The sequence below is a fragment of the bacterium 336/3 genome, assembly GCA_001281695.1.
GTDB lineage: Bacteria > Bacteroidota > Bacteroidia > Cytophagales > Thermonemataceae > Raineya.
This window is the reverse complement of sequence record LJIE01000001.1, coordinates 2139951-2255293: the sequence shown is the minus strand read 5'-3', so window position 1 is coordinate 2255293 and position 115343 is coordinate 2139951. Positions and strand designations below refer to the sequence as shown.

Below are 115343 nucleotides of genomic sequence, written 5' to 3'. Positions count from 1 at the left end.
ACTTAGAAGCAATAGAGGAACTGATAAATGGGGATGTTTGATTGACCCACGCCAACAAGAAATGATTACTATAGAAATGGCTAATTCTGAGCAAAAGAGAATTATTTTGAAATATGAAGCATCTTCAAGCTATACAATGGAATCAAGAGCTTTGATATATATTACTTTTTCCAATTCCTCAACTTATCCCTCATACCCAATTGGTTACATCAATAAAAATCAAAGTACATTTGTAAATGCTCAACCTATTTCTCCTGATTATTCTATTATTTTTTATAATCAATTGGATGTGAATGGTTTTACTTATCAAAATGTATATAAAACGTCTGATTATTATTATTCAAAAACATGGGGAATTATTCAGTTTACAGTTAATGGCGAAACTTGGCAACGAGTTTAGTTTTTCACTTAAACATCTCAAAATTAAAGTATTTCTGAACAATTTTAGATTTTTGTTCTTGCAAATATTTTGTAAACATTTCTGCAACAGGTGATAATTTTTTTCTTTTGAGCCAAATCAAATCCCATGTAGTTTGAATGGGTAAGCCTTTGATGGGTATAATCTTGAGTTCTCCTGATAAAAGTTCGTTTTTGATACCAATAATGGGCATAATTGAAACGCCTAATCCTGCCAAAATTGCTTGTTTAACAGCCTCATTACTTGTTAATTCTATTTTTTTATAACTTTTTACCTGATGATTCATCATGAAGCGTTCCATTGTGAGTCTTGTCCCTGAACCATTTTCTCTATAAATGAGAGGTATATGCTCCAAGATAGCAAAAAGCTCTAATTCTTCTTTGATTTGCGTTTCTCCATTTCCAACTAAAAACAATTTATTTTCTAAAAGTTCTATCTTATGTAAAGCCATATTTTCGGGCAGAATAGAAACCAAAGAGAAATCTACTTCATTTTCTTCAAGACTTTCTATCACTTGTGCTTTGTTGGTTACATCCATGACAAGCTCTACACCCTGATATTTTTTTAGGAAATCTGTAAGAAAATAAGGCATGACGTATTTGCCTGTTGAAACCACCGAAATAGTAAGTCTCCCTGTAATTTGTCCTTTGTAGGCAAGCGTTTTATGATTGATTGTAGTTACTTCGTTGAGGATATTCTTGGCAGCTTCGGCTATTTCTTTCCCAAAATCTGTAATAAATATCTTTCGCCCTATCGTTTCTGTAAGTGGTATATCAAATTGGTCTTGAAAGTTTTTGAGTTGAATAGAAACTGCAGGTTGTGTAAGATGCAATTCTTGAGCAGCTTTCGTAACACTTTTGTATTCAGCTACTTTTAAGAAAATTTTTAGTTGATTCAATGTATAGTTCATAAATAAATTTTATAATCAACATTTCAAATATAAATAAAAAGTTATAAAAAAAATATCAGAGTTTTGCAGCAACAAAAATTTATTTATCAAAATTTATGAATTTCGACCTTCTCATAGAAAATTTAACAAATCCAGCTCTTTTATTTTTTGTTTTAGGAATTGTAGCTGTTTATGTAAAAAGTGACTTAGAAATCCCTCCTAACTCTTCAAAATTTATTTCGTTGTATCTTCTTTTTTGCATAGGCTTCAAAGGTGGACAAGAATTAGCTCATGAGCATTTTACTCTTGAAATTATGTGGTCTATGCTTTTTGGAATAGCCCTTTCAGCAGGTGTGGCTACTTATACATTCTTTATTTTAAAACGCAAATTGAGTGTTTTTGATGCAGGGGCAGTTGCCGCAGCCTATGGTTCTGTAAGTGCTGTAACATTTGTAACAGCAACAAATTATTTAGAATCGCAACAAATGTCTGTACATGGACACATGGTGGCTATCATGGCTCTGATGGAGTCTCCTGCTATTATTGTGGGGCTTATCCTTATTTCAATATTTTATAAAGGCAATGATGTTGAAAAGATAAAGAAAAGACATGCTCTCAAGCACTCGTTTACAAATGGTAGTGTACTTCTAATATTAGGAAGCCTTGTTATAGGCTTCATAGCAAGCCAAAAGCATGCAGAAGGTATCAAACCTTTTACCACAGATATATTCAAAGGTTTTTTAGCTATATTTCTATTGGATATGGGGATAGCAAGTGGAAGAAATCTGAATAGTTTTATGTCAAATGGTATTTTTCCGTTGATATTCGCTATTGTTGTTCCTTTGTTTAATGGTGTGGTAATCAGCCTGATTAGTTCCGCTATCACAGACGATATTAGTAATCGTTTTATGTTTGGAGTACTTGCAGCCAGTGCTTCTTATATTGCTGTACCTGCTGCCATGAAAATAGCTGTACCCAAAGCCAACCCTGGTTTATTTTTACCTATGACATTAGCCATTACCTTTCCTGTTAATATTACTATTGGAATGCCCTTGTATTTTTGGATTGCAAGCAATTATTAATTTTTTTTATAAAAAACAAATCCCTATCGATTGATAGGGATTTTACTTCGTTATTTATTTTCTGCACTACCTTCATTGGGAGTAGGCTCTTTTTCTTTCTTTTCAGGCTTGGGTAACAATGCCTTACGAGAAAGTTTGTATTTGCCTGTTTTTTTATCAACTTCAATCAGTTTTACTGTCACTTCTTCTCCTATTTCGAGTACTCCGTCCATTTTTTCCAATCTTTCCCATTTGATTTCAGAAATATGAAGTAAACCATCTTTGTTAGGCATAAACTCAACAAAAGCACCAAAAGGTTGGATATTTTTTACCTTTCCTGTATAGATTTCTCCAATTTCAGGAACAGCAACTATACCTTTTACTCGATTTTTCGCTATCTCTAACGATTCGCCATTGGTAGCAAAAATATTAACATACCCACCATCTTCTTTTTCTTCAATCACAATGGTAGCTCCACTCATTTTTTGAATTTCCTGAATAACTTTACCACCTGGACCAATAATAGCTCCAATTTGGTCTTTTTCTATTCTAATCACCTCAATACGTGGTGCATGAGATTTCATTTCGGTTTTAGGTTTTTCGATGGCTTGTTTCATGATACCTAAAATATGCAATCTTCCTTGGCGAGCTTGGTCTAAAGCTTGTGCAAGTACTTCAAAAGAAAGTCCATCTACTTTGATATCCATTTGGCAAGCTGTGATACCATTTTCAGTACCCACCACTTTAAAATCCATATCTCCCAAATGGTCTTCATCACCTAAAATATCTGAAAGAACAATGTATTTACCTGTTTTTGAGTCAGAAATCATGCCCATTGCAATACCCGCTACAGGAGCTTTAATTTGCACCCCTGCATCCATGAGAGCAAGTGTACCAGCACATACAGTAGCCATAGAAGAAGAACCATTCGATTCTAAAATATCAGATACTACACGCAATACATAAGGATTTTCAGATTCTGGAGGCAATACCATTTTCAGACCTCTTTGAGCCAAGTTTCCATGTCCTATTTCACGTCTGCCTGGTCCTCTGTTGGGCTTTATTTCACCTGTAGAGAACGAAGGGAAATTATAATGTAAAAGAAAACGTTCAAAACCTTTTTGAGTAGTAAGGTCTATCATTTTCTCATCCAATTTTGTTCCTAAAGTTACCGTAGTAAGCGACTGTGTTTCACCTCTTGTAAAAAGAGCCGAACCATGAGCCATAGGCAAATAGTCTATTTCACACCAAATTGGACGTATTTCGTCAGCTTTTCTACCATCCAAACGAACTTTCTCATCAAGAGCTAAATTACGAGCAGCTGCCTTTTGGATATCGTGTAAATATTTATTGGCAAGGTATAAATCTATGTTATGATCTTCAGGAAGGGAGTTGTAGAATTCGTCTTCTACAGCTTTGAAGGATTTTTTACGAAGGTCTTTGTTATCTTGGAGGAGTTTGGCTACTTCGTACATTTTTGAATAGTACTCATTCCAAATTTTTTCTTCTAATTCTTTGTCTTCTTTAAACTTAATGACACGCTTTTCTGTTTTTCCAGCTTTGGCTTCTAGTTCTTTTTGAGCAGCACACAAAAGTTTTATTTCTTGATGAGCTAATTGGAGTGCCTCTAACATCTCTTGTTCCGAAATTTCCATCATCTCCCCTTCTACCATCACTATATCTTTTTCAGATGCTCCAATCATCATGTCTAAAGTAGATTTAGCCATTTGTTCGGGTGTAGGATTGATGATGAGTTTTCCATCTACTTTCGCTACACGAACTTCAGCCATGGGTCCATTAAACGGCACATCCGAAACCATCACAGCAGCCGAAGCAGCAAGTCCAGCTAAGGCATCGGGCATTACTTCAGGGTCGTGAGAAATTAAAAATATGTTGATTTGTGTATCATTGTAATAATCGTCAGAGAACAAAGGACGCATGGCTCTATCTACCAAACGACTGATTAATACTTCTTGGTCAGAAAGTTTTCCTTCTCTTTTATTAAAGCCCCCAGGTATTCTACCCGCAGCAGCAAATTTTTCTTGATAATCTACAGAAAGAGGAAAGAAAGAAGGGTTTTCAGCAGCTTTTTCGTTGGAAACAACAGTAGCTAAAAGCATTGTGTTACCCATTCTTACTACTACAGAGCCATGAGCTTGCTTGGCTAACTTACCAGTTTCAATTGTAATTTCGCGTCCATCACTCAATGTAATTTTTTGGACAATCGGATTTGGAATCATAAAAACATCTTAACTTTTAAAAATCATGCCAAGTTATAGTTTTTATTTATGGTATGCAAAAAAATGTCTGTATCACCTTTTATAAACTTTTATAAATCTGAAAGTTTTCATTATTCAAAAAAAATATTTCATGTAATTTTCAGGTAATTTTTTTTGATTTTTTAAAACATTTTTATTAACATTGTGTCATAAGGTGTTATTTAAAGCTATTTGCTAAAAGTAAGTTTTTAAAGTTATTTTTATTTTTTGATAAAATTTGTCAAAATATTTCCATATAGGATTCTATTGTCTTTCATACAAAGCTCAATAAGCCTTAAATCATAAGCGTTTGTTAAAATGGCAAAATTAAAAAGTATAATCAAACAGCTCTCTAAACAAGACTATGAAATTCTTTATAGCAATTTGATGGAAAGCGGTGCTGATAAGTCAGCTCTTTTGCTACAAATGATGTATCAAGAGAAATCCTCCGACTCTAAAATCATGAAAGATTTGGGAGTTAATAGTAATGCTTATTATACACTTCGTTCTCGTCTCAACCAAAAAATCGAAGAATATCTTTTAGAACAAGTTGAAAACCCCAGAGCCGATTTATTAAAAAAAGTAGCCAATATTCCTGAAATTTTCTTTACAAAGAAAAGGACTATTGTGATTGCTACACTCAAAAAATTAGAAAAAGAGTTGTTAGACTACGATTTATCCAATGAACTGACTGTTGTTTATAAATCGCTTAAAAGGTTACATACCCATACTCCTGAATACTTTACTTATTCCCAACTCTACAACAAGCATATTGCCTATATGCTTTCTGTGGATAAAGTAGAATCTCTGATTAGTGATTATTTCAGAAAATATGGCAGCTATTTATTTTCCAGCAATGAAACGGAAAAATTAGAGATTACACTTATCAATAAAGAACTCATTTCTGTCAAAAACCTTTATGACTCACACAGACTTTATGTGTACCAGAGTTGTGTAGGAATTTTTCATCGTTTGTTTGTTGAAGAAAACGAATCTATGGACGAAGAACCCATAGAAAACATTTTAGCAAGGGTTCAGCAGATTTTTGATATGTATCAGATGGATACAATTTATCATCATTTAAAAATTGTATTTGAATATCTCAAGCTCGAATATTACAACCGTTATAAAGTTTACAGAAAAGCAGAAGATTATTTTGATGAAGTAAATGATTCTGTAAGTGCATTGATGTCAAATTATACACTCCATACTTACCCTGCTCGTTTCTTGTTTACAAAGCTTGAAAGAAGCCTTCGTTTGGGCATTCAACATGAATTATACACTGAGAATGGTATGTTATTTCAAGAATTCGAGATAGATATGGATGATGTGCCTAACTATGTGAGTTATGTAGCTTATAGAGCTCTATCATGTTATTATGCAGAAAAGTACGAAGAAGCTTCAAAATGGATTAATAACCTACTCAATGAAGTTTCTGTGAAAAAATACCCTTATGCATTGTTAGAAATCAAGATTATTCTTGCCATTCAATATGCAATCATGGAAGACAATGACTTATTGAATCAGCTTTTGGGTAGTATTCAAAGACAAATCAGATTATTAGGCAAGCAAAATTGCTTGTATGCGGCTGTTTTTGTGAAAGTTATTAAACTGATGAGTTCACAAGGAAAGAGTGAAAAACCTGACAAAGGCAAAGCTCTTTTGGAAAAGGCTCTTGCATTTAAAAGAACAGGCTTTGCACCTACTTCCTACATTAGAATTGACGAAAAGTTCTTCAAAATCAAATGATTACAGCCACCAATATTTGTAAGAACTATGGCAGTTTACAAGTGCTCAAAAATTTAAGTTTAGAAATTACCGAAGGAGAAATTGTTTCGATTATTGGAGCATCAGGTGCTGGAAAAAGCACCTTGCTTCATATTTTGGGCAGTTTGGATAAACCCGATTCTGGTAATATTTCTATTGCAGGAACATCTATTTTTGAACTTTCTGAAAAAAAATTAGCCAACTTCAGAAATACACACATTGGGTTTGTATTTCAGTTTCATAATCTTTTACCTGAGTTTACAGCCCTCGAAAATGTAGCCTTGCCTGCTCTTTTGGGTGGTAAAAAATCTCCAGAAGTGTATGAAAAAGCGGAACATCTTTTAGATACGTTGGGGTTAAAAGGCAGAGGTACACATTTGCCTTCTGAACTTTCGGGTGGTGAAGCCCAAAGAGTGGCTGTGGCAAGAGCCCTTATCAATCAACCTAAAGTAGTTTTTGCCGATGAACCCAGTGGTAACTTGGATTCTAAAAACGCTGAAGAATTACATCATCTTTTTTTTGATATTCGTAAGCAATTTAATACTACTTTTGTGATTGTAACCCATAGCCCTACACTATCACAAATGGCTGATAGAAGTATTCGCATCCAAGATGGAACAATTGTAAACAATTAAGGTTGTAGATGGAGTGAATCATGATTCGCCTCTACAAAATATCATCAAAATTTTATGTTTAACCAGTTACTTCGCCCTCATATTATTGAGCTTGCCCCTTATTCTTCTGCCAGAGATGAATACAGTGGCTCTGAAGGCATTTTTTTAGATGCCAACGAGAATCCTTTAGGTTCTGTTACCTCCAAACCTTATAATCGTTATCCTGACCCTCATCAGAAACATATCAAATACCAATTATCCCTTATTAAAAATGTGGGAATGGAAAATATTTTCTTGGGAAATGGCAGTGATGAAGCCATTGATTTGCTGATTAGAGCATTTTGTGAGCCTCATCAAGATAATATCATCATCATGCCTCCTACTTATGGTATGTATGAGGTAAGTGCCAATATCAATGCTGTACCAATTCAGAAAGTGCCTTTAGACGCTAATTTTCAGATAGATTTAGAAAAATTAAAACAAACTATCAATTCAAACACCAAAATTATATTTTTGTGTTCACCCAACAATCCAAGTGGGAATTTGCTCAAAAAAGAAGATATTGAGTACATTTTAGATCATTTTCAGGGTATTACCTTGCTTGATGAAGCCTATATTGATTTCTGTGCTGAGGCTTCATGGGTAAAACATCTGGAAAAATATCCACGTCTTGTCATTATTCAAACCTTCTCAAAGGCTTGGGGGCTTGCTGCTTTGCGTTTGGGAATGGCATTTGCTCATAAAGATTTGATAGCTGTTCTTAATAAAATTAAACCACCTTATAATATAAGCCAAACTACACAGGAACTTGTGCAAGAAAGTTTGCAGAAAGAGGCTCAGAAAAATGAGATGGTGAAAGAAATTATCACTCAGAGAGAATATCTTGAGAATAAGCTAAATACTCTTCCATTTGTAGAAAAAGTATATCCTTCAGATGCCAATTTTTTACTTGTAAAAATGCAGGAGGCTCAGAAAATATTTGATTATCTGCTTTCAGAAAAGATTATTGTTCGTAACAGAGTAAAGGTGATTGAAGGCTGTTTGCGAATTAGTGTAGGCACTCATCAGGAAAATGAAATATTGATTCAAACTCTACAAAAATACTCTAAGCATTAAGAAAATCTTAATGCTTTTTTTATTATTTTTCACCAAAATTTAGCCTATTTTCCATAAACAATATTAAATTATGAAGATCATACTAGTACTACTTGCACTTAGCTTTAGTTTGATTGCTTGTAAAAAGGAAGAGACTTCTGTTTTATGTAAACCAAGATTTTACTTCTATGATGACAAAGAGTATTTTCTACCAGAACAAAAAGGAGAAGTATGGATAAAATTTAATAAACCTAATATCACACTTGATGAAGTAACAGAAATCATAAGCAGATACCCAAATTTCACATTGAATATACCTCCTACAAAGATTAATTTTAATGAAGTAGCATTAATATTGAATATTCCATTTAGTTGTCAAACATTTGATAAACAATTAGCTTTACTGAATACAGACAGCGATATCTTAAGTGCAACACCCATTTTTGGCTCTTTCATGTCAAAAACAAGTCCTTTCGTGGTATTACGTGATGAAATAATTGTAAAGCCTGATGATTCCATGAGTATCGAAGATTTTGAAAATATTGTTAAAGCTTTTAATCTGGAAATTGTAAAGCTTTCAATAACAAAAAGTTATCTTTTGCGTGTCCCAAACATTAAAACTGGTTATGAAGCTTTAGAAAAAGCAAACCAAATCAATCAAATAAAGAATATTATGTATGCAGAGCCTAATTTATTAAGTGGTCCCAATAGATAGTATAAAATACTTTTATATTGCATATCATAAATTAAAGCAACATCATTAGCTAAAATACTCCAAGCATTAAGAAAATCTTAATGCTTTTTTTATTATATTCGCATGTTCATCAAAATATTACGAATATGAAAGTTTTGATTGTTTTCGTATGTACTGTATTATTTTTGACAAATTGTAAGAATAACACTTCTCCATCTCAAACCAAAAAGACCAAAAGGCTTGAAGATTCAGTTTCTCTTTCAAAAGACTCATATACATGGATAAAAGTACTAGATAGTGCTGTTTGGAGAAAAAGCTATAATTTTCAGATGTTTGGTATTCGTGATACTCTCTGGGTTTTTCATCCACAAGGAAACTGGTTTTCTCTAAATGGAAAAGAATGGCAAAAATCTCCTCTTTCTAATTCTATCAATAATTTAGCATTTTTAGATTATGTGTATTTTAAGGATGCAGTATATGGATTGGGTTATTTCAATGGAAATATCGAGAATTTTACATTTAAACCAGAAATTTATAAAACAAGCGATTTCAAAAACTGGGAAACGATTTCCACAAATAGCAATCTGCCCAAACGCTTTTTCTATCACCCATTTGTATTTAACAATAAGCTTTGGCTTATTGGAGGGGAAGATAAAAATACTCAATATGCAGATATTTGGAGTTCAGAAGATGGTATCGAATGGACTAAACAAAAAGATAATCTACCTTTTGGAAAACGAAGTAACAGCCAAATTGTGTTTTTGAATGGAAAATTGTATTTATTGGATAATGATGTTTGGAGTTCTACGGATGCTCTCAATTGGCAAAAAGAAACAGATGAAATTGTAAAAGGCGAAAAAATATTTGGTTATACAGCCCTTGTATTTGATGGAAAAATTTGGCTTTTGGGTTGTAACAGAAACGGACAGTTTTCAAGTCAGGTACTTGTAAGTTCTGATGGCAGAACTTGGAGAGGCGAAAATGCCCCTTGGAGTCCTCGTGGAGGCATCGCTGCTACTGTTTATCAAAATAAAATTTACATGACAGGTGGCAAATATGGTGGTACGCCCGAACATACTGAGTTTATTTACAGCAATGATGTTTGGGTATTAAGCAAAAATGATTAATCTTTATTTTCTTCTTTTTTCCTTTCAAGCATTAAAAGCATACTCGCCATAAAAGCATACACACTCACACCTTTTTGCCGTTGCAGATAAGTCTCTGTCATACAGTTTAATACAACAAATAGCGTAAATCCAAATAAAAGGTAATTCTTATGGATAATGGCTTTTTTGAGTAAATAACCAAAGTTGAGCAAAAGCAATATAAAACCTACAATTCCTACTGTAAGCCATGTTTCTAAAAATTGATTATGAGCATTATAGCCTGCATTAAATTCAGAAGCAAATAAGAAGTTGTTTTTGCGATATACTTTTGTAAGTTCTGTTTGAGTATCACCAGTTCCTACACCCAAAAGCCAATCTTCTTTCAGAATATCCGTTGAGCAATCCCAAATAGCTACTCTCAAGGCTCGTCCGCCCCAACCTCTTCCCAAAGTATCCAACGAATGGTCTATAGTATCTCGTAAAATAATTTTTTCTTTTACGTTAATGGCTTCTTTGAATTTGGTTTTCAGAATGGTATTGTTGGCAATTACCACACCCACGACTACAAAACCCACACCAGCAATAACTACACCTTTCCATCCTATTTTCCAAATCAGTAAAATGGCATATACAATCATGAATGCCCCTATCGCCATTCTGATATTGAGTAGTAACATCATTACTCCAAAAAAAGCAAATAGAAATACAAAAAATATTTTCTGCCAATTTTTATATTGTGTTTTTCGAGGATAGATATACTCCGATAAAATCAGCATCGCTACTCCTATAAAACTTGCTAAGTAAATTCCTGACATTCGGATAAGTCCAGAAAGTCTTTCATTGTAGAATATTGTAATATCATTTTCTTTGGTATATAAGTAAAAAGCCTTCCCTAGAGCAAACACCATAGCTCCAAATAAAGCAAGTACAAACAACAGGAAAAAACGATGAATCCAAGTATCATCAAAACGTTGGGTACTTAGTAAAATTAAGGGTATTGCCATGAGGGGTAATATTCTTTGCAGAATATTCCAGCCCCAAGCCATATTTGCTTTGTCTGTATAAAGCAAACCTGCAAGCATTAAAAAGAAAAATGCTATCCAAATCCATACAAAAGGCTCTTTTTTCAAATTCTTCCATTTTGTTTTCCAACTTGTATCTACAAGCCAAGTAACAGAAAGTAAAAGCAAAGCAACACTATTGACTCCAATGAGTTTATCAATGGGTAATGTGATAGAAAAGGCTACTAGAGCCAATGTATAGAGAAATTGTATGATGTTCAATGATTTGAAAAGTATAAAATTATGAAACTACCCAACTTTTGAGCTCACTAATCACTTGTTTGGGGTCTTGAGCACTAAATACAAAATTTCCTGCCACCAGTACATCTGCCCCTGCATCCAAAAGCAATGGAGCATTTTGGCTATTTACACCTCCATCTATTTCAATTAAGGCATGTGAGTTGGTTTTGATTATCAACTCTTTGAGTTGTCTAACTTTTTGATAGGTTTGTGGAATAAACTTCTGCCCTCCAAAACCTGGGTTTACAGACATTAAGCATACCAAATCTACTTCTGTAATAATATTTTCTAACAAAGAAATAGAAGTATGTGGATTGACAGCCACACCAGCTTTACACCCTAAATCTCTGATTTGCTGGATATTTCTATGTAAATGTTCACAAGCTTCAATATGTACTGAAATGATAGATGCCCCCAAGTTTTTAAATTCAGTTACATAACGTTCTGGACGTTCTATCATCAAATGCACATCCAAAGGTTTTTTAGCATGTTTCTGAATAGCCTGACATACAGGCATTCCAAAAGAAATATTAGGAACAAACACACCATCCATCACATCAATATGTATCCAGTCAGCTTGACTTTCATTAAGCATTTCAATATCTCTTTGCAAATTACCAAAATCGGCAGCTAATACAGAAGGGGCTATCAAAGGAGTGTGTTTCATGGCATTTATTGTTTATCAATGCTAATGGTATATTTATTAAGATTTTCTATTTACAACAGTGGCTGAGGCTTGTGCCGTAGGAAGTATCACTAAATCAGCTATTTGTACATGCTTAGGAGCATTGACAGCGTACCAAATGGAGTCTGCAATATCTTCAGCCTTCAAGGGTTCATAACCTTGATATACCTTTTTGGCTTTGTCTTCATCACCTTTAAATCTCACTACAGAGAACTCTGTTTCCACGAGACCTGGGGCTATTTGCGTAACCCTGATACCATATTGGTTCAAATCTATTCGCATACCCTGTGTGAGGGCATCTACGGCATATTTAGAAGCACAATACACATTGCCGTTGGCATATACTTGTTTGCCTGCAATAGAGCCAATATTTACAATATGTCCTGTATTTCGAGCTGTCATCAAAGGGATTATACATTCTGAAACATATAAAAGTCCTTTCACATTAATGTCTATCATAGCATCCCAGTCAGCAATTTTACCTGTTTGGATAGGGTCTAAACCATGAGCGTTGCCTGCATTATTTACCAAAATATCAATATCTTTCCATTCATCTTCCAAAGAAGTAACGCAAGTTTTTACTTCCTGCTGATTTCTCACATCAAATTGGAGTATTTTCACTTCTGTAAAACCCTTCAAATAGTTTGCCACTTCTTCCAATTTCTCTTGCCTTCTGCCACAAATAATTACTTTCAGACCATTTTTTGCAAAAACCTCAGCAGTAGCTCTTCCAATACCTGAAGTAGCTCCTGTAACCAATGCAATTTTTCCTTTTAGCATAATTTTTGATATTTTCGTGGACAAAATACCGAAAAGTTTAAGAGTTTTCCAAGACAATAATTTTTTTAGAAGCAAGAATTAAGATACAAGACATAAGATTTTCATAAAATATTTATTTATTTACCATTTAGCATTAAAGAGTTTACCATCAAAAATATGTTCACAATCAATTGCAAAGGCAGGCTTATTACCCTTGAAAAGCCTTTAATCATGGGTATTTTAAATATTACTCCTGATTCTTTTTATGATGGAGGTAAATATCTTTCAGAAAATGATATTTTAGAGCAAGCTGAAAAACTTATTTTACAAGGTGCTGATATACTGGATATTGGAGGGTATTCTACACGTCCAAATGCTCAGGAAGTCTCTGAAAAAGAAGAAATAAACAGAGTAATTCCAGCTATTCAAATGATAAAAAAGCATTTTCCAGCAACCATTCTCTCTATTGATACGTTTAGGGCTGATGTAGCTAAAGAAGCTATTGAGAATGGTGCTGATATAATTAACGACATTTCGGGAGGGCAATTAGATGATAAAATGTTTGAAATCGTAGCAAATTTACAAGTTCCTTACATCCTGATGCACAGCCGTGGAAACCCTCAAACAATGAACCAATTGACACATTATGAAAATATTTTATTAGAAATTTTACATTTTTTTGAGAAAAGAATTCAAAAATTACATATATTAGGGGTGAAAGATATAATTTTGGATTTGGGTTTTGGTTTTGCCAAAACAAAGGAGCAAAATTTTTATTTGCTCAAACATCTCAGTTATTTCAAAACCTTGAATTTGCCTTTGTTGGTTGGCATTTCGAGGAAATCCATGATATACAAAACTTTAGACGTTACTCCAGAGCAGTCTCTTAATGGGACAAGTGTACTCAATACATTTGCCCTCAGTCAAGGAGCTCATATACTCAGAGTACATGATGTAAAAGAAGTAAATGAAGCAAAAATTTTACATAATTTACTGATTTAAAAACACTTATACAATACAATGACTTTTTTATTTAAAATAGGGTTTATCAATATTACTTGGATAGATGTGCTTGACATCTTACTTGTGAGCTATTTGATTTACCAATTTTATAAACTTTTAAAAGGAAGCATTGCTGTAAGAATTTTAATAGGTTTGGTTCTCTTGACTTTGGTTTATCTGGCAGTAAACTTATTTCAACTCAAGCTTTTAAGTACTATTTTAGGACAGTTTTTTGGGGTGGGAGTTATTGCCATGCTAATCTTATTCCAACAAGAAATTCGAAAGTTTTTACTATTGGTAGGACGTTCTCAAGTATTTGGTGATGATAATTTCTGGGCTTCTATGCCTTGGCGAAGATCAGGAAAAACCACTAAAATAGATATTAATTCGATTGTAGAAGCAGCAAGGGCTTTGAGTAGTAGCAATACAGGAGCTCTGATTGTATTTGCAAGAAGTTCAGAAATGAAGTTTTATGCCGAATCGGGTGATAGATTGGAGGCTATTTTGTCTAAAAGGCTTATCATGTCTATTTTCAATAAATACAGTCCTCTGCATGATGGAGCTGTTATCATTAGTCCGATGGGTAGAATTACAGCTGCTCGTTGTATTTTGCCTGTTTCCGAAAATGACCAAATACCAGCTTCTATGGGGTTACGCCACCGTTCGGCAATTGGGCTTACTGAAGTAACAGATGCTATTGTAATGGTAGTTTCCGAAGAAACTGGTCAAGTTTCTATTGTTCGCAATGGTGTTATCAATCAAGGACTTAGTTATCAAGAACTTAGAACAAAACTCACCAAATATCTTTCAGAAAAAAGTACTAGTATCAGAGAGATAGAGATGGAAGCTGCAGGGTAACATACCATTGAACATTCATCAATTAAATCATTTAATAATTATTCATTTAGCATTGGCTATGATACGTTTTGCATTATTTTTCTCAATCATTTTGGCTACCAGTTGTAGTTTCAAAGGTTTACCCAAAAATTCATCCAATAATGCTTTAAGTCTTACTTCTACCCAAAAAACTAAAGCCATGACTGTAGTAGAAGAAGCTAAAAAGTATTTAGGAACAACTTATAAGTATGCAGGCAATGATAAAAAAGGTATTGACTGTTCTGGGCTTACTTGCAGAGCTTATGAGAGTATTTCTGTAAAATTGCCTCGTATTGCAGGTGACCAGACAAAATCGGGCATGAAGGTAAAAGCTGGAGATTTACAGATTGGAGATTTGGTATTTTTCAAAGCTTCTAAAAAATCGAGCAGTAAAATTACGCATGTAGGGCTTGTAAGTGCTATCAATGAGCCTTCTAAGAATGTAATTTTTATCCATGCTTCTACTTCCAAAGGTGTCATGGAAAGTCAGCTTTTTTCTGATTATTGGAAGCCTCTGATTGTAGATATGGTAAGGGTTATTAAATAGCTCTTTTAAATTATTCATACATTCTTAATTGTAAAAGCTATTAAACATATATATTTTTTTTATAACTTGCTTTTTTATTGATTAAGCAAGTCTGCACTATGGTTAAGGTTTTTACAATTTTGTTTTGTAGTTTATTTTTTTTACAAAATATCTATTCTCAAGTTGTTCGTTTTAGTTTTACTGGAGCTACGGGTACGCCAATAACTTTTGCTACTGATACTCAACCCTCTAATGGTTCTGTAACAGTGTTTTCAAGAAGTGCAGGTGTTACTGCTATTACTTCAACTGATAATTTTGGGGCAAGTGCTTGGAATGTGCCTTCCATAGATTTAACAAAATATTTTTCATTCACAGTTTCTGCTAATACAGGTTTTGTTTTAAATTTAACAAGTTTTGAATTGGATGAAACCCGAAGTGGCACAGGACCCAATCAATGGGTTTTACGTTCCAGTTTAGATGGATTTACAACCAATTTAGGTTCATATACCAATTCAGGAACTACTACACTCACCAACAGAGCTATTGCCCTAGATGAAAACTTTTATAATCGTTCTGGAAATATTGAGTTCAGAATTTATGCCTTTGGAGCAAGTGGTGTAGCAGGAACGTTCAGAGTAGATAATGTAGAACTTTTTGGTTCTATTTCCACTCCTGATGTAACAGCTCCTACCCTTTCGAGTGCTTCTACGCTTATAAACAATCAGTTAGATGTATTTTTTAGTGAAAGTGTCTCTTTAACTTCTGCCCAAAATACAGCCAATTATAGTGTTAATGGAGGTATTGGAACACCTTTAACAGCTACTCGAAATGCTGGAAATTTTTCGCAGGTAACCCTTACTTTTGCCACTCCTTTTGTCAATAATCAAAATTATACTGTTACAGCTACCAATATTATAGATTTTGCAGGAAATAATCAAAGTTCTACTCAAACCAATTTTAATTATTTACAAGTAAGCAGTGCTCTCAATAGAGACATAATTATCAATGAAATCATGGCTGATGAAACTCCTCAAGTAGGTTTGCCAGCTTCCGAGTATGTAGAAATCCATAACAAATCGAGTAAGAATATCAATCTTAGAAATTATACCCTTAATACAAGAACTATTACAAGCAATAACTACATTCTACCTGCAGGTGGATATGTTTTGTTGTGTCCACAAGCCAATGCTTCTTTATTTACAGGAAATGTAATAGGGATGCCTGTTTGGGATGCTCTAACGAACACAGGAGAAACTATTACATTAAGAGATGTAGATAATTTCTTGGATGTAGATGTGGTTACTTATGCTCTTTCTTGGTATAAAGATAGCAACAAAGATGATGGAGGCTGGAGCTTAGAGCTTATCAATCCCACGCTACCTTGTAGTGATGAAAATAATTGGAGAGCTTCCAACAATGCTTCTGGAGGAACTCCTGCTCAACAGAATTCTGTTTTCAATAATACTCCTGATACACAAAAGCCTACAGTATTCAGTAATTCCATCATTACTCCTACTGTTGTAAGAATTGTATTTTCAGAAAGCATGAACCAGACAAGTTTACTTTTAGGCTCTTATGTAGTTTCTGGAAGCATTGGTATTTCAAATGTATCTGTTATCTCAGAAAAAGAAGTACAATTGACTTTGGCTACTCCTCTCGTTGCTGGCGATATTTATACTATTACTTTAAATAGTATAAACGATTGTGCTGGTAATCAAATCAATACAAATACTATACTACAAGTAGGTGTTGGACTTGTACCAACCTTTAATCAAGTAATTATTACAGAAATTTTTGCTGACCCTGAACCTCGTGTAGGTCTTCCTGAACAAGAATATGTAGAACTTTATAACAGAACAAACAAAGTTATTAGTTTAAATGGCTGTAAATTTTTTGATAATACGGGATCTGCTACTTTGTCTAATGTAAATATTTTGCCTAATCAGTATCTAATTTTAGTGAATAATAGTGTATTAGCTGATTTTAATGCTTATAACAATGTAGTAGGTGTACCAAGTTTGCCAAGTTTGAACAACAGTGGAGAACGTTTGACTCTTAGAGGAGCTGATGGCAGACTTATTTTTACTGTAACTTATAGCGATAGCTGGTACAATGATGCCACCAAAAAAGAAGGTGGTTGGGCTTTGGAAATGATTGATACGGAAAATCCTTGTGGTGAAACAGGCAACTGGATAGCCTCTACCAACAGCAATGGAGGAACACCTACACAACAAAATTCTGTAAAAGAAGTAAAGCCTGATAATATAGCCCCTATACTTTTGCGTGTAGATGCAACTAATAATCAAACTATTACTATAAATTTCAATGAACGTTTGGATAGTCTTTCAGCTGTAAATGCTACTTATTCTATTGATAAAGGTATTAGTGTTCAAAGTAAAACCGTTGTAAGCCCTGATTTTAAACAAGTTATATTAACAGTAAGTCCTCTTTTACAGCCTCGTGAAAAATATAGACTGACTGTACAAAGCATTACAGATTGTAGCGGAAACTTGATTGCAGATGCTAACTTTGCAGATTTTGGATTACCCGAACAAGCTGATTCAACTGATATTATTCTAAATGAAGTTTTATTTAATCCAAGGACTGGAGGTTCTGATTTTGTAGAACTTTATAATCAATCTGATAAATATATAAACCTGAAAGACTGGTCATTAGCTCGTATTGTAAACAATGCTATTGACAGTAAAAATCCTATTACTACTGATAATTATGTACTTGCTCCCAAGAGTTATGTAGCTATTTCAACAGATATTTTAAATATTCAATCAAATTATCCTTTATCTGAGGGAAAACCATTTTTACAGGCAAATAGTATGCCCAGCTACAATGATGATGAAGGAATAGTAGTTGTCATAGATAATTTGAATAGAACAACTGAGCGTTTTGATTACAAAGATGATTTTCATTTTGAATTGCTGGATGATGAAGAAGGCGTTTCTTTGGAACGTTTAGGTTTTAGCTTGCCTACAAACAATCCAAGTAGCTGGTTTTCAGCAGCAAGTAGTGTTGGTTTTGCTACACCAGGTTATGCAAATTCGCAAAATAAAATTAACCAATCTCAAAGTGGTACCATTACAATTGAACCCAAGGTTTTCACACCTGACAATGATGGACAAGCTGATTTTACCAGTATCAATTACAAATTTACAGGACAAGGTAATGTAGCCAATGTAACTGTTTATGATTCACAAGGAAGACTTATCAAATACTTAGCGAGAAATCAAACACTTGCCAATGAAGGCTTTTTGAATTGGGATGGTGTGAATGAAGATGGCTCAAGAGTAAGAACAGGCTATTATGTTGTTCTTTTCCAGATATTTGATTTAACAGGCAAACAAGAGAGTTTTAAAGAAACTGTTGCTGTAACCAATAAAAAATAACGAACGTTTAATATATTGTAATTTTTCCTTAACTTTATAATCTTGAACTTATAAAGTTAATATTCATTTTTATATAAAAATGACTTTGAAAAAAACATTATGCAAAATATATTAAAAACACTTTTTAATATTGCTCATCTCAACATAGAAGAAAAAGTATTTATTTATATTATCCGACTGACCTTATTTCTTGTTTTAATAGCTATTCCTATTAACTTTTATATTGGGTTCAATTTTTTAGCTTGGGTTTGTGTGGGGGTTCTGATACTAAATGTATTTTGGTATTATTTAGCTTTTATTCTTCAGCAATTTAAAATAGCCGTCATTGGTTATTCTTTCATGACCATTTTTTTTCTCACATGGTTTTGGTTTTTGAATGGAGGTATTGAAGGGCGTATAGGCATATTTTATGTAGTCTTAGCAATGGTTTTTGCCATTATTTTACCAAAAAAAATACAGCTTTGGAGTGTTTTATCTATTTGTATAATTATTTTAATTGTTGTATTAATCGAATATAAATATCCTCATTGGGTAGATTTACATAAAACCAAAGAAGATAAAATTATAGATTTGGCTATCACTTATATAACATTATCTTATGGTGCTTTTTTTGTAATGTCTGTTCTGAAAAAAAGTTATGATAAAAAGCAAGAAAAGATAAATTTGAAAGATGCTGAGATATTAAAACAAAATGAAGTTTTGGCTCAAAATAGTCTAGAACTTTCTAATCAGAATGAACAACTCCAAAAAATGAATGCTTCACAAAATCGCTTATTTTCAATTATTGCTCATGATTTAAGAAGCCCTCTTACTTCAAGTAAAGCCATTGTAGAGCTTGTTTATCAAAGAGATATGCCTATAGAACAGCTCCAAGAAGTTGTTCCTGATATGTATAAAAATTTAAGTTATACACTCTCATTGGTAGATAATTTACTTTTTTGGTCGAAAAGTCAGTTTGGAGACACTTTTATACATTTGGAGAAAATAGAACTTAACTCTTACATTGAAAATCAAATATCCAATTTAGAAATTATAGCTACCAATAAAAATATTCATCTTCAAGCTATTTTAGAAGTTACCAATGATGTTTCTATCAATTTTGATAGGCAAATTTTAGAAATAGTTATTCGAAATATTATTTCAAATGCTGTTAAATTTAGTCCTGAAAATACAGCTATTCTGATTAAAACAATTATTAATTCAAATAATCTACAAATACAAATTATAGATAATGGTGTAGGCATTTCTTCTGAAAACTTGGAGAATATAAAGAAAGGTATTGTTTTTTCCAATAAAGGAACAAATTATGAGAAAGGAACAGGTTTAGGACTAAATTTGTGCCAAGGTTTATTGAAAAGATGTAATAGTACCTTAGAAGTAGAAAGTATTGAACAAAAAGGCACAACCGTTTCCATTGTTATACCTCTTGATATGTTATTTTAAATGAAACAAAACTTTTTAATTTATGGAGCTTATGGCTATACAGGCAAATTGATTGCTGAATTAGCTGTAAAGCAAGGTTTAAAACCTATTTTAGCGGGAAGAGATAGTCAAAAAACCAAAGATTTGGCAGATAAATTAGGTTTAGAATGGCTTGCCTTTGACCTTTCAGATACTTCTGCTTTAGAGAATGCCTTGAAAAATGTGAAAGCTCTTTTACATTGTGCAGGACCTTTTGCTCTTACAACTCCCACGGTATTAAATATTTGTCTTAAAACACAAACACATTATTTAGATATTACAGGTGAAATTGAAGTATTTGAATATGTAGCTCATCAACATGAAAAGGCAAAGCAAGCAGGCATTACACTTCTGTCTGGGGTTGGTTTTGATGTTGTTCCTTCTGATTGTTTGGCTAGTTTTTTAAAAAATCAATTACCTGATGCTATAAATTTAGAACTTGCTTTCATGGGTTCTGGTGGAGTTTCGAGGGGTACAGCTCTTACAATGGCTCGAGGTTTACATAAAGGTGGTGCTATCAGAGAAAATGGAAAAATCAAACCTGTTGCTTCTGCTTATGAAGTAAAAACCATTGATTATGGTGTAAAGAAAGCTCTTTCTGTTTGCATTCCTTGGGGTGATGTTTCTACGGCTTATTATAGCACTCAAATCCCTAATATTAAGGTTTTTATGGCTCAACCAAAAAAAATGATTACATGGATGAAGCGTAGTAATTATTTTTCTTGGCTTTTAGGTTTAGGATTTGTTCAAAAGTTTTTTCAGAATTTTATTAATAAGAAAATCATTGGACCCAACGAAACTGTGCGAGAAACAGGAAAAAGCTATTTATGGGGAAAAGTTACCAACAACACTGGTCAATCTGTTGAAGCAAGGCTTACCACGCCCGAAGGCTATAAACTTACAGCCATTACAGCTTTAATGGCAACCCAAAGATTGTTATCTGATAATTTACCAGCAGGCTTTTTAACACCTTCTATGGCTTTTGGTGCTGATTTTATCTTGGAAGTGGAAGGTGTAGAAAGGAATCTTGTTTAAAATTCTCATTTTCAAATATTTTATTTTTTGTTCATCCAAACTTATTCCATATTTTTGAATAGGTTAAAGTATCAGCTATGATTATAGAATCGCTTGCAAAAATAGTTTCTGGGTCTTTTGTGGGGTATATCACCAACGATTTGGCAGTCCAGATGCTATTCAAAAAACGCTTTGGTTTGGGAGGAATTGTTCTCAAGACTCATGAACAATTCGTTGAAAATATCAGCAAACTCGTTGAAAAAGAAATCATTAATCATCATACACTCTCTAAAGAATTCCAAAATGAAGACTTTAGAAAATCTGTTGAGCTAAGTGTACAAGATTTTTATAAAAACCATTTAAAAAATCTGCTTTCTAACCTTTCGATGGCAGATGTGCCTATGGCTCAAAATTCTTGGGAAAATATTTCTGGTAGTTTAGTAAATGCCTTCAATCATACCATTCATCAAAATTTTAGTAATTTTTTAAAAGAAATAGAGTTTACAAAAGTAGTTTCTGACGAGCAAATTCAGGCTTTAGCTAAAAATACAACTCATGAGCTATTACTCTTACCCGAAAAAATTGATATTCAGCTCTCATTAGAGAACTTACTGAAATCCATTAGCAAACAAAGTCTTTTAGAGATATTTGGAGATGATTTGGTCAAAAAAGTTTCAGAAGATTTTACAAAAATTGTAGAGGCTTATTATAATTTTTTAGTAGAAAGTACCAAATACACAACTTTTTCGCAAGACATTTTACAACAAGCAGATTTAGATGTATTTGTCAGATTTTTAAGCCAAAGTCTTGCTCAAAAACCCATTAAAAGTCTCATCTCTCAAGAGCAATGGCATAGTGTTCTGCAAGAAGTGCTTGTGCAAATTTCTAATTTGCTCAATTCCAATAAAGGTAATTTGATTATTCAAACACTTTCAAAATTTATTTTACAAACATTACAAAAAGAACAAACAACTGTTTTTGAATTACTTAGCCCTACTCTTGAGAGGAATTTTGAAAATTTCTTAAGAAAGCAGTTACCAAAAATTTTACAGACTTTCATTGTTTTTATTCAAGAACAAAAGCCAAAAATTGATAGTTTAATAGATCAGACATTTAGAAATAATACTCAATTTGCTTTACAAGATTGGCTTCTTGATATTTTTATTGGTAGTGTGAGCGAAAATGCTGAGGTTGTTAAGAAAATCATCAATTATATTGAAAAATATGATGCAGGTGAACTTGCCCAAATAGCTACCAATTATTTGGTAGATTATCTGAAATCCAATACCATTAGTAAAATCATTTCGCAAGTAGAACCCCAAAAAGTTATTGATTTTTTAAGCAATGCTATTGGGCAAAATTTCAATCAATTACTTATACAAATAAAACCCTCATTTTTAGATAGTTATTTAGATAAAAATATGGGGGATTTTATTAGTTCCTCGCAAATAGAGAATTTCATTCAGAAACAGCTTGATAAACTCAAAAGTGGTAATTGGTTGTATAACTTATTACAAGAAGTTCATTTAGAAGATTTTATCATTCAAAAAATCAAGGAAAAACAAGCTACCTTTTCTCAAAATGCTCTTGAAAGCATTTTTTCTAACACAGATTTTAATAATTTGGCTCAATGGCTTACCCAGAAAGCAAAAGATACATTGGTAGATAATACTATTAAAGAAAATTTGAGCAAGAATTTAGAAAAAATTATTCAGGAGAACTTACAAAAAATTCGTATTGATGAGCTTTTTTCAGAAAACCAAACTCAAAAAGTAGTTGAGCAAATCAGTAAGGAAGTCCAGAAGGCTTTGCAAGGTTTTTGGCAAGAATTTTCGCATCAGCCTCTACAAAATTATTTATCTTTTCTCAATGCTGATGAAACACTACATCAACAAACAGCAAAATATTTACAAGAAACATTACTTTTAGAACTTGAGACCCTTTTAAAAGGCAGAATTGAAATTCTTGTAAAACAGAATTTGAGTTCACAACCACCCGAAAAAATCAGGGATATGGTTGAAAACTTCATGGGTAAAGAGCTTGGACCTATCAATATGTTAGGAGCTTTATTGGGTGGTGTGGCTGGAGGGGCTTTGCTTGCAATCCCACAAATGGAAAATGTGTATTTAGGCAATACTGTCAATGGTTTGGTGTATGGTATCACTGGTTATGGCACCAACTGGCTTGCCCTCAAAATGATTTTCAGACCCTACGAAAAGAAAAAACTTGCAGGAATTACGCTTCCATTTACACCTGGGGTAATTACCAAAAACAAAAGTAAATTTGCCCAAAATATGGGGCGTTTTGTAAAAGATAACCTTTTACAGAAAGAAAGCATCATTAGTAATTTTCATGGAAGCAGAAAGGTTTTGAGAACTTCTTTGCTTGAGCTCATTCAGAAAAACGAATATGGTCTTTTAGAGGGTATTATCTCCAAAAATCAAAATAATATTACCAATTATTTACAAACAAAAACACTAAATTATTTAGATAATAAACAAGAAAATCTTTATAAAGCAATTGAAGGAAAAATAGAAACCCTTTTGAATCAGAATTTGGCTCAAACAGATACAAGCCAGTTAAAAAATCGGTTCAAGGCGTATTTATCCAATGACCGTCTTCAAGCCCAAGCTGATGATACCATTGCCAAAGTATTAAATCTAGGGCAAAATCCTCCAAAAAGTTTAGCGGGAATTTTGCCTGCCAATACATGGACAAAAACGGAAGAGGCTCTTCAAAAATTCTTTAGGAATCAAGCTGAGGTGTTCAGTAACGAAGATTCTACGGAAAAATGGCTTCCTGCTCTCAAAAAGTACTTGTTGGCTCGTTATCAGAAACTTGTAGAAAAGAGGATTTCAGAAGTTTTACAAAAAGACCAAATTGAAAATATCAAACGTAATTTTGCAAATTTCTTGCGTACACGCATGAGTAGTACAAATACGCAAGAACAAATTTACAACGGTTTAGCAAAACGTTTGGAACAAGAAATAGACCCACAGAAGAAAATTTCAGAAATTTTGGGTGGCAGACTTGTCCAGTTTTTACAAGAAAATTCTTTAAACCTCATTGAACAACTCTTGCAAAAAGGTATTGACTGGCTTGCTGAAAATAAAAGAGAACTTGCCAACGAAGTTTATGAAAGAGCTTATCAAGAAAACAAAGCAGCGTTTATTTACAAAACAGTGATTAGAGAAACTGTTTTGGAGCTTGCTACCTATGGTATTCCAAACTTTTTCAAGAAACAAATGCCTGATCTGATTCAGCTTGTCAAACAAGAAGTAAATTATATTGGTGAAATCCATTTGGAAAATTTGCAGTTGGGTGTAAACGAAAACTCTTTAAAACGTTGGATTGAAGGTTTTTTATCAAATCCTGATTTGCAAGAAGCCACAGGAAAAGTAGCTGAAATATTTTTAGAATATAGTCTGCTTGAAACTCCCCTACTCGATTTTATCAAAAACGAAGATATTTTTGGCATTCAAAACCTTGAAAATACGTTTCAGTCAGAAATAAAGCTCATTCAAGGGCATATCAAGGGGATTTTATCAAACCCTAACAATCAATTGATTTCAAAAACAAGTAACTTTTTGACAGAAAATTTTAAACAATTTGCTGAAAACTACTCACAACATTGGATACATGAAGATAGCCAGCTCATAGCCAAGAAGATCGTAACTCATATTTTGGCAACTCCTGTTTTTGAAGAAGAAAAAAGTAAATGGATAGATGAAGCTTTTAAGCATTTAAAACAACAGCCTCTTAATCAGTATATTGCTACAGATACTTTGCATAAAGACTTGCACAAAGTCATGCAAGAAATGCTTCAAAAGCCTGAAATAAAGGAGCTTTTAAAAACAAGTATTCAAGATATTGCAGATGAAATACTGCCCAAAACATTAAAACTTATTCATCCTGAAACAAAAGAATATTTTACTTTTCAGATACTTGAAGCTGTTTTTGAAGCGTTAGATGAAAACTTACCTCAATTACTATTATCCATTGATTTACACAGAGTTGTGGTGCAAGAAATTGAATCCATGCATCCCAAAGAAGTGGAAGAACTTTTTAATAGTTTTGCAGGTTTGTATTTCAAACAACTCATCAACTATGGTTTTGGCTTTGGTATTGTTTTTGGACTTGCCATAGACTGGGCATTTTTAGGTGTTCAGAAACTTGTGGGAGAGTAAATTTAACAGGAAGCAAGAGAAAGGAAAAAGGAGAAAAGACACAACTTATTTTCAATTATTTACCATTTAAAATTTAGCATTTGTAATTCACCATTTAACACTATAATTCATGTACAAACTTCTTATTTTCATATCATTGTGTTTTTCATTTTCACTCAAGGCTCAAAACAATTGGGAAAAACTAAATGAACAAGCTTTACAAGCTTACAGAGCTGGTAATTTTACAGATGCCCTTAGTGTTTATGAGCAGGCATTAAAGCAGGCTGAAAAAGAGTTTGGTAAAACAGATGAAAAATATGCTAAAACAAGCAATTCCTTAGCTTATCTGTATTGCAAACAACAACAATTCCCCAAAGCAGAAGCCCTTTACAAAGAAGCCAGAACCCTTGCCGAGAAAAAATCAGGAAAGGAAAGCAGAGAATATGCCCTAATGTGCAACAAATTAGCTGTTGATGTTTATTATGTTCAAAAACAATATACAAAAGCTGAGCCTTTACTTGTAGAAGTAAAAAATATCCAAGAAAAGCTCTTGGGTAAGGAACACCCCGATTATGCAATAGCAACAAGTAGTCTTGCTATTAATCTCTACGAACAGAAAAAATTTAAAGAGGCTGAACCTTTATTTTTGAGTGCAAAAAACATTTTAGAGAAAATTTATGGCAAAAAACACTCTGAATATCTCCTTGTTTGTAATTATCTTATAAACTTATATAGCCTCCAAAACAAAACAGTTCTTGCCAATTTGCTTATAAAAGAAGTTGAAGAAGCTCAAAAATAGAATTGAATCTATGGAAAATCAAAACGAAAAAGTAATTTTTAAAATAGACAATGAACTTACATATTTTAAATTAGTGGCTCTTTTAGAGGCTAATAAAATATGGTATATAGCTCGTCGAGTAGAAAATAATTTATATCCTTCTTTAAATTTTGTTGGAATATATGGAGAAATAACCGTTTTAGAGCAGGACAGTGAGAAAGTAGAAAGTTTTTTAGAAAAAAAAGAATATTCTGACTCAGAATTGAGTAGTGAAATAACTGAAAATAATTGTACAAACACAGAAATCGACAAAGCTCCAAAAGCAAAGAAAAATCGTACTCAAACATTTTTAGTTATTTATGCTATTGTTATGACTCTTGTGGCTCTTCGCTATTGGTATGCTAATAAAAACTATCAAGAAGATAAAAATTATACTTATCACTGGAATATAGACGCCACAGCTTTAAAGACTGTTCTAAAAAAATCATCAGATGTTACTACCATTTCTTATGATAGAAATTACGATTTGAATTTTGAAAAAAGTGTTGGCTATGTCAAAGGATATAAAAGTAGTGAAACTTTTGACTCAAATGAAAATGGTATTATAGAAAGGATGAATCTTTTTAATAATAAAGGAGATTTAGTTGGTTATAGTATTAATGTAGATGAAGATTTTTCCTTTGAACAATCTTGTATAATTTTAGAAAATAAAGATACTTTGTATCTTTTAGATAAAGATAGAAATTGTATGTTTGAAGAACTAAAAGTAGTCTCAGGCAAAAAATGAAATAAATAAAAAGTCTCTAAAAATTAATTTTTAGAGACTTTTATCATTTTAATCAAATTACTAAGCAGTTGCACCTGCTGTTTTTTCTTCTTGAGCGTATGCCTCTACAGGAATACAGCTACAAATCAGATTTCTATCACCGTAAGCACTATCAATACGGCTTACAGCAGGCCAGAACTTGGTTTTCTTCACGTATGCAAGCGGGAATACAGCTTTTTCACGAGTGTAAGGCAACGTCCAGTTTTCTGCAAGAGCTATTTGAGCTGTATGAGGTGCATTTTTAAGCACATTTACTTTTTGGTCATATTTACCCTGCTCAATTTCTCTGATTTCATTTCTAATTTCAATCATGGCATCACAGAAACGGTCTAATTCTGCTTTGCTTTCACTTTCTGTAGGTTCTACCATGAGTGTACCTGCCACAGGGAAAGAAAGTGTAGGAGCATGGAAACCATAATCCATCAAACGTTTTGCAATATCTTCTGCTTCAACACCAAACGCTTTGAAGGGTCTGCAATCTAAAATCATTTCGTGAGCTGCTCTGCCATTTTTTCCAGAGTACAATACAGGATAATGACCTGCCAAACGTTCTTTGATGTAGTTAGCATTCAAAATAGCCATTTGTGTAGCTCTTGTCAAGCCTGCTCCTCCCATCATAGCAATATAGGTATAAGAAATCGCTAAAATGCTTGAGCTACCAAAAGGTGCAGCCGAAACAGCCGACATATTATTATCTAAAAATTTCACAACACTATGGTTTGCCATAAATGGAGCCAAATGAGCCTTCATACAGATAGGTCCCATACCAGGTCCACCACCACCGTGAGGAATACAGAATGTTTTATGTAAATTCAAGTGACAAACATCAGCACCAATGTTACCAGGTGAAGTAAGCCCTACCTGAGCATTCATGTTTGCACCATCCATATATACTTGTCCACCATAACTGTGTATCAAAGCACATATTTCTTGGATAGATTCTTCAAACACACCATGTGTTGAGGGATACGTAACCATCAAACAAGAAAGACTATCTTTGTATTGCTCTGCTTTTGCTTTTAAATCAGCTACATCAATATTTCCGTTTTCATCTGTTTTGGTAACTACCACATGCATACCAGCCATGACAGCCGAAGCAGGGTTCGTTCCATGAGCCGAAGCAGGAATCAGAGCTATGTTTCTGTGTCCTTCTCCTCTACTTTCGTGGTAAGCACGAATCACCATCAGACCAGCATACTCTCCTTGAGCTCCTGAATTGGGTTGCATCGAAACAGCATCAAAACCAGTAATTTCAGCAAGCCAAGTAGAAAGAGAGTCTATCATTTCTTTATAGCCTAAAGCCTGATATTGAGGTACAAAAGGATGTATTTTACCCATTTCAGCCCAAGTAACAGGAATCATTTCGGCAGTAGCATTGAGTTTCATGGTACAGCTACCCAAAGAAATCATAGAATGTACCAATGATAAATCTTTGTTTTCAAGCTGTTTCATGTATCTAAGCATTTCATGCTCAGTATGATACGTATTGAAAACAGGATGAGTCATGTAAGATGACTTTCTCACTAAGTTTTCGGGCAGGCTCAAGCTAATATTTTGACTTTCTTGCTCTACATCAAAACTTAAATTTGTATTTTTTGCTTCTGCTAAAATTTGTAAAACAACTTTAATATCTGCTATTGTCGTAGTTTCGTCTAAAGCAACAGATATTGAATTTTCATTTTCAAAATAACGGAAGTTTACTTCTTTGGCTTCAGCTATTTTCTGGATAGCCGTTTTATCAGTTACAGCTATTTTAAGTGTATCAAAATGGTTTTGGTTTTGAACTGTGTAGCCAAGGCTTGTTAATCCTTTTTTCAAGAGTTCAGCCAATCCATAAACTTTTTGTGCAATTTGTTGCAAACCTTCTGCTCCATGATATACACCATACATACCAGCCATTACAGAAAGTAATACTTGGGCTGTACAGATATTGGAAGTTGCTTTTTCACGACGAATATGTTGCTCACGAGTCTGGAGAGCCATTCTGTACGCTTTATTTCCATGAGCATCAATAGAAACACCAATAATACGGCCAGGTATATGGCGTTTGTATTCTTCTTTTGTAGCGAAAAATGCAGCATGAGGTCCACCATAACCCATAGGTACACCAAAACGCTGAGAGCTACCTATCACCACATCAGCACCCATTTCACCTGGTGATTTCAAGATTGTAAGAGCCAGTAAATCGGAAGCTACAGCTACAAATACGTTTTGTTCTTTGGCTGTTGCTATAAAATCAGTGTAATCGTACACATCTCCATTTTGAGCAGGATATTGTACAAAAACAGCATACAAATCTTTACGAGTTAAATCTACTTTGTTATGGTCACCCACCTCAATATTGATACCCACAGGAATCGCTCTTGTTTTGAGTACATCAATGGTTTGTGGGAATAATTCTTGTGATACAAAAATAGTATGGGCATCTTTCTTTTCAGCTTTTTTCTGAGCATAAAGCATGTTCATGGCTTCTGCTGCTGCTGTTGCCTCATCCAAAAGAGACGCATTGGCAATTTCCATACCTGTAAGGTCAATCACCATTGTTTGGTAATTGATAAGAGCCTCCAAACGACCTTGAGCAATTTCTGCCTGATAAGGTGTGTAGGCTGTGTACCAAGCTGGATTTTCTAATATATTGCGTAGAATAACATTGGGTGTAAAAGTATCGTAATAACCCATTCCGATATAAGATTTGAAAACCTTATTTTTTTGAGCTATTTTTTTGAAATTTTGTAAAAACTCGTGTTCGCCTTGTGGCTCTGTTACTTTCAAGGGCGATTTGAGGCGGATAGAAGCCGGTACGGTTTGTTCAATGAGTTCGTCTAACGATTTCACTCCTACAGTAGCCAACATTTCTTGGAAATCTTTTCCAAAATATCCGTGATGACGGTTTTCAAATTTTTCGGATTGTGTGAGGTTGATTTTCATTGGATTTTTACGAAATGCTTTGATGTTTTCTAAAATTGGACGCAAAGTTAATTAAAAATATTTTGGGTTTCAAGACCGAAGCCAGATTCCTAAACCAAAGGTAATGACATATAAAAGAGCTGTTAAAGCCATTTGTTTTAAAAAAGGATCTAAAGCTAATCCTTTTAGTTTTTTTACAGCCCATGCATTACGAATTAGCAAAGGTATTGTTAGTAAAAAGGCATATTGATACCACTCTTGAAAATGCTTCATAGCATACAATAGTGTAAATAAAATGGAAGTTCCTAAGATAAAATAATGATATAAAACAGCTTTTTCTCTTCCTAAACGAACAGGAATAGAGTTTTTTCCAGCTTTTTTGTCTGATTCAATATCTCTGATATTATTTACATTGAGTACAGCCACCGAGAACAGTCCACACGAAGTTGCAGGCAGAAGCAGATCCCACTCAAAAGTATGTGTATGCAAGAAAAAGGAGCCTATCACACCTACCCAACCAAAAAACAACAAAACAGATAAATCACCTAAGCCCATATAACCATAAGGGCGTTTGCCCACAGTATAGGCAATGGCTGCCACAATAGCCAACAAGCCTATTCCTAAAAAGCTAAGGAAATATTGCCAAGAATTTTCTGTTTGAGTGTAAAAAAATGCCATATACAAAAGGCTTATCCCTGAGATGAAACTCAAAGCAATAAATATAAATATTGCTTTTTTCATCGTAGATTTTGAGATTTCTCCAGTCTGTACTGTTCGGGTAGGCCCTTCTCTTTCCATGCTATCCACACCACTGACAGAGTCGCCATAGTCGTTTGCGATGTTAGAAAGAATTTGCAGGAAAATCGTCGTAAGAATGCTCAAGAGAAATACAAAAATATTAAATTTTTGGTACATAGTCGCTAAAATAGCACCCATACCAATACTGGTAAGAGCTAAGGGAAGCGTTCTGAGGCGAAAGGCTTTGAGCCAAGCTTTCATACAAAATAAAATTTCTGCAAAATTACAGGTATTTTTTCTTTTCACAAAACCTTTGATTAGAAAAAGGTAATAACAAGTAAGAAAAAAGACTTTCTCCTTATCCTTTTTTTCTTTCTCATTTCTGTAAAACTTGAGCTAATCATTCCCATCATCAAAAAATATTCTACTATTTATTTAATTTTTCTTGTTAATATATTGCCATTTGCATCTTTTTTGTACATATTTGCAATTATAATTTCAACTAAAAAAGGAGGTCATTATTAATCCAAGAACACCCTTTCGGAAGGGCAAAGAAGAGGAGCTATTCCGAATAAACGAAAAAATCAGAGTTTCGCAAGTTCGTTTGGTAGGCGAAAACGTAGAAGTAGGTGTCTATGACATCAAAGATGCACTAAGTATTGCACAAGAGCAAGGCTTGGATTTGGTGGAAATCAATGCAAAATCTGACCCACCTATTTGTAGAATTGTGGATTATTCCAAATTTAAGTATGAGCATAAGAAGAAGCAGAAAGAAATGAAGGCAAAGGCTCAGAAGACAATTGTGAAAGAAATTAGATTTGGACCTAACACTGATGACCACGATTTCAACTTCAAGCTCAAACATGCTGAAAGTTTTCTTAAAGAAGGTTCAAAAGTAAGAGCTTATGTACAATTTGTTGGTAGAACGATTGTTTTTAAAGAACGTGGAGAGCAGATTTTGAAGAAATTCATTGAGCAACTCGCAGATTTTGGCAAACCCGAACACGCCCTGCAAATGGAAGGCAAAAAGATGATTGTAATTATCGCCCCTGTTGTAAAAGGCAAAAAATAGATACAATAAAAAAGAGGCTGAAAGCCTCTTTTTTTATACTTCTAACATTTTTGCTAATGTTGCTTTAGGAACAACTCCTACTTGTTTGTTGATCATCTCTCCACCCTTAAATACAAGCAAGGTTGGGATGCTTCTTACACCAAACTGAGCCGTAACGTTGGGGTTCAAATCTACATTCAATTTACCTACAATTGCTTTACCCTCCATTTCTTCAGCCAATTCTTCAACAGTTGGACCAAGCATCAAACAAGGACCACACCATTCAGCCCAAAAATCTACAAGTACAGGCACATCAGAGTTGATAATGTCTTGAAAGTTTGCATCTGTGATTTCTACAGTTTTTTTACCCATGATTTTAATTTTTTATATAATAGAACTTTTATTTTGAACAAAAAACATTTCTCAAAAAAATAAAACTCATTTTTGAGGCTTTTGTTTATTCTTTTATTAATACATTTTCAACAAAAAGAAAGTTCCAAAGTAGAATCGTTTTTTGTTTGTTTGAGGAAATAAACCTATTTTTGAGCATTAGTTACAGAAAGCTATGATAGAAATTAAAAATGTATGTAAATCGTTTGAAGGAAGAACGATTTTAGATAATATCAATGGTGCATTTGAAAAAGGGAAATGTAGCCTTATTATTGGTGGTAGTGGAACAGGAAAAAGTGTACTTTTAAAATGTATTGTAGGACTCATTCATCCCGAACAAGGCTCTGTTTTGTTTGATGGTAGAGATTTTACTGATGGCGATAATGAAACCAAACGAGATATTCGTCAGGAAATAGGAATGCTCTTTCAAGGTTCTGCCCTTTTCGACTCCAAAACCGTAGAAGAAAATGTAATTTTTCCTTTACACATGCTTACCAACATGAGTAAAAGCGAAAAAGAAGATAGAGTAGCATTTTGTTTGAAACGTGTTGGGCTTGATCATGCAGCCAAACGCATGCCTTCAGAAATTTCGGGTGGTATGAAAAAACGTGTAGGTATTGCAAGAGCTATTGTTCTCAATTCCAAGTATTTATTCTGTGACGAACCCAACTCTGGTCTAGACCCTCTCACAGCAATCAAAATTGATGAACTTATCCAAGAAATTACAGAAGAATACCAAACCACCACAGTAGTCGTTACCCACGATATGAACTCTGTAATGGGTATTGGCGATTATATCATGTTCTTATACAAAGGTTTAAAAGTTTGGGAAGGTACAAAGCATAACATTTTAGATACAGAAGTTCCTTCGTTACAAGAATTCCTATTCTGCTCTCAATTGGTAAGGGATTTGAAGAAGAATTAAACCTTTCCCCAACCAAATGTTTTATCATATTTTAAAAGGCCTTTATCCACTACCAATGGGCTTGGAATGTTGTTGGTGTAGAGTTGCCCTGTTCCAAGCCCCTGATGCCCTTTGTAAGCCAAATGGCTTGTCCATTGGGCAATAGCATTGAGTCCGATATTACCTTCTAGAGCTGAAGTAACCCACCAATTTATCTGCTGTTTTTCAGCCAATTCAATCCATTCTTCACTCTTCTGAAAGCCACCAAGCAAAGCAGGTTTCAAAATAATATAAGGAGGTTTGAGAGTTTCTAAGAGTTTCTTTTTTTCATTATAATCTTGAATACCAATTAATTCTTCATCTAAAGCAATGGGGACAGGCGAATGTTCACACAAATATGCCATTTGTTCGTATTGCGTGGGTTGTATGGGTTGCTCAATAGAATGTAGCTGAAAATCAGATAGTTTTTTGAGTTTTTCCAAAGCTGTTTCTGGGCTAAAAGCACCATTGGCATCTACCCTTAGAATCATATCTTTTTCTGAAAACTCTTTTCGGATGAAACGTAAAATTTCGAGTTCCTCTTCAAAATTGATTGCTCCAATCTTCATTTTGAGACAATTGAAACCAGATTTCACTTTTTCTGCAATTTGTGAAAGCATATGCTCTTTATTTCCCATCCATATCAGCCCATTGATAGGAATAAAATGTGTCCCTTCCGTAAATTTTGTAGGATAAATAATTTTATTACCTCCATTTTCAAGGTCTTTTTGAGCTGTTTCAAGGGCAAAACGAACTGAAGGAAATTTGTTTAGTAAGTGTTCATCTATTTCGTTTTCCTGATATTGTTTTAAGATAATTTCCAATTTTTCTTTAAAGTCTTCTCTGTCATCTATACTCAAGCCTTTGAGTACATTCACCTCTCCTATACCTGTATTTCCTTGTTTATCAACTATTTTAATAAAATAATTCTTTTTTTGCGTAAGGACTCCTCTTGAGGTACCTGCCTCAAATTTGAAATCAAATGTATAAGGTGTATAGGTGATTTGCATAATTTGTGTAAAGTTTTAGCCTCAAAATCCGTTTTTTTGAAAAAACTTTGTATTTTTGGAGGCATTTTTCTGTAAAAATATTGCAAAGAATTAGATTTTCAACCATTTATATTAACAAAAAAACAAATGAGTAGTTGGTTTATTAGACAAGAAAAAGGTATCCAGACTCCTACATCACAAAAGAAAGAATCTCCTGATGGATTATGGTACAAATGCCCTTCGTGTAAAAAAGTAATGCTTACTCGAGAACTTCAAGAAAATTTTTATACTTGCCTTAATTGTGGACACCACGAACGCATTGGTTCTGAAGAGTATTTTGAAGTTTTATTTGATAACAACGAATTCACTGAGCTTGATGCTACAATGAGTTCTGCTGACCCTCTCAAATTCTTCGATACCAAAGACTATCCCAGTCGTGTTAAAGATTCTCAAAAGAAAACAAACCTCAAAGATGCTGTACGTACTGCTCATGGCAAAATGAATGGTGTAGAAATTGTTGTGGCTTGTATGGATTTTAGTTTCATTGGTGGCTCAATGGGTTCTGTGGTAGGCGAAAAAATCTCAAGAGCTATTGACCATGCTTTAGCCAATAAATTACCCTTCCTGATGATTTCTCGTTCAGGTGGAGCTCGTATGATGGAAGCTGGCTTTTCACTTATGCAAATGGCTAAAACTTCTGCTAAATTAGCTCTTTTGGATAAAGCTGGTGTACCTTATGTTTCGTTGCTCACTGACCCTACAACGGGTGGTGTAACAGCCTCTTATGCTATGCTTGGAGACTTCAATATTGCTGAACCAGGTGCTTTGATTGGCTTTGCAGGACCAAGAGTTATCAGAGAAACCATTGGTAGAGATTTGCCTTCTGGTTTCCAAACTTCTGAATTTGTATTGGAACATGGATTTTTGGATTTCATTGTGCATCGCAAAGACCTTAAAGACCAATTGACTTCATTATTTAATATGATTGCAAATAATAAGCAATAAAAAATATGTTTTTATCTCGTCGCCCTCGTAGAAACCGTAAAAATGAGGTAATTCGTAACCTTACACAAGAAACTTGGCTATCTAAAAATGATTTTATATTTCCTGTGTTTTTGTGTGAGGGTACAAATAAAAAAGTTGAAATCCCATCAATGCCCAATATCTACCGATTTTCGTTGGATACACTTTTGGATGAAATTAATGAATGTAGAAATTTGGGTATCAAGGCTTTTGCTCCCTTCCCTCAGATAGAAGAAAGCCTGAAAGATAGTGTTGGTACAGAGAGTTACAATGAAAATGGCTTGTATTTAAAAGCTATCAGAGAAATCAAAAAGAATTTTCCTGATGTTATGCTTTTTACAGACATTGCCCTTGACCCTTACAGTTCTGACGGACATGATGGCATAGTACGCAATGGCGAAATTTTAAATGATGAAACGCTTGAGGCTTTAGGAAAAATGGCTTTGGCTCAAGCTCAGGCAGGTACAGATTGCATTGCCCCCTCAGATATGATGGATGGGCGTGTAGGTTATCTTAGGAATACTTTAGATGCCAATGGATATACCAATGTTTCTATTTTAGCCTATACAGCCAAATATGCAAGTGCTTTTTATGGCCCTTTCAGAGATGCGTTAGAGTCTGCTCCTAAATTTGGAGATAAGAAAACCTATCAAATGAACCCTGCAAATTATAAGGAAGCTCTTTTAGAGGCATCTTTAGACTACGAAGAGGGTGCTGATATGCTTATGGTAAAGCCTGCTCTTCCTTATTTGGATGTAATTCGTTTACTTAAAGATAATTTTGATATTCCAATCGCTGCATACAACGTAAGTGGCGAATATGCCATGCTCAAAGCTGCTATTGCCAACGGCTGGCTTGGTGAAAAAGCTATTTTAGAAGCTCTTTTGAGTATTAAGAGAGCCGGTGCAGATATTATTCTTTCTTATTTTGCCAAAGAAATCGCCAAAATATTATGATTTTAAATTACTCCAAAAGATATTTTTTGTCTATTTTTTTAGTTTTTTTCTGTTATCAAACAACTAAAGCTCAAGATTTTAGATATAATCTCTACAACTATAATGCTTTTGGAGTAAATCCTGCTCTTGCAGGTATGCAAAAAGAAGCAAGTGTAAGCTTTCATAGTAGAAAACAAGCTGTTGCCTCTGGATTAAGTCATAAAACCATTATGCTTTCTGCATTATATCCAATTATGAACAATGGAGAGCATTATGGTACAATTGGCATAAATGTTTATAGAGATAGACAAAATTATTTTGGAAAAGTACAAGCCTTCGATTTATTAGCAGCCTTTAATGTGCCAGTTTATAAAGCAAAACAAATTTCTTTGGCTTTGGGAATACAAGGAGGTTCAAGAGAAAAAGAAGATAATCTTTTGGGAACAAATTATGTATTGGGCTGGTCTGGTGGAACTATGGTTTACCAAAATTATCAAGATAATTCTTACAGACAACGTTGGTTTATAGGTGTTTCGGGTTCAAATTGGTTAAAAAATGAACGCTATTTAGAAAATTATCTATTTTCAGAAAAACCTCGTACTACACTCATCGCAGGTTTTGAAGCTTGGAAAAACAAGAAATATGCTCTTATTCCAAATGTAAGAAGTATCATTCAAAATGGAGTAGATTTTACCAATTATGGGATAAGTTTGAGAAGGTTTTTCTCAGATAATTCAGGGACACTTTTTAGGTATGGCTCTTGGGGCGTTAGTGGCTGGTATGCTCATAATCAAGCTTATACATTAGCTTTAGATATGAATAGTCCTACCTTTACAATGGGATTTTCGTACAGCTTTGCTTCTCAAAATCATTTGTTTAAGTACAAAAATGCCAATGAGTTTATCGTTACCCTCAAAAAGCCTATTGGAAAGATAAAAATTGATGACAAACCCATCATCAATGATAGCGAACAAAGTATTCCTTAAATATAAACTCTCCAAAAGTTTATAACTTTTGGAGAGTTTATCAAGTCTTGTATCTTGATTCTCTTGTCTAAAATTTCTTAGTCGTGTACTTTTAATTTGGCAAAGCTGAGTAACAAGAGTTTTTCGCCTGCTTCCTCAAAATTGATACGAGCTTTTCGGTCTTTATCTTCTCCCTGAACCTCTAATACCAATCCATAACCAAACTTTAAATGTTCTACCTTCATTCCTGCTGAGAGGTATGTTGTATCACTTGCTTTGAAGTCTGGAGATGGTTTATAAGTTGCTTTCTTTACGACTGTCTGTTGAGTAGTGTTGTTACTTTTTATCAGGTTTTTAAGTCCCAACTCCTCACCTACTCCAAAACTACTTTTTAGGCTAGCACTTTTTTGTTTAATGCAACGAGGGTCTATTTCATCTAAGAATCTACTCGGTTCACAATCTTTGATTCGTCCAAAACGATAACGTGAAGATGCATAACTCAGTGTTAATTTCTTTTCTGCCCTTGTAATCGCTACATAAAACAATCTACGTTCTTCTTCCAATTCCGAACGACTACCAATCATCATCTGCGAAGGAAATAAATCTTCTTCCATACCCACCACAAACACATTTTTAAACTCTAAGCCTTTGGCAGAGTGAATAGTCATGAGTGTAACCGTATCTTTCACATCTTCGCCTTCTTCTGCTGTTTCGTCAAGCGTAGTCAATAAAGACACTTCTTGCAAGAAAGCTCCTATATTTTTATCTGTATTTTCGGGATTATCTACAAATTCTTTGATAGCATTGAGCAATTCTTGTACGTTTTCGTAACGAGCAAGCCCTTCAATAGATTTATCTTCATACAATTCTTTCAGTAAACCAGAGTTTTTAGCTATTTCAAGAGCTGCATCATAAGCATTTTTCTGATTTGCTGCAATCTCGAAGGTTTTGATAAGCATTGCAAAATTATCTAAAGCAATAGCTGCTCTACCTCCAATATATTTCATAGCATTGCTCAAAACATCCCAAATAGCAATTTTTTGCTCATCTGCAATTACTACCACTTTGGCGATAGTCGTATCACCTATACCACGTTTGGGCAAATTAATAATACGTTTAAATGCTTCTTCGTCATTATGATTGATAGTAAAACGCAAATAGGCTATCAAATCTTTAATTTCTCGGCGTTGATAGAATGAAAGTCCTCCAACTACCTGATAACGAATTCCCATTCTACGCAAAGCCTCTTCAAAAGAACGAGATTGGGCGTTGGTTCTGTATAAAATAGCAAAATCAGCATTTTTATATTTGAACTGCATTTTATCTTCAAAGATAGATTGGGCTATCATTCTACCCTCTTCTGCATCAGAAGTAGCTTTTACAAGCTCTATCAAATCACCAGATTCGTTGCTTGTCCAAACATTCTTTTTCAGTTGGGCTTGGTTTTTAGAGATAACAGAATTGGCTGCTTGTACAATCGTTTTTGTGGAACGGTAATTTTGTTCCAAACGAATGGTTTTGAGTGTGGGATAATCTCTTTCAAAGTTTAAGATATTCTGAATATCAGCCCCTCTGAAAGCATAAATACTTTGTGCATCATCTCCCACCACAGCAATATTCTGATATACAGATGCCAATTTTCTTGTAATAAGGTATTGAGAAATATTGGTATCCTGAAACTCATCTACCATCACATACTTAAATTTGTGTTGGTATTTGTTAAGAACATCCAAGTGATCTCTGAAAAGTACATTGGTATTGAATAGCAAATCATCAAAATCCATTGCATTGGCTTTAAAAAGCCTTTCTTGATAGATTTGATAGATTCTACCTATTTCTGGTCTCTGATAACTCTCATCATCAGCTCTGTAAATGGGATTGCTTGTATATTCTTTATGGGAAACCAATCTATTCTTAGCCCCTGAAATTCTGCTATATACTGTAGATGCCTTGTAGAGTTTATCATCAAGATTCAACTCTTTTACAATACTTTTAATCAACGATTTGGTGTCTTCCGTATCATAAATACTAAAATCTCTGGTATAGCCTATTTTATCACCTTCAATGCGTAGTATTTTGGCAAAAATAGAGTGGAAAGTTCCCATCCAAATGTTTTTAGCATCTTCTCCGATCACCTTTTCAATACGTTCACGCATTTCATTGGCGGCTTTGTTAGTAAAAGTAAGAGCTAAAATATTGTAAGGATCAACCCCATGATAAATAAGATGTGCTATTCTGTAAGTAAGTACACGTGTTTTCCCTGAGCCAGCCCCTGCAATAATCATCAATGGTCCATCTGTAAAGATAACTGCCTGTCTTTGGGGCTCGTTCAAACCTTCTAAGTAATCCATAAACTATTAACCTGTTGTCGAGTAAATCTATAATTTTGGTTAGCAATTTACGATTTTTTGAAGGAAAAATCAAGCAATAGTAATAATTTAAAGAAATAGTCTATTACCTGATTTTTTCATTTTATTTTTTCGACCACAAATTGTATTTCAAAATGCAATAAATAGCTCTGAAACCATCTTTCCAATTGATATGCTTGCCCTCTGCATACGTTCTTCCATAATAAGAGATTCCTACTTCGTAAATTCTAATATTAGGAACCCTTGCAATTTTAGCTGTTACTTCTGGTTCAAACCCAAATCTATTCTCTCTCAATTTTATTTTTTTGATAGTTTCTGAGTTGAAGAGTTTATAACAAGTTTCCATATCTGTCAAATTCAGATTGGTAAACATATTTGAAAGAAAAGTCAGGAATTTATTTCCAATTGTATGCCAAAAGAAAAGAATACGGTGCGGATTGCCTCCCATAAATCTACTGCCAAACACAACATCAGCAAAACCATCTATAACAGGCTGTAAAAGTATATTATACTCTTTGGGGTCATATTCCAAATCTGCGTCTTGTATAATCAAATATTCACCAGTGGCTTTTTCAATACCTGTATGTAAAGCAGCCCCTTTGCCTTTATTTACTTCGTGTTTGAAATATTGAATATTCAATTCAGGATTTTGAGCTTGATAATGACTAATAGCTTCCTCTGTATTATCTTTGGAGCAATCATTTACTATAATTACCTCTTTTTGAATATTATTTACTAATTCTACAGCTTTTATCTTATCCAAGATTCTGTGAATAGTTTTTCCCTCATTATATGCAGGAATAATAATAGATAGTTTTTGAATGGTTATCATTTTTTATTTTAAAATAAATCCCTTACTTAAATCATTTTCTTTTCTGAGTAAAACTCTACCTTTCACCAATTCTGTATCAGGGGTACAAGGCAGTTTTGCATCAAAACACTGATCTGTTTGTAATGGTATGTAAATATTTTCTTTTAATTGTATCCCTGTAGATGGTATTGTAGGGAAATCAACATGCGAGAATATCCCCCAAATATCATTCAAAGTTAAAGCTGGTATGATATATATAATACCAACGACCACAATTATCACTTTAACATAGTTTATATTTTTTATTTTTTGTATAAACAGTGATATAGATAATATGCCTATAAATATGATATATATTGCTCCAAATCTAAAATCTGGTGCAGTAAAGAACCAAAAAACAATTCCTAATATGTTAGAGAGTAAAATTGGAATAATACTTCCATACATTCTCAAAAATCTATTTTTTAATCTTATTAATTCATAGCACAAAAATAATATAAGTATGAAGAATCCCATGATTATTACAGGATAAAATATTTTTAACCAAGCTTCTTGTTTATGATACCAATAAATAATGAGTTCTTTAAAGGTCAGTTTGTTATATACTTCTATTGCTCCACCTGTTTTCGCCCATGTTTTTGTTTCATAAGCAAAACTTTCTACTATATGTTTAGGAACAGCCCAATCTAGAACACCTATTTGTAAAAAACTAACAGGAAACAGAATACAACCTGATAAAATAATATTGGAAATCAACCACGGAATTATTGATATAAATGCTACTGCTAATAACAATAATAGTAATTTATACATTTTTTTCATCCATAACCATATAACTGCATATAAAACTAATCCTGTTATAGCGATATTGGCTATTTTTATTGAAAAACAGTATGTAGAAAAAATAACAATCAAAAATAAATAGAATGGATACTCAGCATTTGTTTTTTCATAACTTTCTATAAATAAAATAAAAGTAGTAGCCACAAAGATAAATGAAGCCCAATCAGGGCTAATTGTATTAATAAAAATCCCATTGTGTGCAGAAAAAAAATAAGGATTGGGATATATCAAGGATACAAAAGCAAAAATTTTTAATAAAGCTATTAATGTATATTTTTTAGAAAACAACTGAATAATGCCTGTCCAACAATATGCACCAAATATCAAAAATAAAAAGCCATTCAAGTCATTAAAAAAGTTTTTACTAAGAAAAGGATAATCAAACAATGTTGCCAGATTATGCCAGTTGCTATTAAATCCTAACCTCAAGTGCAGATTTGCTAAACCAGGTACAAAACCATAGTTTTGAATCCAACGAACATGCTGAATATAATAAAGCCCTTCATCATAATGAGATGTGGGATAAAAGCAGCGAACACAAACAAAAATAAATATATATCCATAAAGTAAATAGAATATCTTTTCTAGCCATGTAGTGTTTAAATTCTTTATGTTCAGAGTAATATTTCTGGTTTTCCATAAAATAAAAAATATAATACATGCCAATATTTCTATAATACCTTGAGTAAATATATTAATAGGAGCAAATACAGCTATTATATCTGTTAAGAAATTGAGTACAACAAATCCTAACATTATAATGACTGGTTTAGCTATAATAATATTGGTTTTTGTTATTTTTTTTAACCCTAAGTAAAAAAGTTCCCCAAAAGTATAAGTTAAAAATAAAGCATTTAACCAATTCAATAATATATATATCATTAATCTATATATGATTTTAAAGGCAAATATAGAATAGAATTTCTTTATCTTCTTTTTTTTTTCTACTCTTGCAAAAGTTTTTCAAAACATATTTCAATCATGCAAGCAGATATACTTTTAGGTTTACAATGGGGTGACGAGGGCAAAGGCAAAGTAGTTGATTTCTTAGCTCCTCATTATCAAGTAGTAGCACGTTTTCAGGGTGGTCCCAATGCAGGACACACACTTGAGTTTGATGGTGCTAAATATGTGTTACATCAAATTCCCTCTGGCATTTTCCATCCAGAAAGTATGAATGTCATTGGTAATGGCGTGGTGCTTGATGTAATTGTTTTTCGTAAGGAAATCAATGCTTTAAACAGAAATATTGATGATATTCGTAAAAACTTGCTTATTTCTAAAAAAACTCAACTTATCATCCCAACTCACAGAGTCTTGGATGCAGCTTCTGAAGCTTCCAAAGGCAAAGATAAAATAGGCTCTACTCTCAAAGGCATTGGACCTGCCTACATGGATAAAATTGGCAGAAATGGTTTGCGTGTGGGTGATATTCTACAAGCAGATTTTCAAGAAAAGTACAATAGACTACTTCAAAAACACATGAATCTGCTCAAACAATACAATTATACAGATTACGATTTGCCTGCTTTAGAAAAAGACTTTTTTGAAGCAATTGAATTTATCAAAACATTTGAACTTGCAGATACCGAATATTTTGTAAATGAAGCTCTTGCATCAGGAAAAACCCTGCTGGCTGAAGGAGCTCAAGGTTCTCTTTTAGATATTGATTTTGGTTCTTATCCATTTGTAACCAGTTCAAATACCTCTGCCGCAGGTGCTTCAACTGGTTTAGGGCTTGCTCCCAATAAAATAGGGAAAGTAATGGGTATTTTCAAGGCTTACTGCACTCGTGTAGGCAGTGGTCCCTTCCCTACGGAGCAAGATAATGAACTTGGAGAGCAAATTCGTAAAGAAGGACGTGAATTTGGAGCAACTACAGGCAGACCACGTCGTTGTGGCTGGCTCGATTTACCAGCTTTACGCTATGCTATCATGATTAGTGGTGTAACTGAACTTTTTATGATGAAAGCAGATGTTCTAAGTATTTTGGATGAAGTAAAAGTTTGTACTCATTATAAACTCTCTGATGGTACAATTACAGATAAAATGCCTTATTGCTTGATTTCTGAACCTGTTACTCCTATTTATCAAACATTTAAAGGTTGGAAAACTGATTTAACTGCTAAACGCAATGTTCAAGATTTACCCCAAACATTTATAGAATACATCGAATTTGTTGAAAAGACTTTGGGTGTTCCTATTACACTTGTTTCTGTAGGACCAGATAGGACACAAACTATTTTGAGAAAATAATTTCTTTTCAAGAAGTAATTCTATAAAATTCAAAATACTGTTCTATTTAAAACTTATTATATAAAAATTTGCTTTTTAGCTGTTTTTATACTTATTTTGCAACCTGATTTTAAAAAATTTAAAACAAACATTTAATTAGTAAAATGGCACTTTTAGGTAAGATTCGCGAAAAATCTGCGGGCGTAGTTGTTACAGTTATCGCTATTGGACTTATTCTTTTTGTAATTGGTAGTGATTTTTTCACACAGTTCACCAGAGGTGGTGAAGCAAAAGTAATAGGTAAATTTAATGGCAAAGAAATTACTACAGAAGATTTAAAAACTGAAATAGCTGATATTCAAAGAGATATAGCTTCAAGAAATCAAAATGCAACAGAATCTCAAATAATTGCCTATGCTTTTCAAGTATATGTTAATAAACATATGACTCAAGCTGAATACGAAAAAGTAGGGATAACAGTTAGCGAAGAAGAAATAAAAGCTATGTTAGGAGAAAAAGATTCTATGTTTATTCATCCAAGCATATCAGGTGAACCTACATTTCAAGATTCAACTACAAAAAAATTCAGTAAAAGTCGCTTAAAAGAATATATAAAGTCTCTTAAAACTAATCCAGTAGCTAAATCTAATTGGGATAATTTTATTAAGCAAAATCTTGTACAAGGTAGAATGCAACAAAAATACAATGCTTTGCTTACACAAACTACTTATGTTACAAAAGCAGAAGCTAAAAGAGATTATGAAAATCAAAATAGTAAAGTTTCAGCTAAATTTTTACATATTCCCTTCAGTAGCATTGTAGATAGCACAGTAAAAGTTACAGATGCTGAACTAACGGCTTATTTGAAAGAAAACAAAAAACGTTTCAAAGCTGAAGAATCTCGTTCATTAGAATACGTTATTTTTAGTGTTGCTCCTTCTAAAGAAGACAGTACAGAGTTTGCTGAAGAATTAAGAAAATTGAGCAAAGAATTAGCTTTGGCTAAAAACGATTCAGTCTTTGCTTTATCAAAATCAAGAGGTACAGAAAGAAACTTTAGCTATCGTAGTCCTAAAGATATTCCTGATGGAGTTTATTCTGAAGATAGACCTTTACTTAAAGGTGCTGTTGTAGGCCCTTTCTTAAATAAAAACAGTTACATGATTGTAAAAGTATCTGATATTAAAGAAGATAGTACTTATTTTGCTCGTGCTAAAAACCTTTTAATTCAAGTACCAAGAGGTGCTGCCCCTGCTGTAAAAGATAGCTTACGCAAAGTAGCTAATAACCTTTTAGAGCAAATTAAGAAGGGTGAAGCTAATTTTGAGAAAAAAGCTGGTGAAATCAATACTGATGCAACCAAAAATACAGGTGGTGATTTAGGTTGGTTTGATGAGAAAACGATGGTTCCTCAGTTTGGAAAAGCTGTATTTGGAGCAACAGACAAAGGTATCGTGGGCAGTGTGGTAGAAACAGATTATGGTTTTCATATCATCAAGGTTACAGAAACTAAAACCAATAAAAAATATAAATTAGCTGTTGTAGAGCGTCCTATTATCGCTACACAAGAAACAACTGATGATGTAAGTTTCAAAGCTCAAGAGTTTTTATTAGGTATCAAATCTTATGATGATTTCAATAAAAAAGTAAAAAACAATCCTGCTCTTATCAAGAAAATAGCTAAAAAGGTTTCTCCTAATGCTCAATCTGTTGAAGGCATTACAGCTAATGCAAAACCTCTTGTTTCTTGGGCATTCAATGATGCAAAAGTAGGTGAAGTTCCTCAACAACCTATTCGTATTGCAGAACAAGGTTTATTTGTAATTCCTATTCTTACAGCAAAAAGTGAAAAAGATGAAGCTGATTTAGAATATTTCCGTGAGGTTTTGACTAACGAAGTTCGTAATATGAAGAAGAGAGATATGATTTTAGCAAAAGTGAAGGCTGCTGGAAATGTAAATTTAGATGAAATTGCTAAAAAATATGGTGCTGGAGCAGTAGCTTCTGAAGCTAAAGATATTACTTTGCAAAACCCTGTTTTGGGCAATGCAGGCTTCACTCCTACAGGTGTTGGTAAAGCATTTGGCACGAAAAAAGGAAAGAAAACTGGTGCTTTTTCAGATGAAAATGGTGTGATGATTGTAGAAGTTACAGAACAAACACCAGCTGCACAAATTGCTGACTATACTCAATACAAAAACACTTTACTTACAAGTCAAAAACAAAATGCAACAAGCTTCTCTTACCAAGCTTTGCAAGAGTTGTATAGAGTACAAGACATGACTTATCGTTTGAACTAATTAAATTGTTTAAATAATAAAAAAGCGAAATCTAATTGAGATTTCGCTTTTTTTACGTCTTTATCTGTGTTTAATCTTTTAAAATATTGTGTCCCATCTTATCTCTTTTAGTTTCTAAATATTTCTGATTATGTGGATTGGGAGTAATTTCAATAGGAACTGTATCTACTATTTCCAAACCGTAACCCACAAGTCCTGCCCTTTTTTTAGGATTATTAGAAATCAATTTTATTTTTTTTACGCCTAAATCTCTCAGTATTTGAGCTCCTATACCATAATCTCTTGTATCCATTTTGAATCCTAGTGCTTCGTTAGCCTGTACAGTATCCAAACCCTGTTCTTGTAGTTTATAAGCCTTTAATTTATTGACAAGTCCAATACCTCTACCCTCTTGATTCATATATAGGACAATACCTTTACCTGCTTCTTCTACCATTTTCATAGCTGTGTGGAGTTGTGGTCCACAATCACAACGACAAGAGCCAAAAATATCACCTGTTACACACGAAGAGTGTACACGTACCAATATAGGTTCATTTTCTTCCCAAGTACCTTTTACAAGGGCTAGATGAATTTCTTCAGTATTGACTTGTCTATATGCAACCAAATCAAAATCTCCCCAAGTAGTAGGCATTTCTACTCCTATTTCACAACGAATAAGACTTTCATTTTGTAGTCTGTATGCAATCAAATCTTCAATAGAAATGAGTTTTAAACCAAATTTATCTGCTATTTGTCTAAGCTCAGGAAGTCTTGCCATAGTACCATCTTCATTCATCACTTCTATGAGTACACCAGCAGGCTGAAAACCTGCCAAGCGAGCCAAATCCACAGTAGCTTCTGTATGCCCTGTTCTCCTTAGAACACCTCCTTTTCTAGCCTTTAATGGATTGATATGCCCAGGTCTGCCTAAATCTTCTGGTTTTGTTTGTGGATTCACAAGAGCTTTGATGGTTCTTGCTCTATCCTGAGCCGAAATACCTGTTGTATTTCCATGCCCCAATAAATCTACCGTTACTGTAAAGGCTGTTTTGTTGGGATCTGTATTTTGCCCCACCATCATATCCAATTTAAGTTCATCACAACGTTCTTCAGTGAGAGCTACACACAAGTAGCCTCTTGCCTCTTTCACCATGAAATTCACGATTTCAGGGGTAATAGTTTCTGCAGTACATATAAAATCTCCCTCATTCTCTCTATTTTCATCATCTACTACTATAATTACTTCACCTTTTTTAAGAGCTTCAAGAGCTTCTTCAATGGTATCAAGATGTATTGAACTAGCTGGTTGTTTATTTTCCATAAATAAAAGATAAGGTATTCCAAAAAATAATTTTCTTTGCAAAGAAAACGATTTTTTTTGGTAATTGGTTTATAAACTTAGTGTCTATGATTGTACGTATTGTCAGAATGTTTTTTCAGAAAGATAAAACAGATGATTTTTTAGAAATTTTTGAACAAAGTAAGCACCTTATTCGCAATTTTGAAGGCTGTAAACATTTAGAGTTGCTCTGTGATGCTGATAACAAACACATTTTTTGTACATACAGCCATTGGGAAAGCCCTGAGCATTTAGAGAATTACAGAAAATCAGATTTATTTCAATCCACTTGGGCTAAAACAAAAATATTGTTTAATGATAAGCCCATTGCTTTTTCTTTAGAACAACACACATTTGTACAATAAAAAAAGGTGCTAATTTTAGCACCTTTTTTATTGATATAGAATTCTTATTTCTGAACTAATAATTTCTTTCTTTCTGTTGTACCTTTATCTGTAGTGATATTGATAATATACAAGCCTTTTTCAAAACGGCTCAAATCTACTGATAATTCGTTGTTGCCTTCTACATTAGCTGTAAATACTGTTCTTCCTGCCATATCATAGATTTGTACGCTATTAGAGCCCTCAGCACCTGAAAGTTTGATATTAGCTACTGTATTTGCAGGGTTTGGATAAATTTCTACTCCAAAAGTATTTTCTAATTGAGCGTTGATATCTTCTCTTGCTGTTGCAGTAACATTAATTGTATAATCTTCTACTTCTCCATAAGTAAATGTTGTACAAGAACTTTGACTTGCATCACTCATAGATACTCTCATACGAGTTTGCCCTAAAGCTGCTGTACTTGGTACAGTAAATGTTGAACTTAGTGTTGCACTGCTTGATGATGTTCTATTTACAACTGTTTCACCAGCATCTAAGAAATCTCCATCTCTGTTCCAGTCAATATACACTTTCCAGTATTCTGTATAAGCAGTTGAAGAGAAAGCAGCACTATAAGAAATGGTTTGTGATGTTCCTCTTACTAAATTTGTAGAAAGTCCTGTATTCAAATATCCATTTGTTTCTCTTGCAGATGTACGATTGATACTTCCTAATGATACTAAGTCAATCCACTCATAAGTATTGTTTGTACCTCTTGAAGCACAATAAGTTGGAGTTGTAGTTCCAGAGCTTGTAAAGGTAACACTTGAAGAATATGCACTTGAAGAACCTGAACAATTTGTTCTGATTTGCCATTCGTAATTGGTTGAAGCTGTTAAGCTTGATACAGCCAAAGAAGTACCTGTTCTTCCTAGGAAGTCTGTCCAAGTAGTCGCTCCAACAGTTCTAATTCTTACATCATAAGAAGCTGCACCAGAAACAGTACCCCAATTCAATGTTGCACCTGAAGAAGTAATTGAAGAAGTTGTTAAGCTTGCAGGAGTAGCACAAGTTGGAGGAGGTGTTGTACCACTTACAAAGCCAGAACGTCCACCACCAGTTTCAAAAGTTGCTCTCATACGGTCTTTTTGTCCTGATGAGAACATATACATACAACGGTCATCAGTGTAGTCCATATAGTTCATCCACATATCACTTGTATTTCCACAAGTAGGTTTAGGAAATGTTGGACAACCACCATTAGAAGTTTGTTGTGTAGGAGTATCTGTAACAAAGTCATTACCACAATTTGCATCACCCCAAATATGACGAAGGTTTAACCAGTGACCTACTTCGTGTGTTGCTGTACGACCTTTATCAAAAGGAGCAGACAAATAAAAGCCTGTACCTTTGCTGGAAGAACCAAAATATTGAGGAGAAATTACAACCCCATCAGTAGAAGTGCTACCACCAGGGAATTGAGCATATCCTAAAATACCTCCACCAATATTACATACCCATATATTGAGGTAACGAGTCGCATCCCAAGGGGCTACTCCACCTTGAGAAGTTGATTTCATGGCATCAGCAGTACCCCAAGAAGCTCTTGTAGATGATTTTCTTGTAATACCTGTTGTAGCTGTACCTGTTGGGCTTGTTGTAGCTAAGAAAAATTCAACTTCTGTATCAACAGCCAATGGAGCAAACAAAGATGGAACTTGGCTTACATCTCCATTAGTTTTTCTAAAATCTTCATTTAAAACAGCGATTTGTGATTGAATTTGAGCATCACTGATGTTTTCAGCAGCAACAGATGTATTATAAATTACGTGAACTACCACGGGAATTCTCACAACACCAGTAACACGCTGATTTGCTCTATTCTGAATAAAACTTTCTGTATTACGCTCTATTTGATTCATTCTTTGTTCTAATTGGTGGTCGTGTTGCTTGTTATGCTCCAAAACCTCCATACTGTGGCAAGAACGTTGTGCGTAGGTCGCACCAGCCATAAATGCTGCAAAGCCGAGGGCTATAAATTTTTTCATAAGAAATGATTTAAAAGAATGTTGTTTTATTAAGCATTGCAAATAAAATGTAACATTTTGTAATTTCCAAAAAAAATAATTTAAAATTTTGTTTTTTCAGCAAAAACATATTTAAAAAATTGTCAAAAATCAAAGCACCAAATAATATTTCAAAATTATGATATATTTTATACAATTACCTGTTTATCAGATTTTTAATGCATAAAAACATAAATAACTCAAAAATATATTTTAAGGATATGACATAAAAAAAAGACTTTTTATCTATAAAAAAGTCTTGAAAAGAAAATAAAATCTACATGTAATATTTCTATATTTTTTTAATTTTTATCAAAAAATATAAGGCAGTTTTATAGTGAATATACTACCCTTTTTCACTTCACTTTCTACATAAATAAAACCTTGCAATTGTTCAACTGCTTTTTTAACAATATACAGCCCTAAACCATTGCCTTGTGATAAGATATGACCTCTAAAAAACAATTGAAATATTTGTTGGTGATATTCTTGGGCAATTCCTATTCCATTGTCTTCTGCTTTTATAAAAATATGCTCATTCTGTTTGTAAATAGATAATTTTACAAAACTATCTCCCTGTGAATGACTGAATATCAGTCCATTTTCAATTAAATTTGACAAAATACCTTTTACAGCCTCTGTTTGAGATATATAATGAAGATTGGGTTCTATGGAAACTTCAAAACAAATTTCCTTTTTTACAATAAGTCTCTCCAAGTCATTTTGAATAAGACTTATCATTTCCTCAAAATTAATTTTTTCTAATATAGGTTGTCTGACCGTAATAGCACTCAAGCTAATTAATTTACGGAGCATGGCATCCATTCCCATCACTGTTTCGTTGATATATACAAACAATTGTATCATTTCAGAGCTGGGTTCATGCATTTTACCCAATTCCAACAAACCCAAAATATTTGTTAGTGGGCGACGCAAATCATGGGCAGCATGATAAAAAAACGTATCTAATTCTTCATTAAGAGCTGTCAATTGAGCATTACTTAATTGCAAATTTTGGGTTCTTTGTTCTACTATTTTTTCAAGATTCTCATTCGTTTCTTGGATATCATTATTTGCTTTTTGAAGTTGTTGATTCTTCTCGTAAACCTCTTTATTAAGCTTAGAGAGATACTCATTTGCTTCTCGAAGCATATTTTCAGAACGTTTTCTTTGAAGTGCTTGATAAGTTAGAGAAATAAATGCTCCTATACTCAAAGCAAAAAATATTTCATGTGGACTCCAAACTTTTGGAATTTTATTCTCAAAGCAAATTACTCCAGCTAATTTACCATTCAAAAAAAAGGGAACATCTAGCAAAGCATAGACATTCATAGGTTTAAAATAACGTTCTGTTAGCTCGTAGGTGGCTGCATTTGTTCTAGCATTATTGGCTACAATGATCTGACCACTTGCCAGTTTTTCAAAATAATGAGGATGATCTTTAGCCCAAAGAACACCTTCAGGTTTGCCCTCTATATGTAAATGCAGGTGCTTTTCAGTATCATACATTTCTATACATTGAATACTGTTGTTGTTATCTTGATATGCCCAAATGCTGATTTGATGAGCATGAACGATTTTATAAAGATTTTCACTAATGAGAGGAAGTGCTTCCTTCCAAATACCTTCAATAATAGATTTATGGTTTAATAAATACTTCAGAATATTTACTCCATCATAATTTTTTTGAATAAAATCCTTGATTCTTGTTTCTGCAATGGCATATTCTTTACTTTGAAGGGAAACTACTTGTCGTAAAAGTTCTATATTCCTGATTTGTGATACTTGTTTCTTGAAGTATTGATAAACATGATGAAGTTGAAATTTAAAAATCAATTGATTGTCATGTTCCTCTGAATCTATAATCTGCTTACTTAAACATTCTTCAAGAAGAAGTTCAATATTATCCCAATTTTTAAAACGCTTTATAAGTTCTATATCAAATACTTCACCCATTAAAGATGCCACTACCATCAGGTCATAACCATCAGGAGAGAGTTCTGTTTCATATTTAACAAACTCATCCATAAACTCAATAAATTTTACTCAATGATAATAACAGCTCCAGATTCTTTTTTCTTTTTAATCAATTTAACTTGATAACCTTTTTTACTTTTCCAAGAACGGGTGCTATCATTGAGGGTTTTTCCTACTCCATAGCGAATATCATAGAATTTAGAAAAATCTTCTAAAAAGCTTTCCATTCCATTTACTACTGCATTTATTCTGATTGTTTTTATCTTTTTTTGTTCATTATATTGGTAGGTAATATCTACGAAATCATCATCAAAATCTATTGTATAGGTAATAAATTTTTTATCTTGGCTTTCATCATGAATTTTAGCTTTTTCATATTTTTTAATGGAATCTAAAGCATCTCCCAATTCAAAGCCACGCATTACTCCTTTGCTTTCTTTCATAACAAGGCGTACCCAAGCTCCCATCGTATCAATGGGTATATTTTCATTGATAACTACTTCTTGTTTTTTTTCTACTTTCTTTTCTTTTTCACCACAAGATGCGAAAAAGATTATCAGAGCTAAATAAAGGAATAATTGCTTCATACGATTTAATTAGGATAAAGTTAAATGTTTAATTGTTTTGGTATTATGTTTTGTATTTTAAGATTTTGTTTTCCTTTTGAAAAATCGAGCCATTCCTAATTTTCGTTCTGCATATTTTTGCAATTCTAAATGCATTTGCTCTTTGGGGTAACCCAATTGAAATGCAGTTTGTACATCTATTTGAAATTCTTTGGGTTCTTTTTTAAGCAAATATTTTATTTCAGCTACATAGTAATGATTTTCAGCATCTTTTTCATCTTGCTGAGCTAAGAATTCATAATCAGCAAGAGCTTCTGTATATTTTTTAAGTATTCTATATAGAAACGCTCTTTGCCTAAAATAAACTATATCTTCTCCATCTAATTCAATAGCTTTCTGACAATCTGTAAGGGCTTTTTGATAATTCTTTATTTGAATATAATAAGTTGCTCTTTCAAAATAATATTCCTGATTTTCTTTATTCAACTCAATGGCTTTGGTACTATACTCCACTGATTTAGCAAATTGCTTGTTTGCAGCATAATTCATGGCTATAATGCTATAATCAGAAGATGTTATTTTTTTCTTGTCAGGTAAGTATTTAAAATACAACAATCTATTTTCAAGGCTCTGAGTATCTTTGTTTTGCCAAAAGTAAATATCTGCTTTTAATTGATATGCTTTCCAATAACGTGATTGTAAAGTTGTAATCTTATCCAGATCAGCAAGGGCTTTGGCATGTTCTTCTTGTTTTACATAAAAATTTGCTCTAAGCCAATACAAATCTATATCTGTGGCATTGAGAGCAATGGCTTTATCATAAAACTCATGAGCTTCCTTATTTTTATTTAAGGAAGTATATGTTTCAGCTAGATATGCATAAAAAGAGTCATTTTGGTAGCCTTTTTGAAATGCCTGTTCAAAGAAAGAAAGAGCCTTTTCAAATTGTTCTTGTTTAAAATATATCAATCCCCAATAAAAAGGTGTTTCTATTTGTTTATATTGCAAACTATCTGCGATGTATAAGTCTCTTTCTGCTTTTTGATATTCTTCAGCAAGTATATATGATTTTGCTCTTTTGAAAAATACTTCGCCATTGGTTGAGTCGGCTTGAATAGCCTTTGTAAACCAAACAATAGATTCTTTGTAGTTGGATACCTCCCACTCTGCTTCGCCCTGTTCTATGATATCTTGTATATTTTTTTTTGTCTTTTGAGCATAGCTATTACTACCTACAAAAAGGCATAGAAAAAAAATATTTAAACAATATTTAAAAATAGTATAGCGTTTGCTATAAGGTTGCATAAAAGTTGCTGATTGATGTGTATAGATACATATATTTCTGCAAAAATTGTACAAAATATATAAAAAATATTCTGTTTTTGAATAAAAATAGTAGTTTTGAATTATAAATCTTAAAATTATAAAAGATGAAGTTGAAATTTTTACTCTCTACGGCTTTGGTAATGGGAACAATTTCCCTACAAGCCCAAGATACGAAAAAAGCTCCTGAAAATTGGTTCAATCTTGACCCTAAAAAAGATAATGTTCGTGGTGTAAGTTCTGAAAAAGTATATAGTGAGCTTATCAAGAAGAAAAAAGGCAGAACCATTATTGTTGCCGTAATTGATTCAGGTGTGGATATCGCCCATGAAGATTTGAAAGGTAAAATCTGGAAAAACACAAAAGAAATTGCAGGTAATGGCAAAGATGACGATAACAATGGATTTATAGATGATGTAAATGGTTGGAGTTTCTTGGGTGGTAAAGATGGCAAAAATGTAGCACAAGACAGCTATGAACTTACTCGTGAATATGTACGTTTGTCAAAGAAATTTGAGAAAAATGCCAATACTTCAGATCCAGAGTACGCCTATTTTGAAAAAATAAAAAAAGAACTTGAAGAAAAAAGAAAAGAAAAGGAAGAAGAGTCTGTTCAATTAAAACCTTTATACGAAGCTGTGCAAACTATTCGTAAAGAATTGGGTTCAAAGCCTTTTACTGCGGATAATGTAAAGGCTATTAGTAGCTCTGATAGCAAAGTAACAGAAGCAAAAAATATTGTTTTGTATCTTTATCAAGTAGCAAGTCCAGAAGAATTGGAGGACTATTACACAAAAGGTATTAAAAGTGCTTTAGAATATGGTTATAATCCAAATTTTGATCCTAGAAAAATTGTAGGTGATAATCCTACTCTTTTGAGAGAAAAAGGCTATGGAAATACAGATGTAAAAGGTCCTGATGCTTTTCATGGTACTCACGTAGCTGGAATTATTGCTGCAAACAGAGATAATAAATTAGGTATTAAAGGTGTTGCAAATAATGTTTTAATCATGCCTGTTCGTGCTGTTCCTGATGGCGATGAGCGTGATAAAGATGTTGCCAATGCTATTTATTATGCTGTGGACAATGGTGCTCATATCATCAATATGAGTTTTGGAAAATCTTACTCTCCTGATAAAAAATTTGTAGATGAGGCTGTTCGTTATGCCGAATCGAAGGGTGTTTTATTAGTACATGCAGCAGGTAATGATGCTAAAAATTTAGAGGTAGAGAATAATTTTCCTAATAGAAAATACCTAGATACAGGTAAAGAATCTACCACTTGGTTAGAAATTGGGGCTTCAGGATGGTCTAATGACAATGCACAGTTTGTAGCAAATTTCTCTAATTATGGTAAAAGTAAAGTAGATGTATTTGCTCCTGGTGTAGATATTTATTCTACTGTACCTGATAACAATGCCTATAAAAATGCAAGTGGTACAAGTATGGCCGCTCCTACTACTTCAGGTGTTGCTGCTTTGCTTATGTCATATTATCCAAAACTGACAGCAGCACAAGTAAAAGAGATTTTAATGAAATCTTCTATCAAATCCACAGAGAAAATTAACAAACCAGGTGAAAAAGGTGCAAATGCTTTAATGACAGACCTTTGTATTTCTGGTGGTATTGTAAATACTTTTGAAGCCTTTAAAATGGCAGAGAAAATGAGTAAATAAAATGCTTTATTTATAAAAATAACCCTCTTGAAAGTTAAATTCAAGAGGGTTATTGTTGTTTTATTATAGCCATATGTGATGTATTATGGTATCAAGGGAAATAATATTTACTAATTATTCAAAAATAATATTTCGTGTTAAGCCTTGATGTATTTGCATTGAAAACTATATTGAATAAATTATTTTTAAGCCTTACATCTTCCAGTTTCTTTTTATGGTACTCTGCTATTTTATCCCATTTGGACATATCAACTTTAATAATAATTCTATCTGTTTGATATTGACCTATCAAATTATCTATTTGGGTCTCTCTGTCCTCAAAAAAAATCACCAAATGCTTTAGTTTTTCTTTAGCTCTCCAAATAATCCAGCGTAAGTCTTCTCTTAAATTTATAATCATCTCAAAAGCTAATAGTATATTGTCAATATCTCCAGACATAAGCATGAAACTCAGCTTAGCCTTCTCACGTGCTGTTATGAATATTTCTTGTTTTTTCTTTGAAGAGTTGATATTATTTCGTGAAATCATAGCTATATAAACCTCACTTTAATTTTATCAAATATATATTATTTTTTCGTACAATATTCCAAGATCGTATCTTATTTTCAGCAAGTTTAAAACACAAATAGGAGCTATTCAGAATAATATTCTGATAGCTCCTATTATTTTTAGCTGTGAAAGGAGGATTCGAACCATCCACGAGGAGATTAGTTAGTGTGCTTCGTAGTGGTATATCTATCACTACCGAGCAGACCAATTTATTTCTTGTTCCTCACCCTCGAGAAAGGAGGGCATGTCTGCCAATTTCATCACTTCACATTATAATTTTTGCTGTAGAGAGGGGATTCGAACCACCTACGGAGAGATTAGTTAGTGTGCTTCGTAGTTATACGTCTATAACTACCGAGCAGACTAATTTATTTCTTTTTCTCCACCCTCGAGAGAGGAGGGTATGTCTGCCAATTTCATCACTCTACATTGTGTTTGTTTGTTGATACAATTTTAAAGGAATGATTTTTTATTTGCAAATTTTTTAAAAAAAGTTTTAAAAAATTATAATTTTGACAAAATATTATTAAAATTATACTTATTTTTATAAAAACATGTTTTAAATATGCCTCAAAATTATCAATTTGACAAAACAGACTTTCGCATCATCAATTTGCTTTTACAAGATGCGAATTTGGCTTATACAAGCATTGCGGAAAAGGCTTTTGTATCGAATGGGACAGTACATGTACGCATGGAAAAACTCAAACGTTTGGGTGTGGTACAAGGTTCACAACTCAAAGTAGATTATCATAAATTAGGCTGGGACATTACGGCTTTTATTGGTATTTATCTGGATAAGAGTTCCTTATATGATGAAGCTGTCAGTGCCTTGGAAGCTATCCCTGAAGTAGTTAATTTACATTATACCACAGGGTCTTATAGTATTTTTGCGAAAATCATTTGCAAAGATACCAACCATTTGAGAGAGGTTTTGAACGAAAAAATTCAGAAAGTTGGTGGTATTCAGAGAACAGAAACTTTTATATCATTAGAAGAAAGATTGAATAGACCATTGTTATTAGACTAAAAAAGGGTAGAAAACTCTACCCTTTTTGCTTTATATTTTACTTTATTTTCTTCTTTTTCCACTCCTCAATATTTTTCTGATTGAGTTTGATGTAAGCTTCTTGTTTACTTTCTTGAGCTAATTTAAGAGATTTTTCTGCTGTTAAAATAGCATCTTTGTACATATTATTGGCAGCATAAGCTCTTGAAAGTGTATAAACATTCCAGAATTTTTCTTGCATGGCTACTGATTTTTTAGCCCAATCCAAAGCTTGAGGAAAATCTTTATTAGCATCCAATAAATAGGTTGCTGATGCATTATAAGTACGATAAGTATTTTCTGCCTCTGCAACAGCCTTTTTAATATTTACAATAGCTTTGGTATCTGTATCAATATTCACTCTAAATGTAAGTTTCATTTTTTCCCACATTAAACTTAAATCCGCTCCATCTATCTTGATATTATCAAATGCAAAAAGCATTGTTTCAACAAAAGCTGCATTCATATCAGGTTTTGCAGTAAAACGAATTACATCTTCTTCCTGTTTGTAACCATCACTTCCCCATAATTTTGTATTTTTATTTAGAATAACTGTCCAGTCTGTTTCTGTTGGAATCACAAACAGGGAATAGTCTCCTGCTGGTACCGTTTGGCTATTAATACTTACATTATCCGAGAATGTGATGATTGTACAAGCATTTGCTCCTGTACGCCAAACAGCTTTATAAGGCACAATGTCCCCCCATACTTTACGTCCTTTGATACTTGGGCGTGAATATTTAATCGTTACATCTGTAAGCCCTATGCGTTGCTCCAATTTTGAAATAGGACTTGCTTGTGGTAAATCTTGAGCAAACGAAAAAAGAGTCGTTAAAAAGAATAGAACGGAAAATAAATACTTCATAATTTTGTTTTGTTTGATGTTTAAATATTTAGAATATATAACGGATTGGACTTTATAATGTTATTGAAAGTATTATTATTTTACTGATGCAAAATAATCCTAAATTTTGTTCCTTTGTCAATTTCAGAAGATTTCACAAAGATTTTTCCTTTGTGGTATTCTTCTATGATACGTTTGGCAAGTGTAAGTCCCAGCCCCCAACCTCTTTTTTTAGTGGTAAACCCTGGTGCAAACACCCTTTTAATTTTTGCAGTTGGAATTCCTTTTCCTGTATCAGAAATATCTATAAATAAGTCTTTTTCTTTTGCAGAGACACGCATTTCTATCTGAATTTTACCAGCCCCTGTCATTGCATCTACAGCATTTTTAATAAGGTTTTCTATTACCCATTCAAACAAGTAACGATTAATTTTCACCTCAGTTTGAGCAGGTAAATAGTTTAGGATTTCAATACTAACTTTTGGAGAAATTCGAGGACGTAAATAATCTATAATTTCTTGTAAAACTAATGCAATATTTTCTGGAACGAGAGCTGTCTGAGAACCAATATTTGAGAATCTGGCTGCTATCATTTCTAAGCGATAAACATCCTTTTCTATTTCTTCTAAAACTTCCTCATTCCAACTTTTTTCTGTTTTCAGATACTCTGACCAAGCCATCAGTGATGATATAGGTGTACCTAATTGATGGGCAGTTTCTTTGGCAAGTCCTACCCATACTCTGTTTTGTTCAGCTTTTCGAGAATAACTAAAAGCCATGTAAGTTAGTAAGCCAAATATGGCTATAACTGTAAGTTGTGCGTAAGGATAATATTTGAGTTGATAAATAAGGTCAGAGCTTCTATAATAAAGTAGATTATATCTATTTTCTCCAACATCAATTTTGATAGGAGGAAACTCCTCTTTCATTTTTAAAAGTTCTTTTTCAAGTAATAATTGTTTCCTTTCCTCATTCAATCCAGTCAAATCAATATTTCTGTCAATCAAAATATTATCATTCTCATCTGTTACAATTGTAGGGATAGAGTTATTGGCTCTTACTATCTCTCTAAATATAAAGGTAATAGGCTGTTCATTGTCTCTATCTAATGTATAGCGAAGAGCCTGCCCAAACAAACTAATTTGTTCTTTTTCTCTTGATACTAATTTTTGTACAAGTACATTCGTATAGTAAAGAGATGCAAAGCCTATAAATAGAGCTATGCCAACAATGACAATTTTAAACTCAAACTTGTTTTGATATAAATTCATTGAGATTTAGCAAAAAAGAGGTTTATGTCTTTTATACAATATTAACTTCCGTGTGTAAAGCTATACCAAATTTTTCGGATACAGATTTTTTTATCATTTCAGATAACTCCCCTATTTCTACTCCTTTTGCATGGCCATAATTTACAAGTACCAAAGCCTGCTTTGCATGTACACCTGCGTCTCCATTTTTATAACCCTTCCACCCACATTGCTCTATAAGCCAACCAGCAGGTATTTTTACCAATTTTTCATCCACAGGATACACAGGTATTTGGGGGTATAAGTCTTTGAGTTTTTCAAAATGTGTTTTTTCTATAAAAGGATTTTTGAAAAAACTACCTGCATTTCCTATTTCTTTAGGATTTGGTAGTTTGCTACTTCTTATTTCAATAACTGCTTGACTAATATTACTGATAGAAGGTTCTATATTTTCTCTTGCCAAAACTTGTTGAATATCTCCATAAGAAAAGTTCAAAAGATGTTTTTTAGAGAGTTTAAAAACAACAGATGTAATTAAATATTGACCTTTTACTTCATTCTTAAAGATACTTTCTCTGTAACCAAATTTACATTGTTCTTTTGAGAATTGATGAATTTCTCCACTTTGTAAATGATAAGCCTCCAAAGAATCAAATGTTTCTTTGATTTCAACACCATACGCTCCAATATTTTGCATAGGAGCAGCTCCCACTGTCCCAGGAATTAGAGAAAGATTTTCCACTCCTCCCCATCCATTTTCAATACAAAAAAGTACAAACTCATGCCAATTTTCCCCTGCAGCTACTTTTAGCCAAACAGAATTTTCATCTTCTTTTATTTTTTCTATGCCTTTCAAAGTTACTTTTATTACTACACCTTCAAAATCTTTCGTAAAAAGCAGATTACTCCCTCCTCCTAAAATTAGTAACTCCAAATTTTGTTGTTTTTGGAAATTCAAAGCATCTTTAACATCTTCTATATTATGAACTTCTATAAGGTATTTTGTTTTAACTTCTATACCAAATGTATGGTAAGGCTTTAATGAGATATCTTTTTGTACTAACATCAAAAATAGCTTATTTATTTTCTTTCAATTTATCAATTTCTTTTTGGAGCTTTTCAAGTTTAATTTGAAGAGTTTGCTCTTGGAGTTTATAAGGTGTAATATCTGTAGCAAGTTTGATAATACTTGTTACCTTTCCTTCTTTATTTTTTACTGGCGAATAAGTTGCCCATAACCAAATAGAATGTCCATATTTATCCAAGCGTTTTTGTTCCCCTGTTTGAGCTATTCCTACTCGCAAGTTACGCCAAAAGTTCAAATAGTCAGGTGAATTAGCTGTTTCTTCGTCCAAGAAACTTCTATGAGGTTTTCCTACTATTTCTTGTATTTCATATTGTAGAATATTACAAAATGTTGGATTAGCATTGATAATAAACCCATCCAGACTTAATTCTACTTTTGCAAAGTTACTTTCAAGAATAGCTTTGTCATATTGTTCCAAAGCAAAAAGTTTTCTTCTCACATCATCTTGCGATTCTTGCAATTGTTTGAGCGTTTGGCGGACTTGATCTTCACTTTCTTGCAGTTCAAGTATTGCCATTCTGTTTGATTGTTCAGTTTGCTTTCTTTCTGTGATGTTTCTTCGGAAAATAGAAACCCCTGCTGCTTTTCCTTGCTCATCTTGGATAGGATTGTATCTGAATTCGTAGATTTCTCCATCTATTTTTTCTTCTGCAACGAAACGCTCTCCCAATAATGCTCTACTATAGTTTTCTTTAAAGTTTTCTCTCTGTTCTACTGGCATAATACTCAATACATTAGCTCCAATTGTAAGTCTATTGTAAGTTTTTTCTTGGTACCAGTTTTTAGCTACATCATTGTAAATAGTTATTTTATAGTCTTTGTCTAAAGCAATAATAAAATCATCTGTGTTATTGATAAGGGCATCCATCATTTCTTTCTGATTTTTAGCTTCAAGCAATACCCTTTTCGTTTCTTTATCGCTTCTACTCATTTCTTCTTGGGTAGTTTCAAGCTCTTCCATATTTTGCCTCATTTCTTCTTCTTTCTCACGCATTTGTTGAGTAAGCTCTCTTGATTCCTTCAAAAGATTTTTAGTTTGAAGGTTATTATTTACAGTAAACAAGGTAATGGCTATACTCTCTGAAACTTTTTCAACGAATTCTACACTCAAATCATCAAATATTTCAAAAGAAGCAAGTTCGATAACTCCTAGTGTACTTTCATTGGTTTTAAGAGGTACAATTAAAATATTAGATGGATTAGCTTCACCCAAACCTGAAGTTATATGTATGTAGTTATCAGGTATTTCACGAACATTGAGTGTATCTGCTTCTTGAAAAGATTGCCCCAATAGTCCCTCTCCTATTTTAACCTGTTTTTTCATGATTTTTTGTCTATCATATGCATAACAAGCTATCATTTCCAAGTATCCATTATCATTCTCTTGTAAATCATCATTTTGCAATAAAAATATCCCTCCCTGATTGGCATTAAGTTTTTTCACAAGGTTTGTGATAATATCAAAACATAAGGCTTGTATGTTATCATTATTCTTTCTGAGTACGTCTGCAAATTGTGTAAATCCTTCCGTAAGCCATTTTTCTTTTTGCTCTTTTTGAGCTACATTCTGAAGACTATCTCGCATTTCAAGCAAAGAGTTGCCCAATTCATCTTCTTGACTCAAAGGCTCAAAAGAAGCTTTTAAATTACCTTTTCCAATATTCTGAGCAAATTCTTTATAACTTTCCAAACCATCAATGAGTCTATTGAGAGAGTCTGCCATCACACCTATTTCATCACTCGTATGAATATCTATTTTTTCGCTCCTTCTCCCTTCTGTCATTGCTTTAAGCTTCTCAACAATTTTGTTAATAGCTTTTGTAATATAACTTACAATCACTCCTATTCCAATTAGATATATAAATAAGGCTATAACAAAACCTACTAGTAGTGTATTGCGAACATTATTGAGGGCATTATCCAAGAGTTGAGCCTCATCAATGGTAGCTCCTATGATAAGCTCAAATGGCTCATAATAAGTAAAATATGTCCATTTCCAAACACCGTTTTCTGTATCAGGGAATTTGTATCTGTATTTCCCTCTTTTATTTTTTTGAGCGTATTCTATAAATTTCTTGTCAGCTACTTTTCCTTCATCAATAGGATGGATTACATAATCACCTGAGAAAGCCATTGCAAAAGGATAGCCAGATGTATAATATTTTTTTTCTTTAAATTTTCTTCGTAAATACACAACATCTTTTTCTCGCACCCCTGTATAAATAATACCTTTGATTTCATTATCAATACGAATAGGCTCATAAGCCACAATAAAATATTCATTATTGAACTCTATTCTACCTCTATATACTTGTCCTCTTTCAATTGTTTGTACAATGGATGAACCAGAAGGAATATATAATCCAACAAAACGTTTTCCATTTACTGGATTTACCTCTGTAGTAGCTATTCGCATATAACCATCTGTAATTTTCTGAAAAATAGCTGTTTCACTTCCTGTAAGTCCTTTGATACTATCTACAATTTTCACATTTTCTTGTAAAATATTATTGTCAGCTGACCATTTTTTTACATCCACAATTTTCTGATTTCTTGTAGTTTGGTTAACAGCTACTACTTGTAATTTTTCGTCTATTTCATTGATTTCACCAAAACCTTTAATCAAATTTGATGAGATTTTCAAGGCTTTATCTACTTCTGTTTGTTTAGCCTTATATTCTAACTCTAAAAGGGTATTTAAGTCTTCTAATTGGCTATACATTCGATTATCAGCTTGCTCAATAGCAGCTTCTTTATCGCTTGAGTAAATCCAAAAAGAAAGACCCCCAAAAATAACTAATAGTACCAAAGTTGTAAAAACCAAGAATTTGGCACTTAGGTTTAGATTTCTAAAAAAACGAAACATAGTTTTTATTTATCAATGAGCAATAAGTATTAAACAATATTCATTGTTCAATACTTGGAATTTGTTCTAAAAATACTAATTTTCCATCATTCACCAAACAAACTGCATAGCAAAGTCCATTTGTAACAGTTACATATTTGGCTTGAAGCGTTTTATTGTAGATTGCAGCTTGCTGGAGTGTTTTTTCGGAGATCGTAATATCCATAGCTTTACACTCAACAAGCATCAGTGGCATTCCCAAACGATCATAAACCACCAAATCTGTTCTTTTTTGTCTACTTTGGTAGTGATGCCCTCTTTCTACTTGCATTAAGTTTTTAGAATATTGGTGCTCCTCAATGAGCCAACGAATAAATTGTTGTCTAACCCATTCTTCTGGACTCAACAAAATATACTTTTTTCGAATAATATCATAAATATACAGTTTTTCAGCTACTTTTTGAAACTGATGCTCATATTGTGGTATGTTGAGCCCTTGTATCACTTGATATGTCCTTGTATAATTTTGTTCAGAGCCTCTATGTGCAATTTGAATGAGAGTTTGCCTTGCTCTGTAATATGATAAGATGTGTTTGATTTCTTTTTGATAAATTGTTTTTTTACTTCGATGTATTGGTTTTCTTCTAGAACAGTAGCATTACTTGATAAATTGCCATCTGTTGTACCCAAAATTTTCTTGAGTTCATTGAAGGTAGCAGCTTTTTTTTGCACCAATACAGCCATAATAGCCAAACGAATTTTGTTGTCAAACGATTTGTTGATTTGTTTTAGTAATTCTTTCATTTTTAGTAGGGTGTTTAGTATTCACTTTTGATTGCAAAGTAAAAAAAATACAAAAGTAATTCAACTAAATTCTAATTATTTTATAAAAAAACTTCACCTAAATTATTTTAGATGAAGTTTTAATTATTATTATTATTTCAATTATCTATTTCGATGTGTTCTTCTATAAATAGACATAGAAGAAAGTGTATAACCCACAGATATTTGAGTAGCAAATACATTTGCACTTATCCCTGAAGCTATTGGGGTAACCCCATATTCAGCTCTTAGTCCAAAATTGATACCACTAGGTAGCTCATAACCCACTCCTAATACAGCAAATATAGCTGTTTTACTTGGTTCTTTTCCAATTACATTTTTAATTTCTCCATATTCATTCTCTAATCTTTTTCTGGAATTAATAAGATAAGAAAACTGTGGACCGACAAACAAATGTAAACCTTCTTCAGCATTACCAATTTGCAACAACAAAGGAACATCTATATAGGTAAAATCATATCGATTGAATTTGGCGTCAATAAACTGATAAACAGCTTTTTTGTTAGACACTCCTCTGTTGGAAATCCCTATTTCTGGTCTAAAAAAGAAATTTTCATTAATAGGCATTCTTGCATAAAAACCTCCTTGATAACCAACTTTAAATTGTGTATTCACAGTAGCTCCTTTACCATCTATTGTTTGGAATAATTTAGAATCGCCTCCAATAATAGTAGAAAGGTTAATACCTCCTCTCAAACCATAATCTATTTGAGCAAAAGAGGAATAAAAACACATCAATAATCCAGTAATAATAAAACTAAACTTTTTCATAACACTTTTCATTTAATAACTAATCTTCTAATTTTTGCATTTTGTAATGCCAAATATCACATTCTTGGAAGGGTTCTCCAAATTTTTGAAAACCAAATTTTTCGTAAAAACCTACCACTTGTATTTGAGCATGCAAATATAGTGCTTTATTTTTACTTTCAGGATGATTTTTTATGTCATTCAGGACATTTTCTAAAATTGCTTTACCTACTTTTTTATCTCTAAATTCTTCCAAAACAGCAAATCTTTCGAGTTTAATTCCTTTTTCAGTATATCGCCAACGAGCAGTTCCACAAGGCATATTTTCGTAATATGCTAAAAAATGATGGCTTTCTTGTTCATGACTATCGTACTCATCTTCTTTAGGAACTTTTTGCTCTATCACAAATACTTGTTCTCTGATACCAATAGCATACTTGGTTTCTTCAGCATCGTTGATTTTATGTACCTGAATCATTAAAATTGCACATTTTTGATACCTCTTGCCATTTTTCGTTTGTTCTGAATCTTCCTGATTTCTTCCAAATCTGATTCAGGGATAGCACTAATAAGCTTTTTTGTGTATTCTTGCTGTGGACTATTATAAATATCTTCAGCATAACCTATTTCCTCGATTTTGCCTTTATTCATCACCAAAATTCTATCTGCCATAAAACGTATAACAGACAAATCGTGTGAAATAAAGATATAGGTAAAATGGTATTTCTCTTTAAGTTCATTGAGCAAATTAAGCACCTGAGCTTGTACAGAAACATCTAGAGCTGAAACAGATTCATCACAAACCACAAATTTAGGCTCCAAAGCCAAGGCTCTTGCAATAGCAATACGTTGGCGTTGCCCACCTGAAAACTCGTGTGGATAATGAGTAAAATGTGATGCTTTTAGGTTCACTGTTTCCAACAAATCAATTACTCTATCTTTTCTTTCTTTATCATTATTTCCAATACCAAACACCTTCATAGGCTCCATAATTGCCTCTCCTACAGTGAGTCGTGGATTTAATGATGAATATGGATCTTGAAAAATGATTTGCATATCTTTACGTAAAGCCCTAATTTCCTGAGCTTTTAGCTGATAAATATTTTGTCCACCAAAAATTACCTCACCAGATGTTGGAGTAATGAGGTTTAATAACATTCTACCAAGTGTTGTTTTACCACAACCCGATTCTCCTACAAGCCCAAGTGTTTCACCTGGATACACATTGAAAGTTACATCATCTACTGCTTTTTTATACTCTACAACTTCTTTTTTAAACCATCCTTTTGTTTTAGTAGGAAAATATTTCTTGAGATTATAAACTTCTAACAAAGGTTTTGTTTGCAGAGTCAACTCTATTTTTCGATCTGTAATATCTTCATCACTTTCAAGAGTCATCATCAAGGCTTCACCAATAGAACCGTATTTATGTTTTTCAATAATTTCACCATTAGGGCTTACTTCCATAAAATCAGCAACTACAGGCAAAATTTTCATTTTCATATTGGCTCTTGGTCTGCAAGCCAATAAACCTTTTGTATAAGGATGCAAAGGTTGATAAAAAAGCTCCCAAGTATCATTTTTCTCTACTGCTGAGCCTCTATACATTACCATGATTTTATCAGAGATTTCAGCAATAACTCCCAAATCGTGAGTAATAAAGATAATAGCCATTCCAAGCTCATCTCGAAGCTCTTGAATCAGTTTTAACACTTCGTCCTGAACAGTTACATCAAGGGCTGTAGTTGGCTCATCTGCAATGAGTAAAGCTGGCTGACATGAAAGAGCCATGGCAATCATTACTCTTTGTTTCTGCCCACCTGAAATTTCGTGTGGATAGGCTCTAAAAATGCGTTCAGGATCAGGTAGTTTTACTTTTTCAAAAAGCTCAATAGCTCTTTTTTTAGCTTCTTCTTTCGTTACAGGCTGATGTAAAAGAATGGTTTCTGTTACTTGCTCACCACAAGTATATACAGGATTAAGCGAGGTCATGGGTTCTTGGAAAATCATGGCTATGTCATTTCCTCTAATGTCTTTTCGCATTTGAGCCTCTGAAAGTTCCAAAATATTTACTTTTCCAATTTTAGGAGAATGAAAGATAATTTCACCACTTGTAATTTTTCCTACACCTTCTTGGATAAGTCTTAAGATTGCTAGTGTAGTTACAGATTTTCCTGAACCTGATTCCCCAACTATTCCAAGTGTTTCACCTTTATACAAAGTAAAACTGACATTCTTTACAGCTTGTACAGTCCCTTTACTTGTAGTAAAAGTAACACTTAAATCTTTTATTTCTAAGAGTATATCATTAGAATTAGCTTGCTGCATAATAAAATGGGCTTCAATATTTTCTGAAATCTAAAAAAAAAACCTTTTTTGTGCAAATTTAGATAAAAACTATTTTCAAAGAATGATTGTTTCTTATAAAAATAAAAATGTATGAATTGGATACCTTTAGAAAACCAAGAACAATTGGAAGACATTAAAAAAAAGTCTAAAGCACTTATTTTTAAGCATAGTACACGTTGCTCTATCAGTGCCACAGCATTAGATCGTTTACAACGCCAATGGAATGATACAGATATGCAACAAGTAGACGCTTATTATTTGGATTTGATAAAATACAGAGATATTTCCAATAAGATTGCTGAGGTATTTGGGGTGGAGCATCAATCACCACAAGCATTGCTTTTAGCAGAGGGGAATTGTATTTATCATGACTCGCATTATGGAATTGATTACCAAGAAATTAAAAATTTAAGTGTGTAAAAAAAGACGTTAGAAAACGTCTTTTTTTATTTATTTTGCTTGTTTTACTTCTTCTTCGAGCCTGTCTTGCATACGTTTACAGATATTTTCCATATCCATAGCCATGACTTCATCACCTGTGGCAATACGAATCATGTCGGCAAGTCCCGAAATGGTTTCGATACAAAAACGCTTCATTTCAAGCACTTCCATTTGTTTTGTCCATAAATCAATTTTTAATGTGCCTTTTCCCCACCCATCCCAAATTGCTAGTGAAATAGCTTTAGCTTGCTCTGTTCCCGGTTCTGGCTTTTGTGTTGCATCCCATTCTATTTTTTCACAAACATTTTGGTCGTCTAATACAATGTCAAGAGTAATTTTTTCTTGTCGCATAAAAAAAGGTTTAAATGTTGAATTATCAAAAGGTTCAAGAATTTTATTAAATTTGTGTTCAAAAATACATCAAAAATGCGATTCTTGTTCTCAATTTCTTTGCTTTTTATAGTTTTCTTAAAAACTACTGCACAAACTAAACAAAAAGATTTAGAAAAAAATTACGAAAAGGCTATAAAATCTTTTGAAAAAAATGATTTCAAAGAAGGATACACCTATTTGGCTGAGTGCCTCAAAATAGACTCTACTTGGCATGACGCCCTTTACAGTAAGGCTTTTTTTGAGCTTGAGGAAGAAGATTTCCAAAAGGCTGAGAAAAGTTTTTCCAAACTGATTCATCATTATCCCAAAGATACACTTGCCTATTTGGGCAGAGCCAGAGCAAAAGTAAATTTAGACTTATTTGAACAGGCTTTTAGAGATGTACAACGTGTTTTACAAATGGATAGTACCCATGTACAAGCTCTTACAGATATGGGTTATGTGTATGCCTCAGCAGGTTTTCCCAAAACTGCCCAAGAATATTTAGATAAAGCTCTCAAATATTCTCCTGAAAATAACGCCATTTATCAGCTCAAAAGCTATGCCTATTGGCTTGATAAAGACTTGGATGGAGCAACCATTTATGCTGATAAAGCTCTTGAAAAAAACAAAAACAATTTGGAAGCCTTAAAACTAAAAGCTTATATCTCTTACGAAAAAGATAAATACCAAGAAACCATCAAAACTTTTGAGTCTGTACTCAAAAAAGACAAATATGCCTTTGAAGAAGACGATTTTTATTATTGGGGAATGGCTCATTACAAGCTCAAAAACTACAAAAAGGCCTTAGAAATCTTCCAAAGCTACCCTGAATCTCAAAATCCGTATTTAGCTTATGGTGAGTCTATTGCCTATTTTCAAACCAAGCAATATGAAAAAGCATGGCAAGCAACCCTTAAAGCTGAAAATAAAAAGCAAGACCTCCCTGCTGAGTTTTACTATGATAAAGCCATTATTGCTCATTACAACCAAAGAAAAACGGAAGCTAAAGACAACTACTCCCATGCCCTCAGCATGATGCCTGAATTATTTTTACAAAAAAACTCAAAAGATGAAAAAGCAGAAGTTATTACAGATGCAGGAAAACTCTTAAATAGTAGTTTTACAAAAACAGAGTTGGAGAACCTTTTAGTTTTGGCTTACCAAGAGAGAAGCCTGAATCTTTTACAAGAAAATGATAAAAAACAAGCCTTAAAAGATGTTGAAAAAGCCTTAAAAATGGACTCATTAAATTCCAAGAGTTATACCATCAGAGGTATTGTATATGCCATGGAAGGCGATTTTCAGAATTCTAACAAAGATTTTGAGAAAGCAGAAAAATTACCCAAAGAACGCAATTACGAATATTTATACTTGATGCGTGGGCTTGCTGCTGCCGAAGCCGAAAACTTTGGACAAGCTGTATATTATATGGATAAAACCATTGCTGCAAATCCACAGAACCCTTCATATTATGCGGAAAAAGCTCATATTCTTTTTGAGATAGACTCTGTGGAAGAAGCTCTTCAAAACATAGATAAAGCCATTGCCCTCAATCCTAAAGAACCTGAATATCGTTTGGATAAGATTGGTTATTTGTATGGAGATGATCAAATAGATAAAGTACTGACTGAATCAGAAGATTTGTTAAAATTAGACCCAGATACCATAGAAGTATATTATTTTAGAGGAATGGCTCATTTGGCAAAAAACAATAAACAACAAGCCAAAAAAGATTTAGAGTATTTCTTGGTATTTTACCCTGATGACCAAGAAGCTCAAAAAGCTCTTCAAAGCATCAAATAACATAATAAAGGCTGGATTTTACTTCAAATCCAGCCTTTCTAATAAATTCCCAACTGTAAAATCCCGCATTTCTTCTTCCAAAGCCTTAAACTCATCTGGTAGAGCTTTTTTTATAAATGTTCCTTCTCTAAGTAAATGAATCTCATCACATATTTCATAAAGTGTTGAAAAAATATGAGACGAAATCAAAACTGTTTTTCCAAGTATTTTAAGTTTTTTAATAATTTCAACTATCATCAGATTACTCTGAATATCAACTCCATTGAAAGGCTCATCTAAAATAAATATTTGATTTTCTTGCATTAAAATAGCTGTAAGAGCTAGTTTCTTTTTCATGCCTGTCGAATACGAAGTAACATACTCATTCAAAGGCAAATCAAATATATTTTTATTTTCAAAATCTGTATTTTGGATATTTCGAGCATGGCACAACAAATGAATATACTCCTTACCTGTCATTTTAGAAAAGAAATATGATTCTGTTTGCAAGTAGCCAATATAATTTTTGATAGGCTCTAAAAGGCTATGAATACTGCCTTCAAAATCTTCCAAACCAGCTATACACTTAAAAAGAGTTGTTTTTCCTGCTCCGTTTTCGCCTACAATTCCATATACTTTGCCTTTTTCTAAAGACATCTGTATATTTTTTAGAATTTGATGCTTGCCATAGACTTTTGATAAGTTTTCAATAGTTATCATTTTAAGATTTTATCTAATTTTTTAAGAGATTGAATATACCAATAGGGTATCAGGATGAGTAATAAAGGTGGAACTTGAAAATTAAGGGCAAATAAAAAAGACTCTTTAAGCATTACTTTTTCAGGAAAAACAGAGTATTTCATCAGAATAACTGCCAACAACAATAAATATCCCCACACCATAAAAATACCTATCATCCACCATTCTTTTGGAAAAAATATAATCAAAGAGATAAAAATGGGCAATAATATGCATGTTGTGTAAAAAAGAGCTACACCTATTTTTTTGAAGAGAAACTTTTTAGATGAAAGTGAATATATCCAAACATAAAATTTATCTTCAGTATTCATATAAAATGTCAAAGAAACTAAAAATACTATTATAATTGCGAATACAGCCAGGTTCACATTTTTGCTCAAAATACCTGCCACAAGTAGTCCGTATGCCACAAAAAACAAATAAAACGTATTCCGAAAACCCACCATAAACTCAAAAGGGTATTTATAAAAGGGTGTTGGAATTGTAAAATCTCCTCTATTTTTTAGCTGAACAAACGAAAAAAGTATAGCTAAGATTATCAGTACCCCTACAAATAACAACTCTGTTTTATACAAAAGAAACAGTAAAAATGGAGTAACTACTATCAAATTTTCTATGATTCGTATTTTTTGATAGGTTTTTGTTGTATAGTTCCATTTTAAAAATGCGTTTCTATTAGCTTCTTGCAATCCCATTGTACTACCAAGTGCCAATGCAATATATACCAATGGAGCATAATAAACTTGCATAAAAATAGTATTGGATATTACAGCAAACACTCCTCCTGCCAATAAATAAACGATTGCGGGGTGTATTGCCAAATCTTTAATATGTCTATTGAGTATTTTAAATTGCAAGGAGAAGTAATACTGCATAAAATATTAGAAACGAGGAATATACACCACTTTTTTAGTTTCAAAAAACTCTTCTTCAAAGAATTTCTTTAAATTATACACTTTATGTTTCTGCTTGAGTTCCTTAAGCTCCTCATCCAAATCGCCTCCCTTGAGGTGTAAAATACCATTCGAAAGTGTATTGTACTCATTTTTGCTAAATTTGTTTTTAACCCACTCATAAAAAGGTAGTGAACGAGTAACACCTCTACTCAACACAAAATCGTACATCGAATTGGGAGCTTGTTCAGCTCTGAGTTGCTCTGCTTTTACATTTTTAAGCCCTAATTCTTCGGCTACGGCTTTTACCACACTGATTTTCTTACCAATGGAGTCTATCAAATGAAATTCTACTTCTTCAAACATAATGGCAAGAGGAATGCCAGGGAAGCCCCCTCCTGTTCCCACATCCAAAACCATGGTCATAGGCTGAAAGTTAATTACTTTGGTTATACCCAACGAATGTAAAACGTGATGTGTATATAATTCGTCTATATCTTTTCGAGAAATGACATTAATTTTACTATTCCATTCAGCATAAAGGCTTTGCAGAGCTGCAAAACGTTCTTTTTGTTTGTCTGTAAGTGTAGGAAAATATTTTTCTATAATTTGCATATTCTAAAACTTTGAGCTACAAAGCTACAAAAAATAAAAACAGGTAAAAAATCATTTCTATTTTACCTTTTGTGTGACTTGATTGATATTTTTATTATTTTTTGGGATTCAGAAAATTTATAGTTTTAATTTTTTCATTTTCATCAAAAATAAAATTATTTAATACTACCTTCATAAGTAATATTTTTATAAATATTTGCGATTTCTGCTATCAATTTCTTTTTATCAATTGCTAGTTTTGCTAAAATATTTATAAAATTTTCATTAAAACTATGTTGATTATCGTCAAAAGTTGGAGAATGAGCAACTTTAATGTTTCCTATAGTATCTATTGAAATAACTATTTTTAAATCTCGATACTCCATATGTTTTGTCAATAAAGTTGTTTTATAAAATTTAAGATGATTTATAGAAGTGATATAAGGTGTTGAGATTGATTCTATTTTTATTTCACTAAAAAATTCAAACTCTGCATTTGGATTAGATGGAAGATAATTGTTAGTTAAAAAATACTTTACTTTGTTAATTTCTGATTTTTTCTGTGAAAGACACTTATAGTTCAAACTAAACAAAATTATAAAAATGAATATTATTTTATATATACTCATAAAGCCATGATTTATTAGTAAAAAACTACAAAAATAGAATTCATTAATCTTCCCAATATTCTGTACCTTTGCTATCAACATAGCCCAGTTTCCCAGAAATACGAGATTCATTTTTATCTGCAATTCCTACCATTACTAATTCATCATCCCTCTTTTTAAAGTCTTTCAATTTTTCCTGAACTATACCTTTTGTATCAATATAAAAATATTCATTCTTTTTCCTTACTAAAGATTTTCCGTCTTGGAAATCCTTTATAACTTCATCATACACGTGTGGAATAACCTCTTTCCCCATTTCATTAATAAAACCCCATTTATTTTTATATCTTACCTTTATCAAGTCTTCTTGAAAATGTCCAACAAACTCATATTTAAAAGGCAGAACCTCTTTGTTTTCTTCACTAACAAATCCCCATTTACCATTTAACTTAACGCCAAACATTTTTTTTGCATAACGTGTTCCTTCATACATACAAGGAATAATCTCTTTACCTGCTTCATTGACAAACCCCCATTTATCTTGAATACTTACTTCTGCTCCTTTTAAGTTATTATAATCTACAAAAAGGTCATCATATTTAAATTCTATTAACTGATTATTGTTCTTATCAATGACGCCCCATTTACCTTGAAATTTTGCTTTAAGCCACTCTAAATCACCTACCACATCTAAAGACTGGTATTTAAAAGGGATGATTTCTTTCCCATTTATATCAAATGCTCCCCATTTCTCATTATATTCAGCTATAATTATATTTTTACTTGTTCGTAACCATAGTGTATTATACTTTGGAGCTATAACTTCTATACCCTTATCATTCATCAGTCCTGTTTTGTCTCCCAAAAAAACAGTTGCCAAACCATAAGAAACATAATAAGTATTCAAAGCATCGTATTTATACAAAACGACCATTTTCCCTTCTTTATTTTTAAAATAAAGTTTATCCTTAAATTCAACTTCAAACAAATCATTTTCTTTATCATATAAACCAATTTCTTGATATTTATGCGATATTACTTCTTTCCCCATATTATCAAATATTGCCCATTTATTTTCTAATTTGGTAGCGAATGCTTTATCAGAACCCATGATAATAGATTCGTATTTACAAGGTATTATTTCTTGACCCAACTGACTAATAACTCCTTTTTTACGATATTCTGACCACATTATTGCAAATCCATCTTCTAGTTCTTGGATGTTTTTACAACTCAAATCTTTTATTTTTTCACCTTTTTCGTTGATAGTACTACATCCTTCATCTGAGCAGATAAAGGCTTTTCCGTCCTTAAAATCTCTGATTAAAATAGTTTTATGAGTACAAGGGATAATTTCTTTTCCTGTTTTGTATATAATTCCATATTGAGAACTTTTTTCAACTTTAAATAGATTTTGATTTATTTCTTTGATAAAATCATATTGAAAAGGAATAATCTCTTTACCTTTTTTATCTAACGCTCCTTTTAATTTATTTTTCTCAGCTATGATATAGTTTTGGGTTGGTTCTATGTTTTCGTATTTACAAGCAACTATTTCCTTTCCTCTTTTATCTAATACCCCCATTTGATTTTCAATACTAACTACAAAAAAATCATCAGAGTCATTATATTCAGCTATATTATCATATTGAGCTGTTTTTACTTTCTTGCCATTGGATTTATAGAGCTCCCATTTATCATTTTTTTTTATCCAGTACAACTCATTATTGAAGACTCTAATAGCTTCATTTGTTGCAAAAACTAAGACAACTCCCTTATTATCAGTTAATTCATATTTACCTGATGTTTGACCAACAGCAATGTTTCTATCAAAATTTAGCTCATTTGTATATTTGCATGAAATGATTTCTTTCCCAGTTTTATCAAAAACGCCCCACAAATTATCTTTTTGTACTTTGATATTTTGTTTTGAGTCGATGGATATTTCATTGTATTGGCAAGAAACTACTTCTTTTTTCAATAATGTGTTGAATACGCCTCTTTTACTATCTTTTTTAATAATAATGAGCTCATTGTCCCAAATGGTTATTTCATTATACTGAAAAGATAAAACCTCCTTTCCTAATTTATCTATACAGCCATACAACTTACCTTTCTGAACAATTGCTAAACCATGTTTAAATGGCTCAGCAGCATCATACTGACAAGAAATAACAATCTTTTTATTCCTATCTGAGAAACCCCATAAATTACCTTTTCTGTATGGAATTAAATCGCTTTGAGCATATAAAGAACTGTATATGAACAATCCGAATAAAATACAACAAATATTTTTCATACTTTGATAATTATATAGTGTTACACAGACTCAAATATAAGCTTTTAAACTAAGTTTTGTTGTTTTGTAAAAACCTTTTATTGTATATTGCTTTTGTAAAATCTAACTAAACTTTTTATGAAATTTGTCATTTTTTTATGGGTGTTTTTGCCATTTTTGGCAGCAGCTCAAGATAGAGGTAATATCAATAGAGCCTCAGGTAACGTCAATAAAGATGCTGGAAATGTTAATTATTACAATAATACCTACCAGCAACCCAGAAAATACAATACTCAAATCACACCTCTTTATTTCGACCCCAATGGAGATATGATTGTATCTGTATCAGGTTTAGCCAATGTAAAAGCTGACAGTTATATGGCTATTTTTAATCTTTCACAAATTGGCAAAACAACTCAAGAAGTCAATGAAATTTTAAATACTCGAATCAATCAGATTATTACTAAAATCAAGGCTCTCCCAAATGTAAAAACATATATTGATGTTATTTCTTTTGTGCCTATTTACGAGTATGAAACAGAAAAGAAAGTGTTTAGCAAACGCACCTACAACGAAATTCCCAAAGGTTTTGAAATGCAAAAAAATATCCATGTGGAATTTATAGATCCAAGTCTTTTAGAGAATATTATGAGTATTTGTGCTGAATATGAGGTATATGATTTGGTAAAAGTAGATTATTATTCTAGTAATCTAGAGAATATAAAAAAAGAAATGGCTACCAAAGCAAAAACTGTTTTAAAAGAAAAAATCAAGAATTATCAGGAAATGCTTGGTACAGATTTGAATATAGGCGAAAAGCAAATTGTAGATGGGTTTCAGGTATTTTATCCTGTAGATATGTATAAGTCGTATCAGGCGTATTCAAGTACCAATTTACAACAAAATCCATCTAAGTATGACATCCGACCAGCCACAAAAACTACAACTTATTATTATCAGCCTATTATCAATGACGATTTTGATTTTGTTATGAACCAAAAGCTTTTAGAACCTACCATTCAGATTGTTTATGAAGTCAAATTCAAAGTTAAAAAAGAGTCCAAAGCCAAAGAGTATTTTTGGCTTACTCCAAATGGTGAGGCAAAACCTTTAATCATTAGTAAATGATGCAAACGTATATTTCATTGCTCAGGGGCATCAATGTGAGTGGGAAAAATAAAATTCTCATGGTTGATTTAAAAACCATTTATGAAAATATAGGTCTGTCTGAAGTGCATACCTATATTCAAAGTGGGAATGTAATTTTTAAGGCTGATTATGTTGATAAAAAAAATATTGCCGAAAGCATTTCAGAAGCAATTTTTCAGAAATATGGCTTCCAAATTAGTGTTTTTGTAGAAAGTGTAGAGGAAATAGAACGCCTGATGGCACTCAATCCTATTAAAGAAATGGAGCAACAAGATTATAAAAGAGTGTTTTTTTCTCTTCTTTCTCAAACTCCCAAACAAGATTTACAAGAAAAACTGGCTCAAATAAGCTATCTCCCTGATGAGTATTATATTGTAGAAAATTGTATTTTTTGGAAATTAGTTGTTGCCAGCAATGAATCCAAACTCTCTAATAATTTTTTTGAAAGCAAACTAAAAGTAGTAGCCACTACACGCAATTGGAACACCATGCTCACTTTAATTCAATTATCAAAATAATCTAAAATTTCAAATAAATTATTTCTAAAGTTTTTGTTAAATTAAATAAAAATGGTTGATCTATAGGATCAACCATAAAAAAGCAACTGTCATTCATATTATTTTACTTCATACTTCCTACCATTCCATAAGCTCCATAAGCAATCATATACCCTAAAGAATAATTGGGAAATGCTTTTTCAAAAACTTTTTGCAATTGGGTATAATCAACTTTTGATTTGTCATTACCAATAGAAATAAGATACTCTTTTGTTAGTTTTTCTGCTTTTTCTAAATAACTAATTTGTTGAGTTACTACAACTGATAACTTTCCGGACTCTCCACGACCACCATATACCATTACATTAGCAGGATATTTTGACTCTAAAATTTTTAGAACACTAATCCAATTGGCATTGTTGTAAGTTGTCGTATTATTATTGATTGGACCTTCAAGCCAAGCATGAACATTGTGGTGAACTAAATCACCAATCACTAAAGCATTGACTGTTTCAATAAATGCTATTGTTTGATTGGTGGCAATTGCACTTTTTTTAAGTTCAGTTAATTTTACTTTACCACCATTTGCCAATTTAATATCATACGTTTCATCAAAGGTTAAATCTGCTGTAGGAAGTGTCGGATAGGTTTCATTCGTAAACATTTTAGCCATTTCAACAAAATAATACTTTTTATAATTATGTACCATTTCTATATTGTTTGCTGAAAATTTGGACATGATAACTGTTGCACCTACTTTCTTGAAAGCAGGTATGCCGTTAAATTTATCAGGATTTGGGTGTGTAACAACCAAATATTTGATTGGATTCTGAGTTTTTGTCCTTAAAAACTCAATGGCTTGTTGAGCTGTCGCTTCAGTAAACTGAGCGTCAAAAGCTACTACTTCCTTACCATCATCATAAAAAACTGTTTTGGTATTAAAACCATTTGCATCACTTTCAAATACATAGATTTTTCCAATATTTTTTGCATTTGCTGAAATTGTAGCCATTACTGTAAAAATTAACGTTAATAAATAAATTGATATTGCTTTCATTTTTTTTTCTATTTTAGTTGTTATTTGATGATGCAAAGTTGCTATCAATTACCCTTAAAAAACAGGTAAAAATCAAGCTTAAAACAGTATTTTTATAAAATGAAATCTTTATCACTATATCAAGAGTTTGATATTTCAGTATATGAAACAGAAAAATGGGAATATGGTACTCATAGACACAATTTCTTTGAACTAGTCTTTATTTTAGAGGGTAAAGGAACTCATATTTTAAACGATAATGGTAAAGGCTATCAAGAAGGGTGTTTATTTCTTTTAACACCTGAAGATTACCATTCCTTTGAAATTCAAGAGAGGACAAGATTTTGCATTATTACTTTTAATAAAATATACTTTTCAAGAGAATCTCATTTTAATGAAAGTTTAATGGATTTTAGTGAGCTATTTAAAAAATTAGAAATAATTTTCTGTAATGCAAACTATTTACAACATGAACCTTTAAGGAATGAAGAAGATAAGTTATTTATAGGAATACTTATTAGAAAATTAATAAAAGAAATGGAAGAAAAACATTTTTTTTATGCAACTATTGTACAAAATAGCATCTTTTTACTTCTCAATATAATTGCACGAAACATACAACAAAATTTAAGTGCTGATTTAAAAAACAATAATATAAAATCTGAAATAGGTGATATACTTGCTTACATTCAACAAAATATTTATCAGAAGGAAAAACTTAGAATAGAGGTAATAGCTGACTATTTTTATAAATCGAAAAATTATATTAGTCAATATTTTAAAGAAGAGACAGGAGAATCTCTAAAAGACTATATTTCAAAGTACAAAATCAATCTCGTAAAAAATCGACTTATGCATAGCAATTTAACTATTTCACAAATTGCAGATGAATTGGATTACACAGATGAAAGCCATTTAAACAAAATCTTTAAACTGTTCTTTGGACAAACTGCAAAACAATATAGACAAGAGCAAAAGAAGAGAATTATAAATCATGAACAATGATTCAAATTTTAATTATTTTATTGTAAAAGCATTTTTTGAAAATGTTTGCATTCAAAAGAACAATCCAAAGAGTTTATAGATTTCTTAGTTTCTAACTAAATTAGCTATCAATCATTTATATTTTTTTTACAACATTTTTATCTTTTTATTTAGACTTATTACAAATAATGTTTTAGATTTGCTCTCGCTTTTACAGGAAAGCATTTTTTTATAAATATTTATCTTTAATCAGTCTAAATAAAATTATGTTATCATTACACAAAACTATTTTACCTTTACTTACTGTGGGTGTTTTAGCATTTTCTTGTAAAAAAGATGAAGCACGCCCTGCTTTACAAATCCCTACAGCTTATGATGGCAGTGGGTTTGCTACCAATGCAACTACTCAGATAGCTGTTGTTACACAACTGACCAATATAACCAACGAAGCTAAAAAAGGGCGTACTTTGAGTACAACTGTTTCAAAATCAGCTTTGGATAATTTATTTACAACTGGCAACCCAAGTCTTGCAAATATTATTACAACCTATTATAAAAGTAAATTGGAAGGTACAAATGGCTGGTTTGATGAACTTGCCAAAGCAAGTGGTGGCACTTATACGCCCAGCAATACTCCAACAGGGCAAGGTGGCGTATTTGGTACAGGCTCAAGTGCTTATCTTTTTGATGAGAATGGTTTAGAAATGGAGCAATTGATTGAAAAAGGGCAATTTGGGGCTGTTTTATACAAACATGCCACAGATCTGATAGATGGCACTGCTATCACAACTGCTACTACTGACCAACTTTTGGCTATTTTTGGAGCTACCCCTGCATTTGCCAATTCTGGTTCAAACAATGTAGCTGTTGAAAACAGAGATAAAGCTATGGCTAATTATGCCTCTCGTAGAAGTGATATCAATGATGCAAATAGTTTGTATATTCAAATTCAAAAGCAGTTTTTAAAGCTACAAGCAGCCCTTAAAGCAGGAAAAGACTACAACAAAGAACGTGATGAAGCCATTGCTGAAATCAAATTAATTTGGGAGAAAATCAATGCTGCAACAGTAATCAACTATTGCCACAGCGTAATTTCTACCATGAGCCAAACCACTACTACTGACAATCAGAAAGCTTCTGCTTTGCATGCCTATGGTGAGTGTGTAGGATTCATACATGGGTGGAGAACCATTTCTCAAAATCATAAAAAAATTACAGATACTCAAATTGAGGAAGTTTTGGTACTTTTGAATGCTCCTTACAATGCAACACCTACTTCATACAAATTCATCACTGATCCAGCCAACGAATTACCTAAATTACAACAAATTATCAGCAAACTAAAAACTATTTATGGCTTCACTGACCAAGAAATAGAAAGTTTCAAGAAAAATTGGGTCGCTGAACAAAATAGATAAACATTTTATTTAAAAAAGAGAGAATTCTGGAGTTTTTCTCCTTTCTCAAAGTAATTTTTCGTAAAAAAGTTAAATAAGTTTAAAATTATAAAGACAGAAAATATGAGGTTGTTGATATTATGTTTGTTTGTATGTTTTTTACAAGTTGCTTGTAAATCATCCGATTCCAACGTGAACAATAGTTTTGACAGAAAAAAAATGTTGGAAAATTATGCTCAAAACCTTATCAAACCTGCATATTCAGATTTGCAAAATCAGGTCAATACACTCAAAACTGTTTCTGATAATTTCTTAAATACAACCAATACTGATAATTTGGTGGCTTTGCAAAATGCTTGGACGAATGCTTATAGTAGCTTTCAGTATGCCAATGCTTATAATTTTGGCATAGCAGGTGAGCAAGGACTGAATAAATCTTTAGTAGAAGAAGTAGCCACTTTTCCTGCTTCTACAAGCAAAATAGAAACTGCTATTGCAAACAATACAGCTAATTTCAATGATTTCAACAGAGATGCAAGAGGCTTTTTGGCTATCGAATATCTCATATTTGATGGGTCTGGAAATCAGCAGAATATTATCAATACTTTTTCTAATACTACAAGAAAAAACTATTTAAGGGATGCTATCAGCAATCTTAAAAACAGAATAGATATTGTCGCTTCTGCTTGGAATGGTACTTATTATAACGAATTTATCCAAAATACAGGTACAGATGTAGGAAGTAGCACATCTCAATTATACAATGAATTTATTCGTAGCTATGAAACTATTAAAAACTTAAAATTAGGAATTCCTTTAGGGAAAAGTTTAGGACAGACCCAAGCAGAACCTCAAAGAGCAGAGGCTTATTATTCTGGAAAAAGCTTAGATATGATAAAATTGCATTTTCAAGCCATTGAAAATGTTTGGTATGGAAAATCGAAAGATGGTGTAGATGGTATTGGTTTTAAGGAGTATTTGGAAAGTGTAGAAGGTGGAAATGCACTCATTGCTTCTACAGAAAATCAGTTACTTGTGATTAAAAACCAACTCAATAATATTCCCAATACACCCAGTTTAGCTGTTCAGATTCAAACGAACCCTACTCCACTTGAGAACCTGCATACAGAACTACAACGCCATACACGTTTTTTCAAAAGTGATATGAGTTCTCTATTAGGCATTTCTATTACATTTAGTAGTGGTGATGGAGATTAACTCAATAGTTTTATTATTTTTCCTTTTTGAGACTCTCATAAGTTTATGAGAGTTTTCTTTTTCTGTAAAAATTACAGATATTTGTAAAAAATATTGAAAACTATTATTACTGAATTGATTATATGTATGCTGTTGTAGATATAGAAACTACAGGAAGCAAGCCAGACTACGACCGTATCATTGAAATAGCCATTTATTTACATGATGGAGAAAAAATTGTAGATGCTTATACTTCTCTTATAAATCCAGAAAGATATATTCCCGATTTCATTACAAAACTTACAGGCATTACCAATAGTATGGTTGAGGATGCTCCTAAGTTTTATGAAATTGCAAAAGATATTGTTGAATTTACAGAAGGACACATTTTTGTAGCCCACAATGTACATTTTGATTACTCTTTTCTCAAAGGAGAATTCAAAAGTCTGGGTTTCAATTATAACCGTAAAACGCTTTGTACTGTACGCTTAAGCAGAAAACTGATACCTGGGTTACCTTCTTATTCTCTAGGTAAACTTTGTAATAGCATTGATATCAAAGTAAAAGACAGACACAGAGCTAAAGGTGACGCCGAAGCAACTGCAAAATTGCTTAGTCGTCTGATTCACATCAATGAAAGTCAGTTTGATAATGACATTATAGATGAAGAAGTTAAATTTGCTACACTCCCACCCAAAATCCAGAGAGAGCAAGTAAACGAACTACCTGAAGAAACAGGTGTGTATTACTTTCATGATGATACAGGCAATGTGATTTATATAGGCAAAAGCAGAAATATCAAAAAACGTATTGCATCTCATTTTCAGCTGTTTAACAAAAACAGAAAATCAGCAGAACTCAAAGATACCATTGCTGATATTAGTTACACCATTACTGGTAGCGAATTGGTTGCTTTATTGCTCGAATCTGAAGAAATTAAACTTTATACACCTCGCTTCAATAAGGCTCAACGCCGAAGCAGTTATAATTATGGAATTTTTGTCAGAAAAGACACCGAAGGCTATTTGCATTTGTATGCAGATAAAATTAAAGCTGGCAAAATGCCCATTTACTTTACAGAATCGGCATCTGTGGCTCGTTTGATTATTGAAAAATATCAGCAAAAATATGAGTTATGTCAAAAATTCTGTGATATGTACAGACATGCTGGAGCTTGTTTTGGACACAGAGTAGGTGAATGTGCAGGTGCTTGTATAGGCGAAGAAGATTTTGAAAAATACAATCAGCGTGTAGAAAAGGTCGTTGCTCTACTAAGTCAGTTTAAAAAGCCCAATTTCGTGATTGTGGGCAAAGGTAGAACCCAAGAAGAACATTCTTTGGTCTGTATAGAAAATGGCAGATATTTGGGTTTTGGTTTCGTAGATACAGAAACACTCAAAAATACGCCTGCTCGTTTAGCTAAAGACTTTATTGAAAACAGACAAGACAATCGAGATACACAGAAAATCATCAGACAATACCTTGAAGTAAGCCACGATAAAGTATTGAGTTACGATTAAACTATAATTATGCAAGTAATTGACTTTAATACAGAAAAAGGTATTTATATCAGTAGATTTGGCTATTTTGAAACAGATTTTCATTCTCATCCTCCTGTCGAAATTATTTATGCAGAAAATGGAACATTTTCTATTTTCGATAATGTGAAAGAATATTCTCATTTACATTTTGCCATCATTGATTCTAATAAAAAGCATAAACTAATTGCTTCCCAAAGTGAATTAAAAATCATAATGGTTGAACATCATGGAGGGCTTCAAGAAATATTGAATAATATGTGTATTATTTTATCTGATGGTTTATATGTCCAACAAGGAAGTTTTATGAGCGAAAATAGTGTAAATGAAATCATAGAAGCTTTATATAAAACCAATACTTCCCTTAAATATGATGATAGAGTATTGAAAGCCATTACACTCATGAATACTCATGAGATGAACTATTTTTCTATGATTCATGAGCTTATAGATACAGTAAATTTATCAGAAAGTAGGCTTTCGCATTTATTTAAACAAAACGTTGGGATATCTTTAAAAAAGTATTTTGTTTGGAGCAAAATTAAGAAAACTGTTGAAGAGCATTTATATACCAAAGAAGACCTTTTTTCTACATTGATTAACAATGGCTTTTACGACCAACCTCACTTTAGCAATGTTTTTAAAGCAATGTTAGGCATTACACCCTCAAAAGTATATAATAGCAGAATCTTACAAGTTTTAACAAATAGGAAGTAGCATTTTTGCCAAAACATTAATCTTCTAAAATCAAGAAAATGGCAGAAATTCGTACAATTACCCAAAATGATATTCAAGAGTTAAAAAATGTTATCCATTCAACTGAATTATTTCCATCTGAACTATTAGATGAAATGGTACAAAGTTTTCTTGATGGGCAAAATACACAAGAAGTTTGGATAACTAAAGAGATTGATAATAAACCAGTTGCTGTCGCTTTTTATGCCCCTGAAAAAGTAACTGATAGAACATACAATGTCTATTTAATTGCTATTCATAAAGATTTTCAGGGTCGTGGTATTGGTTCAGAACTGATGACATACATCGAAGAAACATTACAAAGACAAGGAGGACGAATATTAATCGTAGAAACATCCAGTCTTCCAAACTTTGAACAGACTCGTAAATTTTATGATAAACTACAATATCAAAGAGAAGCTATTATTAGAGATTTTTATCAAGAAGGTGAGCATAAAATTGTTTTCTGGAAAAAACTAAATTCTCATTAAAAAAGCCACCTCTCAAAAAAAGGTGGCTTTGTGTATTTATTTCTTATCTACTTTTACTTGGCTCATAGCTTGTTCTAAAGTAAGCTGTTTGTTGTCGTATTGTTCCAAAGTTTGTCTACTTACACTTAATATGATGTTTTGAGCTTTTTTTGCAGCATCAAAATCACGAGGTTCTACAAATGTAATCTCCCATATCAATTTTTCGTTGTTTTTAAGTGTATTTAATAGCGTTTTTCCATAAGAAACCAAGTATTCTTTTCCTAATTTTTCAAGTTCTTCATGGTATTTTGCTACTTCTTTTTCTCTTTTTTGAGCTGCTTCTTTATTTTTTTCTTCTATTTTTTTAAGTTCCTTGGCGTCTTTAGTCTTGTATTTCATTTCTACTTTTACAACTCCATTTTCTTCATCATAAGTAGATTCATATCTACCTTCCTCTTGTTCTTCTCTCTCTCTCAATTTTTTATGAAATATTTTTCCATCATACTTCACCCCAAAATCTTCTAAATAAAAGGATTGTACACGCCCAATGCTTTTAAATTCTGTATTTTCCTTTTCTATATTTACCAAAAGCTTATCCAATACACTCCCCATCAAATCAATACTCATTTCTTTTTTATCATTCTTCTCTAATTGGCTTTTCTTAATTTTATTTTGGAATTCCTTTTCTGAAATTTTATTTGATTTATAGGCATCTATATCACTTTTTGTTATTTCCAGAAATGTCTGATTTTTAGAAACTTTTTCTTCTTCTACTGTTCCCCCTCTATATCTATCAAATCTGTATTCAATAGTACTCATATTGGAATCATTGACATACATGATACGTATTCTTTCATTGGTTTTCAGTTCGGTGAGTAAATCGGCATATTGAGTTAAAAATGCTCTTAATTTTTCTTCTAATGCCTTATTATTCACTTCCATAAGACTATCTCTTTTTTTGAGTATGGTTTGACGCATCTCCTCTCTTTCTTTCATGATTTCTTCTTTTCTTTTCTCAAACTCTTTACGTTCTTTCTCATATTCTTTTCTTGTCATTTCATACTCTTTTTTAGATAGCTCTATTTCTTTACGAGAGCGTTCCACTTCCTTACGAGAACGCTCCATCTCTTTTCTTGAACGTTCAACATTCTTTCTTGCATTTTCTATTTCTTTACGAGCATGCTTACGGCTATGACCATCCAATACTTTTATTTCTTCTCCATTGATAATGATGGTTTTACCATTTAAGTCTTTTAGCTCTTTTAATTCTGGCATATTAGGGAATTCTGGCATTTCTGGTATCTCAATATCTGTATTTATCATAAAATGCCCTTGTCCTTGAATATGTCTCATATCCTCTAAATCTTGAAAATTAAGGTCTATAATATTCTTTCCTAAAGGATAAACTTTTACAATTACTCCAAATCCTTCAAAATATTCTGTTTGAATTTCCTTTGAGTTAAAAGGATTCTGATCATTATCTCTGTAAAAATACTCTTTCAACATAGTTTCAAAGACTTTCAAATCACGCTCCATCTTTGTATTTTGAGCGTTTAGAGTGCTTGCAAGCACTAGACAGATGAATATTACAAATAGCCTTTTCATAGGTTTTTTATTTTTAAAATTTAAAATGTGGTTAGGTCAATGTCTTATTTGATGTTTTTTCCTTTCTCTTTTTTCCAAAATCTCAAGTCTCTTATCTAAATTTTACTGTTTCTGATTATCAATGAGGCGAGTAAGAATCATATCATTCTCTTTGAATTTTTCTGATGCTTGTTCTTTAAACGTAGCAAGCGTTTTATCAATTTGGTTTAAATCTTGCTCTCGTTTTTGTTCCCAGTATGCTGCAAAAGCCTTGAATGCTTTGTTCAGATACTCATTTTGTTCCTGATTATTTGCCAAAAATACTTGTTGCATCATGTTATAATCTTCTTTTCTTGCCCTCTGAATCAGTTCTACCACTTCTTGTTTGGTAAACTTATCTTTGTCTGTATTAGCAATCATTGTATTCTGATTGCTATTTGCTTTATTTTTCAAAGCACTTATTTCTTTTTGATAATAAGCATCTTTTTCATCCATTTTTTTCTGCAACAAGGCTTCTACATCTTTCATTTCCAAACTATTACCTTTTACTATTTCGCCTTCTGATTTTCCAAAACTAATTTCAAAACCATTTGCTTTTTGGCTCACTTTAAAATTGGTGAGGTAAGCAGCCACAATGAGTATTGCCAACGAGGCAGCCATTGAAAACAAATTTTTGCTAAAGTTTGTCAAACCCAAAGTAGGCTGAGAAGGTTTTTTAGTGGACTTCTCAAAACTGCTGATGACCAAAGGTTTGGTAGGTTTTTTAGTTGGGATATGTGCTAAAGAAACTCTTACATCATTGAGCTCTTCCAAGGCTACTTTTTCTTCGGGGTGTTGAGCCAAATATGTTGCTACCTCTTGGGCTGTCTGCTCATCCAACTCTCCATATAAATAGCTCACTAATATTTCTTTTGTAGGCTTCATATTGATAATGTTTTATTTTTACTACTGAAATTTTAATTTTTTGATTGTTATTTTCTTATTCTATTATCTCTTTATAATCCTTTCCCGTATTCCATACTTTTTTCTAATATTTTCTTGAGTGCTTGCAGACCGTAGTATAATCGAGCTTTTGCTGTATTCTCAGAAATTTGTAAAGTTTCTGCTATTTCTGTAAACTTCATCCCTTCAAACTCCTTCATAATAACAACCACTTTTTGGTCTGGATTTATTTGTGCTAATGCTTTTTGTATCATTTCTGCATTTTCTTGCATGTAGTATGCTGACTCTGGATTAGACGCTGCATGCTGGTCTACAATGGGTATGTATTGCACATTTTCATCATCATCCCTACTCTTAAAAATCGAAAAAATATTTTTCTTTTTAGTTCGTTTATGTTCGTTGTGGCAAGTATTATGAGCTATTCTATAAATCCATGGTTTGAATTTGGATGTATCTTGTAAGCTTGTAAAGTTCTGATAGACTGCGATAAAAGTTTTTTGTGTAGCTTCCATAGCCTTGTCTTCATCATCAAAATATTTATAAGCGAAATTATAGATAATTGGATACCATTTATCAGCCAACTTATTGAAAGCTTGCTCGCTACCAGCTCTTGCTTCTGCCACTAATTGTTCTGAGTAAAGCATATTTTTTTGTTTTCAAGTATAAGAGTTTCGCTGGTTTCAAAAAGTTGTATAAAAGTTACTATTTTTTTCAAGTATTTCATAAATTATTGAAAATCAAGTATATTTTTAATAAATAAATAAGTGAATAAAACATTCCTTTCTCTTTTTTCCTTTCTCTTTTTTCCTTTCTCTTTTTTCCTTTCTCTTTTTTCCTTTCTCTTTTTTCCTTTCTCCAATAGATAAACACCAAAAATATATCTTTCAAATGGCACTCAAAAGAATTCTATTTTGTTATATTTGGGTCATCATTAAAAAAACAACTCAATGAAAGAAGTATATGTAATTTCGGCAGTCAGAACGCCTATAGGTAGTTTTGGAGGTGTGTTATCTCCTTTTTCAGCAGTTCAATTAGGTGGTTTTGCCATTAAAGGAGCTTTAGAAAAAGCTGGCTTAGACCCTAAAGAAGTACAAGAAATTTACATGGGTAACGTGATTTCTGCCAATTTAGGACAAGCACCTGCCACTCAAGCAGCGATATTAGGAGGTTTAGGGCATGATATTCCCTCTACAACTGTAAATAAAGTCTGTGCATCAGGAGCAAAAGCAATTATGCTTGCTGCTCAAAGTATTATGTTAGGCTTAAATGATGTAGTAGTTGCTGGTGGTATGGAAAGTATGACAAACATTCCTTTTTATGTACCTAAAGCTCGTTTTGGTTATAAATATGGTAATGCCGAATTTTTAGATGGCTTGGTGAGAGATGGCTTGGAAGATGTTTATGCAAAAAAAGCAATGGGTGTTTTCGCTGATGCTACTGCTAAGAAATATGATATTTCTCGTCAGCAACAAGATGAATTTACAGTACGTTCTTATGAACTTGCTGCTGAAAGCACTAAAAGTGGAGCTTTCAAAAATGAGATTGTAGGTGTTTCTGTACCTCAAGGAAAAGGTGAGCCTATTTTACTGACTGAAGACGAAGAATACAAAAAAGTATTTTTTGATAAAATCCCTACTTTGAAGCCTGCTTTCACTCCTGATGGAACAGTAACAGCAGCCAACGCTTCTAAAATCAATGATGGAGCTTCTGCTCTTGTATTAATGAGTAAAGAAAAAGCTGAAGCTTTAGGCTTAAAACCTATTGCTAAGATTATCAGTTTTGCAGACGCTCAACAAGAACCTGAATGGTTTACAACTGCTCCTACCAAAGCTGCTCCTCTGGCAGTGAAAAATGCAGGTCTTACTTTCAATGATATTGACTTATTTGAAGTAAATGAAGCTTTCTCTGTTGTTACACTTGCTTTTGATAAAGTATTGGATATTCCTTTGGATAAAACCAATGTATTGGGTGGTGCTGTGGCTTTAGGACATCCTCTAGGTGCTTCTGGTGCAAGAATTGTTACTACACTTATCAATGCTTTACACCAAAAAGATAAAAAACGTGGTATGATAGCTATCTGTAATGGTGGTGGTGGTGCTTCTGCCCTTATTTTGGAAAAAATGTAATATTCATTACAAATAAAGCCTCTGAGAGTATTCTCAGGGGCTATTTTATGCTCATTTTCAATTCTATAATAATGAAGGCTTTTTTCAAAGAAATTTTCGAATACCATCACTATTTCAATCAGAAACTTGTAGAAGAAATAGAAAAAAACAAGGACGTATTGCCAGAAAACACCTATAGGTTATTTTGCCATATTTTAAACGCTCATCATATTTGGAATGCCCGTATTGTTGGCGTAGTACCCTTATTTGCAGTACAACAAGTTCATTTGGTACAAGAATTACGTTCTATAGATGTTACTAATTATGAAAGTACTTCCAAAATATTAGATGTAGAGGATTTAGAGAAGGTGATTGACTACAAAACCTCCAAAGGAGAACCATTTTCAAATACCATCAGGGATATTCTGTTTCATATAGCCAACCACTCTACTCATCACAAAGCTCAAATAGCATCCCAAATGCGTCAGAATGGTATTACGCCTATCATCACAGATTATATTTTTTATAAAAGATAGGTTACTTCCATGACATTTCTGCACTAAGCTCATTTACTTTGTTATAAATGCTGCTTTCAGGGCAAATCATAAGTTGTAATAAAAAAGATTTTACTACCTTTTTATTTTCTAAAAAATCTATTTTTATGAATTCTTCTTGGGGGTGAATAGGGTATTTTCCAGCCATTTTATTCTTGATACCACTCTTGTAATTTTTCTGCATTTTTTGGGTCGGTAAAGAAATTCAAAACCCTTTGGAAAGAATCTCTAATTTTGCCCAAAATAAAAAAAATAACATGGTAGTTTTCATCATTTGGCAACTGGTCATTTTTCATTCGCAAAATAACCAATATTTTTCCTTATTTTTAGTCTAAAAACATACCATTTTTATTGCATTATCTCAATAGAAAATTTTAAGAATAACACAAAAAAGATTTCCAATAAAATTGTATATATTCAAGTTATAGTCTTTAGATAAAAAAGACTGTTATGATGTGTGATATTATTTATTTTTATTTATATTTTTGGTTAAAAATCAACAGTTACAATAAATATTAAGAACTCTATGAAGAAGTTATTACTAAACTTATCTCTTTTCTTATTATCTTTTTATGTTTTTGCTCAACAACCTCCAGGCAATAGAGGTATGTATTTTGATGGCGTGGATGACCAAGTAAAAAGCCCAGCCATTAATCTAAATAATTTTACGATTGAATTTTGGATTAAAACTACCCAAACAGGTGGAACTACTACATTTTGGCAAAACGGATTTGGTCTAGTTGATGCTGAAGACAATGGTGGACCTAATGATTATGGGGTTTCGTTGGGTGCTGGTAGAATCGTAGCAGGAATAGGAGATGGAAATCCAACACCTGAGGATTTTTCTATAGCAAGTGCTACTCTTGTGAATGATGGAGCTTGGCATCATGTAGCAGTTACACGAGCAGGTAATAGTATGCAAATCTTTATTGATGGAAACTTAAATGCTTCAGGGAGTGCTACTGATGTAGTTGTTCCAGTAGGCAATGTACCTCTTACTTTTGGATCTCTTCAAACTAATCTTAACTATTTCAAAGGTCAATTAGACGAAATTAGAGTATTTAATAGTGTTCGTTTAGTAGGTGATATTGCAAATGATATGATACAAGACACAAATAACGGAGCTTTGGGCTTTTGGCGTTTTGAAGAAGGTACAGGACAAACAGTATTAAACTCTGGCACAAATGGTGCTACAAATAATGGTACATTGGGCTCTTCTGGAGCAGTAGATGTAAGTGACCCTCTGTGGGCTTTACGTGTAACCACTGCTGCCGCTTCAGGAGTAGGTTCTTTAAAACAAGCTCTTTTAGATGCCAACTCAGATACAGATAAAGATTATATAGATTTCTCTATAACAGGTGCTCCTCCATTTGTAATAGCCCCTGCTGATGGTGATAAGATGGATGTTATTATAGGAGGAACAAATGCTGCTTTTGTCATTACACAACCAGCTATTGTAGATGGCTACTCACAAAGTGGTTCTATACCAAACTCCTTAGCTGTTGGAAACAATGCCAATATTCTTATTGAAATAGACGGCATAAATCTTGGAACAGGTACTGCAACAAATGGAATACGAATATCAACAAACAATTGTTTAATAACTGGTTTAGCCATTAATAACATTCCTGCCAATACAATGGAGGACTATGGAACTATCAAAATGCCATCAGGAAATAATAATATTATAAGTGGAAATTTTATAGGTTTTGCTCCAAATGGTACAACAAAAAAAATAAGGTCAGGTTTTGAAAATTTAGGAGTTCTTATTAATGCTGATGCTGGTTCTTTAGTTACAGCAAATATTTTAGGCGGATTCTCCCCACAAGATAGAAACGTGATAGCTGGTGGGTTTAGACGTGGTATTTATATATTTGGTGGAAATTTTACAAAAGTATATAACAACTATATTGGTACAGATAGGACAGGTATTGCTTTTTCAAATTTTTCTCAAGAGGCTTTGGGTTTGAATGGAGCTAACAATTGTGAAATAGGTAGTTCTGTAAATCAAATACAAGGACGTAATATTATTGTTGGAGGTAGCTCTGAAAATGTAGCTTTTATTTTTGGAGCAGCAAATAATACAATACAATATAATTTTATAGGTGTAAGAGCTGATGAAACAGCAGCACCAACAACAATAGGCGTTGGTACTTTTTCTTCAAGTGGTGTTGGAAATAGCATCACAGGCAATGTAATATTGGGAGGTTCTCATGGGATACGACTATTGGGTTCACAATCTTATACAATCAAAAAAAATAAAATAGGTGTAAAAAGTGATGGTATTACTCCTTTAACCAATACAGGTAGAGGCATTACCATTGAAAATTCTTCAGCTGTAGCAAATATTGTAGGTGGAGTAATTGGTGATGAAAATATTATTGCAAACTCTTTAAGAGGGATAGAAATTCCAAATACCACAGCTCGTAACAACAATTTAAGATTTAATATTATTTACAACAACACTGCTTTAGGCATTGATTTGGGAACAGCAGGCGTTACAGCCAATGATGCAACACCTGGCTCAGAAGATCTTGATGCTGGAGCGAATAATCTCCAAAATTTTCCAGAAATCACTTCTGCTACCCTTTCAGGAACTGATTTACAAATTACTTACAAAGTACCTTCTGCAACAGCAAATAGTGTATATCCTTTACAAATTGATATATATGAAGCTGATGCAAGCACAAATTTACAAGGGCAAAGATACTTAGGTACTCTTACTTATACGAGTGTCAATGCCTTAACAGATGTTAATCAAACTCTTTCAGGTGTTACAGGACTTACAGTTGGATCTAGTAGATTAGTTTTATTGGCAACAGACGCAAATGGCAATACTTCTGAATTTTCAGGAGGTGTTGTGGTTGGTGGCACAGCCTCCAATTATTATTCTATGGGTAATGCTGTTTGGGATACTAATGGCAATTGGTCAACAGTTGGAGCCACAGGTCCTGATTGTGGTTGTAATCCAAACAATGCTGGTAATATAACAGTTTTTATAGGACACCCTGTTACTGTTCCTTCAGCAAATAACATAGGTACAAATAATTCTATAGAAGTCTTGACAGGAGGTACACTTACTCTTCAAAATGGAAATACAAATGCCATTGCATCCCTCATTACATCTTCAGGTTCAACAATTAATATTGATGCTGGGACACTTAATTTAACAAACCCTATTTCTACAACTATTAATGGCATACTCAGAAATGCCTCTTCAACTGGTACTGCCATACCTAACAGTTTAACATTTGGAGCAAACGGAATATATATTCATGCAAAAAATGGGGGTATTATTCCAACAGCTACATGGAATCCAACATCTCAATGTGTCATAGAAGGTATAACATCCACTACTATTACAGGAGGCTTCAATCAAACTTTTGGAAATTTTACATGGGATTGTTCAGGCCAAACAGTCGAACAAATTATCAATCAGAATATAACTGTTTCAGATATGAATATTGACCATACAGGCACTAGTCGTTTAAAAATTAGTAGTGCAAGCAATACTTTGACTGTATCTCAAGCATTATCAATTGGTAGCACTGGAGTATTACGATTTGGCAGTGGTAATTTGGTTGTAAATGGACAAACATTTATAGAAGGTTTAGTAGATGATGATGTAAATGGAGGATCAACAACATTTCAAGGTAAACTTACAGTACGAGGAAATGGGCAAATCACAAAGGCTGGAGGTCAAAATTATATATTTAATGGAGATATAGATGTGATAGATAATGCTTTATTTAATTTAACAGGTAATGGAACTTTACAGTTTTCAGGTTTAAGTATTCAAACTATTAATCATACTTCAAATTTTGCACCTGTAACACCTCTCACATTTGGAACAAGTGCAAATACAAATATTTTTATTGACCAGAATTTGATTTTAACAGGAAATAAAAATATTCGGTTTAGTGGAGGGAATAATGCAGTTGTAGAAATTAATAACAATATTATAGTTACCAACAACAATATTGCAAATGTAATAATAGGTTGTGATTTGAATGGAAAAAATGCTAATAGCGAGTGGATAAATGCTGACAATAGTTTTTTGTCTTTTATACTTAACAAACAACCTGTGATGAGTATAGGAAAACTAACTGCCACTGCAAACAATAATACTGTTGAGTATCGAAGCACACAAACTCCTTGTGCAGGTTGCGAAGCAGTAAAAGCGACAGATTATTTTCATTTGACTACAAGTAGTTTTACAAGAACTTTGGTTGGAACAACAACTGTAAATGGAAACTTCTTAGCTGATGGAGGTGCTGGAAATACATTGAATACATTAGGAAATACACTAACAGTTTTGGGAAACTTTACAAATAACTCAAATGTAGATTTTGGAGCAAGTACTATCAATGTTCGTGGAAATTTTACCAGCAATAGAACCATTAATACCAACACCAGCACCGTTAATTTTAACGGGAGTAACAACCAAACTATTACAGGAGTAGTACCTTTTTACAATTTGGTCATCGATAATATAGCCCATGTCAATTTGAATAATAATAGTACTGTTAGCAATGGGCTTTCATTGTCAAATGGCAAACTCATATTAGGTACATCAAGTTTGACCTATACAGGAGCTGAAATCAATTTATCTGTTACTAATGGATGGATAGAAACCAATATGACTGGTGTTTTCACAAGACCAGTATCTGCTTCTGCCTCTTTATTTCCAATAGGTAGTGCTCAGTATACACCTGTTACTTTGTTGAATGGAAACAATGCTAATGTAAGTATAAGATTTACTCCTAGCATCAACTTTATGCCTAATCCAACGCCAACAGATATAGCTTTGGGGTCTTGGATAGTAAATAGTGGTACAAACAATGTAAATATTCGTTTTGATAATTCAGGTTCAACAGCTTCAACAAGTAAAATAAGGAGATTTGATGGTACATCCTCTTGGTTAGAAGAACCAACAACATTTAGTTCAATTCCTTCACCTAATTATACAACAATAAATCCACAAGGAACAGGTACAAAAACTTATACCGTGTTTTCAACGCCATTACCCACCTTAACAATTAGTCCAAATGTAGTTCCAGATGCAATCGTTGATTTAGCCTATAACCAATTATTTACAGCAACAGGAGGAACAGCCCCTTACACATTTTCTATTGTATCTGGCTCATTACCTGCTGGATTAACTCTGACAAGCACAGGAGATTTAACAGGAATACCTTCTGTTACAGGTAATTTTAATTTTGTATTGGGAGCTACAGATGGTGTACTAAATGGAACTTTAAACATAACGCTGAAAGTTCTCAAAGCCACTCAATTTGTAGATATTAGTACATTTTTAGCTATTCCCAATTCAGATAATACTTATACTATTTCTGCTACTGCGAGTTCAGGTCTTACAGTTGAGTTCTTTTCTACCAACGAAAATGTTGCCAAAATAACCAATAGTAACACTTTATTAATTTCAGATAATTTAGCTGGTGAATCTGATATAAAAGCTTATCAAAAAGGAGATAACAATTATAACCCCAGTGATACTGTGGTTGTGATGCGTATTAATAAGTATGGCTTAGTAAGTAACTTGAATAAGGATTTGCACAAGCAAATTAGTATTTATCCTAATCCAAGCCATCAAGATTTTATCACACTATCTACTTTAAATTATAATCTGCAAATTTATGATATTCAGGTATTTGATTTAGTTCATAAAAAACTTGATAATAAAATCATAAAAGGGCTTCAAGAAGCTAAAATAGATTGCCAGAATTTATCTGAAGGTGTATATTTTATTCAAATTCATACAAATAAAGGATTGATAACCAAACCATTTGTTCGTTTAAAATAGCTAAAAATGTACTGTCTTTATGTGTGATTTTGAAAAAGGTTTTGTTTTATGTAGTTGTCAAGAGAAAGAAAAGCCCATTATCCATAATAAAAACTCAAGAAGATATAAGAAATCTCCTCAAAATGAAGAAAACTCTTATCGTTGGTATCTTAGGGAGTTTGTAGAAACTTTTGAAAGCATGATGGAAGGAATATATGAACCTCCTTCCAACGATATTGGTCAAGGACTCACATCGGAATGGATACTTTTAAATTTGAACGATAGAAACTGCTTCGATTTTGAATACATGCCTAAAGAAGGTGATAATTTGGTTATCAGGAAACCTCAAACTTATGGAGCTTTTCTATCTTTTATCTTTAGGAATGGAGCATGGACAGAAGATTTTTATAGTCCATTTGGTATTATGCTAAATAAACTAAATGAGGGCAAAGTAGAAGAAGACAAGTAGCCTATAAAATAAGCTACTTGTGCATTTTCCTTTGTGAAAAAGTTACTTTATTTAGGCATTACTACTGTATCTACTACATGAATAACTCCATTACTTTGATTTACATCTGCGATGGTTACTGTAGACTTTCCTCCTTTTTCATCCATCAATACCAATTTTTTACCCATCATCATAGCTTTCAGAGAACCACCTTGTACAGTTGTAAAAGTTGCTGTTCCATTTCCTTTTTTAATGGCTGCAGCTATATCCACAGCATTGTATTTACCTGCTATTACGTGATATGTAAGCACAGTTGTAAGTAAACTTTTGTTTTCTGGTTTTAAAAGTGTTTCGACTGTTCCTTTGGGCAGTTTATCGAAGGCTGCATTGGTAGGTGCAAATACAGTAAAAGGCCCTACTCCTTGTAGTGTTTCTACAAGTTCGGCAGCTTTTACAGCAGCCACAAGTGTAGTATGATCTTTAGAATTCATTGCATTTTCAATGATATTCTTATTTGGGTACATAGCTGCCCCTCCTACTTGAACTGTTTTTACTTTATTTTGAGCAAATGTAGTCGTAGCACTTAAAAGTGCAAAAGCGAGAATCATGAAAGATTTTCTCATGGATTTTGTTGTGTTTTGAGTTTTAAGATTAAAAATAGTTTGTGTGTTAAACGTTCAACAAATACATATACGAAATGAAGCTTCTAATTGGATTTCAAAAAAATAAAAAAAGTAAAGATTTTTTTACAAAATCCTTACTTTTAACAATTTACATTCGTTTTTTATTCTCTATAAATAAAAATAAGTAACAAGGCTTTCTGTTCTTTCTCCTTTTTCTTATCTCTTATCCTGAAACCTACAATTTCACACCAAAAGCCAAATCGCCTGCATCGCCAAGCCCTGGTACAATATACGATTTATGGTTGAGTTCGGGATCTAAGGCTCCGAACCAAAATTCATAATCTCCAAAATAAAAATCCATAATGCCTTGTGATAAATGGTCACTACCAGCTTGGCTGGCTATGATACTTGCCACATGGATTTGCTTGGGTTCACCATTTTTAAGTAATTTTTTAAGGGCAATCAATAGAGATTTGCCTGTGGCAAGCATAGGGTCTATAATAATGAGTGTTTTACCTGTCAAATCTGGCGTTACAGAGTAGTGTAATTGTATTTCAAAACTATCATCGGCTTGGTGTTCACCTCTATAAGCACCTAAAAAGGCACTTTCTGCATTTTCAAATACATTTAAAAAACCTTGATAAAATGGCAAACCTGCTCTTAAAATTGTTGCTAAAACAATTTTATCATCAGGAAGCTGTACTTCTGTTGTTGCTAAAGGCGTTTGAATGGTTTTGTGATGATAAGTTAAGCTTTTTGAAATTTCATAAGCCAACACTTCTCCAACTCTAACCATATTTTTTCTAAAATTAGCTCTATTTTGTTGTGTTTGCACATTACGCATAGAAGCTATCCATTCGTTGGCAATAGAATTTTGGGAAGTTAGCACAAACATAAAAAGCAGGTTTAGGTTTTTACAGCAACAATATTAAAAAGAATTTAATAAACATAAAAAAAACCCTAAACGAATTTAGGGTTTTTCTTGAAAGAAATATAGAATTAAACATTTCCTTTGTTACGAACAAGCATTACCTCTACGGTTTTCATTGCTAAATCGTCAGAAACGCCTAAAGAATTTTTTAAGTGTTCGATAATAGCTTCTTCATTAGCAGTTAGGTAGCCATCAATCAAAACTAAGTCAGTACACACAGCAAAAAGCATATCTCTGTTCTCTGCTTTAATCATAGGAGCACACTCATTTACAGCAGTAGATAAACTTTCATAACCTTTAATATTAGTTTTACACTCTTCTATCAAAGACCAAATGTCCACAGAACCGAACATTTTTTTCTGGAAAAGGGTGTCATAGATTGTATCCCACTCTTCACCTTCAATATCTCCATCTGCAGAACCTGCTGCTACTACAATTGTCAAAAATGCTTCTTGTTCGTTGTTGATAATTGGTTTGCTTACAGAAACACCTGCTGTAGATAAAAGTTTACTAAAAAATCCCATAATTTTTGTAATTTTAAAGATTAGAATATGTTTTAACTGTGAACAAGTTGCATTTTTTTCTAATAGTATCAAAGGTTTTTTTACTTTTTTTTCTACCCTCCTATTTTAGCTAAAAGCTGATTTTTATAGTCAATTTTATCAGCACTTTCTTCTAAAGAAATTGCTTTATCTATACTAATAACAGCCTCTCTATAACGTTTCATTTCATCAAAAATTTCTGCTTGAGTATGATATGCAAGAGCATAGTCAGGTTTTTTTTGAATAAGGTCTTGTACAACTTCCAAAGCATTTTCAGGTTTACCTATTTTAAGTGTAAAATATGCTTTGTTATTAAGAATTGCTGGTAAATCTATCACTACTATTTCTCGTTGAGAAAAAGACTCTATTTGTGGAACTATCTCATTAATAGTTCTGAGAGCATTTAAAAAGTCTTCTTGGCGAGCATAATTATTGATTTCTTCAATTAAGTAATTGATATGCCCCATTTGTCTGCCTGCTTCTTCTTGTGGATCAGCAGGTATTTCTGGTTCTATTTTTTTGGAAACTCTTTTTTTATCAGGCATACCCATAGTAATGACATCAGCCAAAAAATCAGTCATGTAAGTATGTGGTTGATTACCTGTTACAATCAAATCTAAAGCCATTGGAATCATCACTACTGCATTGGTATTGTTATGAAAATACAAAGAAACCATATCAAAAAGACCTCCCATTGCATCCTCTAAAGGGTCATTCCAGTATGGATTTACAAACACGTTTTTTCTTGTAAGTGAATACATCATTGCCTTTATAGCATCAGCATATTGTACTAACGTGATACTTTCTCTTTGCAGTGCTGTTTCAACATCCTTATCAATTTTCACAGCTAGTCTATACCAATATTCTGCGGTGTTTTTGCTCATAATTATAAATTGATTACAATTTTAGAAATGCAATTTAATCATTTTCAGAGTTTTTTACAAAAAAGAATTTTAGATAATCATAAATAGACAAGATGATTTTTGTCATTTTTTATTCAATGAAAATCTATCATCATTGCACTAAATAAATTCAATGTAAGTATGATCACAGCAGAACAAAAGGAAATTATCAAGTCCTCTTTTCCAAGAGTACTGATTCATACACTCAAAAACAGCACAATAGTTTATGAAAAGCTTTTTATGGATATTCCTGAAGCCAAAGACCTTTTTAAAAACACTTCAATAGACAAACAAGGACAGATGCTTGTGGCTGCCATCGGGAAAATCGTAAAAGGACTTGATAATCCTGATATATTTGAAAAAGACCTTGTAGAATTAGCTACAAGGCATGTAGGTTATGGACTAAAACCTGAGTATTTTACTCATTTTGGTAATGCTTTGATCAATATGTTTGAAGTCTCTTTGGTTGATAGTTGGGATAAAGATTTACATGATGCTTGGGTAGCTGTTTATCAAGAAGTAGCAGAGATCATGAAAAGCGTTATTTTTGCAAATCAGCGTACATAAAAGAAAAGATTATTGTTTTTTGAGAATGGCAAAAAATTCAAGATTATCTTTTTGACGAGTAAAAAAACACGAAACTATCAAATACTTACCAGAAGCATCCTCATAATGTTTAGAGATATAAATATTTTTATTTAAGGCTGTTATGTCCCCATCAATAAAAACTCTTATTTTGTCTCCTATATCATAAGTTCCTTTATCTGCATTTTTAAAGTCTTTATAAAATGTTTCTTTGGTAGTTTTTATAGTTAATAGTTGTGTTTTTGAATCAAAACTCAATTCACATTTGATTATTTCACTTCTGTCTTGTCCAAAAACTCCTTTGCCTTCCCATTTCCCTTCCAGCCATTTTAGTTTTTCATTTTGAGCAAAAGAAGAACTCAATAACAAAAATATGCCAAAAAATAATCCTACTATCTTTTTCATAAAACAAGCTTAATATTTCAAAGCTAATTTAATCATTTTCAAGCACTTTGCCAATTTTTTCTAATAAAACTTTTGTTTTTGCCTTGCCAATTATTTTTTCAATTTCTTCATTTTGAGCTGTTTTGATATTTGCCACAGATTTGAAATGTTGTAAGAGCTTTTGCATTGTTTTTTCTCCTATACCTTCAATGGTTTCTAGCTCGCTTTGGAGGCTACTTTGGCTTCGTTTATCTCTATGAAAAGTAATGGCAAATCGGTGTGTTTCGTCTCGTATTTGTTGAATGAGTTTCAAAGACTCTGATTTTTTGCTCAAATGCAGAGGTATTTCATCTTCAGGAAAATAAATTTCCTCTAATTTCTTAGCAATACCAATAATTGCCATTTTTCCATACACACCCAAATCTTTCAGAGCTTCGCAGGCAGATGATAGTTGTCCTTTTCCTCCATCTACGATAATAAGTTGTGGCAAAGGTTGGTTCTCTTCTAAAAGTCTTTTGTAACGTCTTGTAACAATTTCGTACATAGAAGCAAAATCGTTTGCCCCTATCACTGTTTTAATATTGAAATGCCTATAATTTCGTTTCGAGGGCTTTCCATTGATGAAACAAACCATCGCTGCCACAGGGTTTGTTCCTTGAATATTGGAATTATCAAAACATTCAATTTGGGCAGGTAACTCTGTAAGGCGTAAATCTTTTTGAAGCGTTTCCAATACTCTTTGTGTATTTTCTAAAGACTTTTTTCGGCGTTCTTCTTGTTTCCTTAAAAACTCTTTTTCCGCAAACAAAGCATTTTTAAGCGACATTTCGATGAGCTTTCGTTTGTCGCCAATTTGTGGGACAAAAAAATTGATACCCACACCCATTTCCTGCATTTCGATATTGGTAAGCACTTCTTTGGCAGGACTGTTGTATTTTTCTTTCAGATTGAGAATTGCAAGCAATACAATATCTTCTTCTGTTTCATCTAATTTTCTTTCTATTTCAAAAGTTTCTGCATGCAAAATTGAGCCATTTTGAATATCTAAAAAATTCAAGAAAGAGTGTTCTTCATTTCCTACCAACGAAACCACCATTACATCCGTAATTTTAGGGTTCACAACCAACGACTTTTCCTGAAAAATGCTTAACAGTTCTAGTTTTTGTTTGGATTCTTGGGCTTTTTCAAACTCCAATTTTTCTGCATGAGCATACATCATTTGCTCAATTTGTTCTTTTACCTCTCCTACTTTGCCTTTAAGTATCTGATGAATTTGTTCAATATCTTCTAAATAATTGGCTTCACTCTGTAAACCCTCACAACCTCCTTTACAGTTTTTGATGTGATACTCCAAACACACTTTAAATTTTTGTTGAGCAATATTTTCTTTAGAAAGGTGATAACTGCACGTTCTAATGGTATAAAGCCCTTTTATAAGCTCCAGAAGGGCATTCATGGCTTTTACATTGGCGTAAGGTCCATAAAAAGTTCCTTCTTTGCGTTCAAAACGGCGAGTTGTAAAAACTCTTGGAAAAGGCTCGTTGGTGATGCAGATATAAGGATATGTTTTATCGTCTTTGAGTAAAATGTTGTATTTAGGTTGAAACTCCTTGATTAAAGAGTTTTCGAGCAAAAGAGCATCCAGTTCTGAGTTTACAATGATAAACTCTAGCCTGTCTATCTGCGAAACCAGACGTTGTGTTTTTCTGCTATGTCCCTGTAAATTATTGAAATATGAGCTAACCCTGTTTTTAAGATTTTTAGCTTTGCCGACATAAATAATCGTGTTTGTGTCATCAAAAAACTGATACACCCCAGGGGTTTGGGGCAATTGGGCAAGTATTTCTTTAAAATCTTTCACGTAAATATCTAAGTTAAACCCGAATTTAGATAATTTTGGTAAAAAAGAAAAACGTTGGTATTATTTACAAGTAACTTTGAAATTATATAGTTTCTCCGCCATTTTTCTTCTTTGCCTAAAGGTCTTTTTAATTTTCATCCATTTAACTATATCTTTTGAAAAAAGATTTATTGTCTCTATGCCATAAATCCTTACAACCTTTCCAGTAAAATATAAAGGATCTTGATAAGTAAAACATCTTAAAATAATAGAGCCCTCATTTTGTATCTCATCAACATAGAAAAATAATTTAGAAGGATGCAACAAATATTTAAAACTTACAAAACCCTTACTATCATAATAAATAAAATTAGAATTTGGGGTGCCATTTTCATATAAAACTTCTGTATGAACTATACCTTTTAAATACATTCTGAAATAACCATGTAGTAAACCGTTTTTAAAGCTTATTTCCTGAATTACTTCTTTTGATGACACAAAATATTCTCTGGAAATGCTATCTAATACACCATTTTTAAAATATGACTCCTCATTAACATCTTTCATTTTCTGAAAAACAGTTTGTTTCCCATGCAAAAGCCCATCTTTGTAATGACTTTCAACTTTCTTCCCTTTTATTTTTTCTATCCAACGCCCTTGTTTGCGTCCTAAACTGTCTTTTAGATTTTGGGAGTATAAAATATGGCAGAAAAGAGTCAGTAGTAAGAGTAATAATTTTTTCATATTTTAGTGGGTATTTCATCTACTTTTATTTTTTAGAAGAGATGTGTCTCTTACAACTGTAAGTACTATGGAGGTAGCATAAGCATCCCAGAATAAACTATTGATATTAAGTTTTCCTGTATAATGTTCATCTATTTTGGTCGTTTTTAAGCACCCCAAATGGTTATCTATTATTTCATCCAACAAACATCCTTTATCTTCCATAGTTTCTTCCAAATCAAAAGACATAAATTCAATCTCATTATTTTTATTCACACTGCTTAATAAAAATAAATATTTTTTACCCTTCACTTGATTATAGCACACATTATAAATTTTATCTTTTTTAAAGATATAAGCTTCGTATAGCTGCAAATTGTCGTTTATAGGTGGGGTTAAGTAAATTCTATAATAATAATCTGACTGTTTGATAAATTTATTTTCAGCTACCATTATAGGATTATAATAAATTATTATTTTTTCTTGATAATCATCCATTTTTACATATTCTATCCAGGGATATAAGACAGAATCTGTTTGCAGTATGGGTTTTTCCCCTTTCCAATCAAAAAAGTTAAAATCTTTATAGAGTATACCTTTAGCATACTTTTTCTTGGGTTTAAATTTTCTTTTATCCCAATTTATCATTTTAATAGAGTCTCTGTATTCTTTATTCTCTTTTATATTGGAGTATTGACATCCCCAAAGAAACAACAAGCATATAATTGAAAACAACCTCATATTTTATCATTAAACAGCTGATAACAAACAAAAAAGTATCAATCTATTTCCCCATCATAAAATTTCTTATACAAACACTTTGCTATTTTTTGGTAAGGTTCTCTATTATCATCAAGAGTCCTTTTACCATATCGTTTTGCTGAAAAATATAACATCAAACGAATTAATTCCTCTCTTTTCAGATTTAATTTATCTAAATTTATAAACCTCTTTTCCACTTCATCAAAAATCTTTTCTTTTTCAATATTATTTTCCAAAGAATACATTAAGCTAACTAAAAAAACTTCTGCATATTCGTAACCATCAAAAGAGCCATTTTTTATATACAAACAGATTTTATTAACTACATCATTATTTTCTAAAGCAGGTAATTTGTATAATTTTTGCTCAAAAAAATCTTTATCTACAAAAAAAGAGGGTTATATAAATATAATATAATAGGGTCTGAAGTTCCTAATAAAATAGGTTTTAGAGCTTGGTTAAATTTTTCTCGATTCATACTTTTTAATAAAGGCTCCATAGTTCTATGCCAAAACACTCTGAAATCTCCTCTAAAATGGTCACTTTTATAAAGATATTGGTAAGGTGCAAAGCCCAAAAAAAGGTCATTCATTGTATTTTTATGAGGAGATGGGTTTTTAATAGAATTTTCTAATATAAAAAAGTACAATAAATTTTTGTCTTTAATAAACTTTGGATTATGTAACGCAAGTTTAATAGCATCTTGTAATAAAATAAGATGCTGTTCAGTTGTTTTTGTCAGTTTATAATTTATCTGAAAGTGTTGGAAAGTACTTTTTTCTGAAAGAATTATCAGATTCTCTCTTTCCATAGAAATTCCTTTTTTACGAATTTTTATGGTCTCTTTTTTTTCCTTTTGAACTGTTTGTGAGTTACAAGAATGTGTCAAAAAGCTACAAAATAATAGGACATATAATTTCATGATTTTCAAAATCATTTCATTTTATTAGAAAGTTCTTCATAATGTTCTTGACACAAAGTATTTACCCAACTTCCTATAACGGTTTCTCTGGCACTTTTTCCACAAACTTCACACATTTTCTGGCTGATATAACTGATATGCTCCAGCATTTCGGCAAAACCTTCATCTTTGCCCATATAACGAACTTTTAAAGCTCCCCATTTCTGAAATACTTCTGTGATTTGAATGTCATCATCTGGAACATTGTCATAGACAATATCCACCAAATTCAGCCAGCCTATTCCATAGTGTTTTTCTACAAATGCTTTTGCAGTTTCTCTGTCCATTAGCTGTTATATTTTTTACAATTTAAAAATATAAAATTTGGCAAGAAGCAAATCCTACCAAATTTTATATAAAATCGTTTTCTGTTTTTTTAAGAAGCTTTTTTCTTGATGAATTTTCTATATCCAATCCAAGCTACTGTGGCTACAATCCAAAACCACCACATTTGAAATACAAATACAACCAAATATTCTACTACTCTCCAGCCATCTAACAAACCATCTTTAATTCTAGACCATAAGCTAGGACGATAATCTTCGATATTTTTATCGTTAGCATATAGTTCTCTTGTAACCGTTTCACGTTGGTAAATATTTAACTGAATAGTGCTATACGCAATTTGGTCTTCTAATTGCATTTTCTGAATTTTACTTTGGTCTGCCTGCAATTGTCTGTTGAGTAAATTTTCTTCTGCTCCTGCTGTTTCATCTAACTTTTTACCTCTGTTGTCTATGGCATTTGTATAACGGTTTTCAAAGGTATTGAATCGTTTTTGTTGCATATCATTGATAAGCAGTTGCAAACTCACATCTTCAGCTTTGATAACTCTATAATCTACAAAATCAAGTAATGTACCCATTTTACGCATCAGGCTATCCATTTTTTCGTTGGGAACACGAATAGTCAATTGGTTTTCCATCACATAATGTTTAATTTCTAAAAGCGAATCTGGGCTGATGGCGGGGTTTTCTGTGGAAACAACTGTACTTTTTAAATCAGTAGAAGTGATAAAACCTTTGAATTCGGCTGTAATGTCTTCTATTTGCATGGTGCTTTTCAAAACATTTTTCACTTTGCCTTTTACATTGGCTGTACGAACAAATTTTCGCCCTTTTTGGCTATCCAAGTTCATTTTGGAGGTAAGCTCTACATCTCCTTGTTTTTTCTGCAAAGAGGCCTTAGCTTCCGTTTCAGCATTTCCAGCCTCATCAGAAGCTTTGATCTCTTCTCTACGAGGTTCTTCAAAACGAATATTTTGTTCTGTTGGCTTGCTCGCATCTGTTTGGTAATTAGATGCCATATCTTTCGATTCTTTACTTGCACAATTAGAAAGGGCAAAAAGGCATACCAGCCCAAAAATTAACAAATGGGTTTTCATAAAACAGTGGTTTAAATAATGGATAAAGTTGTGTATCTTGGATTTGTAAATCCAATTTTTATACCAAACTTTTATAAAGGTAACCCAGAAAAAGAAAAATTAAATTTTGAATTTGAACAAGCAAACAAACACATGTAAGTTTTGGAAATAATTGTAACAAGTTTTACAAAATCACAGAAAAATCAACGTTTGAATATCATTTTTTTATTGGGCAATAACACGCTAAAACATTAGAATATTTGCATTTTTAAAGTTTTTGAAAAATTTTATTTTATTTTTTTTACTTTTTTCTTGGAGGATATTATCTCCTTTTATACATTTGCATACGCTTGTAATAAAATCAACTTAATAAAACAAAATCCATGAAAAAATTATTATTATCTGCTGCAGTAGCTGCTGTAATGTTCTCTTGTCAAAAAAACTCTGACACTGCTGTTATGGGTGAATTGAATACTTCTAATGAGGTTGTTGCTCGTAGAGGTTGTGCTTCTCATGAAGTATTAGATCGTCAAATAGCTGAAGATCCTTCTTTAGCAAAACGTATGAACGATTTAGAGGAATTTACAAAAGATGCTATTGCAAATGGTCGTATTGTAAATGGTGTTTTAGAAATACCTGTAGTTTTCAACGTTCTTTATAGAACTTCTGCTGAAAACATTTCTCAAGCTCAATTACAATCTCAAATTGATGTATTGAATGAAGACTTCCAAGGAAGAAACGCTGATTTCAATACAGCAAATAATCCTTATTCTTCTGTAAGAGCTGTTGTTGGTTACAGATTTGTTTTAGATCAAGTAATCAGAAAACAAACTACAAGAACTTCTTGGGGAACTAATGATGCTTGTAAGAAATCAGCTCAAGGTGGTTTGAATCCTACATCACCTACTACTAAATTAAACTATTGGGTTGCTACAATTGGTGGTGGTATCTTAGGATACGCTCAATTCCCTGGTGGATCTTCTGCAACTGATGGTGTTGTTATTGACTCAAAATACACTGGTAGAACTGGTACAGCTACTTTCCCTTTCAACTTAGGAAGAACAGCTACTCACGAAGTTGGTCACTGGATGAACTTACGCCATATCTGGGGTGATGCAACTTGTGGTAACGACTTTGTATCTGATACTCCTGTTCATAATGCTGCTAACGGTGGTGTTCCTGCTGTAGGTCACAGAAGTACTTGTTCTGGTACTCCTTTAGAAATGTACATGAACTACATGGACTACACTGATGACAGAGGAATGTATATGTTCTCTTTAGGACAAAAAGCTAGAATGGATGCTGTATTTGCAGTAGGTGGTTCTAGAGCTTCTTTCAGATAGTAGAAAATCACCTTCGATATAAAAAGAGCCTTACTTTAAAAGTAAGGCTCTTTTATTTTATAATAGTTTAGAGAAATGGTTTATTCTATTTCATCAGTAAACTATTTTCTGTCATTTCAGAAGCTTTTGTGAGTCCCATCAAATCTAAAATAGTAGGAGCAATATTTGCCAAAACGCCATTTTTTAGTTTGATGTGCTGTAAATTATTGGTGACCAAAATACAAGGAACTAAATTGGTGGTATGAGCCGTGTTGGGCGAACCGTCTTCGTTAATCATATAATCTGCATTGCCATGATCAGCAATGATGATGACTTGATAGTTATTGGCTAAGGCTGTTGTAACCACTTTTTCAGTACATTTATCAACTGTTTCACAAGCCTTGATAGCAGCCTCCATAGAGCCTGTATGCCCTACCATATCAGGATTTGCAAAATTAAGACAAATAAAATCAGCTTCTTTTTTTTCTAATTCAGGGCAAATAGCATCTGCAATTTCGTAGGCACTCATTTCGGGTTTGAGGTCGTAAGTAGCTACTTTAGGAGATGGGCATAAAATACGTTTTTCTCCCTCAAAAGGCTCTTCTCTTCCACCAGAAAAGAAAAATGTAACATGCGGATATTTTTCTGTTTCAGCAATTCGGATTTGTTTTTTTCCAGCTTTAGAAAGCACTTCGCCAAGCGTATTAGCAAGGTTATCTTTATCAAAAATCACTTTTACATTTTCAAAAGTATCATCATAATTAGTCAGTGTAATGTAATACAAAGGTAATTTTTTCATCTCAAACTCAGGGAAATCAGCTTGTGTAAGTACCTGCGTAATTTCTCTACCTCTATCTGTACGAAAGTTAAAACATATCACTACATCACCTTCTTCAATATTGGGAGTATTTTGTATTTTGATAGGTTTGATAAATTCGTCTGTAATTCCTACATCATACGATTTTTGAATAGCTTCTAAAACATTGTTTGTTTCCTCTCCCTCTCCTTTTATCAGCAAATCATAAGCTAACCGTACTCTTTCCCAACGTTTATCTCTATCCATGGCATAGTATCTGCCTATTAGGGAAGCAATTTGTGTTTTACTATCTTTTATATGGTTTTGTAAATCTTGTATAAAACCTAATCCCGATTGTGGGTCAGTATCTCTGCCATCTGTAAAAACATGAATAAACACTTTTTCAAAATTTTGTTCTTTTGAGATATCACATAAACCTTTGAGATGATTGATATGGGAATGCACTCCCCCATCAGAAACCAAGCCTATTAAATGAATATTTTTGTTATTCTTTTTAGCATATTCAAAAGCCTCAAGAAGTGTTTTATCTTGATTGATTTCTTTTTTTTCAAAAGCTTGATTAATTTTTACCAAGTCTTGATAGACGATTCTACCTGCTCCGATATTCATGTGTCCAACCTCTGAGTTTCCCATTTGTCCATCAGGAAGACCTACAGCAAGCCCAGATGCATTGAGGTGGCTATGAGGATATTTTTTATACAAGCTATCAACAAAAGGTGTATTGGCTAAATCTATGGCTGATACTTTAGGATTTTGTGGGATACCCCAACCATCCAAAATCATTAAAATTACTTTTTCCATTATTGTAAAATTCCTTCTAAATCTATTTGTTTGATATATACGTAGTTTTCTTCCTCTATCATTTCAGGTGGAAATACAAATTTCTTATCAAAAATTCGTTCTTGGATATAATAGCTTACCCAATATTCGCTTGAAAGCACAAAAACTTCAGGTGATATAGGCTCTATCAGATGTGAACTAAGAGCAGGAATATGCTCAAAAAAATATCGAAGTGTAGAGGTAGCTCGCTTTTCTCCATTTATTTCACCATAACCTCTGCAACTGATAATTACATTATACAAATCCACTTCATCAGTATTGAGTAAATAGGCAAACCATTCAAATTCATTTATTTCATTTTTTTTACGCACAATGGCTACTTTTACGCCTTCTACAGTTGGAAAATCAATATCTTTCTTCATCTCTTTATCAATTAAAGCATTGAACCTTCATAGCACTAAAATGGCACTATGAAGGTTATAAAAAAAGATGTACTATGACATCTATTATAGAGCCGATTCGTTGGCAAATAATTTAACTTCAATATTACCTTGTGTAGCTACAGAGTAAGGACATACTTGGTGTGCATCTTTTACCAATTGCTTGGCATCTTCACCTTGTAGGTTAGGAAGCGTTACATGGAGCTCAACAGCAATTCCAAATCTACCATCTTCGCTCTTTCCAAAATGAACAAGAGCTTTTACCTCTACACCTGTAATATCTCTTCCTTTGGCTACTGCTCCAATTGCTCCATTGAAACACGAAGCATAACCAGCAGCAAAGAACAATTCGGGATTAGGCTTATTGCCTGTTCCTCCCATAGTTGTAGGCATTGCTACATCAGTATCAATAATACCATCAGAGGTTCTTACATGACCTCTTCTACCACCCGTATTAAGGGCTTCTGCTGTATAAACAGGGGTTATTTTAATCATAGATGTATAAAAGTTTAAGATTCAAAGGTAGTTAATCTTGATTGGATAAACAAATTTATGTATTTGGCTGAATTTTAGAATATTTGTTTCACTAAATTATCAGAAAAAAAGATACTAAAAAGCCCTAAAAGCATGATAATTTTTGTCCAGTTACTCAAAAATTTAAAATCCTTTCGCTTATCTGCTTTATATAAACGAATGATTAGCCAAGAAGTAGGAAATAACAAAATAAACATCAAAAACATGATAATTCCTTTATGTAAAAAAAAGAAACTGATTATCAAATTCACTAAAAAACTGACTATCAGAATATAAAGTATTATTTTGGTTTTAGCTATTCCAAATAAAATAGGAAGCGTTCTACAACCAAAAACTGCATCTCCTTTCATGTCTTCAATATCTTTGATGATTTCACGAATTAGGGATATAAAAAATGCAAATGAAGCATAAATATAGATTTCTTCCCAATGCTGATTATAATAGAAAGCGACAATCCATGTAGTAGCTGCTGTAAGGATGGCTATTGCCAAATTTCCTACAAATGGCTCACGCTTAAGTCTATTGGAGTACCACCATAACAAAAAAATACACGCCAAATTGATGATTGCTACTTTCCAAGAAAGGTAGAAACCTATTAAAACTGCTAAAGCATTCAATGAAAAATTGCTAATAAGGGCTGTACGTCTTTGAATAAGATTACCTACTACTACTTTATCAGGTTTATTAATTAAATCTATTTTAACGTCATAATAATCGTTTACAATGTACCCTGCCGCAGCTACTAGAATAGTACTTGCTGAAAGCAAAAAGAAATTTAAGTCTGCAAAATGTTCCCAAAAAGATTTTACAGGTTTATCATCTATAAAAAATATTTTAATTAAGTATTGTGAAAATCCTATCATGATGAGATTTCCAAACCTTACCAAACGAATAAATGCTCTAAGTAGAAATATTTTATTTTGCTTAAAAAAAGGCATCTTTGAGTAATGGATGATAAAATATAAATAATAAGTTCAAATATTTTTGTTAAATGTTTATTGTTCATTGTTTTTACCAGCTATCATGCTTGCACCTACCACACCTACTAAAAGTAATATTCCTGCTAATTCAAAAGCAAAGATATAATCGGTTAGTAAAGAGACTCCTATGGGCTGAATGGTTGATGTAGCAGGCAGATTGAATATTTTTTGTTTGAAATCAGTTTGAAAAATTTGTTGTACAAAAAACACACCCACAGAAATAGCTATGATTCCAGAAAGTAGTTTAGAACGATTTTGAGCTATAATTTTATCTACTCCTTCAGTTCTATTGGCAAGCATTACTCCAAAAACCAAAAGTACCAAAATACCTCCTACATATATCATGAGTTGAGCAACTGCCACAAAATCAGCACCTAAGAACACATATATTGTAACCAAACATAAGAATACAATTAACAAGCCAAAAACAGCATAAAGCAAATTTTTTGAAAAAGATACCACTGAAAGTCCACCCAATAAAAGTACTATAAAAAAACAAAAAATATATAATTCCATTTGGTTTAATATTTATTTAAACATATAAATACAAGCTTTTTCTCAAAAATAAGAAAGAAAAAACGATTATCTTTAAAAAAAAAATTTAGTTTTACGGTTACCTATGATAATCTTTTGCGTATTTATACCAAATGAAAGACCCAGAAATACTTGAACGCATCAGAAAAGGTGATGAAACAGCTTTACAATATTTATATAAGCAACATTACCGCATGATGCTCCGCCTTGTTCTCAAGAATAGTGGAACTGAGGAGGAGGCTCAAGATGTCTTTCAAGATAGCCTCATTCTATTTTGGCAAAAAGTACATCAACCAGATTTCCAACTTACTGCTAAAATCAGTACTTTTCTTTATAGTGTTTGTTATAACTTATGGAGAAAAGAATTAGAAAAGAAAAGCAGATTATCGAGGGAAGAAAAAGATGAAGCTGTAATAGAAGATTGGGACAAGCAAGAGAGAATTCAGATTATTCATGCTTGTATCAATAAACTTGGGGCTACTTGTAAAAAGATATTACAATATTATTATTTTGATGAGCTATCAATGCATGATATAGCCCAAGTAATGGGATTTTCAAATGCAGATACAGCTAAAACGAAGAAATATAAATGTAAAAAAGAATTAGACGAACTGATTAAGAAACATTATAAAGCTACTGACTTTTTAGACTAATGCAAGACAACAAATTTTATCAAACAGATTTTATCGAAGCCTACTTGAAAGGTGCTGTTAACGAGGCAGATAAAAGCACTATGGAGAAAATTCTTTTAGCTGATGATAGCTTGAAGAGTGAAGTAGATTTTCAGAAAGACTTAATTCATGCAATTAGTGATAGTCGTAAACAAGACTTAAAGCAAATGCTTAAAAATACGCCTATTCCTACTCATACAGGTATGCAAATACCTACCAACTGGATTATAGGAGGAATTGCAACTACTCTTGTAACAGTTGTAGGTTTGGTTATGTTTATGAATCCCTCTAAAAAACCAATTGTTACAGAAAAACAAGATAAAGTATCATTAAAATCTTCTCAGGAAAAAACAACTTTTGAACCTAAAAATCAGGATGTTGTAATTACTCCCAAACAAGAAGAAAAAACAAATCTTCAAAATACAACTTCTAAAACAGAAACGATACCTAAAAAGGAAGAGTCAAGTTCTCCTTTCATAAAAGAAATTCACTATTTGTATGATGGAGGTGGCGTCTTACAATTGTTTGGAGATTTTAATTATAAGATCTTGGATAAAGTAGATTTGGGTAATGGTGTTAAAACCTACATTTTCATACAGAATAATTTTTATGAATTAGTACCCACAGGCGAAGAACCTAAAATACTGAAAGAAACGCAAATTAAGAATCCTGAACATATACGAATACTATCAGAACAATTAAAATAATAGATATAGTAAAATAGTAATAAATAAAAAAGCAACTCTTAAAGAGTTGCTTTTTATATTATTTCATTCCTAATATGTTACAAGGTGCATATTCAGGATCAATATTGATAAACACCTGATTTTTTGCTTTTGAAAGCCATTCTATCAAGGCTTGATTTTTCTTTTCAGAGAGGGCTACTTGTTGTATTTTTGGATAGTCTTTATTAAAATCTGCTACGTGAGCAGGATGCTTGGCTTTGTATTGAATGATACGAATTGCTTTTTTATTATCGAACGTTCTGAATGTATGAGCATTCGATACATCATTTACTTTCATGTTATCAAGCATATCCAAAATAAAACTATCCATTTCTCTGATTGAAATGCTATAGTTTCCATCTTCGGCTGGTATTCTACCACCATTGGAAGCTGTATTCATAGAGCCAGAACCTTTATCATCAGAATATAGAAGAGCTGCTTTTTCAAAAGAAGTGCTATCATGACGAATTTTAATAGCCAAGCTATCCAAAAAGCGTTCAGCTTCTTTCAAATCTACTTGTTCCCAATCTGGCATCATCAGGATATGTTTTGCATAAAACTCATCCCCTCTTCTATCTATTAATTTAATAATATGGTAACCAAACTGTGTTTCTACAATTTTAGAAACCTCCCCAGGTTTGAGTTTAAATACCATCGCCTCAAACTCAGGCACCATGTTTCCTCTTTTATGCCAACCCAAATCCCAGTTTTTATCATCGCTGTACATGCCTGCCATTTCCTCAAAATTCTGCTTGTCATCTACAATACGTTTGTAAACTTGCTCCAAACGATTTTTAACCCTTTCTCTTTCTTCTTTGAGCAATGGTGGGTTTTTCACGATTTGAGACACCTCCATTTCTGTTGGGAATACAGGTAAACTATCTTTAGGAATTCTGTTAAAAAACTTACGAACTTCACTAGGAGTAATTTTTACATTTCTGGTGATATGTTCACGCATTTTATTAACTGTCATTTGGTCTCTGAGCTGTGTTCTCAAATCACTTTTAAACATTTCTAGATTATCTATTCCCAACAATTCTTTAAGTTCTTCATCGGTTTTATTTTGAGAAATACTTACCCATCTTTGTTTAAAATCATCCTCCAATTCTACTTCATCTATCATGACTGAGTCTATTTCTGCTTTAGCGATAAGTACTTTACTTACTACCAAACTCTGTAGAATCTGACAACGCAGTTCAGATGTATTAGGAGCTTTCTTTTCTTGTATCATTTGAGTAGCTATTTGCTCTACATCTGAAAGCAAAACAATTTGATTATCTATTTTGGCTACAATTTTATCAGCAACTTCTCTTCCTTGAGCATACATATTAATTGTTCCAAAGCAGAGAAACAGCAATACAACTATTTTTTTCATAGTTTTTATTTTTTTATTATCTGTGTTTAACAATAAGGTGTCAAAATTACTTAAAAATTTCAAATTCTTTGTTTTTTTCAGCATCTTTATATAATTGGTCTTCTAATTTTTTGATTAACAAAGTTTTTCGTTCATTTAGAATCATGCTCTTAATTCTGTCTTTTACAAACTCCAAAGGAGCGTTCTGTTCCGAGATTTTATATTCTTTCACATACAACACATACGAAAACTCTGCTTCTTTCATTTCACTGAACTTATTGTTTTTCAGGAAATTAATTTTATTTGGAATATCTTCTAAAGGTGTTTGTCTTGTCAGCTCATCAAAATCTATCCAAGTACTGTCTTGTAAATGATAAGAAACGGCTTTTTCATTACAATATTTGGCTAATTCTTGCTTGTCTTCAGACTTATCAGAAGCCATCAGTTTAGAAAGTAATTCTTTATCTTTGTTGTTTTGCCCGATTTTAATGAAAATAGCTCTCACAATATTCTGTCTTAATTCAAACTCCTTGCCATTTTTCTCATAAAAATCTTTGATTTCTTGATCTGTAATTTTTTCAGAGAAGTTTTTGGTAACATATTGTTTTTCAAATTCGTGTGTAATTAAGGCATATTTATAATCTTCAAGCCTTTTGTTAAGTTCTTTTTCATCAATTTTGGCATTTTTTTCAGCATTTTTATACAATAACTGCCTGCGAATCCAGTTTTCTCTATAACGCTGAATGAAGTCCAAACTATCATTTTTACTCAACTTTCGGGGTATTACTTCACTGATTTCTGAGTAATACAATACTTTATCCCCTATTTGAGCAATTTTTTTACTTTGGTTTTCATCTTTTTTTCCGCAGGCTACAATAAAACCCGCTAGTATTACTGCTATAACAAAACGCATAAAAATCTTGAATGGTTGGTTTTATAATTCGTTATTTTCATTAAACTCTGTTTCAACTACCTCACCTACAATGGGTTCTGCATCAAAGAAAATAACTTCTTCTTTATTTCTGATTTTGTTGAAAATGGGATACTCTATTTCCTGAATGATGCTTCTTTCTATGATTAAATCAGGATTTTTATGGGCATGATGCCCCGCTGGCAATGTAGAAAGCTCTTCTTTTGAAAAAGGTTTGGAAGTTTTTACTCTTTTTATGTATGTTCCTCTCTTGTACTTGGTTTCCAAATCGTTCCAATTGATGCTTTTTTCAAGCATCATTTTATCTTGCAACTTGCTTCCATTGAGATTTTGAAGCTCTGAATGAGGAAACAGACTTTGTGCAAGCATAGAAATACTATTTTTAGTAGCATCGTTTTCACGCCAAAGCAATTGCACACAAGCATCGTGAAGGCTTGGTACTTGATAAATTCTACAGTCAAAATTGGCAATTCGGTTATGATTGGGTAGTAATTCCATTCGTTTTTCATTAAAAAACGACACACATCTACCTGTTAGTTTTGATAAAATTTTCTGCTTTTTACCTTCGTTATAAATAGCACTTTTTTTATCTTCTGAGTACAAAATGAGTGTAATTTCATCACTTTGGGTATAACCAACCACAGCGTTGGTTTCAGCTACCAAAGCTTTGGTAGTTTCAATCATCAGTTGGGTAAGATTGGCATCAAAAGGGCGTTGAAGCCCTTTTGTCCAATTATGAAAATTATTACCGTCTAATCTGATAATCACAGGAAGTGTTGGTATCATGATTTCTGGCGAGAAATTCTTCTCTAACCATTTACACCAATCACCTAAAGTTTCAAAAATCATAGTTATATTTATTTAATCATTTCTTCCAATGCCTTGATTTTCGCTTCAGCATCAGCGAGTTTTTTACGCTCATTTTCAATGATTTCAGGTTTTGCATTGGCTACAAATTTTTCGTTTGAAAGTTTTTTAGATACACTTTCTTTGAAGCCCTTGTAGTATTCCAAATCCTTCTTCACCTGCTCCATATCCACTTCAATGGTAATCATAGCAAAAAACTCATCTGTTTTTACCAAGAATTTCACACCATTGGCAGGACTATCCACTACAAAAGAGAGTTTACATACAGCCAATTTTTCGATAATTGCTTGCCATTTTTGCAAAACAACCTCACTACCAGATTTTTTCACTACAATCTCCAATACTTCTTTAGGAGAAATGCTATTGTTGTTACGAATATTGCGTATCTGACTTACAGCTTCAAAAGCAAGTTCTGCCTCTTGTAAAATAGTTTTATCAAAAGTATTTACTTTGGGATACTCTGCTACACAAATACTTTCATTGTCTTTGCGTGGGGCAATATTTTGCCATACTTCTTCTGTAATAAATGGCATAAATGGATGCACAACACGAACTAATTTATCCAAAAGTTCTATACTTTTCTCATACACCACTTTATTGATGGGCATGGACTTAGCATTATTTTGGTCGTATTCTGGTTTGATAATTTCCAAATACCAGTCACAGAAATCGTCCCAAAATAATTTGGTAACCCCTTGTAAAGCTTCTGAGAGTCTGTATTTTTCAAAATTATCTTCTATTTCTGCTAGTGCCTGATTGAAATGAGATTCAAACCATTCAATAGCAAGAGCTGTTTTGGGTAATTCTACAGATTCTGATACTTCAAATCCTTTGAGTAATCTAAAAGCATTCCAGATTTTGTTAGCAGTATTTCTTCCTTGCTCACAAAGTTTAGAAACATGAGAATCAGGGTCTTGCATAAAGGCATCTATATCTTCTTGTTTTTGAGATTTTGGAACACCCGTATCAAAAAGCACATCGTTACCTGCTGGAGAATTGTACAATACTCCAAAACGCATACCATCAGCACCATAAATATCTATTAAACGCAAAGCATCAGGACTGTTACCCAGAGACTTAGACATTTTTCTATTCAGTTTATCACGAATCAAACCTGTAAAATATACATCTTTGAAAGGTAATTGTCCTTTAAATTCATACCCTGCCATAATCATTCTGGCTACCCAGAAGAAAATAATATCAAAACCCGTAACGAGTACATTGGTTGGATAATAATACTGAATATCAGCATTATTAGGGTCTTTGAATCCATCGAACACCGAAATAGGCCACAACCAAGAGCTAAACCAAGTATCCAAAACATCCTCATCCTGAGTTAGTTCTATATTCTGAGCATCAGGGAATTGCTTTTTGTACTGTTCAATGGCTTTTTCTTTGGTTTCAGCTACTATAATATTACCTTTATCATCATAAAATGCAGGTATTTGTTGTCCCCACCACAACTGACGAGAAATACACCAATCTCTTGGGTTTTCCATCCAGCTACGATACATATTCTTAAACTTCTCAGGGAAGAAACGAATGGTATCGTTCATTACATTTTCGTAAGCAGGTTTACCTATCTCGCT

At 32.7% G+C, this 115343-nt stretch carries 97 protein-coding genes and 5 pseudogenes (2 of these 102 cut by a window edge); 44 read left to right on the top strand and 58 right to left on the bottom strand.

Translation table 11 applies throughout. The annotated features are described in order from the left end of the window. A protein-coding gene (locus AD998_10415; protein ID KOY86503.1) for a hypothetical protein crosses the window boundary here: on the top strand, positions 1 to 400 show its 3' portion. It extends 206 nt beyond the left edge of the window; 400 of the gene's 606 nt are visible here — the last part of the coding sequence; the start codon falls outside the window, past its left edge; it ends in the stop codon at positions 398 to 400. Positions 401 to 404: 4 nt separating this feature from the next. Here AD998_10415 and AD998_10410 read toward each other — a convergent pair whose 3' ends face one another. Then, positions 405 to 1328 carry a LysR family transcriptional regulator gene (locus AD998_10410; GenBank protein KOY86502.1) on the bottom strand — a complete coding sequence of 308 codons (924 nt, stop codon included), beginning with the start codon at positions 1326 to 1328 and terminating at the stop codon, positions 405 to 407. A 95-nt stretch (positions 1329 to 1423) separates the two neighbouring features. On the opposite strand from AD998_10410, the gene AD998_10405 reads away from it, so the two are divergent. Next, a complete protein-coding gene (locus AD998_10405; GenBank protein KOY86501.1) occupies positions 1424 to 2389 on the top strand; it encodes a permease in 966 nt (321 codons plus the stop codon). Positions 2390 to 2439: 50 nt separating this feature from the next. On the opposite strand, the gene AD998_10400 is transcribed toward AD998_10405, so the two are convergent. Then, the gene (locus AD998_10400; protein KOY86500.1) at positions 2440 to 4608 is read right to left on the bottom strand and encodes a polynucleotide phosphorylase; all 2169 of its coding nucleotides are present in this window, start codon (positions 4606 to 4608) and stop codon (positions 2440 to 2442) included. A gap of 336 nt (positions 4609 to 4944) precedes the next feature. Here AD998_10400 and AD998_10395 point away from each other — a divergent pair, with 336 nt between their 5' ends. The 5 genes from AD998_10395 to AD998_10375 all read left to right on the top strand — a co-directional run bounded on the left by AD998_10395 (position 4945) and on the right by AD998_10375 (position 9923). Beyond that, a complete protein-coding gene (locus AD998_10395; GenBank protein ID KOY86499.1) occupies positions 4945 to 6375 on the top strand; it encodes a hypothetical protein in 1431 nt (476 codons plus the stop codon). Continuing rightward, a complete protein-coding gene (locus tag AD998_10390) occupies positions 6372 to 7028 on the top strand; it encodes a lipoprotein ABC transporter ATP-binding protein (protein ID KOY86498.1) in 657 nt (218 codons plus the stop codon). The genes AD998_10395 and AD998_10390 overlap by 4 nt, the downstream gene beginning before the upstream one ends. A 54-nt stretch (positions 7029 to 7082) precedes the next feature. After that, the gene (locus AD998_10385) at positions 7083 to 8123 is read left to right on the top strand and encodes a histidinol phosphate aminotransferase (protein ID KOY86497.1); all 1041 of its coding nucleotides are present in this window, start codon (positions 7083 to 7085) and stop codon (positions 8121 to 8123) included. Between the two features lie 70 nt (positions 8124 to 8193). After that, the gene (locus tag AD998_10380) at positions 8194 to 8817 is read left to right on the top strand and encodes a hypothetical protein (GenBank protein KOY86496.1); all 624 of its coding nucleotides are present in this window, start codon (positions 8194 to 8196) and stop codon (positions 8815 to 8817) included. Between the two features lie 125 nt (positions 8818 to 8942). Further along, positions 8943 to 9923: a hypothetical protein gene (locus AD998_10375; protein ID KOY86495.1), complete on the top strand. Its 981-nt coding sequence runs from the start codon at positions 8943 to 8945 to the stop codon at positions 9921 to 9923. On the opposite strand, the gene AD998_10370 is transcribed toward AD998_10375, so the two are convergent. Genes AD998_10370 through AD998_10360 form a run of 3 tightly spaced genes read right to left on the bottom strand, consistent with a single transcriptional unit; the run spans position 9920 to position 12668 of the window. After that, complete coding sequence (locus AD998_10370) at positions 9920 to 11185, bottom strand: hypothetical protein (protein ID KOY86494.1); 1266 nt, start codon at positions 11183 to 11185, stop codon at positions 9920 to 9922. The genes AD998_10375 and AD998_10370 overlap by 4 nt on opposite strands. A gap of 19 nt (positions 11186 to 11204) precedes the next feature. Further along, entirely contained in the window at positions 11205 to 11870 is a 666-nt protein-coding gene (locus AD998_10365; GenBank protein KOY86493.1) for a ribulose phosphate epimerase, read from the bottom strand. A 36-nt stretch (positions 11871 to 11906) separates the two neighbouring features. Next, a complete protein-coding gene (locus tag AD998_10360) occupies positions 11907 to 12668 on the bottom strand; it encodes a malonic semialdehyde reductase (protein KOY86492.1) in 762 nt (253 codons plus the stop codon). Positions 12669 to 12824: 156 nt separating this feature from the next. Here AD998_10360 and AD998_10355 point away from each other — a divergent pair, with 156 nt between their 5' ends. The 9 genes and pseudogenes from AD998_10355 to AD998_10315 all read left to right on the top strand — a co-directional run bounded on the left by AD998_10355 (position 12825) and on the right by AD998_10315 (position 26658). Beyond that, positions 12825 to 13649 (top strand): dihydropteroate synthase, encoded by an 825-nt coding sequence (locus tag AD998_10355; protein KOY86491.1) that lies wholly within the window; start codon positions 12825 to 12827, stop codon positions 13647 to 13649. Positions 13650 to 13667: 18 nt separating this feature from the next. Then, on the top strand, positions 13668 to 14507 hold the full coding sequence (locus AD998_10350; GenBank protein KOY86490.1) for a hypothetical protein: 840 nt from the start codon (positions 13668 to 13670) through the stop codon (positions 14505 to 14507). An 85-nt stretch (positions 14508 to 14592) separates the two neighbouring features. Then, positions 14593 to 15072, top strand: coding sequence for a hypothetical protein (locus tag AD998_10345; protein ID KOY88146.1), 480 nt, complete (start codon positions 14593 to 14595; stop codon positions 15070 to 15072). Positions 15073 to 16505: 1433 nt separating this feature from the next. Beyond that, positions 16506 to 18269: pseudogene (locus AD998_10340) on the top strand (hypothetical protein). Positions 18270 to 18551: 282 nt separating this feature from the next. Continuing rightward, on the top strand, positions 18552 to 19895 hold the full coding sequence (locus tag AD998_10335) for a hypothetical protein (protein ID KOY86489.1): 1344 nt from the start codon (positions 18552 to 18554) through the stop codon (positions 19893 to 19895). Then, positions 19896 to 20948 (top strand): hypothetical protein, encoded by a 1053-nt coding sequence (locus AD998_10330; GenBank protein KOY86488.1) that lies wholly within the window; start codon positions 19896 to 19898, stop codon positions 20946 to 20948. It begins immediately after the preceding gene. Between the two features lie 77 nt (positions 20949 to 21025). Then, positions 21026 to 25114: a hypothetical protein gene (locus AD998_10325; GenBank protein KOY86487.1), complete on the top strand. Its 4089-nt coding sequence runs from the start codon at positions 21026 to 21028 to the stop codon at positions 25112 to 25114. Positions 25115 to 25223: 109 nt separating this feature from the next. Then, a pseudogene (locus AD998_10320) lies at positions 25224 to 25790 on the top strand (hypothetical protein). Positions 25791 to 25902: 112 nt separating this feature from the next. Next, the gene (locus AD998_10315; GenBank protein ID KOY86486.1) at positions 25903 to 26658 is read left to right on the top strand and encodes a hypothetical protein; all 756 of its coding nucleotides are present in this window, start codon (positions 25903 to 25905) and stop codon (positions 26656 to 26658) included. A 60-nt stretch (positions 26659 to 26718) separates the two neighbouring features. Here AD998_10315 and AD998_10310 read toward each other — a convergent pair whose 3' ends face one another. Beyond that, positions 26719 to 29625, bottom strand: coding sequence for a glycine dehydrogenase (locus tag AD998_10310; GenBank protein KOY88145.1), 2907 nt, complete (start codon positions 29623 to 29625; stop codon positions 26719 to 26721). A 69-nt stretch (positions 29626 to 29694) separates the two neighbouring features. Continuing rightward, on the bottom strand, positions 29695 to 30603 hold the full coding sequence (locus AD998_10305; GenBank protein ID KOY86485.1) for a 1,4-dihydroxy-2-naphthoate octaprenyltransferase: 909 nt from the start codon (positions 30601 to 30603) through the stop codon (positions 29695 to 29697). A 259-nt stretch (positions 30604 to 30862) separates the two neighbouring features. Between AD998_10305 and AD998_10300 the strand changes: the two genes are divergently transcribed. Next, complete coding sequence (locus AD998_10300) at positions 30863 to 31414, top strand: translation initiation factor IF-3 (protein KOY86484.1); 552 nt, start codon at positions 30863 to 30865, stop codon at positions 31412 to 31414. Positions 31415 to 31447: 33 nt separating this feature from the next. On the opposite strand, the gene AD998_10295 is transcribed toward AD998_10300, so the two are convergent. Beyond that, positions 31448 to 31765, bottom strand: coding sequence for a thioredoxin (locus AD998_10295; protein KOY86483.1), 318 nt, complete (start codon positions 31763 to 31765; stop codon positions 31448 to 31450). Positions 31766 to 31958: 193 nt separating this feature from the next. Between AD998_10295 and AD998_10290 the strand changes: the two genes are divergently transcribed. Further along, a complete protein-coding gene (locus AD998_10290; protein KOY86482.1) occupies positions 31959 to 32708 on the top strand; it encodes a phosphonate ABC transporter ATP-binding protein in 750 nt (249 codons plus the stop codon). On the opposite strand, the gene AD998_10285 is transcribed toward AD998_10290, so the two are convergent. Further along, positions 32705 to 33736 carry an o-succinylbenzoate synthase gene (locus AD998_10285; protein KOY86481.1) on the bottom strand — a complete coding sequence of 344 codons (1032 nt, stop codon included), beginning with the start codon at positions 33734 to 33736 and terminating at the stop codon, positions 32705 to 32707. The genes AD998_10290 and AD998_10285 overlap by 4 nt on opposite strands. Before the next feature lie 126 nt (positions 33737 to 33862). Here AD998_10285 and AD998_10280 point away from each other — a divergent pair, with 126 nt between their 5' ends. The 3 genes from AD998_10280 to AD998_10270 are packed head-to-tail and all read left to right on the top strand — an operon-like array spanning position 33863 to position 36659. After that, positions 33863 to 34720, top strand: a complete 858-nt coding sequence (locus AD998_10280; GenBank protein ID KOY86480.1) for a hypothetical protein — start codon at positions 33863 to 33865, stop codon at positions 34718 to 34720. A gap of 5 nt (positions 34721 to 34725) precedes the next feature. Further along, positions 34726 to 35694 (top strand): delta-aminolevulinic acid dehydratase, encoded by a 969-nt coding sequence (locus tag AD998_10275; protein KOY86479.1) that lies wholly within the window; start codon positions 34726 to 34728, stop codon positions 35692 to 35694. After that, positions 35691 to 36659, top strand: a complete 969-nt coding sequence (locus tag AD998_10270; protein ID KOY86478.1) for a hypothetical protein — start codon at positions 35691 to 35693, stop codon at positions 36657 to 36659. The genes AD998_10275 and AD998_10270 overlap by 4 nt, the downstream gene beginning before the upstream one ends. Positions 36660 to 36736: 77 nt before the next feature. On the opposite strand, the gene AD998_10265 is transcribed toward AD998_10270, so the two are convergent. From AD998_10265 to AD998_10255, 3 genes are all read right to left on the bottom strand, one after another. After that, positions 36737 to 38989, bottom strand: a complete 2253-nt coding sequence (locus AD998_10265; protein ID KOY86477.1) for an ATP-dependent DNA helicase — start codon at positions 38987 to 38989, stop codon at positions 36737 to 36739. Between the two features lie 121 nt (positions 38990 to 39110). Beyond that, positions 39111 to 39839, bottom strand: a complete 729-nt coding sequence (locus tag AD998_10260; protein KOY86476.1) for a glycosyl transferase — start codon at positions 39837 to 39839, stop codon at positions 39111 to 39113. 3 nt (positions 39840 to 39842) lie between these two features. Beyond that, positions 39843 to 41543, bottom strand: coding sequence for a hypothetical protein (locus AD998_10255; protein ID KOY86475.1), 1701 nt, complete (start codon positions 41541 to 41543; stop codon positions 39843 to 39845). A gap of 99 nt (positions 41544 to 41642) precedes the next feature. Here AD998_10255 and AD998_10250 point away from each other — a divergent pair, with 99 nt between their 5' ends. Then, positions 41643 to 42917 carry an adenylosuccinate synthetase gene (locus tag AD998_10250; protein KOY86474.1) on the top strand — a complete coding sequence of 425 codons (1275 nt, stop codon included), beginning with the start codon at positions 41643 to 41645 and terminating at the stop codon, positions 42915 to 42917. 143 nt (positions 42918 to 43060) lie between these two features. Then, positions 43061 to 45196 (top strand): hypothetical protein, encoded by a 2136-nt coding sequence (locus AD998_10245; protein KOY86473.1) that lies wholly within the window; start codon positions 43061 to 43063, stop codon positions 45194 to 45196. 70 nt (positions 45197 to 45266) lie between these two features. Here the strand turns inward: AD998_10245 and AD998_10240 are convergent, their stop codons facing one another. Continuing rightward, entirely contained in the window at positions 45267 to 46499 is a 1233-nt protein-coding gene (locus tag AD998_10240; protein KOY88144.1) for a 3,4-dihydroxy-2-butanone 4-phosphate synthase, read from the bottom strand. An 86-nt stretch (positions 46500 to 46585) separates the two neighbouring features. On the opposite strand from AD998_10240, the gene AD998_10235 reads away from it, so the two are divergent. Next, on the top strand, positions 46586 to 46882 hold the full coding sequence (locus AD998_10235; GenBank protein KOY86472.1) for an antibiotic biosynthesis monooxygenase: 297 nt from the start codon (positions 46586 to 46588) through the stop codon (positions 46880 to 46882). Between the two features lie 1058 nt (positions 46883 to 47940). Here AD998_10235 and AD998_10230 read toward each other — a convergent pair. The 4 genes and pseudogenes from AD998_10230 to AD998_10215 form a co-directional block, all read right to left on the bottom strand. Beyond that, positions 47941 to 48891 (bottom strand): annotated as a pseudogene (locus AD998_10230) (hypothetical protein). A 330-nt stretch (positions 48892 to 49221) separates the two neighbouring features. Then, complete coding sequence (locus AD998_10225; protein KOY86471.1) at positions 49222 to 50937, bottom strand: hypothetical protein; 1716 nt, start codon at positions 50935 to 50937, stop codon at positions 49222 to 49224. 14 nt (positions 50938 to 50951) lie between these two features. Further along, positions 50952 to 51473, bottom strand: coding sequence for a hypothetical protein (locus tag AD998_10220; GenBank protein ID KOY86470.1), 522 nt, complete (start codon positions 51471 to 51473; stop codon positions 50952 to 50954). Positions 51474 to 51530: 57 nt separating this feature from the next. Continuing rightward, the gene (locus AD998_10215; GenBank protein KOY86469.1) at positions 51531 to 52757 is read right to left on the bottom strand and encodes a hypothetical protein; all 1227 of its coding nucleotides are present in this window, start codon (positions 52755 to 52757) and stop codon (positions 51531 to 51533) included. 125 nt (positions 52758 to 52882) lie between these two features. On the opposite strand from AD998_10215, the gene AD998_10210 reads away from it, so the two are divergent. Then, a complete protein-coding gene (locus AD998_10210) occupies positions 52883 to 54451 on the top strand; it encodes a peptidase S8 (protein ID KOY86468.1) in 1569 nt (522 codons plus the stop codon). A 118-nt stretch (positions 54452 to 54569) separates the two neighbouring features. Here AD998_10210 and AD998_10205 read toward each other — a convergent pair whose 3' ends face one another. Beyond that, a complete protein-coding gene (locus AD998_10205; GenBank protein KOY86467.1) occupies positions 54570 to 54980 on the bottom strand; it encodes a hypothetical protein in 411 nt (136 codons plus the stop codon). Positions 54981 to 55566: 586 nt separating this feature from the next. On the opposite strand from AD998_10205, the gene AD998_10200 reads away from it, so the two are divergent. Further along, on the top strand, positions 55567 to 56031 hold the full coding sequence (locus AD998_10200) for a transcriptional regulator (GenBank protein KOY86466.1): 465 nt from the start codon (positions 55567 to 55569) through the stop codon (positions 56029 to 56031). 37 nt (positions 56032 to 56068) lie between these two features. Here the strand turns inward: AD998_10200 and AD998_10195 are convergent, their stop codons facing one another. The 9 genes and pseudogenes from AD998_10195 to AD998_10155 form a co-directional block, all read right to left on the bottom strand. Continuing rightward, positions 56069 to 56914 (bottom strand): hypothetical protein, encoded by an 846-nt coding sequence (locus AD998_10195; protein KOY86465.1) that lies wholly within the window; start codon positions 56912 to 56914, stop codon positions 56069 to 56071. Between the two features lie 80 nt (positions 56915 to 56994). Continuing rightward, positions 56995 to 58164, bottom strand: a complete 1170-nt coding sequence (locus AD998_10190; GenBank protein KOY86464.1) for a histidine kinase — start codon at positions 58162 to 58164, stop codon at positions 56995 to 56997. Positions 58165 to 58195: 31 nt separating this feature from the next. After that, complete coding sequence (locus AD998_10185; GenBank protein KOY86463.1) at positions 58196 to 59209, bottom strand: UDP-N-acetylenolpyruvoylglucosamine reductase; 1014 nt, start codon at positions 59207 to 59209, stop codon at positions 58196 to 58198. A 565-nt stretch (positions 59210 to 59774) separates the two neighbouring features. Further along, positions 59775 to 61145: pseudogene (locus tag AD998_10180) on the bottom strand (hypothetical protein). A 991-nt stretch (positions 61146 to 62136) separates the two neighbouring features. Continuing rightward, entirely contained in the window at positions 62137 to 62577 is a 441-nt protein-coding gene (locus AD998_10175; protein KOY88143.1) for a hypothetical protein, read from the bottom strand. Further along, complete coding sequence (locus tag AD998_10170) at positions 62577 to 62879, bottom strand: transcriptional regulator (GenBank protein ID KOY86462.1); 303 nt, start codon at positions 62877 to 62879, stop codon at positions 62577 to 62579. Before AD998_10170 ends, AD998_10175 begins: the two co-directional genes overlap by 1 nt. Before the next feature lie 141 nt (positions 62880 to 63020). Next, positions 63021 to 63701: a hypothetical protein gene (locus AD998_10165; protein ID KOY86461.1), complete on the bottom strand. Its 681-nt coding sequence runs from the start codon at positions 63699 to 63701 to the stop codon at positions 63021 to 63023. Positions 63702 to 63708: 7 nt separating this feature from the next. Then, positions 63709 to 64146 carry a GNAT family acetyltransferase gene (locus AD998_10160; GenBank protein KOY86460.1) on the bottom strand — a complete coding sequence of 146 codons (438 nt, stop codon included), beginning with the start codon at positions 64144 to 64146 and terminating at the stop codon, positions 63709 to 63711. Further along, complete coding sequence (locus tag AD998_10155) at positions 64146 to 65996, bottom strand: ABC transporter ATP-binding protein (protein ID KOY86459.1); 1851 nt, start codon at positions 65994 to 65996, stop codon at positions 64146 to 64148. Before AD998_10155 ends, AD998_10160 begins: the two co-directional genes overlap by 1 nt. Positions 65997 to 66107: 111 nt before the next feature. On the opposite strand from AD998_10155, the gene AD998_10150 reads away from it, so the two are divergent. Continuing rightward, a complete protein-coding gene (locus tag AD998_10150; GenBank protein ID KOY86458.1) occupies positions 66108 to 66437 on the top strand; it encodes a general stress protein in 330 nt (109 codons plus the stop codon). 30 nt (positions 66438 to 66467) lie between these two features. On the opposite strand, the gene AD998_10145 is transcribed toward AD998_10150, so the two are convergent. Further along, entirely contained in the window at positions 66468 to 66809 is a 342-nt protein-coding gene (locus AD998_10145; GenBank protein KOY86457.1) for a gliding motility protein GldC, read from the bottom strand. A 75-nt stretch (positions 66810 to 66884) separates the two neighbouring features. Here AD998_10145 and AD998_10140 point away from each other — a divergent pair, with 75 nt between their 5' ends. Next, positions 66885 to 68636: a hypothetical protein gene (locus AD998_10140; GenBank protein ID KOY86456.1), complete on the top strand. Its 1752-nt coding sequence runs from the start codon at positions 66885 to 66887 to the stop codon at positions 68634 to 68636. 18 nt (positions 68637 to 68654) lie between these two features. Here the strand turns inward: AD998_10140 and AD998_10135 are convergent, their stop codons facing one another. The 5 genes from AD998_10135 to AD998_10115 all read right to left on the bottom strand — a co-directional run bounded on the left by AD998_10135 (position 68655) and on the right by AD998_10115 (position 73768). Continuing rightward, positions 68655 to 69335 (bottom strand): ABC transporter ATP-binding protein, encoded by a 681-nt coding sequence (locus AD998_10135; GenBank protein KOY86455.1) that lies wholly within the window; start codon positions 69333 to 69335, stop codon positions 68655 to 68657. Next, positions 69332 to 70249 carry a hypothetical protein gene (locus AD998_10130; GenBank protein ID KOY86454.1) on the bottom strand — a complete coding sequence of 306 codons (918 nt, stop codon included), beginning with the start codon at positions 70247 to 70249 and terminating at the stop codon, positions 69332 to 69334. Before AD998_10130 ends, AD998_10135 begins: the two co-directional genes overlap by 4 nt. Before the next feature lie 6 nt (positions 70250 to 70255). Continuing rightward, complete coding sequence (locus AD998_10125) at positions 70256 to 70882, bottom strand: 16S rRNA (guanine(527)-N(7))-methyltransferase RsmG (GenBank protein KOY86453.1); 627 nt, start codon at positions 70880 to 70882, stop codon at positions 70256 to 70258. Between the two features lie 155 nt (positions 70883 to 71037). Beyond that, positions 71038 to 71571, bottom strand: a complete 534-nt coding sequence (locus tag AD998_10120) for a hypothetical protein (protein ID KOY86452.1) — start codon at positions 71569 to 71571, stop codon at positions 71038 to 71040. Further along, positions 71534 to 73768, bottom strand: coding sequence for a hypothetical protein (locus AD998_10115; GenBank protein ID KOY86451.1), 2235 nt, complete (start codon positions 73766 to 73768; stop codon positions 71534 to 71536). Before AD998_10115 ends, AD998_10120 begins: the two co-directional genes overlap by 38 nt. A gap of 156 nt (positions 73769 to 73924) precedes the next feature. On the opposite strand from AD998_10115, the gene AD998_10110 reads away from it, so the two are divergent. Continuing rightward, complete coding sequence (locus AD998_10110) at positions 73925 to 74875, top strand: hypothetical protein (protein ID KOY88142.1); 951 nt, start codon at positions 73925 to 73927, stop codon at positions 74873 to 74875. After that, positions 74875 to 75414: a hypothetical protein gene (locus AD998_10105; GenBank protein ID KOY88141.1), complete on the top strand. Its 540-nt coding sequence runs from the start codon at positions 74875 to 74877 to the stop codon at positions 75412 to 75414. Before AD998_10110 ends, AD998_10105 begins: the two co-directional genes overlap by 1 nt. A 103-nt stretch (positions 75415 to 75517) precedes the next feature. Here AD998_10105 and AD998_10100 read toward each other — a convergent pair whose 3' ends face one another. Then, positions 75518 to 76405 (bottom strand): hypothetical protein, encoded by an 888-nt coding sequence (locus AD998_10100; protein KOY88140.1) that lies wholly within the window; start codon positions 76403 to 76405, stop codon positions 75518 to 75520. A gap of 144 nt (positions 76406 to 76549) precedes the next feature. Here AD998_10100 and AD998_10095 point away from each other — a divergent pair, with 144 nt between their 5' ends. The 6 genes from AD998_10095 to AD998_10070 all read left to right on the top strand — a co-directional run bounded on the left by AD998_10095 (position 76550) and on the right by AD998_10070 (position 82771). Then, a complete protein-coding gene (locus AD998_10095; GenBank protein KOY86450.1) occupies positions 76550 to 77434 on the top strand; it encodes a hypothetical protein in 885 nt (294 codons plus the stop codon). A 245-nt stretch (positions 77435 to 77679) separates the two neighbouring features. Continuing rightward, the gene (locus AD998_10090; protein KOY86449.1) at positions 77680 to 78831 is read left to right on the top strand and encodes a hypothetical protein; all 1152 of its coding nucleotides are present in this window, start codon (positions 77680 to 77682) and stop codon (positions 78829 to 78831) included. Between the two features lie 198 nt (positions 78832 to 79029). Then, complete coding sequence (locus AD998_10085; protein ID KOY86448.1) at positions 79030 to 80028, top strand: hypothetical protein; 999 nt, start codon at positions 79030 to 79032, stop codon at positions 80026 to 80028. A gap of 122 nt (positions 80029 to 80150) precedes the next feature. Continuing rightward, on the top strand, positions 80151 to 81527 hold the full coding sequence (locus AD998_10080; protein ID KOY86447.1) for a hypothetical protein: 1377 nt from the start codon (positions 80151 to 80153) through the stop codon (positions 81525 to 81527). A gap of 9 nt (positions 81528 to 81536) precedes the next feature. Continuing rightward, entirely contained in the window at positions 81537 to 82262 is a 726-nt protein-coding gene (locus AD998_10075) for a hypothetical protein (GenBank protein ID KOY86446.1), read from the top strand. Between the two features lie 38 nt (positions 82263 to 82300). Beyond that, on the top strand, positions 82301 to 82771 hold the full coding sequence (locus AD998_10070; GenBank protein ID KOY86445.1) for an acetyltransferase: 471 nt from the start codon (positions 82301 to 82303) through the stop codon (positions 82769 to 82771). Positions 82772 to 82807: 36 nt separating this feature from the next. Here AD998_10070 and AD998_10065 read toward each other — a convergent pair whose 3' ends face one another. The 3 genes from AD998_10065 to AD998_10055 form a co-directional block, all read right to left on the bottom strand. After that, positions 82808 to 84286: a hypothetical protein gene (locus AD998_10065; GenBank protein ID KOY86444.1), complete on the bottom strand. Its 1479-nt coding sequence runs from the start codon at positions 84284 to 84286 to the stop codon at positions 82808 to 82810. Positions 84287 to 84457: 171 nt separating this feature from the next. Beyond that, a complete protein-coding gene (locus tag AD998_10060; GenBank protein KOY86443.1) occupies positions 84458 to 85258 on the bottom strand; it encodes a hypothetical protein in 801 nt (266 codons plus the stop codon). Between the two features lie 71 nt (positions 85259 to 85329). Beyond that, positions 85330 to 85920 (bottom strand): hypothetical protein, encoded by a 591-nt coding sequence (locus AD998_10055; protein KOY86442.1) that lies wholly within the window; start codon positions 85918 to 85920, stop codon positions 85330 to 85332. 303 nt (positions 85921 to 86223) lie between these two features. On the opposite strand from AD998_10055, the gene AD998_10050 reads away from it, so the two are divergent. The 4 genes from AD998_10050 to AD998_10035 all read left to right on the top strand — a co-directional run bounded on the left by AD998_10050 (position 86224) and on the right by AD998_10035 (position 94204). Beyond that, positions 86224 to 87402: an acetyl-CoA acetyltransferase gene (locus AD998_10050; GenBank protein ID KOY86441.1), complete on the top strand. Its 1179-nt coding sequence runs from the start codon at positions 86224 to 86226 to the stop codon at positions 87400 to 87402. Between the two features lie 71 nt (positions 87403 to 87473). After that, positions 87474 to 87917, top strand: a complete 444-nt coding sequence (locus AD998_10045; GenBank protein ID KOY88139.1) for a damage-inducible protein DinB — start codon at positions 87474 to 87476, stop codon at positions 87915 to 87917. A gap of 544 nt (positions 87918 to 88461) precedes the next feature. Then, on the top strand, positions 88462 to 93756 hold the full coding sequence (locus tag AD998_10040) for a hypothetical protein (protein KOY86440.1): 5295 nt from the start codon (positions 88462 to 88464) through the stop codon (positions 93754 to 93756). 19 nt (positions 93757 to 93775) lie between these two features. Then, the gene (locus AD998_10035; protein KOY86439.1) at positions 93776 to 94204 is read left to right on the top strand and encodes a hypothetical protein; all 429 of its coding nucleotides are present in this window, start codon (positions 93776 to 93778) and stop codon (positions 94202 to 94204) included. 47 nt (positions 94205 to 94251) lie between these two features. Here AD998_10035 and AD998_10030 read toward each other — a convergent pair whose 3' ends face one another. From AD998_10030 to AD998_10015, 4 genes are all read right to left on the bottom strand, one after another. Beyond that, entirely contained in the window at positions 94252 to 94806 is a 555-nt protein-coding gene (locus tag AD998_10030; protein ID KOY86438.1) for a hypothetical protein, read from the bottom strand. Between the two features lie 235 nt (positions 94807 to 95041). Next, positions 95042 to 95701: a uracil phosphoribosyltransferase gene (locus AD998_10025; protein ID KOY86437.1), complete on the bottom strand. Its 660-nt coding sequence runs from the start codon at positions 95699 to 95701 to the stop codon at positions 95042 to 95044. Between the two features lie 104 nt (positions 95702 to 95805). Continuing rightward, a complete protein-coding gene (locus AD998_10020; GenBank protein ID KOY86436.1) occupies positions 95806 to 96261 on the bottom strand; it encodes a hypothetical protein in 456 nt (151 codons plus the stop codon). A 92-nt stretch (positions 96262 to 96353) separates the two neighbouring features. Beyond that, the gene (locus AD998_10015; GenBank protein KOY86435.1) at positions 96354 to 97163 is read right to left on the bottom strand and encodes a hypothetical protein; all 810 of its coding nucleotides are present in this window, start codon (positions 97161 to 97163) and stop codon (positions 96354 to 96356) included. Positions 97164 to 97322: 159 nt separating this feature from the next. On the opposite strand from AD998_10015, the gene AD998_10010 reads away from it, so the two are divergent. After that, positions 97323 to 97748 carry a hypothetical protein gene (locus AD998_10010; protein ID KOY86434.1) on the top strand — a complete coding sequence of 142 codons (426 nt, stop codon included), beginning with the start codon at positions 97323 to 97325 and terminating at the stop codon, positions 97746 to 97748. A gap of 9 nt (positions 97749 to 97757) precedes the next feature. Here AD998_10010 and AD998_10005 read toward each other — a convergent pair whose 3' ends face one another. From AD998_10005 to AD998_09970, 8 genes are all read right to left on the bottom strand, one after another. Beyond that, complete coding sequence (locus AD998_10005; GenBank protein KOY86433.1) at positions 97758 to 98171, bottom strand: hypothetical protein; 414 nt, start codon at positions 98169 to 98171, stop codon at positions 97758 to 97760. Positions 98172 to 98199: 28 nt separating this feature from the next. Beyond that, positions 98200 to 100017 (bottom strand): excinuclease ABC subunit C, encoded by a 1818-nt coding sequence (locus AD998_10000; protein ID KOY86432.1) that lies wholly within the window; start codon positions 100015 to 100017, stop codon positions 98200 to 98202. A gap of 54 nt (positions 100018 to 100071) precedes the next feature. Further along, positions 100072 to 100734, bottom strand: a complete 663-nt coding sequence (locus tag AD998_09995) for a hypothetical protein (GenBank protein ID KOY86431.1) — start codon at positions 100732 to 100734, stop codon at positions 100072 to 100074. Positions 100735 to 100749: 15 nt separating this feature from the next. After that, entirely contained in the window at positions 100750 to 101361 is a 612-nt protein-coding gene (locus tag AD998_09990) for a hypothetical protein (GenBank protein KOY86430.1), read from the bottom strand. Positions 101362 to 101492: 131 nt separating this feature from the next. Further along, the gene (locus AD998_09985; GenBank protein KOY86429.1) at positions 101493 to 101783 is read right to left on the bottom strand and encodes a hypothetical protein; all 291 of its coding nucleotides are present in this window, start codon (positions 101781 to 101783) and stop codon (positions 101493 to 101495) included. Positions 101784 to 101857: 74 nt separating this feature from the next. Continuing rightward, positions 101858 to 102412, bottom strand: coding sequence for a hypothetical protein (locus AD998_09980; protein KOY86428.1), 555 nt, complete (start codon positions 102410 to 102412; stop codon positions 101858 to 101860). Continuing rightward, the gene (locus tag AD998_09975; GenBank protein KOY86427.1) at positions 102409 to 102723 is read right to left on the bottom strand and encodes a hypothetical protein; all 315 of its coding nucleotides are present in this window, start codon (positions 102721 to 102723) and stop codon (positions 102409 to 102411) included. Before AD998_09975 ends, AD998_09980 begins: the two co-directional genes overlap by 4 nt. Positions 102724 to 102812: 89 nt before the next feature. Next, complete coding sequence (locus AD998_09970) at positions 102813 to 103694, bottom strand: hypothetical protein (GenBank protein KOY88138.1); 882 nt, start codon at positions 103692 to 103694, stop codon at positions 102813 to 102815. Positions 103695 to 104182: 488 nt separating this feature from the next. Here AD998_09970 and AD998_09965 point away from each other — a divergent pair, with 488 nt between their 5' ends. Then, a complete protein-coding gene (locus AD998_09965; GenBank protein ID KOY86426.1) occupies positions 104183 to 105142 on the top strand; it encodes a peptidase M43 in 960 nt (319 codons plus the stop codon). An 85-nt stretch (positions 105143 to 105227) separates the two neighbouring features. Here the strand turns inward: AD998_09965 and AD998_09960 are convergent, their stop codons facing one another. From AD998_09960 to AD998_09940, 5 genes are all read right to left on the bottom strand, one after another. After that, the gene (locus AD998_09960) at positions 105228 to 106742 is read right to left on the bottom strand and encodes a phosphoglyceromutase (GenBank protein ID KOY86425.1); all 1515 of its coding nucleotides are present in this window, start codon (positions 106740 to 106742) and stop codon (positions 105228 to 105230) included. Further along, a complete protein-coding gene (locus AD998_09955; GenBank protein KOY86424.1) occupies positions 106739 to 107140 on the bottom strand; it encodes a hypothetical protein in 402 nt (133 codons plus the stop codon). Before AD998_09955 ends, AD998_09960 begins: the two co-directional genes overlap by 4 nt. Before the next feature lie 84 nt (positions 107141 to 107224). Next, positions 107225 to 107653 (bottom strand): organic hydroperoxide resistance protein, encoded by a 429-nt coding sequence (locus tag AD998_09950; protein ID KOY86423.1) that lies wholly within the window; start codon positions 107651 to 107653, stop codon positions 107225 to 107227. Between the two features lie 74 nt (positions 107654 to 107727). Beyond that, entirely contained in the window at positions 107728 to 108630 is a 903-nt protein-coding gene (locus AD998_09945; protein ID KOY86422.1) for a hypothetical protein, read from the bottom strand. 57 nt (positions 108631 to 108687) lie between these two features. Then, positions 108688 to 109188, bottom strand: a complete 501-nt coding sequence (locus AD998_09940; GenBank protein ID KOY86421.1) for a hypothetical protein — start codon at positions 109186 to 109188, stop codon at positions 108688 to 108690. A gap of 131 nt (positions 109189 to 109319) precedes the next feature. On the opposite strand from AD998_09940, the gene AD998_09935 reads away from it, so the two are divergent. Together AD998_09935 and AD998_09930 are read left to right on the top strand one after the other, a co-directional pair. Further along, positions 109320 to 109859 carry an RNA polymerase subunit sigma gene (locus tag AD998_09935; GenBank protein ID KOY86420.1) on the top strand — a complete coding sequence of 180 codons (540 nt, stop codon included), beginning with the start codon at positions 109320 to 109322 and terminating at the stop codon, positions 109857 to 109859. Then, the gene (locus AD998_09930; protein ID KOY86419.1) at positions 109859 to 110584 is read left to right on the top strand and encodes a hypothetical protein; all 726 of its coding nucleotides are present in this window, start codon (positions 109859 to 109861) and stop codon (positions 110582 to 110584) included. The genes AD998_09935 and AD998_09930 overlap by 1 nt, the downstream gene beginning before the upstream one ends. Before the next feature lie 58 nt (positions 110585 to 110642). On the opposite strand, the gene AD998_09925 is transcribed toward AD998_09930, so the two are convergent. From AD998_09925 to AD998_09910, 4 genes and pseudogenes are all read right to left on the bottom strand, one after another. Further along, positions 110643 to 111977 carry a hypothetical protein gene (locus AD998_09925; protein ID KOY88137.1) on the bottom strand — a complete coding sequence of 445 codons (1335 nt, stop codon included), beginning with the start codon at positions 111975 to 111977 and terminating at the stop codon, positions 110643 to 110645. 46 nt (positions 111978 to 112023) lie between these two features. Beyond that, a pseudogene (locus AD998_09920) lies at positions 112024 to 112791 on the bottom strand (hypothetical protein). Between the two features lie 99 nt (positions 112792 to 112890). After that, on the bottom strand, positions 112891 to 113736 hold the full coding sequence (locus AD998_09915) for a hypothetical protein (protein KOY86418.1): 846 nt from the start codon (positions 113734 to 113736) through the stop codon (positions 112891 to 112893). An 8-nt stretch (positions 113737 to 113744) separates the two neighbouring features. Next, positions 113745 to 115343, bottom strand: partial view of a valine--tRNA ligase gene (locus AD998_09910; GenBank protein KOY86417.1) — the 3' portion only. Its footprint extends 1092 nt past the window's final position; only the last 1599 of its 2691 coding nucleotides appear in the window; its start codon lies beyond the right edge, outside the window; the stop codon is at positions 113745 to 113747.

Excerpts from the sequence above, each read along its gene's own strand:
- AD998_10410 (KOY86502.1), bottom strand. The coding sequence starts at position 1,328 with ATGAACTATACATTGAATCAACTAAAAATTTTCTTAAAAGTAGCTGAA.
- AD998_10405 (KOY86501.1), top strand. The coding sequence starts at position 1,424 with ATGAATTTCGACCTTCTCATAGAAAATTTAACAAATCCAGCTCTTTTA.
- AD998_10400 (KOY86500.1), bottom strand. The coding sequence starts at position 4,608 with ATGATTCCAAATCCGATTGTCCAAAAAATTACATTGAGTGATGGACGC.
- AD998_10395 (KOY86499.1), top strand. The coding sequence starts at position 4,945 with ATGGCAAAATTAAAAAGTATAATCAAACAGCTCTCTAAACAAGACTAT.
- AD998_10390 (KOY86498.1), top strand. The coding sequence starts at position 6,372 with ATGATTACAGCCACCAATATTTGTAAGAACTATGGCAGTTTACAAGTG.
- AD998_10385 (KOY86497.1), top strand. The coding sequence starts at position 7,083 with ATGTTTAACCAGTTACTTCGCCCTCATATTATTGAGCTTGCCCCTTAT.
- AD998_10380 (KOY86496.1), top strand. The coding sequence starts at position 8,194 with ATGAAGATCATACTAGTACTACTTGCACTTAGCTTTAGTTTGATTGCT.
- AD998_10375 (KOY86495.1), top strand. The coding sequence starts at position 8,943 with ATGAAAGTTTTGATTGTTTTCGTATGTACTGTATTATTTTTGACAAAT.
- AD998_10365 (KOY86493.1), bottom strand. The coding sequence starts at position 11,870 with ATGAAACACACTCCTTTGATAGCCCCTTCTGTATTAGCTGCCGATTTT.
- AD998_10360 (KOY86492.1), bottom strand. The coding sequence starts at position 12,668 with ATGCTAAAAGGAAAAATTGCATTGGTTACAGGAGCTACTTCAGGTATT.
- AD998_10355 (KOY86491.1), top strand. The coding sequence starts at position 12,825 with ATGTTCACAATCAATTGCAAAGGCAGGCTTATTACCCTTGAAAAGCCT.
- AD998_10350 (KOY86490.1), top strand. The coding sequence starts at position 13,668 with ATGACTTTTTTATTTAAAATAGGGTTTATCAATATTACTTGGATAGAT.
- AD998_10335 (KOY86489.1), top strand. The coding sequence starts at position 18,552 with ATGCAAAATATATTAAAAACACTTTTTAATATTGCTCATCTCAACATA.
- AD998_10330 (KOY86488.1), top strand. The coding sequence starts at position 19,896 with ATGAAACAAAACTTTTTAATTTATGGAGCTTATGGCTATACAGGCAAA.
- AD998_10325 (KOY86487.1), top strand. The coding sequence starts at position 21,026 with ATGATTATAGAATCGCTTGCAAAAATAGTTTCTGGGTCTTTTGTGGGG.
- AD998_10315 (KOY86486.1), top strand. The coding sequence starts at position 25,903 with ATGGAAAATCAAAACGAAAAAGTAATTTTTAAAATAGACAATGAACTT.
- AD998_10310 (KOY88145.1), bottom strand. The coding sequence starts at position 29,625 with ATGAAAATCAACCTCACACAATCCGAAAAATTTGAAAACCGTCATCAC.
- AD998_10305 (KOY86485.1), bottom strand. The coding sequence starts at position 30,603 with ATGAAAGCTTGGCTCAAAGCCTTTCGCCTCAGAACGCTTCCCTTAGCT.
- AD998_10295 (KOY86483.1), bottom strand. The coding sequence starts at position 31,765 with ATGGGTAAAAAAACTGTAGAAATCACAGATGCAAACTTTCAAGACATT.
- AD998_10290 (KOY86482.1), top strand. The coding sequence starts at position 31,959 with ATGATAGAAATTAAAAATGTATGTAAATCGTTTGAAGGAAGAACGATT.
- AD998_10285 (KOY86481.1), bottom strand. The coding sequence starts at position 33,736 with ATGCAAATCACCTATACACCTTATACATTTGATTTCAAATTTGAGGCA.
- AD998_10280 (KOY86480.1), top strand. The coding sequence starts at position 33,863 with ATGAGTAGTTGGTTTATTAGACAAGAAAAAGGTATCCAGACTCCTACA.
- AD998_10275 (KOY86479.1), top strand. The coding sequence starts at position 34,726 with ATGTTTTTATCTCGTCGCCCTCGTAGAAACCGTAAAAATGAGGTAATT.
- AD998_10270 (KOY86478.1), top strand. The coding sequence starts at position 35,691 with ATGATTTTAAATTACTCCAAAAGATATTTTTTGTCTATTTTTTTAGTT.
- AD998_10265 (KOY86477.1), bottom strand. The coding sequence starts at position 38,989 with ATGGATTACTTAGAAGGTTTGAACGAGCCCCAAAGACAGGCAGTTATC.
- AD998_10260 (KOY86476.1), bottom strand. The coding sequence starts at position 39,839 with ATGATAACCATTCAAAAACTATCTATTATTATTCCTGCATATAATGAG.
- AD998_10255 (KOY86475.1), bottom strand. The coding sequence starts at position 41,543 with ATGATATATATATTATTGAATTGGTTAAATGCTTTATTTTTAACTTAT.
- AD998_10250 (KOY86474.1), top strand. The coding sequence starts at position 41,643 with ATGCAAGCAGATATACTTTTAGGTTTACAATGGGGTGACGAGGGCAAA.
- AD998_10245 (KOY86473.1), top strand. The coding sequence starts at position 43,061 with ATGGCACTTTTAGGTAAGATTCGCGAAAAATCTGCGGGCGTAGTTGTT.
- AD998_10240 (KOY88144.1), bottom strand. The coding sequence starts at position 46,499 with ATGGAAAATAAACAACCAGCTAGTTCAATACATCTTGATACCATTGAA.
- AD998_10235 (KOY86472.1), top strand. The coding sequence starts at position 46,586 with ATGATTGTACGTATTGTCAGAATGTTTTTTCAGAAAGATAAAACAGAT.
- AD998_10225 (KOY86471.1), bottom strand. The coding sequence starts at position 50,937 with ATGGATGAGTTTGTTAAATATGAAACAGAACTCTCTCCTGATGGTTAT.
- AD998_10220 (KOY86470.1), bottom strand. The coding sequence starts at position 51,473 with ATGAAGCAATTATTCCTTTATTTAGCTCTGATAATCTTTTTCGCATCT.
- AD998_10215 (KOY86469.1), bottom strand. The coding sequence starts at position 52,757 with ATGCAACCTTATAGCAAACGCTATACTATTTTTAAATATTGTTTAAAT.
- AD998_10210 (KOY86468.1), top strand. The coding sequence starts at position 52,883 with ATGAAGTTGAAATTTTTACTCTCTACGGCTTTGGTAATGGGAACAATT.
- AD998_10205 (KOY86467.1), bottom strand. The coding sequence starts at position 54,980 with ATGATTTCACGAAATAATATCAACTCTTCAAAGAAAAAACAAGAAATA.
- AD998_10200 (KOY86466.1), top strand. The coding sequence starts at position 55,567 with ATGCCTCAAAATTATCAATTTGACAAAACAGACTTTCGCATCATCAAT.
- AD998_10195 (KOY86465.1), bottom strand. The coding sequence starts at position 56,914 with ATGAAGTATTTATTTTCCGTTCTATTCTTTTTAACGACTCTTTTTTCG.
- AD998_10190 (KOY86464.1), bottom strand. The coding sequence starts at position 58,164 with ATGAATTTATATCAAAACAAGTTTGAGTTTAAAATTGTCATTGTTGGC.
- AD998_10185 (KOY86463.1), bottom strand. The coding sequence starts at position 59,209 with ATGTTAGTACAAAAAGATATCTCATTAAAGCCTTACCATACATTTGGT.
- AD998_10170 (KOY86462.1), bottom strand. The coding sequence starts at position 62,879 with ATGAAAGAATTACTAAAACAAATCAACAAATCGTTTGACAACAAAATT.
- AD998_10165 (KOY86461.1), bottom strand. The coding sequence starts at position 63,701 with ATGAAAAGTGTTATGAAAAAGTTTAGTTTTATTATTACTGGATTATTG.
- AD998_10160 (KOY86460.1), bottom strand. The coding sequence starts at position 64,146 with ATGATTCAGGTACATAAAATCAACGATGCTGAAGAAACCAAGTATGCT.
- AD998_10155 (KOY86459.1), bottom strand. The coding sequence starts at position 65,996 with ATGCAGCAAGCTAATTCTAATGATATACTCTTAGAAATAAAAGATTTA.
- AD998_10150 (KOY86458.1), top strand. The coding sequence starts at position 66,108 with ATGAATTGGATACCTTTAGAAAACCAAGAACAATTGGAAGACATTAAA.
- AD998_10145 (KOY86457.1), bottom strand. The coding sequence starts at position 66,809 with ATGCGACAAGAAAAAATTACTCTTGACATTGTATTAGACGACCAAAAT.
- AD998_10140 (KOY86456.1), top strand. The coding sequence starts at position 66,885 with ATGCGATTCTTGTTCTCAATTTCTTTGCTTTTTATAGTTTTCTTAAAA.
- AD998_10135 (KOY86455.1), bottom strand. The coding sequence starts at position 69,335 with ATGATAACTATTGAAAACTTATCAAAAGTCTATGGCAAGCATCAAATT.
- AD998_10130 (KOY86454.1), bottom strand. The coding sequence starts at position 70,249 with ATGCAGTATTACTTCTCCTTGCAATTTAAAATACTCAATAGACATATT.
- AD998_10125 (KOY86453.1), bottom strand. The coding sequence starts at position 70,882 with ATGCAAATTATAGAAAAATATTTTCCTACACTTACAGACAAACAAAAA.
- AD998_10120 (KOY86452.1), bottom strand. The coding sequence starts at position 71,571 with ATGTTGATAGCAAAGGTACAGAATATTGGGAAGATTAATGAATTCTAT.
- AD998_10115 (KOY86451.1), bottom strand. The coding sequence starts at position 73,768 with ATGAAAAATATTTGTTGTATTTTATTCGGATTGTTCATATACAGTTCT.
- AD998_10105 (KOY88141.1), top strand. The coding sequence starts at position 74,875 with ATGCAAACGTATATTTCATTGCTCAGGGGCATCAATGTGAGTGGGAAA.
- AD998_10100 (KOY88140.1), bottom strand. The coding sequence starts at position 76,405 with ATGGCTACAATTTCAGCAAATGCAAAAAATATTGGAAAAATCTATGTA.
- AD998_10095 (KOY86450.1), top strand. The coding sequence starts at position 76,550 with ATGAAATCTTTATCACTATATCAAGAGTTTGATATTTCAGTATATGAA.
- AD998_10090 (KOY86449.1), top strand. The coding sequence starts at position 77,680 with ATGTTATCATTACACAAAACTATTTTACCTTTACTTACTGTGGGTGTT.
- AD998_10085 (KOY86448.1), top strand. The coding sequence starts at position 79,030 with ATGTTGGAAAATTATGCTCAAAACCTTATCAAACCTGCATATTCAGAT.
- AD998_10080 (KOY86447.1), top strand. The coding sequence starts at position 80,151 with ATGTATGCTGTTGTAGATATAGAAACTACAGGAAGCAAGCCAGACTAC.
- AD998_10075 (KOY86446.1), top strand. The coding sequence starts at position 81,537 with ATGCAAGTAATTGACTTTAATACAGAAAAAGGTATTTATATCAGTAGA.
- AD998_10070 (KOY86445.1), top strand. The coding sequence starts at position 82,301 with ATGGCAGAAATTCGTACAATTACCCAAAATGATATTCAAGAGTTAAAA.
- AD998_10065 (KOY86444.1), bottom strand. The coding sequence starts at position 84,286 with ATGGAGCGTGATTTGAAAGTCTTTGAAACTATGTTGAAAGAGTATTTT.
- AD998_10060 (KOY86443.1), bottom strand. The coding sequence starts at position 85,258 with ATGAAGCCTACAAAAGAAATATTAGTGAGCTATTTATATGGAGAGTTG.
- AD998_10055 (KOY86442.1), bottom strand. The coding sequence starts at position 85,920 with ATGCTTTACTCAGAACAATTAGTGGCAGAAGCAAGAGCTGGTAGCGAG.
- AD998_10050 (KOY86441.1), top strand. The coding sequence starts at position 86,224 with ATGAAAGAAGTATATGTAATTTCGGCAGTCAGAACGCCTATAGGTAGT.
- AD998_10045 (KOY88139.1), top strand. The coding sequence starts at position 87,474 with ATGAAGGCTTTTTTCAAAGAAATTTTCGAATACCATCACTATTTCAAT.
- AD998_10040 (KOY86440.1), top strand. The coding sequence starts at position 88,462 with ATGAAGAAGTTATTACTAAACTTATCTCTTTTCTTATTATCTTTTTAT.
- AD998_10035 (KOY86439.1), top strand. The coding sequence starts at position 93,776 with ATGTGTGATTTTGAAAAAGGTTTTGTTTTATGTAGTTGTCAAGAGAAA.
- AD998_10030 (KOY86438.1), bottom strand. The coding sequence starts at position 94,806 with ATGAGAAAATCTTTCATGATTCTCGCTTTTGCACTTTTAAGTGCTACG.
- AD998_10025 (KOY86437.1), bottom strand. The coding sequence starts at position 95,701 with ATGTTTGTGCTAACTTCCCAAAATTCTATTGCCAACGAATGGATAGCT.
- AD998_10020 (KOY86436.1), bottom strand. The coding sequence starts at position 96,261 with ATGGGATTTTTTAGTAAACTTTTATCTACAGCAGGTGTTTCTGTAAGC.
- AD998_10015 (KOY86435.1), bottom strand. The coding sequence starts at position 97,163 with ATGAGCAAAAACACCGCAGAATATTGGTATAGACTAGCTGTGAAAATT.
- AD998_10010 (KOY86434.1), top strand. The coding sequence starts at position 97,323 with ATGATCACAGCAGAACAAAAGGAAATTATCAAGTCCTCTTTTCCAAGA.
- AD998_10005 (KOY86433.1), bottom strand. The coding sequence starts at position 98,171 with ATGAAAAAGATAGTAGGATTATTTTTTGGCATATTTTTGTTATTGAGT.
- AD998_09995 (KOY86431.1), bottom strand. The coding sequence starts at position 100,734 with ATGAAAAAATTATTACTCTTACTACTGACTCTTTTCTGCCATATTTTA.
- AD998_09990 (KOY86430.1), bottom strand. The coding sequence starts at position 101,361 with ATGATAAATTGGGATAAAAGAAAATTTAAACCCAAGAAAAAGTATGCT.
- AD998_09980 (KOY86428.1), bottom strand. The coding sequence starts at position 102,412 with ATGATTTTGAAAATCATGAAATTATATGTCCTATTATTTTGTAGCTTT.
- AD998_09975 (KOY86427.1), bottom strand. The coding sequence starts at position 102,723 with ATGGACAGAGAAACTGCAAAAGCATTTGTAGAAAAACACTATGGAATA.
- AD998_09965 (KOY86426.1), top strand. The coding sequence starts at position 104,183 with ATGAAAAAATTATTATTATCTGCTGCAGTAGCTGCTGTAATGTTCTCT.
- AD998_09955 (KOY86424.1), bottom strand. The coding sequence starts at position 107,140 with ATGAAGAAAGATATTGATTTTCCAACTGTAGAAGGCGTAAAAGTAGCC.
- AD998_09950 (KOY86423.1), bottom strand. The coding sequence starts at position 107,653 with ATGATTAAAATAACCCCTGTTTATACAGCAGAAGCCCTTAATACGGGT.
- AD998_09945 (KOY86422.1), bottom strand. The coding sequence starts at position 108,630 with ATGCCTTTTTTTAAGCAAAATAAAATATTTCTACTTAGAGCATTTATT.
- AD998_09940 (KOY86421.1), bottom strand. The coding sequence starts at position 109,188 with ATGGAATTATATATTTTTTGTTTTTTTATAGTACTTTTATTGGGTGGA.
- AD998_09935 (KOY86420.1), top strand. The coding sequence starts at position 109,320 with ATGAAAGACCCAGAAATACTTGAACGCATCAGAAAAGGTGATGAAACA.
- AD998_09930 (KOY86419.1), top strand. The coding sequence starts at position 109,859 with ATGCAAGACAACAAATTTTATCAAACAGATTTTATCGAAGCCTACTTG.
- AD998_09925 (KOY88137.1), bottom strand. The coding sequence starts at position 111,977 with ATGAAAAAAATAGTTGTATTGCTGTTTCTCTGCTTTGGAACAATTAAT.
- AD998_09915 (KOY86418.1), bottom strand. The coding sequence starts at position 113,736 with ATGATTTTTGAAACTTTAGGTGATTGGTGTAAATGGTTAGAGAAGAAT.